Genomic DNA, 89,904 nt, shown 5'->3' on the forward strand with positions numbered 1-89,904 from the left:
GCCGAAGCTCATGAAGCCCGCGCCGGCCGCTACTGCTGCGACCCCGGCGCTGCCGGCCAGAAAGCTTCGCCTGGTAACGTTGTTCTCGCTCATCACGGCACCCCCTACGCCTGGACAGCGGTAGCTGTGCGAACGATGCCCTCGTCGATGATCTTCTGCGCGACGTCCTGCCAATCGATGAACTGGATGGCGCCGTTGGGGCACTGCTCGGCGCAGCGGCCGCAGGAGATGCACTTCGTGGACACGCCGGTCTCGGTGTCGACGCGGGGCATGTTCCAGGGGCACGCCTGGCTGCACATGCCGCAGCCGATGCACTTCTTGGTGTCGACCGTGCGGGCGCCGGTCTTCTCGTCGGCGTAGATGGCATGGACCGGGCAGTACTTCACGCACTGCGGGTCGGCGCACTGCTTGCAGTGCTCGACGGTGAACAATCCACCACCCGGGTTCCCTTCTCCAAAGGAACCCTCGCCGGTGTCGGGCGATGCACCCCAATTGTAGTTATCCCACACACGCACGCGGGCGATGTGCTGGCACACGCGGCCGTCGTTTCTCAGCGTGCACATCATCTCGCAGCGCTGGCAGCCCGAGCATTGCGCGCGGTCGGTGACGATCATCTTGGTGGGCGTGGTGCGCAGCTCGATGCGGCCGGATGCGATGGACTCCTGGGTAACGCCCCAGCTGGCCAGCGCGCCGCCGACGACCAGGCCTGCAACGCCGCAGCCGGCCATGGCCAGCACTTCGCGGCGGGTGATGTTTTTCTTGCCGTTTGCGGAAACGCCGTTATCAGAGGAAGCGCCGTCTCGAACATCGGGATTCGACATAATATGTTCCCCCCTCGGAAACTAGTCTAGCAGTATCCTCGTATCCCCCTTCAACGCCTTGCGTTTCGCCGAACAAGCCTTCGACGAATAGCCCCTCTCTCACACACAACGCTGTTCAGTATGCCGAACACCGGATGCAGGCGCATTCCCTGCTGTGGCATGTTTTCAACCATCCGCACTGTAAATCGCCTGGTAAATGGCATATATCCTCAAATAGGGAATGCACGCCTGAGCCTTTTCGGACACGGTTTTGCAAGAGCGGTTTCATCGCTTCGGTCAAGCGACCGTATAATGAGAAGGCGATACCGCAAAGGCCATGAGGGGGAACATGGGAAATGAAAACGCCGTGTCAGCGCAGGAAACGCTGGCGCATGAGGAAGAAGATCCTACAATCGACAACGAGGGCGCATATCATGCAAGCGAGCTCAAACGTTATGTGCCCCTGTTGCCGTTGATAGCGGGCCTTGCGTGCTCGCGCGTCGGGCTGAATGCATCGGTATATTCAAATTACGCGCAGACCGACGCGGGATTCATCTCGGACGGCACCGTGCTCGCCGCCCTCATCGTTTTCGCGCCGTTGCTCTTCGCGATAACGAAACTGAATAAGCCGTTAAGCAAGGCATTCGTCAATCGCAGCGCAACCGCGGTGTTCGCGCTGGAAACCATCTGCGTTGCGCTTTTGGAATACGGCACGCTATTCCCGCTTCAAGAGGCCGTTCGATTCGCCATAGCCGCTCTATGCACCATAACCAGCACATGCGCCATGTATTACTGGCTCAGACGAGCTCGCGGGGGCGGCGTGATCCTCGGGGCGACCCTGGTGTTCTCCGCCATAGCCGCAAGCGAGTTGATCCTTATGCTCGTCAACTGCTTGCCTGTTGAGTCTCAGGCGATCATAGCCACCGTGATAAGCGCTGCCCAATTCCCGGCTAAGCACATTGCGAAACGCACGAGCAACCCGTTCCAATTGGTGAAAAACAACGAGCCGCGATCTGCTTATTCGCTGAAAGCGAGCATTCGCAACAAGCGGCTTCTTGCGTCTTCCGCCCTTGGCGTGGCCGCGTTAGGGTTAACGGTGGGCCTTCTGAGAGGCTATCCCAACGGGCAACCTATAGCGTTCGATCCCGCTTCACGCATTGCATACATGCTGGTCACAGTGGTGATTTGCATGGCAATCGTGCTGATTTGCCTTTCTGGGAGAACCGGGTTCATGACAACCGGTATATGGATCATGCTTTTGTGCCTTGCCTGCCTTGCGATCACCTCGTTCGCCGCATTCCCCGATTCCCTTAGCATCGGGGCCATATTCGCAACTTCCTTGAACGCCCTGACCGTGGGCTACTGCTATTACCTGACCATAGAGTTCATGACGCATGGCTGGAGAGACCCCTACTATTACGCCTTCTCAGGCTGGATCGTCTACTTCGTCACCAGGGCGTTTGCGCGCATCGTGCTGTCCAGCATCACGCCTTTGAACAGCAACGCCGAGCTTACGCTTGCCATCATGGCCGATGCCGTGGTCGCTTCAGCGCTGATAATCTTCGTACGATTCCTGAACGATGCGAAAACGCCTGCCCAGGAATTGCCCGACGTTCAGACATCACCGCTTCAAAAAGCCGTGGCTCTGAGCAGCCCGGAGGAGCAAAGCGCCATCGCCTCGTTGCGGGAGGATTCGTTTGCCGCGGGCATTGCGGCGCTCAAGAAGCAGTACCAGCTTTCGGAGCGTGAGACGGAGGTGATATCGCTGTATGCGCAAGGGCATACGCAAAAGAAAATCGCCTCCGAGCTGTTCATCACCCCGGGAACCGTGCACGAGCATATTCGCCACGCATATACGAAAACGGGGCTGCATTCCAGGCAGCAAATCCTCGATTTCATCCATGAGCAATAGTCGGATTGCCCGGCATACGGCTTTGCGGGGACGCGATGTCCGCAAAACCGTATGCCGGCGACTACGTGATTGACCTGGTAATACAGGAAATTCCCTCATAGAGGATATAGTTTTTTCGATTCGATGAGGACATTATTGAGCCCATCGTCATCCATAAACGCGCCTCGCCTCAAGCCGCACACAACACCTAGGCTGTTTCAAACGAGGAGGAACCATGGCTGACAAAGTCTCATATGGTTGGACCGGCAAAATCTTGCGCGTCAATCTAACGACGGGCAGCATCACCACCGAGTCCACCGACCCGTATAAGGAGTACATCGGCGGCATGGGCCTTGCCAACAAGGTCATGTACGACGAGGTTCCCGCAGGCACGGACCCCCTGGGGCCCGACAACAAAATCGTGTTCGCCGTAGGCCCGCTCACCGCATCCGGCGTTCCGCTAGGCGGTCGCTGCACCATTTCCACGCTGTCGTGCTTCACCACCGACAACCTGATCGTCGACGGCCACTGCGGCGGCATGATCGGCGCGAAGATGAAGCTGGCAGGCTACGATGCCATCATCCTGGAAGGCGCATCGGACAAGCCCGTTTACCTGCACATCAAAGATGATCAGGTCGAGATCAAGGACGCTTCCTTCGTCTGGGGCATGGGAACCCGCTCCACCACCGAAGCCCTGAACCGTCTCGAAGGAACCTCGGCTTGCGTGGCAGCCATCGGCCCCGCCGGCGAGAACCTGCTTCCCTATTCGTGCATCATGAACGCGCGCAACCATTCCGCCGGCGCAGGCCTTGGCGCCGTGATGGGCTCGAAGAAATGCAAGGCCCTGGTCGTCGAAGGCAACGGAAGCGTGAACGTGAAGGACCCACAGGCCGTGGCCGATCTTTCCGACTACATGCTCCGCGAGCTCATCGGCTCGAACAACAACCACGTGGTGCCGTCGACCCAGCAGGAATGGGCCGAGTATTACAACAAAGGCAGCCGTTGGAACGCTCATAAGGGCCTGTATTGGACGCAAGCCGAAGGCGGCCCAATCGAGACCGGCGAACCGAAACCGGGCGAGATCAACACCGTGGGCAAGCGCTGCCTGCTGATCGCCCACCCCTGGATGCTGGGCGCGGAGGCAGAGAAGTACACCATCAAAACCAACGGCTGCCACGGTTGCCCCATCCATTGCTATGCAGACCTTCGCGTCGGCGCGGCGAAAGACGCGAGCGGCTACCAGACCAGCGGCAACGCTTGCATGGCAAATGCCGGCTACACGTTCATGAACAACATCCTCGGGCAGAAGCTCGATGACGAGAAAACGCTGTACATGAACGTCGTTTTCACCAACCTTATGGACGACCTGGGCATTTGGTGCAATTACGGTCAGCTGTACCGCGACCTTGGCTACTGCATCAAGGAAGGCGTGTTCAAACGGGTGCTTCCCGAATCCGAGTACAACGCTATCGATTGGGACAAGCTGACGCAAGGCGACCCCACCTGGATCAGCCAGGTGCTTCGCCTGATCATGCGCAACGACACCGAGATCTCCTATATCGCGCACGGCCCCATCGTGTGGTGCCCGCGCTGGGGCGTGGAGGGCTGGTTCGACGACAAGCGCTCCTCGCTGATCAACTACCGCGGCTGGCCGTATCATCATGGCGTCGAAACGTTCGGCCAGGTAGGTGGCCTGATGAACATGGTGTTCAACCGCGACCCCATGATCCACTCCGCCGTGAACTTCAGCGGCTGCGGCCTGCCTATCGAGGTGAAAAAGTCCATTGCCGCCGAGATTTGGGGTGGTGAGGAAGCTTGCGACCCCGACAAGAACTACACGCCCATGAACGACGCTAAGGCGAACTTCACTTGGTGGTCCATCGTCACCGACGTGCTGCACGACTCGCTGACGCTGTGCAACTGGGTATGGCCGATGGCCATGAGCCCGACAAAGGCACGCGACTACCGCGGCGACCTGGACATGGAGGCGAAGTTCTACAAGGCCGTCACCGGCGAGGACGTCACCACCGACGAGCTGTACAAGCGCGCAGCGAAGATCATGACGCTGCAACGCGCGATGACGGTACGCGGCATGAAGGACAAGGACGGCAAGATCGGGTGCAACGACCTGCACGGCGTGCATGACGTTCCCACCCAGTGGATCTTCACCATGGATCCCGACAAGCAGCCGTTCACGGAAGGCACCACGAAAATGGAGGCCAAGGACTTCGATTCCGGCCTGCATATGCTGTATTCCAAGTTCGGCTGGGACGAGGAGCTGGGCTGCCCCACCGCCGATTGCCTTGACGCCTACGGCATGGACGATGTGAAGGCCGAGCTGCAGAGCCTGAACTTGCTGCCGTAGCAGATTTCCCTTTACCCCCTTCGGGCCCCGTTCGCAACACTCCCCCGCGAACGGGGCCGTTTCCATATGCAGGGAAACGGGGAGGAGGGTTTGGGGGGGGTAACGCCCCGAGCCCGGACAGATAGCGCTACGTCCCCGAAGCGTCCGGGGTCGAAACGTGCGAACCCACGCCCGAGCAGCAAAGACTCCGCAACCTACTTTTGCGCGAACACCAGGTCGAGCTTGAGGATCTTCCCGCTGGGACCTTGCTGGACGGGGATCCACCCTGCGTACTCGAAACCTTGCGCCGCGTATCGCGTGATGATATCGCGGTGGCCGTTGAGCTCCGACGATTTCGGCGTGGTGAACGGCTCCACGCTTACCTGTTCGAATCGATACTCCATGTCATTCGCCCCTTTCGGAATCTTTTGCGCCCATTTCCCGTTTGAAACGCTCGATGCTCGCCAGAAACGCGCTGGACTTCACCAACGCCAGGCCGCGCTCCTCGTCGCCAAGCAACAGCAGCTCGTCGCCCGGCTCGATGCCGAACACCTCGCGGGCGCGTTTCGGGATGACCATCTGCCCGCGCTCGCCGACGCGCACCGAACCGAAGATGTGCTTGCCGCGCGGTGGCGGAACCTCCCCAAGCTCGGTCGGCTGATAATTCGCCAGAACATCGAGCGTGACGCCGAGCACCTCGGCAAGCGCGCTGCCGTTCGCCAGGTCGGGCACGCTTTCGCCCGCCTCCCATTTCGCCACCGTCTGCCGGGACACGCCCACGCGATGAGCCAAGGCCTCTTGCGTCAGCCCCTTCGCCCGGCGAAGCATCTGAATATTCGAACTGATCATGCGACACCTCCTGACTTGGATTTTCGCAGGTGAGCGTGATGTTTTCCACCAACTAAGCGCGGAATCCGATAGAGGCGCATGTTAAAAACGGTTGGCATATGGCGCAAGAAAGGGCCGCCGTCCGGAGGAACCGGACGGCGGCCTGGGGAAGGGAGGGCGGCGGCTCGGGGGCCGCCGCCTTATGGGAAGGGGCCCGCCCCGGGCACCCCGCCCCCGAACGGGGACGGGGCCCGGGCGGGAGGGACGGCCCGCTCCCCGCGGCAGGCGCGGGGCCGGGCGCCCCGCCCCGCGGGCGGCTAGAGCGTCCAGGCGACCGTCATGGTCACCGGCAGCGCGGCGAGCAGCACCAGCAGGCGCAGCACGAGGCCGCCGATCAGCACGCCGATGTCGGAGCAGGCGCTGACCATGCACGGAATCCAGAACGAGGCCCCGGCGCTCCCGGCCGCCGTCCGGACGCTTGGGGGACGTAGCGCTAAGTGTCACCGAATCGTCGAGCGCAACGGGTCGCCTAGATCGCGCGAGCGAAGTTCTGGGCGGTTTCGTAGGCTGCAGAGCTGGGCGTCGACGATGCGGAAGCTTCTGACCTGAGGTTATGCCGCGACCGCCGGCGCGAATCGCGACGAAGGGGCGGGGAAACCGCCCAGAACTCCGGAGAGGCGTCAAATTCGGGCCCGTTTTCCTGCAAAACGGGCCAGAACCCGGGGGGTCGCGGCACTAGAGAGGAGCGGGGCCCAAGCCGCAGCCGGGCGGCGGGCCCAAGTCCGCTCCCCCTCCGCCCCCTCAGCCTGTTTCGCGCCGGTTCGCGTCTCCTTCGCCCTGTTTTGCCCCTGCGTCGCCCCGGCTCGCAATCCCTCGCCCCATTCGCCTCCTCTTCGCCGGCTTTTTCTTTTTCCGAGCGGGTCGATTGCAATTTAACGGGAAACGGCTGCTGCGCTGGGGCTTCGGGAGCGGTAGAATAGGCAGGCTTACCACTTACCCCTTGCGCGACGCTCCTTCCGCAGGCGCCGCGCGCAGCACATCCGGAAGGAGGCGCCCTATGAAAATGGGTCCTCAGGACACCGTGTGGATCACCGGCGCAGCGGGGCGAATGGGCCAGGCAATCGAGCATTTCCTGGACCACAGCCGCTACAAGGTCATGACCAGCGACATCGAGATCGACGTGTCGAACCTGCACGAGGTGTTGAACTTCGCCGAGTCGTACCGCCCCGACTTCGTCATCAACTGCGCGGCGCTTGCCAGCCGCACCGAGGCTGACGAGAACCCCGACAAGGCCTACAAGGTGAACGCGCTCGGCGCGCGCAACCTGGCCATCGCCAGCAACAACGTCGGCGCCACCATGGTGCACCTGTCCACCGACGACCTGTTCCCCGAGAACGCGGACCGCGCGTTCAACGAGTTCGACGCCACCAACCCGCCGCACGTCTACGGCAAGTCCAAGCAGGCCGGCGAGCGCTTCGTCAACGAGCTGAACCAACACCACATCATCGTGCGCTCCAGCTGGGTCTACACCGCCCGCCCCGACGACCTGCTCGGCCGCGCGCTGCTGGCAAGCGCCCAGGGCAAGACGGTGCCCGTGCCCGCGAACCAGTTCGCCTGCCCCACGTCGGTGGACACGTTCGCCAAGTTCGTCATCGCCGCCATGGAGTCCGACGAGTTCGGCACGTTCCATGCCGCATGCACGGGCGTGACCAGCCGTTTCGAGTTCTTCGAGCGCGCCTTCGCCCTTGCCGGCCAGCCTACCGGCAACCTGCGCGGCACCGCCAACCCCTGGCAGGGCTACCGCATCGAGCTTGACGACATGATGGCCCGCCTCACCGGCGTGTACGAGTTCCCCACCTGGGAAGACGACCTTGCGGCGTTCGCCGCCGAGCATGACCTTGCCGCGCTGGCCCGCGGCGCGCAGGAATAGGAGGGGCGCGTGTCTACCGAGATCAACATGGGCGAAAAGCCCAAACGCCTGCATATCGGGCTGACGGGGTCCATCCTCATCGCGCTGGCCCTGGGCCTGTTGTGCGGCGTCATCTTCCATTACCTGGTGCCCGCGGGCACGGTGCGCGACGACGTGTTCGTCAACGGCATCTTCTACGTTGTCGGCCAGGGCTTCATCCGCCTGATGCAGATGCTCGTGGTGCCGCTGGTGTTCTGCTCCATCGTGTGCGGCGCGTCGTCCATCGGCGATACGAAGACGCTCGGCACCATCGGCCTGAAGACGCTGGTGTTCTACCTGTGCACCACCGCGCTGGCGGTTACCGTGGCGCTGACCATCGGCAACCTGATCAACCCCGGCCGCGGCGTTGACATGTCCAGCATGGTGGCCTCCGACACCTCCGCTCTGTCGGGCAGCGCCAACACCGACGTATCGTTCACCGACACCCTGCTCAACATCATCCCGAAGAACCCCATCCAGGCGCTGGCCTCGGGCGATATGCTGGCCATCATCTTCTTCGCGCTGTTCGTGGGCATCATCCTGTCCACCATGGGCCGCAAGGTCGAGGTGGTGCACCGCTTCTTCGAACAGTTCAACGACATCATGATGAAGATGACCTCCATGGTCATGTACGTGGCCCCGATCGGCGTGTTCTGCCTGCTGGCGCGCACGTTCGCCAACATCGGCTTCGATGCGTTCCTGCCCATGGTGAAGTACATGCTGGGCGTTTTGCTGGCGCTTGCCGTGCAGTGCCTGGTGGTGTACATGGTGCTGCTGACGGTGTTCGCGCGCATCAACCCGGTGAAGTTCCTGAAGAAGTTCGTGTCGGTGATGATGTTCGCGTTCTCCACCGCAACGTCGAATGCCACCATCCCGCTGAACATCGAGACGCTGGAGAAGAAGATGGGCGTCGACCGCCGCATCTCGTCGTTCACCATCCCGCTGGGCGCCACCATCAACATGGACGGCACCTCCATCATGCAGGGCGTTGCCGTGGTGTTCACCGCGCAGCTGTTCGGCGTGCAGCTGGGGCCGGTGGAGTACGCCACCGTCATCGCCACCGCCACGCTGGCGTCGATCGGCACGGCGGGCGTCCCGTCGGTCGGCCTGATCACGCTGTCGATGGTGTTCAACTCCGTCGGCTTGCCGCTTGAGGGCATCGCGCTGATCATGGGCATCGACCGCATCCTGGACATGACGCGCACCGCCGTGAACATCACCGGCGACGCCGTGTGCACCACCATCGTGGCCAAGCGCGCCGGGCGTATGGACACCGACGTGTTCAACGACCCGAACGCCGGCCGCGAGCTAGACGACGTGAAAGCAGCGTAGCAGGCTGACGCGCAGCTGGGTTTACCCCCGCATGCGAAGCGCCCGTCTCCAGTGGAGGCGGGCGCTTTTTTGTGGCTTGAGACGATTAGCGGCATGGAGTAGCTCGGCAAATTAAAGTTCTGGGCGGTTTTGCAGCTAGAAAGCCCGCTTTTTCACGCTATTTCCGATTTCTGGGGGGTAATTTAGAACGTTTGTCCGTGTTTCTCGAGAAAGAACCGCCCAGAACTCCGAAACCGTGGCAAAATCAGCGCCTCACAGCTGCAAAACCGCCCAGAACTCGATACCTCGTTGAGCGTGACAGCGAGCACAAGGCCTGCAAGTCGAAATACGCTTAAAAGCGAGCGGTTTGACTTGCCCTGAGCTGGGGGTTTGCAGACTTAGGACCCGAACAAGCCAGGCCGCGCAGGCAAAACCCACACGGATCAATGAGATCTGCCGATCGCCAGCGGCTCGACCCGCTTCCCTGCCTTAATGGCAGCAGCCGCTGGAGTTCTTGCAGCTTGCGGGGCAGGTTTTGCAGCCTACCTTCAGCTCGCCGTCGGTGCGCTGGTGCTTCAGATACACGCCGATGCCTACCGCGATCACCACGGCCGCGACCAGGCCCGGCAGGCTGAACGCGTTCGCGATCCCGCCCGTGACCAGCGAACCCGCCAGATACACCGCGAACGAAACCACCCAGGCGATACCGCACTGCAAAAGCACCATCTCGAGCGCCGCGCGTGCGCCGCCCTGCTCGCTGCGCACGGTGGCGATGGCCGCCACGCACGGCGTGTACAACAGCACGAACGCCAGAAACGCCATGGCCGTCACCGGCGTGAACAGCATGGTCAAATCCACGCCCTCGCCCATGACCTGCGTCAACGTGGATACCACGCTCTCCTTCGCCATGAAGCCCGTCATGAGGGCCGTGGCCGCGCGCCAATCACCGAAGCCCAGCGGCGCGAACAGCGGGGCGATCAGCCCGCCGATGCCCGCGAGCAGGCTGGCGTCGACGTCGTCGACCACGTTCAGGCGCGCGTCGAACGTCTGCAAAAACCAGATGACCACGCACGCGGCGAGCACCACGGTGAACGCCTTCTTCACGAAGCCCTTCGCCTTGTCCCACACCAGGCGCGCCACGCTTTTCGCGGCGGGCAGGCGGTAGTTCGGCAGCTCCATCACGAACGGCACGGGCTGGCCGCGGAAACGCGCGCGTTTGAGCACGGCAGCGAACGAGATGCCCACCGCTACGCCGAACGCGTACAGGCCGATCATGACCACCGGCTGCAGTGCACGCGGGAAAAACGCGCCCACGAGCAGGGCATATATGGGCAGCTTCGCGCTGCAGCTCATGAACGGCACCAACATGGTGGTCATTTTGCGGTCGCGTTCGCTCGACAACGTGCGCGTGGCCATGATCGACGGCACCGAGCAGCCGAAGCCCATGAGCAGCGGCACGATAGAGCGCCCGGACAGGCCGATTTTGCGCATGGGGCGGTCCATGACGAACGCCACGCGCGCCATGTAGCCCGAGTCTTCAAGGATAGACAGGAAGAAGAACAGCGTGACGATGGTGGGCAAAAAGCCGATGACCGCGCCCACGCCGGCGCCGATGCCGTCGACCAGCAGCGATTGCGCCACGGGGTTGAGGCCCCACGCCTCGCAGCCGGCGGCCAGCGCCTCGAGGGTTGCGTCGACGCCTGCGCTCACCAGGTCGGAAAGCGCGGCGCCCACAACGCTGAATGTGAGCACGAACACCGCGGCCATGATGGCGAAAAAGCACGGGATGCCGGTAAAACGCCCGGTCAGAAGCTTATCCACGGAAACGCTGCGCTTGTGCTCGCGGCTTTCGTGCGGGCGCACCACGGTGTTGGCGCACAGGTTCGCCAGGAAGGCGAAGCGCATGTTGGCCAGCGCCGCCTCGGCGTCCATGCCGGCGTCGGCCTCCATGGCGGCGGTCAGCTCGCGCACCGACGAGACGGCGGATTCCGGCAGGTCGAGCTTGCGGGCGATCAGCTCGTCGCCTTCGACCATCTTCGTGGCGGCGAAACGCGCGGGGACGGACGCCTGCTCGGCGTACGGCTCGATGATGTGCGCCGTGGCATGGATGCAGCGGTGCACCGCGCCGAGCGGGTCGTGCTCCTGCGCGCTTGCGGGGCAGAAATCGATGCGGCCGGGCGCCTCGTCGAAACGCGCCACGTGCAGGGCGTGGTCGACCAGCTCGTCGACGCCCTCGTTCTTCGCCGCCGAAATGGGCACCACGGGAATGCCCAGCTCAGCCTCGAGTTCGTTCACGCGCACGGTGCCGCCGTTGGCCTCGACCTCGTCCATCATGTTGAGCGCCAGCACCATGGGGATGCCCAGCTCCATGAGCTGCATGGTCAGGTACAGGTTGCGCTCGATGTTGGTGCCGTCGACGATGTTGATGATGCCGTCGGGCTTCTCGTCGAGCAGGAAGTCGCGCGTGACGATCTCCTCGTTGGAGTACGGCGACAGCGAGTACACGCCCGGCAGGTCGGTGACGGTGGCCTCGGCGTGCCCGCGGATGGCGCCGTCCTTGCGGTCGACCGTGACGCCCGGGAAGTTGCCGACGTGCTGGTTTGCGCCCGTGAGCTGGTTGAACAGCGTGGTCTTGCCGCAGTTCTGGTTGCCCACCAGCGCGAACGTGAGCGGGCCGGTCTTCGCGGCGGCGCGACGCGCGTGGGCGCGGTAGGCCTCCTCGGCCGGGCCGAACTCGCCGAGGCCGGGATGCGGCAGCGGGCTGCGACCGGCGCGCGCGGGGGCTGCGGCGGCGTCGGCAGCCCGCGAGGGCGCGGCACCGGCGGCCGAGGCGTCGGGGCGATCCTGCGGGTCGAGCGGCTGAACGAGCACGTTGTCGGCCTCGCTCAGGCGCAGCGTCAGCTCGTAGCCGCGCACCGTCACCTGAATCGGGTCGCCCATGGGAGCCGCCTTCTGCAGCGTCACCTCCGCATTGGGCGTGAGCCCCATATCCAGTAAATGGCGGCGAACGGAGCCTTCGCCGTGCACAGCCTCGACCACGCCCGCCTGTCCGCGCGCAAGTTCGCTCAGCAGCATGTATTCCCCCATATCAGCGCGGCGTTTCCCATCCAACGACCGCGCATGTTTCTCTCGTCTGCCATCCATGATAAGCCGCCCCGCGGAGCAGGCCCACGCAAGGCCGCGTTTTCACGGAACCGACGAAAGCGGATGGACGACGGAGGGCGGGTTCCGGCGGCCCGAGCGGCCGCGGGGGCCGCCTCTTGCACCGAAAAGTCGATACGTCTGCGTTTTATCGGCGAACCTCGAGCAGCCGGCGCCTCGGGGCAGCTGTTTGCCCAGGTCAGACGCTTGCCGCTAAACGGGCTACCCAGCACCCTCCAGTTAAAACGCAGACGTATCGACTTCTGGCTCGCTGGGCGCATGCTGGCCGAGCATCGGGTCGCGATCGCACGTTAACTGCGTATCGGCTCTGGCTCGCTGGCGCCGTCCGAGGACCGCCTTGCGGGCGCGCGCCGCCCGCGAATCGACCGTGGGCTCGCGGGCACGCGGGCCCAAACGCAGACGTATCGGCTTCTGGCTCGCGGGCTCGCGTGCCTGCGGACTTGCGGGCGCGTGCTGCCCGGGAGCCGGCGCGCGGCGCCCCGCCGGCGCCTACTTGAACAGCCATAGGGGGTCTTCCAGGTAGCGTTCGGCGCAGGTCACGGTGCCGGGGACCTGCTCGTCGAGCAGGCCGTCGGGCAGCGCGTCGCGGTAGTGGTTGCGCGCCCAGCCGACCATCTGCAGGCGGCGCAGCATGGACAGCGCGCAGGCGAACTCCAACTGCGAATCGTCGAGCGCCGTCACGCTGCGGTAGCCCTCCACCCAGCGCTGCGCCATCGCCGGCGCATAGGGCTTGTGCTCCACGAACGTAAGGGCGGCGGCGAAATCGTACAGGAACCACGAGTAGCCGCAATCGTCGAAGTCGATGAGCGTCAGCTTCCCGTCCGGGCCGATGATGATGTTGGAAGGCCGCAGGTCAGCGTGGATGAGCCCCCAGTTCGCGGGCGTGCGGCCCTGGCGCGCCACCACCTCGCGCGCCGCCCATTCGGCGCGTTCGAACAAAAACGACTCGGCGGCGGAAAGCGGCGCGTCGCGCCAGCTGCCCCAGCGCGGATAATCGCCCGCGATCGCATCGATATCCCAGGCGAAGCGCGTGAAGCCCTGCGGCGGGCGCCACTGCCTGGACTGCCCGTGCATGCGCGCGGCGCACGCGCCGATGGTCTCGTACCAGCGCGAGGGGTCCGCCGGCGCCTCGAGCGTGGCGCCGGGGACGAAGCGCGTGCACACGCACAGCCACTCGAACCCGCCCTCGTCGCGGATGGTGGCCACGTCGAAGCCCGACGCCATGGGCAACGGCTCGACCACGTTCACGTCGGCGATGCTCCCGAGCGCGCGCACCCACGACAGCTCGGAGGCCACCGCCAACGCGCCGCCGGCGTAATCCGGCTGGCTCACGCGCGCCATAGCGTACGGCTTCTCGTCCACCAGCACGGAGAACGTCGCGTTCTCCGACACGGTGACCAGGCGCAACTCCGTTCGGAACACGTCAAGGCCCCACGCGGCGCACACCCCCTGGTGCAGCCACCACGGCGCCAGCGACCCCGGTCGGTACACGGCGAACGCCGCCAGCTTGCCCGCCCCGCCCGCAGCGGGCAAAGGCTCGATCTCCTTCAGCCCCAGCGCATGGGGCAGCGGCCGCTGGCCGCGCTTTCTTGCAGGCACGCGATCTTCCTCGTCCTCGGCTTCCGACGGCGCCGGGCGCCGCCTTCTTGCCGCAAACCGTACCGCCGCCCACGTTGCGAATCGGTTTCACGGCGAAACGAAACAATCCGTTTCGCGTTTCGAAACAAACCTGAACGCTTTTCGTTACGCAGGTTCTACGCGAAGGTCGAAAACGACGCGCACTTCCCCAACGAGTTCACGAAGCCCGAGGACCTTGCCAACGGCGTGCGGGTGTTTGAGCAGGCGCTTCGAATCTGCGTAGCCAACGGCGGTTTTCCAGCCGGGGGCGAATAAAGGCTCGGCCGCACCCATTTGCTGCACGGCGATCATCAACCTCGCACACTCAAACCGCCCACAAGCGCCCCCACGCGCGCGGCCGAGCGCAGCGCAGGGCGAGCTCCGCAAGCAATAGTCGATACGTTTGCGTTTTAATCCGCCCTGCGTGAGTAGCTCCGGTATCGGCACACGCATTTCCCCAGGTCAGACGCTCGGCAAATTCCGCCGTTGGCGGAGGGTCGCCATTAAAACACAAACGTATCGGCTTTTCCTCTCCCACGCGGCCGGAACGCGACGTTATATGCATGCGCAATGAACTTCCCCTTCGGTTCGGTGATTTTGCAACCGTGCAAGGTTTCACGCGCAATCGTGCAAGGTTTCGTCTGCAACCGTGCAAGGTTTCACGTGCGATCGTGCAAGGTTTTTTGTGCGTCTGACCTGGTGAAACGTTATATCGATTCATGGTATGCTTGCAGCTATGGAAACCATTATCTGCGACATATCAGCTCTCGATTATTGGCGCACGCCGCCGCTGGTCCAACTTTTGCTAGCGGGCGATGAGGACGTACCCGAACTGCGCGGCGCAGTCAACGCAGCAGACGTTCTTGCGTTGCGAGCCGCCATTGCTGAAGAGCCCCTCTGTCAAGCCATGCTCCGGCCAGGCCCCTCGACACGCAATGCGGGTGCCAAAGCGAAACGCCTGCGACCGGTCATCCCGCTGCTTGCGACAAACCAGACCGCGCCTGTCGACATCCTTGCGCGAGAGCATCGCGCTTGCCACGCATCGGATATCGTTACGCCGCGCTTATGGAGCCACGACCTGCCACTCGGATCATGCATAGATATATCGGACGAGGTACGCGTTGCCACGCCCGCGTTTGCCTTGCTGCAACTTGCGGGGAGGCTGGACCTTGCGACGTTGCTGCTGATCGCGTCCGAACTATGCGGCAGCTTTGCCATTTTCGAACCATGCCGCCCTATCGCGGATGCGCTGCAAAAGATGGCGCGAGCTGGAAAAATTCCCGCAATTGGCGGGTGGGAGCCATTCGTTGACGGGAGCGGCGCGGTAAGCACGCTGTGGTCGCGACCGTCGCTTACGACGCCGCGCAATCTACATGACATGGCCGTCAGCTCCAATTCCCAACGCGGTCGAAAGCGGCTTATGCAGGTTGCGAAACACGTTTTCCCTGATGCCGCCTCCCCTTTTGAGGCGCGAGCGGCTTTGCTGTTCGGGTTGCCTCGGCGTTTGGGCGGCGAAGGCATGAATGGACTTGCCCTTAACAAGAAGGTTGAGCTTTCGGCCGCGGCGCGCATGCTCGCACAGCGGGAGTGCTGCTACTGCGATTTGTATTGGGACGAAGGCATCGACGTGGAGTGCCAAAGCGCGCTCGTGCACGAAAGCCACGCGAGCTTTCTTTCCGACTCCCGGCGCACCGCGGCGCTGCAGCATATGGGGATTAAGACGCTCCCGATAACATATGACCAGATTAAGAGCGAAAAGCAGTTCGATGCCCTCGCGCAGACGGTCGCCGACCTACGCGGCGTCGAACGCAAGTCGAAAACCGCGCAACACGAGCAGGCGGCTCGTAATCTGCGCAAACAGCTATTCATCAACTGGCCCGCAATGCGGCGCGCAAACCGAAAGTGCGATACGTTTGCGTTTTAATGGCCACCTTGCTTTAAAGGCGAATTTGGCACGCCTCTGACCTGGGGAAATGCATGTGTCGATACTGGAGCTACTCGCATGGTGCGAATTAAAACACAAACGTATCGACTATTTGCGGCTGGGAGCAGCGAAGGCCGCCAGCGGGTCGCGAAAAACCGCTCGCGGCCTTCGCGATGCCCTGCGGTTACGACATTCGTGTTCCCTAGCTGCTGCAGCTCCCAACCGCTCGCGGCCTTCGCGGCCATTCCTAGGCTTGCGGACCTCCTGCCCCCCCCTGCCCCGCTACAGAGCGGCGTCGCCTCGTTCGTTGGTGCGGACGCGGATGGCGTCGGCGATTTCGCGCACGAAGATCTTGCCGTCGCCGAAGGTGGCGTTGCCCATGTCGGCTACCATCTCATCGACGATGGGATCGACCAGCTCATCAGGCACAACGGTGCGCACCGACACCTTCGGCAGCATGTTCACGCCGCGATTGTCGTCGCGCGTGTACACCTGGTGAAAGCCCTGCTGATGCCCGTAGCCGAAGCCCTGCGTCACGAAAATGCCGCTTTTGCTGAACGCCGACAGAATGCGCTTGACGCGCTCGAGCTTGTCGCCGTTGATAATGACCTCGATTTCCTTCATGCTGCGCTCCTTCACCGCGGGACGCACCCGCGAGCTCGATCTTACTTGCAAACATATAGTCGGCCGCTGCACCTCAATCGCGGCCGGTCGCGGCGGCGCGGTCGCGATCGACCACCGTGCCGCTACCCCCAAAACACCTGGTCGCACGCTTGCGCAACGCGACCGCTTCGCACGATCGCCCACACCAACGACGCCGGCATCCGCGCTACCCGAACAGGCGCAGGTAGCGGTCGACCAGGCCCATCGTGCCTTCCATGTAACCCTTCATGTAGCCCTGCACCGGCGTGGAGTCCTGGTGGCTGCCCATCCACGCCATCATCTGGATGCGGCGCTGCAGGATGAACGTGTCGATTTCCACGAAGTCGGTGTCGGTGAACGGCAGCACTTTGCGGTAGCCGTCAAGCCACGCGTTGACCAGGTCGGGGACGTCATCGCGCTCCTCGATGAACGTCAGCGCGCCGGCAAGGTCGTGCAGGTGCCAACCGAAGCCGAAGTCGTCGAAGTCGATGACCTTGATCACGTCGCCCTCGACGATGATGTTCGTATCGCGCAGGTCGGCATGGATGACGCCGTAGTTCTGGTCCGTCTTGCCATATCGCTCCAAGCGCGCCTTGATGATGTCGCAGCAACGCTCGATCTTCGCCTGAGCCTCAGGGTGCAGATCCGGGTAGTCGCGCCAGTTTCCCCAGATGGCGTTGGGGCCGATGACGTTGTCGAAGTCCCATTCGAAGCGCTTGATGTCCTTTGTGCCGTTCCAGATCTCGGTCTGGCGGTGCAAGTAGGCAGTCGTTTTGCCGAGCACGCGGAAATGCGCCGGCGCCACCTCGGGCGAATTGTCGTGCTCAAGCGTTTCGCCGGTCAGGAACTCGGTTGCCACGCAGAAGTAGCAGATACCGTCGCGCTCGATCTGCTGGATGTAGGACCCATCGCGCGCCGGGATGGGATTGGCCACCTTCAGCGGCGTGTAGTCGTTGATCTGGCGCAGCCAGCTGATTTCGCTCTCGTACTCCTCAAGCTTGTGGTAACCCGGGCGCCCGACGCGCAGCACGAACAGCTTTTCGCTGGTCAGCAGATTGTATACCAAATAGGTTGCGTTTTCGGAAAACGCCAACAGCTTCACGTCGAAGTCGTCGTAGGGGTAGCGCGCGGCGGCGGAGCGCGCCACTTCCATGAACACTTCGGGATTCTCGAAATTCGTTGCCATCATGATCTCCTTGCAATCGCAGATGCGGCCAGGCGGGCGCCGACGCGGGCGCCCGCCGCCGCATCCCTTCTAGCGTTCCAGCTGTTCAAGCGACGTTTCCAGCGCGCTGGCGAAAAAGTCCAGGTCGGCGTCGTCGAACACCAGCGGCGGGCGCACCTTCAGCACGTTGCCGTACGGCCCGCACAGCGAGATGAGCACGCGATTCTCGCGCAGTTGCTCGATAAGCCTCACGGCAAAGGGGCGATCAGCCTCGAGCGTGCCGGGGCGCACCACCTCCACGCCGTTGAATAAGCCTGCGCCGCGCACGTCCGCCAGCTGCGGGTGGCGCGAGGCGACATCGCGCATCGCCTTGCGCAGCTTCTCGCCCATCTCGTGCGTGTGCGCCAGGACGTCGTTCTCGCGAATGTAGTCGAGCACCGCCTGCGCCGCGGCCATGGACACGGGGTTGCCGGCGAACGTGTTGAAGTACGGGTTGTTCTCGGCGAACGCGTCGAGCACATCGGAACGGATAGCCATGGCCGCGCACGGGATGCCGTTGGCCATGGGCTTTCCCATGGTGACGATGTCGGGCACGATGCCGTGGCGCTCGAATCCCCAGAACGCATCGCCCGTGCGGCAGAATCCGGGCTGCACCTCATCGGCGATGTAGGCGCCGCCTTCGCGATGCACCAGGTCGATGACCGGTTTCAGGAAACCACGCACGCCGGGGATGATGCCATCGGAGGAGAATATGCCATCGAAGAGCACGCCGGCGAACTTGATGCCGTGACGACGCATGTCGGCGATCTGCACCGAGATCTGGTCGCACATCCACGGCCCCAGATCCTCGGTACCCAAGCGGAACGTGTCGGGCGAGGGGATCATGCGCATGGTACGGCTCATGGCAACGGTTTTGCCGATGGACGGCGACAGCCCCGAGATCAGCGCCGTGTTGCCGTGGTACGCCTCGCCGGTCACGATGATGCCCTCGCCGCCGGTGTAAAGCTGCGCGCAACGTACGGCCAGGTCATTGGCCTCGGAGCCCGAGCACATGAACATGATGCGGTCGATCTCGCCCGGCATGGTGGACAGCAGGTCCTCCGCGTAGTTCAAGATGTTCTCGTGCACGTAGCGCGTGTGCGTGTTCAGCAGCTGCATCTGACGCGTGACGGCTTCGGTGATCGCCGGGTTGCTGTGGCCCATGGACGGGATGTTGTTGTACATGTCCAGATACTCGGTGCCGTCGGCGTCGAACAGGCGCGTGCCGCGGCCGCGCACCAGGTGCAACGGCTTCTGGTAAAACAGGCGGTAGCACGGCCCGAGCACCTTGCGGCGCGCGACCAGGTCGTGCAGCTCGCCGTCGAGCGTGCCAAGGTCGTCCATGTTGAAGCTGTTCGATTCCAGGATGCCGCAATCCTCAGAAGTGCTCATGTTTTGCCTCGTTTCGTACGGGAAATGATGGATGGGAGTTTGCGGGAAACGTGCGCGCGGGCGCGAGAAGGGGCGGGCAAACTGCCGCCGAACACGGGGCGCGCGGGATGCGAGAAGCACAGGGAGGCGGTGCGACGGCTGCGGGCGGGCGCGATACCCTGCAGCCGCGGCCGTCGCGCAGGCCGCTAGCCCAGTTCCGCCTCGGCCGCCTTCAGCGCCGCGAATTCTTCCTCAGGCGCGTTTCCGACCAGGTGCTTTCTCGAGTAGGCGAAGAAGTACACCATGAGGCCCGCCAGCACGGCAAGCGTGCAGCCGGCGGCAAAGGCGTCGACCACGAAGGTCGAGACGATGGCTACGAGCGACAGCACGAACGAGATGCTGGTCAAAACGATGCCGCCGGGCGTCTTGAAACCGCGCTCCATGTCGGGTTCTTTCTTGCGCAGGATAATGTGCGACAGGTTCATCATGGCGTAGGACACGCACGCGGCGAACACAGCCATGTTCAGCAAGATGTCGCCGTTTTGCACGATTGCGGCCAGGGCGAACGCGATAGCGCCGAGCACGACGAGCGCAACGTACGGCGTCTTGCGAGAACCGGTGACCGACAGGAACTTCGGCAGATAGCCGGCGCGGGACAGGGCAAAAGCCTGGCGGGAGCCGGAGAACACCGTGGAGAAGAACGACGCCACCAAGCCGGCAAGGCCCGCATAGTTCACGAACGTCGCCAGCGGGCCTTCGCCCACCTCGTTCAGCGCGTCGACCAGAGGCGCAGCCGCGGTGCCGGCAAATTCGGCCCCGGCGCCGCCGGCGGTCAGAATGAGCACGAGCGCGCCGGTGACCATGAGCGTCAGCATGGCGCCGATGATGCCGCGAGGCATATCGCGCTTGGGGTCGGCCGATTCCTCAGCGGCCAGCGGCACGCCTTCGACGGCCAGGAACAGCCAGATGCCGAACGGCAGCGCCGAGAGCACGCCGCCGAGCCCAAAGGGCAAAAGCGTGGTGCCGCCGTCGACTGCGGGCGCGATGTTGAACAGATTCGCCGCGTCGAAATGCGGCGCGATGCCGACGAAGAATGCAATGAGCGCCACCATGGCGACCGCCGTGATGCCGAACACGATTTTGAGCGCCTCGCCCACGCCGATCAGGTGGATGCCGACGAACACGACGAAGAAGAAGCCGATGATCGCGGCTGACGGGACGTCGGAGAACAGGCCGAGCGCATGCACGTACGCCGCGATGAACGTCGAGATCGCCGCCGGGCAGATGGTGTACTCGATGAGGATGGCGAATCCGGTGAGCGCGCCGCCGACCTTGCCCATGGCGCGGCGGGCGAAGCCGTAGCCGGCGCCGGCCGCCGGCATCGCCGACGACATTTCGGCCAGGCCGAGCACCATGAACAGGTACATCGCGCCCATCACCAGGAACGCGATCAGCATTCCCAGCCAGCCGCCGTAGCCGATTCCGTAGTTCCAACCTGAGAAGTCTCCGCTGATCACATACGCGATTCCAAGACTCATCAGCAGCACCCAGTTGACGGAGCCCTTCTTAAGCGATCGCTTTTCGAAGTACTCTTTCGACTCCGCCGTTCCGCCGCCAAGAACGGCCGTTCCTGCGGGTGGGGTCATAAGGCATCACATCCTTCGTTTCGTTTCCTACCTTGCAAATGTCGATCGATCCGTTTGCACGGTTTGCATAGTAGGTTCGGAGGTGCGAGGGCAGCCGGACAACGTGCGCGTTAGCAAAGCTTCAACCGAAGCGAAACAAGCGCGAAACTCAGCGGAAGCGAACACGTTACATGCGCCCGCAGCGCGAAACGGGCGGGCGGGCTGCGGGCAGGCCGCGGGCGGGCGGGAAACGCGATACGTCTGCGTTTTAATCGCCCCCGGCGCAGTAGCACCAGAAACATCGAATGCATTTCCCCAGGTCACAGCGCTGCACATAACACTGTCTGCGACGCGCCGCGTATTAAAACGCAGACGTATCGCGTTTTGCGAGAACAGGCGCGCGGGGAGCAAGCGCAAACGGGGCCCGCGAGCGCAAAAAAGCCCCGCAGCTGAAGCTGCGGGGCTTTTAAGACGGCAAAGCGCACGCGGTTTCGCAAGCGCGATTTTGAGCGGACGAGCAAAGGCCATCGCTTGTAGCAAGCACCTTGAGGGCACGACGTACAGCGAGGAGCACCGACTGTTCGTCGACGCGCCCACCGAGCACAAGCTGCGCGTCGCGGAGCGCGGAGCGATGCGGATTCGCAGGGCGAGCCGGCCGCCGACTATTTCAGCAGCTTGATGCTGATGGCCTTTGCCGGGCAGGCCTCCACGCACTTGCCGCATTTCGAGCACTCGGGGATGCGGCGCGAGTGCGGGTCGAGCTGCTCGGGGCACGCGTCGACGCACGCATGGCAATCCACGCCGCGGCTGCGCAGGCACGCGTCGGCCTTGACGCGCGGGCGCAGTGTGACATTGAGGTTCGACAACAGGCTGACCAGGGCGGATATGGGACAGATCTTGCTGCACCACTTGCGCAGGACCGTGACCTCCGCGATCAGGATGATCGGGAAGACGACGAGCGCCCAGGTGGGCTCGTTGAACTGCACCAGGTTCCACAGCCCGATGATAGTCGCGAACGTCAGGCCGATCGGGCAGATAAGGCAAAACACCGGGAAGCCGAACACGGCCGCAGAAGCCAGCGTTCCCACCAGCACCGCATGACGGCTATCCAACCGCACGCCGTCGCGCGCGCCTCCCACCGGGGCCAACGCCTTACCGCACGCAGACGCGCCCGCGCAAGCCGCGCACGCGGAGGGCGTGCAGGTGGGAGCCACCTCCGACGCGGGCGCGGAGTCGGATGCGGCGGGATGAGCTGGGCGGCTTTCGCCCGCGCCCTCCCCCCTCGCTGCCGCAGCGTCCGTAGCTGCCGCCGTTCCGGTAACGGAGGGCGTGCAGGCTAGCTGCGTTTCCTCAGGTTCGGCGGTTTTGCTGCCAAAAACTGCGCGAGTGCGTGCGGAATCGAGCGAGCGGGACCCGGAATCGGCTGCGCAGGCGTTGGTTGTGCGTCCTGAAGCTGCGGTTGTTACATGAAGCGCGTCGTTCGCGCATTCATCCGCTGCCGGCAACACGCACTCGCGCGTTTTTTGGCAGCTGGCGCCCGATACCGTTCGAATTCGAGGCCTGGCAGCATCAACCGGGTCGGCCGAGGCCTCCGCCTGGGCGGAACCCGCATCGAGCTCACCGCAAGAGGCAGGGTTATCGTGCCCGGCGTCGGACCCCGCCGCGGTGTCGCGCTCCGCCGCGTTCTTGGCCGAGGCGGCGCGCTTTTTCGGGCGGAAGAACTTCTGCAGCCAGGGCACGGGGCACATCCAGGCGCAAAACGCCTTGCCCACCAGGGCGATCAGCACCACGACTAACGCGAACAGCAACAGCGGATGCAGCATGACGCCCTTCGCACCCGCCATGGTCTCAAGCGCGCCCAATGGGCAGATGGCCGAGATCTGCTGGATGCCGAACGCCGAGGGCGTGCCGATGTCCACGTGAAACGCCATGCCAACCAGCACGAACGCCACGCACGCAAGCGCAACCCACCCACGTGCCGTACGGAAGCGGGACTTTTTGGGCGCGCCCTTAGAAGCCGCCCTTCCATGATTTGCAGACGTATCGGATGCATCAGAGGGCGGGACAACCGCGCCAGTCGCCGAAGCGGCGCGCGGCCGCCCCTGCGATTGCTCATGTCCCAGCAAGATGTCGTCGTTTTCCCTGCTCATCGCCTAGGCCTCCTTCCCTGCTGCGCGCACGTTGATGCCGCGGTCGGTGCCGCCGGCGAACGCGAGGTAGCTGTTCGACGGGCATGCGTTCTCACACGCGCCGCATCCGTTGCATTTCGCCTGATCGACGACGGGGCGGTTCGCATCGTCCAGCGCGATCGCCCCGTACGGGCACGAGTCGACGCACACCTGGCAGCCGCCTTGGGCCCATGCGATGCAACGCTCGCGGTCCACGACCGCGATGCCGATGACCTGCGCCGGGTCGTGCGCGCCCGCGATCGACCCCGCCGGGCACACGTCCTCGCACACGCCGCAAAAGTCGCACGCGCCGCGATGGAAATCCATGATGGGCGTACGCCAGTTCAGCACGCCGTCCTCGAGCACGCCCGTGCGCAGGCAGCGCTGCGGGCAGGCCGTTTCGCACCGATTGCACTTCAAGCAGATGGCGCGGAAATGCGCCTCGTCCTGCGCGCCGGGAGGGCGCAAAAGCCCCCGATCCTCGCCTTCCAGCGCATACGCCACGCCGCCGACCGCAAACATGCCGGCCACGGCGCCGGCGCCGACCAGCACCCCGCGGCGCGTGATGCTCGGCTGATCGCCCATGAACCTATCCTTTCTCATCTCACGGCCGCACCCCCTCGGCCCCTTTTCCCCAATCCATCAGGCGAAACGCGCTATGCTGCCCGCTTGCCTGCCAGATCTTGCAAAACCTCTAGCTCGTCGGCGATGACGTCGGTCTCCATGTGCACGAACCCGCGCGTCACCTTCGCAACGCCGCGATAGAAACGCGTTTCCGCCACATCGAGCACGGCATCGCACAAATCGTCGACCCAATTGAGCTGATGCAACCGGTGAAAATCGGAGACCGTTTCACCAAGCGCCTGGGCGCGCGCAAAATCGCCCGCCAGAAGCGCGGCGTTCGTACGCTCGATGACCGTCGCCAGGAACTCGAACTCAAACGACACATGGTCCTCGGGAACATGCAGATCGGCCTGGGGCTGGATGCCCTGCTCGCAATACATCTTGTAGACCTCGTCGCGCGCCTCCTGCATCATGAGCCCGAGCTGGCTGGTGAACACGCTTTCGAACGGCGTGGCGGCGAACGTCTCGTAATTCCCCGCTGCCAGGAACGTGTGCGCATAATCGCAGGCCAGCGCCTGGCGCGTGCCGGAATTCACATGGCGAAGGTAGCGGCGCATGTCGTCGTAGCCTTGGGCGATGAGGTCGTCATCGCCGTCCATTCCGGCGAAATCCATGCCCGCCAGATGCTCGACCTGCTCCTGCGTCAACTCGCGGAAGAACAGCTCGCCCAGCATGCGGTAGTACGCCGCACGCCCGGCGTTCACCTCGATGAGCTGGGAAATCAGCTGATCGCGCTCTTCTTGTTGCTGCGTCTTCGCCGCGTTGTCGTCGGCCATGATCGCCCCTTTCTGCCGAAGCGCCCGTTTGTCTTCGGGCGCTCACGTCCATTGTCGCCCCGCGCGAACGGGCAAACCGCGCGCAAAGGCCGAGTATCGATTTTCGTTAGCCGCATCCCATGCGCGACCCGCTGCCGTGACCGAGGCGCCAAGGATGCCCCGGCGGTGCAGGCACCCCGACGATGCCGGGGATATCCCGATATCGCCCAAGACGAAAGGTCGCGGCCGCGCGGCGAACGCTTTCGACAACGCCGAAAGCCGCTGCAGGTTGCACCATGCTCGATGCGCTCGCGGTTCGCATTCGCCGGGGGAAGGGAGGGAGGTAGGGAGAGCGAATACGAACCGCGAATACATCGCGGGAAAAGCCCGAAAGAGCGCTTGAAGGGAAGATCCCGTAAACCTCCGCTAAAAGCACGATCTGCGAAACGGGATCGGGATTCGGGAAGCCTACGCGGCATGCGAGAGCCCCTTCCCGCGGGGAAAGCCGATACGTCTGCGTTTGCTTTCCAGCCCCCCAAGTAGCTAGCTCGGTAAGGCAATCGTTTGCCCTAGTCAAACGGTTGTGCATAAATGAGCTACTTGGAGCTCCCCGGTTTAAGCGCAGACGTATCGGCTTTCCGCCTCGCGCTTGCGCGCCAACGCGAATCGGCCCCGCCCCGGCGGCCTGAGCCGCCGGGCAAACCGGCCGGGGGAAGGGAATCCCCTTCCCCCGGCCTTGCGCTTACAGCACGTTCAGGAACAGGTTCGCGATCGGGACCGTGATCAGCCACATGATGCAGCGGTAGGACACCGCGCCCACGAACGCGCAGGCCAGCGAGCCGCCGGCCATGGCCATCAGGCTCTCGGGCTTCTTGCCGAGCAGCGCGCCGCACGCGGCCGGCACCACGCCGGCGCCCAGCACGGCCACGACCAGCAGCGCCCACTGCACGCCATCGGCGGGACCCGCCCACAACACGTAGGCTGCGGCGCCCACCGCGGCCAGCACGCCGCCGACCAGCAGCGCGCGACCGTACGGCGCCACGTCGGCGTCCTTGGCCTTCGCCGCCACGACCACCAGGTAGGCGGCGATGCCCTCGGGCACCGCGGTCAGCAGGTAGCCCAGCGGCAGCAGCTGGCTGCACCAGTTCGGGCGCGCCGCCATCAGGTAGGACTCGCCCGCCATGAAGCTCAGCAGCACGCCGAACACCGCGCCGATGACGGCGACGGCCTTGCGGGCGCCCGCGCCAGCCTCGCGCTTGACCAGCACCAGGTACACCACCACGCACGCGCACAGGCAGCCCACCAGCAGCGCCTCAGTGAAGATGCCCGACGTCGGGTGGCTCAGCGCGCCCATCATGCGGTCGGGGTGCGACAGGTGCGTCACGGAAGCCAGACCGCCCACGACGGCGATCACCAGCGCCGCCAACGCCGCGGGAAACGCCGCGGCCTTCGCACGGCCGAGGAACTCATCGGCGGCGACGCACGCGAACATGCAGCCGCCCATGCCGGTCAGGGCCGTGAACAAAACCAGGGACCATTGGATCTCCATGCCTTACGCCTCCTTCGCGAACCACGCGGCGTCCTGCGCGTCGGACGCCGGCTTGATGGCGTCCACGTCATGCCACGTGGCGATCTTGTCGGACAGGATGTAGCGCGTCAGCGGCTTGTTGCCGGCGTCGTGCAGGGTGTGCAGGCTTGCCGGGTCGGCGGCCGCCACGGCCTTGGACACGTCGGAGTTCGGGTCGTCCAGGTCGCCGTAGAAGCGGGCGTTCGCGCAGCAGGCGGCCACGCACGCGGGCTCCTGCCCGGCGCTGGTCAGCTGACCGCACAGGGTGCACTTCTCGACGGCCTTCTCCTTGGCGTTCCATGAACGAACGCCATAGGGGCAGGCCATCATGCAGTATTTGCAGCCGATGCACTTCTCCTTGTCCACCAGCACCTTGCCGTCGGCGTCGCGATAGCTCGCGCCGGTCGGGCACACGTGCACGCAGGGCGCATCCTCGCACTGCTGGCACTGTACGGGCAGCCAATACTGCTCCAGGTCGGGGAAGGTCCCGTGCGGGCCGATCTGCAGCACGCGGTTCCAGTACTCGCCCAAGGCGATGCCGTTCTCGTTCTTGCAGGCCACCTCGCACGCGTGGCAGCCGATGCATTTATCCAGGTCAACAACTAAGCAATTGCGGCTCATTTGGTGTAAAACGCTCCTCCCGTGTTTTCCGTGGGCTCAGGCATCCAGGGCTCGAAGTCGGTCGGCTCGTACCAGATGCCCTCCGGGCGCTGCGCCTTGGCAACCTTGACGTGGATGCCGCGCAGGGTGTAGGTGCCGAACTCGGGGTTGAAGTAGCCCGTGTTCTTCGTCAGCACGTTCATGTTCTCCGTGGTCCAGGACTTGCGGCCGTCGGAGCCGTCCTCCAGAAACTCGGGGTTCCAGAAGCGCTCCATGTACACGGTGCCCTCCGCGATGCCCTTCGTCACGCGCGCCACGGCGAAGATGCCGTCCTTGACGACGCTCTGGCCGCCCGCCGTCAGCTCCTCGCCGGGGGCGAACTCGCTGGGGCCGAACTTCGCGTCCTTGCCGCCGGCCATGACCGTGTCGGTGGACAGGCCCGTGGTGATGTCGCGGAACACGTCCTTGCCATCGGTGCGCGGGCTCTTGATGTTCACCCAATCGCCATCGACGATGCCGTACTTGCCGGCGTTCTCGGGGCTGATCCACAGCTCGGGCGCCGGGTACAGCTCGCGCAGGTAGGGGTTGTTGCGCAGCGTGCCGTGATGGAAGTACGGGATGCGGCCCTCGGTCAGGCGCAGCGGGTACTCGTCGCCGTATTCGCTCTGGTCCTCGGGCGTGAAGTAGTACGGCATGGGGTTGTAGTCCACCACCGCGGCGGGCATGTCGAACTTCTCGTTGCCGTGACGACCCAGGTAGAGCATGGTGTCGGCGTACGGACCGCACTTCTTCGGGTTGTCCTTGATGTCGCGGGCGGCCGTGGAGAAGCCGGTGTAGGTGACCTTGCCGTCGTCGGCGCTGGCGCCTTCCATACCCGGATCCACCTTGCCGGCGACGCCGGCACCGGCGTTGACCTGGCAGTATCCGTCATACGTGGTGCCGCCCCAGTACTCGTCGTCTTCGGCCCACTTCATGGGGAAGGCATCCATGGCCTGCTCCATGGTGGTGACGGACTTGTCGCCGCCCTGCTGGGCGACCCAATCCCAGTACTCGTTGATGGTCTTCCAATATGCGGGCACCATGGGGCTGCCGATCTTCTCGTCGTCCATGCACGCCTCCATGTTGGCGTCATAGAGCTCCGAGCTGGGGTCGGACATGGCCTCGGCGATCTTGCCCCACATCATGATCTCGTCGGCGGCCTCGAACAGGTTCGTCACCGGCTTGCGCATGAGGTTGACGTTCAGGCGGTTCTGCGCGAACGCGTTCTCCAGCCACTCGCACACGGGGAACACGATGTCGGCGGCCTCGGTGGTGAAGCTGGTCGGGTACATGTAGCCGTGCACGATCAGGTCGAACTTCGGGAACGCGTCGACCCACGAGCTGGAGTTGCCCAGCGCGGCCATCTTGTTGCCGGAACGCTCGATCCACACCTTCGGCTGGTACGGCTCGCCGGTGAGCACGGCGGAGAGCACCGTGGGGATGTGGGAGTGCATCCAGCCGCCCAGGCCCTTGTGCTCGCAGTAGCCGAGGCGCTCGAGGATGGCGTCGTTGGTCTGGAACTCGTACTTCGTGTCCCCGATGAAGCCGGAGGGGAAGATGGTGGACTCGCAGCTGGTCAGGCCCTTCGAGCCCTGGCCGCCGACCTTGTTGGCCGGGCAGCCGCTATGCCACAGGTGCGCGGTCATGCAGTCCAGCGCCGCAGCGCCGATGGCGGCCTGCGCCGAACCCGGGTACATGTCGGTTGCCACGCCCAGGGAGATGCCGCCGTGCGCGCTCGAGCAGTACAGCTCGATGGCCTCGATGATCTTCTCCTTCTTGCAGCCGGTGATCTCGGCCACGGTGTCCAAATCGAAGTCGGCGCAGCGGTCCTTGTAGGCCTCGAACGCGGTCTTGCACGTGATGGTGGAGCCGTCCTTGAGCTTCACGTCCACGGTGCCGAACATCTGCGGGTGGTACGTGCCGTCGTTGTCCGGACCCAGGGCGAACGCCTTCACGACCTCGCCCTTCTCGGTGTCGAAGTACACGTAGCCCTCGTTGGTGGCGTCTACGTCGTCGAACACGGCGGAGGCGCGCAGCAGCTGGCCGTCCTTGGTGATGTCCTCGGCAACGGGCGGCAGGCTGACGTTGTCGCGCGGATCGACGAGGAACGGGAGGTTGGTCCACTGCTCGCAGAAGGTCTCGTAGCCGGAGATCTTCTCGTAGAGCTTGTTCTCGATGATGTAGTGCATCCAGCCGAGCATCATGGCCATGTCGGTGCCGGGCTTGATGGGCAGCCACACGTCGGCCTTGGAAGCGTCGGCGGTGAAGCGCGGGTCGACGACGACGGTCTTGCAGCCGTTCTCGCGCAGCTCGGCCACGCAGCGGCCGGAAGTGGAAGGCGAATGCCACGCCGGGCCGGTGCCCCAGATGACGTAGACTTCCGTCAGCCCGCCGTACTTGGCCGGCTTGTACAGCTCCGAGCATCCGGAGTCGGCGATCGAGGTGTCGCCGATGCCGTTGACCAGCGGCATCGTGAAGTTACGCGGCAGGTAGCACTGCGCGCAGCCGGGCTCGAACACGTTGCCTGCGCCCCAGAAGTTGCGGAAACGCGGCGGGCTGAAGAACTGCGGGTTGCCGCCGCCGCCCGTGGTGCACAGAAGGCCGTGCTTGCCGGTCTTGTCGCGCATGTCGATCATGTGCTGGGCCACGGTTTTCGCCGCCTCGTCCCAGCTGATGCGCTCCCACTGGTTGCCGGGCTTTGCGCCCACGCGCTTCATGGGGTACTTGTTGCGGTTGGGATGGTACAGCGCCTGGATGCCCGACAGGCCCTTCGGGCACATGCGACCCTTCGACATGGGGTCGATGGAATCGCCCCTCAGCTTGATGACGCGGCCGTTGCTCACCGTGGCGATGACGCCGCAGTTCGCGATGCAGGCGCGGCAGGACGTGCGGACCTCGTGCACGTCGTTGTCGGCCCACGCCTTGTCGCTCGGCGCCATGTTGTGGGCGCAGCCCAGCCCCAGCGCGCCGACCGCGCCGGTGACCGCTGCCGTCTTCATGAACGAGCGACGTGTCATAGTCGTAGACAAAGCTTCCTCCTCCTTTTGATCCTTGCGAACTCGTCTATTGCGATAGGCAGCGGGCATCGCCTGCTGCCATATTGCTTGTTGGGTGGGATGGGATAGGACGTGCGGGCGCGGTTACGCGGTTGCTTGCTCGCGCTTGTGGGCTCGCAACATGCGCTTGCCCGCGTCGGTTGCGACCCAGGCGCCGCGCCACACCAGCGCGCCGGCCTTGTCCAGCTTGTCGACGTAGAAGTCGGGCGAGAGCTTGTGATGATCGGCAACGATGTCTTGCGACAGGCCGGAAGCGTTCTTGAAAAGCGCCTCGATTTCCGGGAACTTGCGCGGCTGCGTGCAGAAATCGAGGACGGCGAAATAGGTGTCGCGGCGATGCGGCCGCAAGGAGAGCTGCGCCTCGATACGGCGCTCGGGAGCCAGCAGACGCACGGTTTCGGCGCCGGCATCGGTGACCTGGATGCGGTAGGTGGCGATCAGGTCGTCGGCCTCGTCTTCGGACAGGTTGGCCAGCTGCTCGTCGGCAATGGGGTTGCCTTCGCCATCGAGCGGCGTTTGCACAAGGCCGCCGGCATCGATGAGCATCTGGATCATGGCGAACGGCGTCTGCATGATGTGGCTGTAGACGAACTCGTCGGTTTGAGCGATGAAATCCTCGACCTCGGTGAAATCATGGGGCTGCTGGCAAAACGCCAGCGTTTTATACAGCGCCTCGCGCAAAGCGTTCTGCGAGCCGACGCACATGACCACCACGTTCACGCGATCAGCGAACGTGGGCTCGTCGGGAAGCTCGTATTCGGCATCCGCGCCCGCACCCTGCGCGATGGCGGCGGGGTCGACGGTTGCGGCGCCTGCGCCCGAGGCGACGGAAGGCTTGCGATCGCCGAAGCTGTCGGCCTCAGGCTCGCGTACATCCATCAGGTAGCCGCCTTCCGCATATTTCTCGTAGCTCGACGGAACCTCGAACTTCGGCAGCGGCTTGTTCTTGATGTTCATAATGACCCCCTCGTCTCGGAACGGTCACCACCATACGTTTTCCGCAAAACCCCAGCTACGTCACTAGTTAACTATGTTCGCACCTCCTTATGGTCAGTTGTTAACTAGTCGAATATGGACGTATGGGTTTAGAATGGCTAGGCAAGGAAGAGGGCTTGCGGCATCAGCTGGATAGGGACGGAAATCAGGGGGCTTACCGCGCGGACGAGACACGCGGACACACCTCCGTCCCCTGTTCACGCAAGCCGCAACGGCAGGACGGCGGAGCGATGGCGGGACGATAGCATCGCGCCGCCTTCCGGCTAACGGCTTAGCAGCCATTCAAGAATCGGGGGGGATATGGCAATCTGCGAGGAGAACGGCACAGCGCAAAGTCAGCGTGCACAAACCAAAACGACGGCAAGCATGGCCGAGCGATTCTCGAACGCGCTCGCGTCCATCGACCGGCAGGCGCCCAGCCTGACGTATCTGAGCTTGGGCTGCTGGATCGCATGGAACACCATCGCGTTCTCGGGGTCGTTTTGGCTGCACGAGACGAACAACAGCAACATCACGGAAAACCTCATGCTCGTGCATCTGCTGGCATGCTTCGTCACGCTGCTGCTCGTCGCGTCGTTCGCCGACCGTTGCTCCAAATGGGTGGCGAAAAACCGCACCACGCTCACTGGCGGCCTTGTGGCCGCGCTGGGCACGTTCCTCATCTGCAACGCCCGCAACGAGGTCCTAGGAGCAGCCGTCCCCCACTCCATGCTCACCGTGCTGTTCAACTCAGGCTGCGTGCTCGCGGGCGTCGGCACCACCATGCTGTTCGTACGCGCGACGGCCCTATTCGGCACGCTGCCGCCCCACCGCGCGCTCTACCGGCTGGCCGAGTGCACGCTGTTCTCCATCGCTGCCTATTTCGTGCTGAACGGCTGCCCGCAGCCGATCGCCGTCGCGGCCTTCATCGCATTGCCCGTGGTCGGGGCCGCGCTGTTCTGCATCCGGCGCAAAGACGTGCGCGGCGAGAAACAGGTGCTCACCACCCCGGTGAAGCTGACGCGCAGATTCTGGGTGCTGCTGGCGTCCATCGGCCTGTGCTCAACGGCGCTCGAGCTCATTCGCGCATACGTGCTGATCAGCGTGCCGCCGACGTTCGCCGTCGGCGCGAACGTGGTCTCCCAGCTCATCGAGATCCCCCTCATGATCGCCATCATGGCCGCCGTGCTGCTCGCAAGATCACGCCGCGACGGGTTCGCCAAGATGTACTCCATCGCCGCATGCGCGCTCACGGTGCTCATCGTGTGCATCGCCATGTTCTCCCTCAATACGCCCGCTGTGGCTTCGGGCGCGTGGGTGGTATGCACGTGCTACAACATGGTTGTGTGGGCCATGCTGTATTACCTGGTATATCAGTGGCGCGGCGGGGCGCTGCGCATCGTGGCGTTCGGCAATGCGGCGCTGTCGGGAGGCACGCTCGTGGCAAGCCTTTTCGCCATGGCATATCAAGCCTCGCATATCTCGGACAGCGTGATGAAGGCCATCATCGCCTTGATCGGCGTTGCCGTGCTCGTCGATGTGCTCTTCGTGTTCTCCGAGAAGCAGATCAACAGCATGCTGCTGCCCGTGGATGAGGGCGGCGCGGATTCGGCGGACGATGCTTCGGGCATCGGCGCAGCTAGGCAGCCGGGCCGATGGAAGCTGGCCTGCGAGGAGGTCGCGCGCGCCGCGGGCCTGTCCGCTCGCGAGACCGAGGTGTTCCTGGGCCTGGCGCGCGGCCGGACCGCCCAGGAGATCGCCGACCGCGAGGTTGTGTCGATCTACACCATCCGAGCCCACACCCGCAGCATCTACGCCAAGCTGGACGTGCACAGCAAAAAGGAGCTCGCAGCACTCGTGCAAAAGCAGGTTGACCAGGCAGGATAAAGCATTCGCGTAGTCCACCCGAGCCGTGTCCTCCATCGCGATGGCCCCACTGGCGGTCTTGTCCTTCCCAGAGGGATAGCGTATTCGCCTAATCCACCCGAACCATGCCGTATCGATGCTGCCCCAAAACCGCTGTCGCATCACTTCGATGCAGCAGGCTCTCGCTTTCGGCGATCGAGGTTGTCGCCGCTGCGCTTTGCGCATCAGCATTCGTGCAACAATCGCAGCGTAGAGCTCACGCACGTTCGCGAACGGGACGTGCGCCAGATTTTACGTTGCGGGCTTCCTCTATCCGGTAGAATCAGCTCATCCCAGCAGAAAGGAAGCCCCCATGATCATTCTTACCCTGCTCATCCTGTTCGTCATCGCGGCCGTCGGATCCGCGGTCGCCGGCTCGCCGATGCTGTTCGTCGTGCGGCAACAGGAGGCATCCATCATCGAGCGTCTCGGCAAGTTCAACCGCATCGTGCAGCCGGGCCTTCACTTCCTGATCCCGATCATCGAACGCCGCGCCGCCGAGGTCAATCTGCGCACGCAGGAGGCGCGCTACTCGCTCAACGGCAAGACCAAGGACAACGTGACCATCGGCACGGCGGTGTCGGTTCAGTTCCGCGTCGACCAGATGCCCGCCCAGACCGTCGAGCAGTCGGGCGTTTACCGCAGCTACTACATCCTGAGCAACCCCATCGACCAGATGGAAAGCTACATCGCCGACGCGCTGCGCTCGGCTATCCCCGGCTACACGCTTGACGAGGTGTTCGACAACAAGGACCTCATCGCGCAAAACGTGAAGGATTCCGTGACGGAGCTCATGGCGGGCTACGGCTACGACATCATCACCACGCTCATCACCGACATCGAGCTGCCGAAGGACGTCGAACGCTCCATGAACGCGATCAACTCCGCGCAGCGCGACCAGGAGGCGGCGAAGGCGCTTGCCGAGGCCGAGCGCACCAAGACCGTCGTGGCCGCGCGCGCCCAGGCCGAGGCCATGGAGCAGACGGGCATCGGCATCGCGAACCAGCGCAAGGCCATCGCCGACGGCATCGCTGCATCGCTTGACGTGATCAAGTCCTCGGGCGTGTCAGCCAAGGAAGCGAACGACCTGTTCACGTACACCCAATGGGTGGAGATGATGGGGTCGTTCGCCGAGTCCGGCAAGGCCTCGACCATCCTGCTGCCGTCGGGTTTCGAGGGTTCCTCCTCGATCCTCCCGGACATCCTTGCAGCGCAGGCCGCCCAGCAACAGCCCAAGGACGAAAGCAACCCGTTCGAGGCCTAGCCAACGCCCGACTTTGACCCACCCAAGGATCGCCGGGATTCATGCGCGCCCACAAGAGAATCGCTAGCAGCAAGAAGGGGTCGTCCCCGGAGTTCTTCCGGGGACGACCCCTAGTAGGTTACGCCTTTATCGCGGCCGTTCTGGTTCCGCGCCAGCGCCTTAGCTCGGGACCAGCACAGGCCACCTTACGCCATCACCTTGCGGGACAGGTCGATCACCTGGGCGTGGTCGGCTTCGCAAAGCTGCAGGTTACCGGCTGCCGAGTGGTTGGGGAACGCGAACGGGGGACGGAGGTGCGTTCACAGCAACGCCCCTCCGTCCCCCGTTCGCCCGCTCATCATCCCCTATTCGCCCGACGCCCCTCGTTCGCCTGGCGCGTTTGCTGTCCGCGCTTTGGAGCACGCAAGAGCGCCCCAAATCAAATCGCGCCCGACGGACGCGACCCTTCGAGGGCAACACGCTTGGTAAAAGACCGCGTGATGGACAAAAACCGTGCGTTGCACCGACACGACCCGGATTGGAGCCGAATCCAGGTCTCGATGCGGCGAAATCGACCTTGAACGCCGCATTTGCTGCCCAACTGCACACGGGTACCCTATCGAACCCTCCCGCAGTTGCGCATCTCTCGCATTTTCGGCCACGAGCACCGCAGACACCCCCGGAAGCGCCGCACCACCCTGTTCACCCAAACACAAGCGGCACCGCGAAACCCTTCCGCAGCCTATAGCGCCAGCGTAATGAACTCGCCCACGAGGGTTCCTTCCTTGTCGCAGGTAATGGCTCGATAGCGAAAATCCACAACGCTGCCAACATCGATACCATCGAGCGTAAGCTTTACTTGTTCGAAGCGCTCATCGAAATTGAAGCGATATTCTTCGCCTTGCTCAAGACCATAAGAATCCTCTGACGTTATGCGAATGCACGCAATGAGCGCGGCGGCGTCCAAAGACGTCACAACCCCTTTACCATGAAAGACCACATCGTCGATACCGCCAACCATATCGTCGGATTGCGGAACGCTTCCCCTTTTCGATTGTGCATCTTCGGCGTCAAAGACCGAGAACGTAGGCGACGATGAGCGATCCATTTTCTGAAGATGCGGAACCACCCAAAAGCATGCTCCCATCAGCAAGAGCACGATTGCAACGACCACCGCAACCTCAATTGCCCATTCAAGCATGTTGCCGTTCTTGCGCATGTCGCCTCCTTCAATTGGGGGGGCTTCAGCATAGCAAACGCACAGCTATGCCCAAGATTGCCGAAATGACTTCATCGACGAACGGTTTCTCCTGGTAATTGGCACGCCCCATAGCGAAAAGGACATCTTGGGCCGCAAAGCGGAAACTCGCGCCGCGCCGCAATACCCCCGAAGCAACACCAGACCGGACCCGATATCGATTATGCAACTCAAGCAAGCACATCGTGGTGACCCTGCCGACGCACCACCGTAACGCTATCGACGCCCGCACCGCTTCGTTGCCAAAAAGGGCCAGCAACTCGAAACAAGTTGCTGGCCCTTACCGTCGCTCAGACCGCTGGCCCTTTGGCGGCGTACTCACGCTCTCCTGCGTTTACGACCCTTCGCGCGCAGTCTTATCCATGAGGCCGCACCCGGAAACGCAACCTTACGCCATGACCTTGCGGAACAAGTCGACCACCTGGGCGTGGTCGGCTTCGCGGGGATTGCCCGGGAAGCAGGCATCGGCCATAGCGTCGGTTGCCAGCTGCTCGAGGTCTTCCGCCACCAAACCGTTGCAGGTATGCGGGATCTCCACGTCGGCGGACAGCTGGCGCACGGCGGCGATCGCCGCATCGGCAGCCTCTTCGGCGCTCATGCCGGCAACGTCGACGCCCATGGCGCGCGCCACGTCGACCAAACGCTCGGCGCACACCGGCTTGTTGAACTCCATGGCCACCGGCAACAGCATTGCGCACGCCACGCCGTGCGGCGTGTCGTAGTGCGCCGACAGCGTATGCGCCATGGCATGATCGATGCCCAGGCCGACGTTGGAGAAGCCCATGCCGGCGACGTACTGGCCAAGCGCCATGCCCTCGCGGCCGGCGCCCGGCTTGCCCGACTTCGCCTCGGCGTATGCCGCGCGCAGGTTCTTCGAGATCAGCTCGATGGCCTTCAGATGGAACATGTCGGACAGCTCCCACGCGCCCTTCGTGGTGTAGCCCTCGATGGCGTGCGTGAGCGCGTCCATGCCCGTGGCCGCGGTCAGGCCCGCCGGCATGCTGGCCATCATGTCGGGGTCGACCACCGCCACGTCGGGGATATCGTTGACGTCGACGCACACGAACTTGCGCACCTTTTCGGGGTCGGTGATCACATAGTTGATGGTAACCTCGGCCGCCGTGCCCGCCGTGGTGGGGACGGCGATGGTGAACGTGGCGTGGTTCTTCGTGGGCGCGACGCCTTCAAGCGAGACCACGTCGGCGAACTCGGGGTTCTCCGCGATGATGCCGATGCCCTTGGCGGTATCCATAGCCGAACCGCCGCCCACGGCGACGACCATGTCGGCGCCGGAAGCCTTGAACGCAGCCACGCCGTCCTGCACGTTTTTGATGGTGGGGTTGGGCTTGATCTGGTCGTAGAGCCCCCACGGGATGCCTGCCTCGTCGAGCTTGGCCGTCACCTTGCCCGTGACGCCAAATCTCACCAGGTCAGGGTCGGAGCACACGAACGCCTTCGCGAAGCCGCGACGCGTGATCTCGCCGGGAATCTCCCCGATCGCACCGGCGCCGTGATACGAGATGTTGTTGAGCACGAAACGATTGACCGCCATGGCGGCACCCCCTTTACCTGAGCGGGCTAGCGGTTTTCCCTTGACGAAGCCCGCACCGTTACAGCTGCTGTCAGTGTAACGCTAAAGCCCGCCGTTTACCGGAGAAATCGCAACGCTCACGGTAACGATTAGGTGGCAAAGCGAACGGGAACGAGTCGCGGGAGTGCCTGCCAGAAACTCTCATCAAGTAAAATCACTTATGAGGCTGCGGCACGCCCCGACCTTCGAATCGGGACACGGCCGCAGCCTTGTTTCGCCCCCTGTTCACCCTGCGTTAGCGGAAGTCGCGCAGGCATCTGGTGTCCTTCGCGAGGACGCAACAGGCTCACGCTTGGCCACGACCCCGCTACTTCTGGGCGGTTTTGCAGGCTGCGAAAACATGAGTGCGTTCATGGGATTTTCTTGACCAGGGGTTTTCTTGCGGCCTATTTGGCGAATGCGAAAATGACGCGCGAAAATCACCCAGAAGTGCGGTTTCAAAGCGAAAACGAGGGCCAAAACCTGCGAAACCGCCCAGAAGTCAACCAGAGGCGGCAACCATGCCCAGGGTATAAGCGCGCACGAATGAGCCGCGGACGGGGCTGCGGGCCAGATTGGGCTGGGTAAATGCTCGCACGATCCGCGCGTGAACACACCTCCGTCCCCTGTTCACCGAAGTCAACCAGAGGCAGCAAAAACCCCTGCTGGGATTCCCAGCAGGGGCTCGCAAGCGGGGTGGGCTCACAGCACGCTCGGCGGCGCGCTCCTTCCCTACTCGACTGCCGTGGGCTCTAGGGCCTCGGCTTCCTTGTAGCTGATCCAGCCATCGGGGATGGTGGCGTCGCTGTGGCACTTGCTGCAGTACACGGTGGATGCGCGGTGCGCCTTGTGGCACTCGTTGCAGGCGACCTCGCCGTGCTCCTGCACGTGCGGGTTGCGCTTCATGTAGCTGGTCTTCTCCACCAGGTCATCGCGAGTCATGGTGGAGCCGTCGTCGTTGACGTGGCAACCCGAGTTCAGGCAGAACGCCTCGCTGGCGATGCCGCGCGCGGCGGTCAGGTCGGACAGCGACTTCTCCTCGGGCACGAAGCGCTCATCGACGGTCTGCACGACGCTGTAGCTGCCGGTCAACCAGCCCAAACCCTCGGTGACCTGCTCCGACATCTGCGGCACGTGGCAACCGACGCACGTGATGCCCTCCTGGGCGTGCACCGGCGCCAGCATGCTGGACGCGTCGGCGACCTGGTTGCCCCACTTGTCCGTGGCGGCCTCGCCCGGCGTGGATTCGTACGTGGTCAGGTAGCCGTCCATGGGCGTGTGGCAGATCGCGCTGCAGAAGCTGGGCTGCTCATGCCACACCATGAAACCCGCTCCGGCCGCTACCAGCACCACGGCCACGGTGGCCACAACCGCCGTCACCTTGCGGCAGCTACGCTTGCGCGACGGGGTCGCGCCCGCTGCACCAGCCGCGCCCGCGGCGTCGCCAGCAACCTTCTCATCTGCGGAAACGGTTTCCGTAACCTTGTTCTCGTCGGTCATGGCAGCCTCCTACTTGCCCGCCGCGGCGTTCTCGCCGGCGATCTTTCCGAACACCATGCACATGCCGGCGGACAGGCCCTTGAGCGAGATGGGGTACTGCACGTTGAAGCGGCCGCCCTGCGGGGCGCCGGCCACGTACAGGCCGGAGATTACCTCGCGCTCGGTGTTGTACACGTGGCAGTCGCTGTCGGACTCCAGGCCGCCCAGGTTCGCCAGCGTGAGCGCCACGCCGCACTCGGCGGCGTAAAACGGCCCGTTCTCCAGGGCGAACAGACGCTGGCTGCTCTTGCCGAAGTCGTCGTCGGAGCCGGCCTTCGCCAGCTGGTTGTAGCGCTCGATGGACCCCTTCGCCACCTGGGCGTCCATGCCGTCGATCTTCGCCAGCAGCTCGTCGATGGTGTCGGCCTTCAGGCAGCGGCCCTCGGCCACGGCGGCCTCGATGTCGGCCGGGCAGCGCACGTTGATCTTCAGGCCAGCCGGCGTCCAGTCCGGCAGCGCCTCGTCCTTGTAGATGCAGGCGATGCCGTGGGCGGCCGGGAAGTACTTGAGTTGCTCAGGCCAAGAGCTGTCGAAGAACTGATAGGCTTTGCGCTGCGGCTGGAGCTCGACCTGGTTCTCAAGCTGCTGACCAGGCACGTCCTCGTTCATGAAGCGCTTGCCGTGCAGGTTCAGCCACAAAAAGCCGTTATTGCCGATGACGCCGCGGCCGTCGGAGCCGGCGCCGCCGCCCATGTGGTGGATCATCGGCGCGTGCCACTGCTCCACCGCCGCGCCGGCCCACACGCCCATCTTGTGGCCATCGCCGACGTTGGTGTAGTTGCCCTGCGCGTCCAGGTCCAGCGACAGGATCTGGTTGCCGTTCTCGACGCACGCGGGGGCGAAGTACTTCATCATGTCCTCGTTGGCTAGGTAGTCGCCCGTGGCCAGAATGACGCTTTTCGCATTGATCTTCAGGTACTTGCCCGCGCCGGTGTCCTGCGCGTAGATGCCCGCGATGCTGCCGTCATCGGCCGTGATGAGCTTCACGCCCTTCGTGTTGTAGCGAACCTCGGCGCCGGCCTCCCGTGCGCGCTTGAGGTTGTCGGCCATGGCCGTGGCCAGGCTGGAGAAGCCCACCGACGTGGGGTAGCACGGCATGTCCTCTTTCGTGTAGTCGTACGTCTCCAGCATGGGATAAAAGTACGGGTACAGGTAGTGGGCGCGGTTGGCCTCGGGGACCTCCTCATAGGTCTCGGACGCGATGTACATGTCCGGGCACCCCTTGACGAACCAGTCGAACGCCTTGCCCGACTCGTCGCAATAACGGCTGATTATGCCGAAGTTGGAGTGGTGACTCCCCTCCTCCATGTGCATGTTGACCACCATGTGCTTGTCCAGGAAGCCGTCGCCGCGCTCCCACTTGGCCATGGTCTCGCCGCCTAGGATGGCCATGTCGCTGGCCACGCTGTTGAGCTGGGCGGATGCCTCGATGGCGATGACCTTCGCGCCGGCTTCGGCAGCCGCGCGCGTTGCGGGGACGCCCGCGCAGCCAAGGCCCACGACCACGACGTCGGCGTCAAGCGTCTCGGCCACGTCGCTGTCGGAGATAGACGGCGCCTCGCCGAGCCACGGCATGGCGCCCGTGCCGTCGAAGCCCATCGTCTGGCCATTGCCCGAGCCCGCCGCGCCAGCGGCACCGCCCGCAACGCCGACCACCTTCGGAGCGCAGCCCGTCAGGCCCGCGCCGGCAAGCGCCGCGCTGATGGCGGCAGCGCCGGTCAGGAAGCTGCGGCGGCTGATTCCGGATTTGTCCATGTTGTTCCTTCCTCTCGCTTGCGCCCACCTGCTGTTTTGCTGCGGCGACGACGCGATTCGGCGCGTCGGTTCGCAGCCCCCTTCGGAGCAGACGGGCAACGTGCGCCCCGACGAAAGCGCGAAGTTTCGCGGGACGCTTCGAGCAAACGCCCTATGCGCGCTCGACCCTACGAGGGGGATTATGGGAAGCGTAGATTGAGGGAGGAATGGACCTAAACGGTGTTTTGTAAAGCGGGCACTTTACTTTTCTGATGTTTCGTCAACTTGTCTGTTACGTAGCTTCGTGCTGAGGGCTTGTTCACGTCCCCGTCTGCCACGACCCCGTTACTTCTGGGCGGTTTTGCAGGCTGCAAAATCATAAGCGTATGATTGGGATTTTGCTGACCAGGGGTTTTCTTGCGACATATTTGGCGAACGCGAAAAATGACGCGGAAAACCACCCAGAAGTGCGTTTTCAGAGGGAAAACGAGGGCCAAAACCTGCGAAACGGTCCAGAAGTCGACCGGCGGCGGCAATCAGCCCCGGATATAGCACGCGCAAAGAGGGCTGTGGAAATGCTCGCACGATCCGCGCGTGAACGCACCTCCGTCCCCTGTTCACGAGGGGCGTCGGCTACGCAGGCGACAACGGAACGCCCACGGAGGGCCGGCTACTCGAAAAACCTTGCAACCCCGACGGGGATGCACTGGCGGATGAGGCTTACCAGCTCGGCGTCCTCGAAGTCCATGCCCTGGTCGAACCAATGGCGCGTGCAGCCTGCGCAGCCTTTCGAGAAGAAGTCCAGGCAGAACCCCGTTTCCCCCTGATCGAGCACGCCGAACACGCGCACGCGCGCGCCGTACGCGTCGCGCAGCGCGTGGTGCATCACGCGATACAGGCTGTTCACGTCCTGGGAGGTGAAGGCGTTGCGCAAAAACGTCTTGCGCTCATGGCACAGCTGGAGGAACTCGATGTAGCACTCGTCGAAGGGCGCAAGCGTCCCCATGCGCTCGAAAGGGGCGGCGAACATGTCGCGGAAACAGTACTCCATCAGGTGATACTTGTCGGAGAAGTGGTGATAGAAGGTCTGCTTGCTCACGCCGGCCGCGGCGGCGATCTCGGCGACGCGCACCTGGTCGAGCGGCTTGCATTCCATCAGGCCCGTGAGCGCATCCGCCAACAGCCGCTTCGAATCCGCCATGAATGCCTCCTTCGCCGAGCGGCACCGGACGCCGCATTTGATACTTTCATAGTAGTAAATACCGGCGGATTCCAACGCAAATGCCGCAGAACCTTCGGCGAGCGGCGCGGCCGGGCGCAGCGCGCCGCGATACAATAGCGCGCATGAAACCTATTGCTCGCATACATACCGATTTGCCGCAGAAGTTCGGCATCCCCCGCAACAGCTTCCTTGCCCCGCATCTGCAAGGGTGCATCGTGTTCGAGCCGGAATACGCGCTGAATAGCGCCGTTGCCGGAATAGACAGCTTCTCGCACCTGTGGCTGCTCTGGCGCTTCGAGAACGGCGAACCCGGCGGAGGCGTCGCCGACGTCGCCGGCGATAGCGCGCGAGCGGGCGCGACCGCGGGCGGAAGCAAGGCTGGTATCCCTAGCACGATAAGCGGAGAAGCACCCGATAGCAGTAGCGAGGGTGCCGCACTTCCGCATCCAACGGCAGGCAAGCAAGAAGCCGAAGATAGCATCGCAACACAAACGGCAGCCAAGAATACTGACAGTGAAGTCCCCGTTGGCGAAATCAGCGCCGAGGACGATGGCGCCGGGAGCGCCGCCGAATCCGCTTCCGCCCCGGCAAGGGAGAATACGCCCGTCGCCGACGTGGCCGACGCGCGAGCGGGCGCGGGGGCGGGCGGGAGCAAGACCGCACCTGCGACCAGCGCCCCCGCCGCCTCTCCCAAACCTGCGCGTTGGTCGCCTACTGTGCGGCCGCCGCGGCTGGGCGGCGCCGAGCGCGTGGGCGTGTTCGCCACGCGCAGCCCGTTCCGCCCGAACCCCATCGGGCTGACGTGCGTGAAGCTCGATCGCCTGGAGCTCACCGACGCCGGCCCCGTCATCCACGTGCTGGGTGCGGACCTGCGCGACGGCACGCCCATCTACGACATCAAGCCCTACATCCCCTTCGCCGACTGCCATCCCGACGCGTGCGGCGGATGGATCGAAGACGCGCCCTGGCACGAGCTTGACGTGGACTTTCCCGAGCAGCTGCAGGCCGAAGTGCCCGCCGGCAAGCTGCCCGGCCTGGCGGAGGTGCTGCGCCAGGACCCGCGCCGCGCCGGCAGCAAGCACGAGCCGACCCGTGTCTATCACCTGGCCTACGCGGGTCTGGACGTCGCCTTCACCGTGGACGGCGACGTCCTGCACGTGGTGTGCGTGAGCTAGCGGGGGCGCCCTACGTCCGCTGCCGCCAGCGCCCCGCCGTAGCAAGCAGCCTTTACGCGATACCACCAGCGTCCGTGGCCTCATCGCAGATCGCAACCCCATCGCCACCTGCGGTTTTCTTGCGAATCGCAACCGCTAGCGCAAGCCCGCGCCGCGTCCGCCCCGCCGCCGCGCCCGCGCCGCCAGCGCAGGCCCGCACCCTCGCCGGCGCTCCCGGCAACGCAAAGCGGGCCGCGTCCAAGACGCGACCCGCTTCCCGCTCGGCAAGCTTCGGCTGGCGCATGACCCTCGAAGCCGCTACCTGCTCGCTAACCACTCGCTTACTGCTCGACCAGCTGGCCGTTGTTCACCTTGTAAGTGGTGCCGTCGATGACGACGTTCCAGCCGCTCGGCACGCTGGAGTATGTGGCGTCCAGGTGGCACTGCGTGCAGTAAAACTCGCTGGTCTCGTGGGCCTTGTGGCAGTTTCCGCAGGCCACAACGCCGTGCTGGCTCCAATCATGCGGGTTGAACTCGCGATCGGCCGTGGCGGCGGTCAAGTCGTCGACGGTGTTGATGCCGTCGTGGCAGCCGCTCTTCAGGCAGAACTCGGCCGTCGGCAGCTCGCCGGAGCGGCTTTCGAGCATCTGCGTGTCGGAATCGAAGTTGTAGCTGCCGGAAATCCAGCTCATGCCTTCGGTCACCTGCTCGTCGATTTTGGCCTCGTGGCAGCTCAGGCAGTTCATGTCCGCATCAGCGCCATGGTAGGCGGCCAACATGGCGGTGCTTCCGCCATCGACCGGGCCGGCCTCGAAATCGGCAACGTACTTGCTCATGGGCGTATGGCACACGGTCCCGCAGAAGCTGGGGCTGTTATGCCAGGCGAACATGCCGCATCCGGCCACGATAACCACCGCGACCACCACGGCGGCGACGATGCGTCCGCGCGTCATGCCCTTCTTCGACGCAGGCTTGGCAGCTTGCTCGGCCGCCTTCTCAGTGTTCTCGCTCATCTTCTCCACCTTCCTACTTTTGAGCCAACGCACGGCCGGTCACGTAGCCGGCGGTCACGCAACGGCCCAGCGACAGCCCGTAGATATCCAACGGGTAATCAACGCCGCCATAGAAGTTGCCGGCGCAGTTGCCGATGACGTACAGGCCCTCGATCGGCTCGCCCTCGGCCGTGAGCGCCTGGTTTTCGCAGTTGACCTCGAGACCTGCGCAAATGGTGGAGCAGCGCATGCGACGATGGATGCCGTAGAACGGCGCCTGCTTGACGGGGATCAGATACTTCGGATCCTTGCCGAACTCGGTGTCGGCGCCCGCTTCGCACAAGGCGTTGTAGTCCTCGACCGTCTTCACGAACGTCGCCGGGTCCTGGCCGATCTTCACCGCCAGCTCCTCGAGCGTGTCGGCCTTGAACGTGCGCACCTGGTCGGCGAACACGCCCTTGCGTTCGACGTCCTCCTCGGGCATATACACGCGCAGGCCCTCGGGGTCCACCAGCTTGCCCTTCCAGTCGGCGGCGTCGGTCATGTAGTTCGCGTCGAAGATCTGGGAATACCAGCCGGGATGCTTGCCATCGGGCAGGTAATTGTTCAGCAGGCTCATCTCCACGGTCTCGTCGACGAAGCGCTTGCCGGTGTTGTCGGCCACCGCCAAAAACGGCATGTCGCACATGGAAGCCGGGCCGGCGTCGAAGTCGTGCAGCATCTTGGTATGGCCGATGTGCTCCATGGCCGCGCCAACCCACATGCCCATCTTGTGGCCGTCGCCGGTCTGGTTGTTCTGCTTGCGCTCGAAGTTGTGCAAGTCGGGGATGTAGTAGTCCACCATCTCGTTGTCATTGGAATAGTCACCCGTCGCGATGATCACGCCATTCTTGGCGTTGACCTGCACATATTCGCCATCTTCGCGCTGAGCGATCGCACCGGTGACCGCACCGGACTTGTCGGTGACCAGCTGGCGCGCCGGCGTGGAATAGCGGATATCCACGCCTTTTGCTGCCGCCACCTTCGCCAGCGACTGCATGGCATCGCCGGTGGTGAAGGGCTTGGGGCCGAAGAATGCCGTGACATAGTCAAGCTTGAAACCGTTGATGTTGAGCGTGGCGGTTTGCTGGCGATTGGCGTCATCGGACACGGGGCCGTCGACGGACTTGATGCGGTCGATGCACCAGTGCAGCGCCTCGCCGGAATTGTAGGCCCAGTTGCTGACCAGCTCGCGATGCGAACGGTGCTGGTTCGCCTTCACCACCAGCGAGATCAAGTGCTCGATGCCCGCCGGGTCGCACTTGTCAAGGTTCAGGCCCGCCGCGGAATTGCCGTGCGACATGGCGGTACGCTCCTTCTGCAGCAGCACCACCTTCGCACCGCTTTCCGCCGCGGACAGCGCCGCCGGGGTACCTGCCGCACCGGCGCCGATGACCAGCACGTCGCAATCGACGGTTTCGGAAACCTTCGTGATCGGCTCGGGCGCCTGCATGAACGACGGCAGCCCGCTGGCGGTGGTGAAGCCGTTGCCCGCAACGCCGACAGCGCCATCGGCATAAGGCGTGTACTCTTGATAGCCGCACGCGGAAAGCGCGCCGGCGCTCAGCGCACCCAGCGCGGAAATGCCGCCAAGCTTCAGGAAATTACGGCGCGACGTGGCCCTTCCCTTTGCTTCCATAGTTTCTCCTCTCCAAAGAACCTTCCTCAGCCCCGCGCGCGTGCTGGAGTTTCGTCATCCCGAAAAGCCGCTCGCAAAGCCAAAAAGCACTCTACGGGCGCCCGGCGTACCCCGCTAGGCTGTACTTGTTTTTGTACTTGGATGCGTGCAAAGCAAGCAGGCGCAACCCTTACAGCAGGGCCCGCCCCCTTCTTTTGCCCTCCGCGATCGAAAACTCGATACGTTTGTGTTTTGCTGGCTATCGGGTTTCTATCGTTATTCTGCACATGCTTTTGACCTGGGGAAACGCTAAAGCCATCCACTACGCTACTTGGCCTTAGCGAGTTAAAACACAAACGTATCGAGTTTTAGGCGGCAGCACGCATTTGCGGCGCAATTCGACCACCTGATCGCAATACGAGCTCGGGGAAGTTTCTGCGCTTTGCGCGTCCTACGCGCTTCGGCTCGCGCGCTTCGGCTATGCTGCTTGCAACGTTTCACGCGCAGCGGCAAAACCGCCGGGGCGTCGAGAGGGGGAAGCATGTCGCAGCTGTCTTTGTATTTGGACGATGAGACCATGGCCGCCTTGCGCGACATGGCGCAAGCAGGCGGAAAATCGCTTTCGAAATGCGCTGCCGAGCTGATCCGCAACGCTGCGGTGAGCGAGTGGCCGCCAGGCTTCGAGCGCCTGTTCGGCAGCATCGACGACGACACGTTCCAGACGCCTGTGCGCATCGTGAGCAAGCTGGATGCGGAAGCGGGGCACGTGCGATGATCTATTTGGATACCAGCACCTGCGTTGGCTTGCTGCGCGGCGATATATCCGTTTCACCTGCGACGATGCGCTCCATAGCTCCGACTGGGTTCGGCATTCCCGTGGTCGTGGAGTCCGAACTTTTAATCGCCGCCGCGCAAAGCCGCGATGCCGAGCGCAACACGCGAATCGTGCGCCAGTTCCTGCTGCCCTTCGAAAAGGTGCCGTACGATTCCAGCTGCTGCAACCTACATTGCCGCATCCGCCTGCATCTGGAATCGGCAGGCGCGCCGACGGGCACGAACATCATCGTCATCGCCGCCATGGCCATGCGCCACGACGCCACCCTGCTCACGCGCTCGCCCGACCTGTATCGCCGCATCCCCGGCCTGAAGATGGTCGAATGCGGAAACGACCTCGGGGAATCACTCAGGCTGTGCTAGGGGTTGGGGCGCCGCAACCCGACCTCCCGCCACGAACGCGAAGAAGGCGATGCGGGTCGTTCCGCATCGCCTTCTTGTCGAAAACTTGCTGCGTGCTTGCGCGTCAAAGGTTGCGCTCCTTAACGCGCCTGCTTGGCCCGTGCGCCAATTAACGCTGACGCGCATCCGCTTGATCCATGCGCAAACTGCTAATCAACCTCGAATTGTCCCAAGTCAATCCCAAGATCTTCCGCTTTCTCACAGAGCTCGTAGCCGTCCATGTCCTCGATGTCCGCGACATCGAGCAACGCCGCGGGAAACCCGGAAAACGCTGCCGTGCCGCAATAGTCCTCCAGGTAATCGCGCAGCTCATCCGTATCGATTTTCGCCATGCTCATCCCCTCCAATTTCTTGATAACGCCACCAGAACCCATTCAACCCCGGCCAAATTCCACCCGACAGCAATCGGCCCTTCGGCGTAACGAACTTCGCACAGGAACGCGAAAGCTTCATACCCGAACGTTTAGCACCATGCCCCGAAGCAGTGCAACCAACCGCTTGGCGTTCCATCCTCGAAGCATCGCACAAGAACACAAAGGCGCCGCACCCGGACACTTGGTTCTACGTCCCCGAAGTGTCACCCGAAGTGGTCACGGCTCCGTCCCCTCCCGCAGCGTCACTCCACGGCATCTGCGGGCGCATCGAAGAGGCCCTCGAATACACAGCGTAGGTCGGACTCGTCGGTAAAGCCTGCTTCCAGAACGCCCTGGTCGATCGCTTGCAGCATGCGCTGCTCCTTTTCCCGTAGGCGGTTGTAGATGTTCTCGTCGAGCGACCAGCTCTGGCTTCCCAGGTCGAACACCAGGCGCATGAAACGATACTGCGTGTACTGCCCCTCGGGCAAACCCAGGCGATGGATGCGGTCTTTCGACTGCAGCAAATGCACCAGGTTGTAGCTGTACTCCAGGTACACGGCGTCGTGGCACACCGAATGCAGCGACACGGATTCGGCGAGCGTCTGCGGGTTGGTCACCAGCACGCGCGTGCGTCCCTGCTTGAACGAATCAATCACCTGCCCGCGGCGCTGCTGGTCGGTCGACCCGCACACCACTTCCGCGGCAAAACCGCGGCGATTGAGCTCCGCCGCCATATCGAACATGCTTTTGCGGAAGAAGCACCACACCACCACGCTTTTGCCCTGGCGGGCAAGCCGCTCCACCTCGTCGGCGCACGCGGCGAATTTGCTCCCGGGCATCGCCTGCTCGATCAGCCGCAGCACATGCGGGCTCGAAAGCTCCTCGATCGCGGCGGCGGAATCGCTTACGGCTACCTCGGAGTCGAACAACCCCATGGACTCGCCACCCTCAAGCCCGGAGCGCAAAAGAGCAGGGTTGCTTTCCAACTGCAGCACGCGCACGATAAGCGCAAGCGGATTGCGGCGATACACCGTTTTGAGAACCCGCAAAAGCTCGTTTTCGGCATCGGAAGCCGCAACTTCGCAGATGATGTCGGGCGACGCGTCGGGAACCCGCAGGCTCTTCTTGTTCGTACGGCAGAAAAACGGCTGCAACCTGGCGTTGATGAGCGGCGCTTCGTTGTCATCCACGCCATCCAGATACTCGGGCGTGTACCCGAAGTACGAATCGTATTCCTGCGGATACAGCAGATGAAGCAGGTTGTATATATCGCGAAACGAATTGGGGATGGGCGTTCCCGTAAGCGCCACCACGTAGCGGGCCCGCGCCGCGGCGGCAAGGGCGGCCGACGCACGCACGCCATCCACCTGCTTCACCTTGTGCACCTCGTCGAACACGAGCATGGCCGAATCCGCCGCCAAGGCATCCACCTGTTCGGTAACGCCGGCGAGCATCTCGTAATTCAGCAGGATAAGGTCGTAGCGCGAAGCGTTCAGGCTCAGCTCGCGGCGGCGCGCGTCCGCCCCCTTGCCGGACCACTGCGGGTCGTGGAAGTTCAAAACACGCGGCGCGGGAGAGCCGAAGCAGGACACCCATTCGTCGACCCATGAGCCGAACGAGCTCATGGGGCCGACCACGATCAAGCGATCGACCTTGCCAACGAAGCGCAGATACCCGAACGCCCCCAAAGTCGAAGCGGTTTTGCCCGAACCTGGAACGCTGAAGTTCGCCGATTTGCCCATGGAGCACATGAAGAACGCGTCCCACATCTGACGGTCCCGCAGCGGGCGGGCCATCATGGCGTCAACCGCGCGCGCGAACTCGGCGAACTCGCCATCTACCTGCGAAGAGCGCGCCTTAATGGCGTTGCCGGCGGCCGCCTTCTGGATGATGCCCGCATTCCGCTGCTGCTCGGCATCGGAAAGCGATCCGTCGAGCTCGATCTCAAGCTCGGGATTGCGCGCGGCGACATCGCCGAGTTTTGCGAGCACGGCATCGATATCCAACCGCGTAAGATCCGGCGGGAACAGGATGATCTGCCCCACCGGATCCAAGGCGCGGCGTTTGACCGCAGCAAGCCGCACCTTCCACAACGATGATCGCACGAAGGCGTCCATATCCTGCCCTACCACCTCGATGGCAAGGCCGTCGCAATATCCGACCCTAAGCTTCATCGCCCTGCCCGCAAGCCTCTTCTATGGCGCGGCGCACGCCCTCGACGGCGTCGATGACCGCATCAAGGCCCTGCAGCGCGCGCATCCGCTCATCCTCGGGCAAGCGGCCGAACAGCGTGCCGTCGATACTCTCCAGGATATGCGCGGCGTTCAGGATGTTCTCGGCCGGCGCCGCAAGCAGCTTGCTGGCCTTGGCTTGGGTGTCCGCCTTGTCCATCACGTCGTTGAACTGCTGCACCAGCTTCTCATCCCCGCGGATATGCTCGCGGATGCCGGCGGTGTCCACGACGGGCATCTCGGCCAGGCGGTCGTTGACCTCGGCCGCAAGATCGGTTTCCTTGCGGATGAAATCCGGTGCGGCGGGGGACTCCAAAACCGGCTTGAAGCGGCGCACGAAACGCGTGATGTCGCCGCGCGGCTCCACCACCATGTTCGCGAAAATGCAGTTGCGAACCTCTTCGCGCTCGTCATCGCCGGAGCACTTCTTCAGCAAACGGGGGATCTCCATGATAGGGCCGGAGATCTCCAGATCCCTTGCCAGGAAGAACTGCTCGGGGGCGTTGCAGAACTCGAGGAACTGCGCCATGAGGTTCGCCTGCTCTACCAGCGAGTTCACCTCACGCACCGTCATGTTGGCGCTTTTCGCATACTCCTCGGTGGTGAGCAGGCGGTTCTTCAGGATATCGTTGTAGATGCCCACCAGACGGTCGATGGGGTTGTAATCGACCTTGCCCTCCTGCCCGAACTGGATGGCAAGCTCGAGCTTCTTGATGCGTCGCCGATCCTGCGCCATTTCCTGAGGCAGGACCATCGCATCGATCCAGTTGAACTTCTCGTCGTCCTGCGCAAGCTGGCGCAGGCACGTGAAGCGACGGTTGCCGTCGATGATAAGCCCGTCCTCAAGGACGATCGCCGTGACTTCCTGCCCGAACAGCTTGATGTTGTTGCGCGTTTTCTTCAGGGCATCGGGGTTCGACTGCTCGATGAAGCCGCCGACGATATCGTTGAAGGCCTTGCGATCGGACGTGTCGGGCGCCTGCCCGTCGTGATCCTTCCGATACAAGCTCATCCACGTGGCGATTCGGTCGTTTTGAGCGTTGTAGTACAGCTGATCGAGCTTGATCCTGTACACGCGGTAGTTGTTGGAAACGCCATCGATGGTCAGCTTGCTGACGCGCCCCGTATCCTGAACGTACTTCGCGGCGACGCCTTCCTTCGTTAGAGCCATTCCTGCACCTTCCTTCCGTAAGCTTCATAAGAAGCGAATACCATATCCAGATCGCCGTTGTAGTAGCAGCATCCGTCGGCATCGGCGCTCTTCGCCAACGCGCGCAGCCGACTTGCGCCGACGTCGATCCCGTAACGCTCCTTCAGGTAGCCGACAAGGTCCTCCACCTCGAACGCGTCCTGTTCCTTCAGCACGTATTCCAAGAACATCACGCCCGTGAACGAGCCGGGTTTGCGGCAGAATATCTGCGAATCCCCCAGGCTCGTCTTTTTCAGGGAGCTGTTGACGTACCCCTCGGCAAGAACGTATTCGAAGAACTCCTTGCCAAGGTCTAGCTCGTCCTGAATCGCGTCCAACTGATGCTTGAAGCCGGCATCGCGCAGCGTCTTCACCGTGAACGGCTGCTCGTAGGGCATGAACGCGATGGCCCTGTTCACGAAGTCGCGCATCATCCATGGCCTGATAGGCGTTTCCAGCTTCGCGAACGGCTTCGTGGACAGATACTGCTTGTCGGAGATCCTCACGATGTCGAACGCGCGCTTGCGCGCCTCCATCTCCAAACGGAACTTCGGATGCCTGAACACCTCGCACCCGAAGCCCGGGTCGTCCTCGCTGAAGCGATCGCGCGATTCAATCAACTCACGGAAATAAGCACGCTCGTCGACCCCGTCCTTGAACAGCAGCTCCTCGGAGCGATACCATCCCAGGCGATCAAGGGTGCTCTTGTCGCCGACCTTCACGTTGCTTTGAGGGAACCGCACCTCGAACCTGCTTTTCACCAGCGCAAACGAGCAGCATTCCCCCGCATCGGCAAGCTCTTCCGCCAAAAACCGCATCTGCTCGTCACCGGCACGTTCCTCGTCGATAAGGTACTGCGCACCGCGCCTACATTCCTCGAAGGGCTTGAGGAAGCTATCAAGGAACACCTGCTCGGGAACGCCGTACTCCCGCTCATATTCGCGCGCAAGCTCTTTGGCGTTTGCCGGCCCAAACTCGCGAATGATGCTCCTGACCTGGTGATTCCTGTTCGGATTACCGAATCGAACGAACGGGTATTCCGCCGCCTCGAACCCAGGGGCCTCCGACACGAAATGCGCGAGCGCGAAGAACAACTCGACTTCGTTGCGAAGATCAAGCGACAGGCAAGCCTCTTTCATGCGCTCGTCCTCGAACAGCACGCTGACGCCGCATTCAACATCGGCTCGAACCGACGAGGACAGCAGCTCGATCAACGGAGCGAAATCGTGCGCATCGGCATCGTAGTAGCGAAGCTTCTCCGAGCCGAACGTCTCGCCGTACTCGCTTTTGATGACGTTTGCCCTCTCGTACACGTACGAGGCGAACTGGCGCAGCGAGGGGAACTGCAGGCGCTCGGAATCCGCAAGCCCATGACGCTCGAGCAGCTGACGATACGCGGCCAGCAAGCCTTGCAACGAAACGGGCTCGTCGGCGGCCTCCGAACGCAGCAGGCGATCGACCAGCAGCCCGCGCTTCAGGGCGATCCGCTCGCCGCCGTCGATGATCTCCGAGTCGCTGGTCGCCTGATCATGCTTCCCGCGATCTTCGCCGTCATCGGCCTCCCCCGCCGGGTTGTACGGCAGTTTGCCCGACGTCGGGGCGCTGGATATCTCCTTCAGGAAACGGTACACCCGCTCGGGCTGGCCCGTTTCCGCCTCGAATTGCGCGGCGTCCATGTCGTAGGTTTCGAAGATCGAAAGATAGCGTTCCTCGGCGATGAACGGGCGAGCCGCCAAGGTCTTCGCGATCAGCTTGACGATGATCGCCTTGTCGGGCACTCCGAAGCGCTCGGCGCACTCCTTGTTCTTCGCCCCGTTCAATCGCATGGTGACCAGCTCGCGTAGATTGTCGGGAAGCAGCCTCACCCAGATATCGAGCCTGCATACCGAGAACTGAAGCATAATGGATTTCTCGCCCGACTGCAGCAGCTCGCACCCTCCCCTAGGAAGATAATCCGTGCGCGCCAATACCGCCGTTTTATCCCAGGCCCCTCCACGCGGAATGGTGACCAAGATATGCGATTGGCCTTCGCCCAGGTCGCCGATGGCGACGCGGGCGCGGCGCCACACGCTCTCGAGCAGGGCGTTGCCGGTTTCAGGCAGCTCGTCCACCTGCTCGAGCACCTGCCGTACCGCCTTTGCGTGATGAGTCATCATGCCGTTGCCGGCGGCGGTTTCGGCGAGCGCCGCTGCCGCCATGGGAGCCAGAAGCACATGCAGCTCCTCGCGGGACACGGGGTATTCCAGGCGCTCGATTTCGTTTTGCACGCTGCGCAAAACGGAGAGGGCCTCTTTGGAGTACTTGGAATCGAAGGAGGCCAGCGGGCTTTTTTCGCCGCCTTCGCGGCCCTGCTGATTGTGCAAGCGCTCGACTTGATTGAAAATCACGGCGGCGACCTGCGGAAATAGCTTGTACTGCTCCACCAAGCCCCGCTCTCCGACGCGCTCGACATCGCCTACGGTTAGCAAGTTCAACATGCGCAGCTTTCGAAGCGTGGGCGTCGGGACGCCCAATTGCTCGACGGGAAGGCTTGCCACCTGGACTTCGGGAGCCTGCGATATCGTCAGCCCATCGCGCCGGCAAACGGCGTCAACGTCGATGACACCGCCGTAAATGCCAAATGCGAACGACTTCGACCGCGACAGCTCCGTAAGCGTCTTGAGCTGCCGCGCGGACAGATGGTAGGAGGGCTCGATGGCGCACAGGCGCAGCGCATCGACGGCAGCGGACACGTACTCGGGCTTGACCTGCGAAGCAAGGTCCTCGTCGTCCAGCGCCGCGACAAGCTCGCGAACCGTGGTGATGCCGGCTTCCAGGAAACGCGCCTCGCACTTCTTCGGCAAGCGCAACATGGCGATGCGGTCATGCGCGAACACGCGGGGAACCGTGTCCGCCACAGGCGCCCCGGAATCGCCGTCAAGCGCTTTCCCCAGGTCATCGAGCGGTTTTGCGGGTGCGTCGGGCGTGTCGGATGTGTCGGGTGCATCTCCTTCCGCCTGCGGCGCGGGCGGCTCCTGCGGGTCATCGCAAGCGGGGCCGGCCGACTCCGGCGAAACCGTTGATTGTGGGGCTTCCGGTTGAACATCGGCAACAGCAGCAGCGCTATCTGCTTCATCAGCGGGATTTGCTGCGGCGGTTTCCGACCAGGAATCAGCAGCAGCGACCTCAACGGTCACGGTAGCAACATCGTCGGCAACGACTTCCCCGGCTACGTCATCGGGATTCACCGCTGCCGTTTCTTGCTGGCCGTCCACCAAGACGTCGGTGACAACGACTTCGCCAGCATCATCGCCGAAATCGGTTTCGACCATCTCCGGCTCCGCTTCCTCGATTGCGACGCATTGCGGGGCACACGCGGCCTCGAACTTCAGCAAAAGCTGCTCTTCCTCTTCTGCATCTTCGGAAATAGGCTGCTGCGCATCTTCGCTGACGGGCTCATACGCAGGCAGCTGCGGAACTGCAGCGATGCAGGAATCCTCGGCAAGACGGACGCCGCCGATGCCGGCCTGGAGCTTGCCGGCTTCGCAAAGGCGCAAAACGGCAATAGCCAGCTCTCCGGGTTGTTCCCCTGAAAACGCCGTGCACAGGAAGGCGAAATCGTGCGTGCCGCCCGTTAAATCGAGCAGCGCGAGGACCTTCCCCTCAAGAACGTGATTATCCAACGCAAACGCCCCTAACTCGCACTGTGGCGAAATCGTTCGACCGTTACGCTAATCCCAGCAGGGTTATCCTTCTGCAGCATTTTCAAGCAGTGCGGCTTAGCGCTTCATCGCGATGGCGCTCGAGCGCTCTCGGTTAAGATTGCCGTCCGTTTGCCGAAGTTGGGAGGGGCCGCTTCCTCGAGCCCGGCTTTTCGCGGTCGAGCCCTTCCCAAGCTGCGTAATAAGGCTTTCCTGTATCGTACCCCCGAGCAGTCGTAACTCGATGTGCAACAAAGGCCAGCGGAGCCGCTTGTTCCAGCGTGCTGCTTCACCTGGGGTTACACCGTTTTGCACCGGCGTTTTCAAATCGACAGCTGGATCACGAACCGCGCGCAAACCTGCGAGATGCATCATATTTGGCGGTTGCAAGCGGATTGGCGCCCGGATGGGACCCTTCCGGGGCCTGTCATCTTGCGCACCCAACGCGAGCTCGCAAATCTACCGAACGAATCGCGTTCAGCAACTGCAAATCGGCGGCTGAATGGGACATCGCCAAGACCGTCGCCCCTTCCTCCTTACATGGCGGAACTGGTATCTGAAAAGGCGGGCAGCAGTTCGTAGTCGTCATTGGCGGCGATGCCTTGGCGCACGGCGTCGTCGAGGCGGATGACCCGCAGCGTGCCGCCTGCCGGATCGTCGAGCAAGCCCGTTTCGTACAGCGATTTGCGCAGAATCTGCTTCAGCTTGCCGATGGTGGAGTCGCTCCAGCCTGCCGCCTCGCGGTTGCGCACCACAAGGCTGCCGAAGTACGAGTTCATCTCGGCGGGCCCGAACCGATAGTCCCGCACCAGGAACCGCGTGGCTATCTCGACTTCCAGGAAATCGCGCATAAGGCGATACGTACGCGCCATGGCGTACAGGTTGATCTGCGCGGCACGTTCGGGGTTGCCGGCCTCCTCGGCGAGCATGGCCTGCAGCTGCGGTTGCTCGAGCATGTTCAGGCGGCGCAAGCAGACCTTCGCTATGTTCTCCACCACCCGAAGCGTGGGGTACTGGAAGATGTTCTGGGTTTTTGCGAGGTCGATGATGTCGCTGTCGGACACGCCCTGCTCGCGCAGGCTGGCGACCTTGCGGATCTCCGTCAGCAGGAATTGCTCGCGCGTGAGCGACCCACCGCTTGCGGGCGGCTTGACGGCCATGCGCCGCAAAGGGGCCGAGCAGTAAGCCGATTCGGATCGCGCGTTCGCATGTGACCTGACGCCCACCGGCGAATCCTTTCGTTCGTAATGGCAAATACGCAGGTAAACAGGTGGATATACAAGAGCCGCGATACCACAAGCGCGCCTTGGGGCGGCCTTGACGCCGTTCGAAGTCGACGAGATTCGAGCATCGCACCTCGCCTGCCAGCATGCCACCGATTCCGCCGGATTTGTTGCACAACATTTGCGGGAGCGCCCGCGAGCATCCGGAGCCCGCCGAATCGCATGCGGAACGCGTCCTTGCTGGCGAAACGTGGCGGCGGGCCTGCTGAGGAGCAGGCCCGCCGCTGATCGTGCGCTGTGTGCGCGTTCTATTTAGTTGCGGTGTTTGCCGCGGGGCGTGCGTTGGCGTTTGTGGGCGAACGCTGCTGCCGCTGCGGCCGCTGCGGCACCCAACGCGAGGGGCGCGATCGTGCGCGGCGTATCGCCTGTTGCTGCGCTGGCTGCCGCTGCGGGCTTTCCGGCTTGCGTGCCGCTCGGCGCCGGCTGATCGGCGTTGCCGCCAGCGTTACCGCTTCCGTCGCCGTTCCCGTTACCGGTGCTAGCTCCATCGCCAGCCCCGGCTCCGCCGGCGCCCTCGCCGCTACCGCCGCCGGGCTCGCCACCGCCCGGACCCTCGGGACCGTCGCCACCGCCCGGGCCACTCGGCTCACCACCGCCCGGCTCGTCGCCGCCACCCGGCTCATCGCCTTCCGTTACCGTCACGGTGATGTTCAGGCGCTCGGAGTATTCGTTCTCCAAACCCTCCTTGAACGCTGCGATGCGGAACCTGGTGTTCTCGTTCACCGTCACCGGACCCGTGTATTCCACGCGCGAGCCGCCGTCGACGCAGGGGCACGTGTCGTCGGTGGTGTAGTACACCGTGGTCCCTTCCTCGGCGGAAAGCACCAGTTGAGCGCCCTTCTTCACCGTGGCGAAGTTTTCCTTCGGGGAACCGGCCCCGAAGCTTGCCTCGCCCAGCTGCGCCGTCGGGCGGGCCGGGCGCGTCTGCTCGTCGGCCACGCGCACGTCGACCGTCTTGGCCAGCAGCGAATCGGCCACCGTCACCGTCAGGTCGGTCATGCCCGGCGCCTCGCCCGACAAGGTGAAGCGCGCGATGCCGTCCGCATCGGTCATGGCGCTTTCCGTCTCAAGCCCGTCGCCAAGGCCGGCCACCACGGAACTCCCCACGTTCGCGACAACCAACTGCCCGGGCAACGGCTGCCCGGAGGCGTCGCGCACGTAGGCCGAAACCTCGCACGACTGCCCCGTGACCAGGGAATACCCCTGCTCGACGTTCAACTTCAGCTCTGCCGCGCGCGCACCGACCGTAAGCTGCCCGCTGTTCCAACCATCCATCGGGATGCCCGCGTAGTTCACCGCGCCGGCCAGCGAAAACTCCACGGTCGACCCGGCCTCAAGCGCCTTCGCCGGCTTTATGCGCAGCGCCTTGGCTACCTGCCGCCCGTCGGCGCCCTCCTCGAGGCCGACCCACTCGAACGTGCAGCCCTCGCCCAGCCCGTTCGCCGTCAGCTCGGCCAGCGACGCGTCGGTGGCGTCCATGTACTGCGAGAACGTCAGCTCCACGCAATCGGTGTAGGCCCACGCGCTTTCCACCTGCGGTTTCTCGGTGGTGCGCAACCCGATCTCAAGCCCCGTGCGAACCGGGGGCACGGCCATCCATTCCGTGCGCGCCTCCTCGTAGCCAGCCTTTGTGAATCGCACCTGGTAGAAGCCCACCGGCGTGTACCAGCCGAACACGCCGTCGCCGTCGGTCGGCTGCGGATTGACCTGCTCGTAGGACTGTGCGTCCCACGGCACCGCGCCCGCGCCGTCGGCCGACGCGCTGTACCACACCTCGGCCGTCACGTCCTCAAGCCGGTTGGACTTCACCGCCTCGTACACGTAGCCCGAGGGGTCGATGCCCAGCCGCGCCTCGATCTCGCTCAGCTCCTTGCGGCGCTTCTCGCGCTGACGATCGATCTCCTCCTCGACCGGCTGGCACTTCTCCAAGCGCTCGGCCACGGCGCGCTGGTACATGCGCTGCGCCCAAGACAGGTTCTTCGCGCGGTCGGAGTTCACCATCGACGACGACACGTCGTAGCCATAGGACATCCCCGACACCAAGATCGCGCCGGCGGGCGGGCAGAACAGCGTCGCGCCGGCGCCGATGCCGCCCATCACCACGCCGATGCCAGCGTCCGCGTACTCGTTGGCGCGCTGCTGCTCGAGCAGCGACACCAGGCGTTTCGCGTAGAACAGCTCGTTTTTCAGCGCCTCAAGGCATTCCTTCAGGTTCGCAATGTCGCCCTTGCCGGAGTACCAGCGGATCAGCATCTCGATGTGCTCCACCTCGCCGCGCATCTCGGCCAGGCGGATCTCGGTATCCTCGGCGTTGCTCAGCGCGTCCTTCGCGCCGATATAGCTGGTCCCCAGCCCGATCGAGGCGATGGCGCCCGAGTACACCGGCACGTTCTTCGCCCACTTCCACGGCATGCGGTACGTGTCCTGATACTGCAAAAATGCTGCCAGGTGGCCCCTGACCATCGGCGATGTGAACTTCTGCATCGCCTTGAACACAGGCTTGGATTTAATGGTCTGCAGCGCCAAGTTCGCCCATTGCTTGTCGAAGTCCGTGGCAAGGTTCACCGAATCCAGCATCGTGGCCAGCTTTATGTTGCTCTTCGCCGCGTCCTCGAAGTCCGCCTGAATCGTCTTCACGGCGCCGCTGGGCAGGTTGACGATGGCCTTGAATCCCGTGCCGTCATCGCTCATGCGCGCGCGCACGCGGTATCCGCCCTGGTCGATCGTCTCCGTGAAGCCAGCGATGTCGCCGTCGAAGTCGCTCACGGTGATGCCGTCGACGTTGTTCTCAAGCGAGGCGATGAACACCTCGTCCCAGTCGTTATACTGGGAAAGGTCGCCCACGCCCATGTCCTCGCCCACGGCCTTGCGGTACTTCTCGAAGTCGTTGTGCTGAGAGATCACCAGGTCACGCAGGGTGTCGACGCCCTCCTGCACCTCGGGGTCGTCGTACTGGGCGCCGAACAGCTCGGCGAACCACTCGGATTCCAGCACGCCGTCGCCGTGCAGCACCTGGTACCAGAACGTGTTGCGCTCATCGGCCGCGGTGCCCGTCAGGTAGCCATGGCTGTCGCCCAGCTCGTTCATCACGTCGGCCAGGCTAGCCGCCAGCTCCTGGTCGTCGGCCACGGCGTCAAGCAGATCTTTGCGGAACTCGTCGCTTTGCTGCTGCTCGTACTGGTCGCGATCGGTCAGGTCGCCCACCAGCACCGCGTTGATCTGGTCGACCTTCTGGGTGCTTTGCTCCGCGATATTCTTCACCACCACGTTCGCGTCCACCGTGGCCATGCCCGAGAGCAGCGAGTTGCTCACGCCGTAGGACGAGGGGATGAACAGGCCTTTCATGTCGCCGAGCCACACCTGGCCGGTTATGCCCGCCGCCGCATCCTCGGCCAGCAGGTCCAAGTACGCCTGGTCGACGTACTCGCCCACGAAGCGCACGCGGTCGCCGTCGGTCGCGCGCTTCTTCATGGGGATGGTCACCGTGCGACCGTCGATGCAGTCAACGTACAGGTTGAACTCGTCGTCGAGCTGGGCGCCATGCGCATCAAGCGTGATGGCGAACGTCCAGTAGGCGTTTTTCTTGGTGCGCTCATGATGCAGCGTGTAGCTGAACGCGTTCGTTTCCTTGCCGTTGTCGATGAGCCGCTGCGTTTCGCCGCGCGTCACCACATCGAAGCGCTCGATGGACGCGCCGCCCGTGTACGTGACGTAGGCGGTGGCCGACGGCTGCTGCGCGCCCGAAAGGTAGGCCTGCAGCATCACGCGCTGGCCCGGCACCAGGTTGTCGGGGACGTCGTAGTCGATCGAGGCGCGGCCCAGCTTGTTGCACGTGCCGGCGAAACGCTTGCCGCCGACGGCCAGCTCCACGCGGGAATCGGGCGCCGCATACACCGTGGCCTTGTTGCCCGTAATTGCCGTGACCTGGGAAGACGGCAGCTCGATACCGGCGTCGTGCACGCTCATGTCCGCGACGCCCAGCGGCAGCACGGCATCGCCGAGCGCAAGCGTCGCGTTCACCGTGCACGCACCCACGCGATGCGCGGCGAAGCGCACGTATAGGTCACCGGTTTGCGCGCGGCCCAGGTCCACCGACACGACGTCGCCGTTGCGCGTGAAGGGCAGTTGCTTGGCCTCATCGCCGATGTTGCCGCCGATGGTGATGTCAGAGAAGTCACCCTCGGGCATCTCCAGCTGCAGCACGGCATCGCGCTCCTGGTCAAGGTTGAAACTGACCCTGACCTGCGCTTCCACGCCCGCCACGATGGCGCTGCGATCGGCTACCACGCCGCTTTGTTTCATGACGCCGCACTGCGCCAGGTACGCCGACGCGTCGAACACGGGCACGTCAAGGGCAACCTGCGCCTGCGCGCCGTCCTCGACCTGCACGTCGGCGCGCGCGTATTGCACGCCCTCCTCAAGCTTCAGGCGATCGAAGGCTGCCAGCGTGGGCACCCGCAGATCGACGCTCGTGTGGCTCACGGCGATCACCGTGTATTCGCCGGCCTTCAGGCTGTCAAGCGAAAACGGCAGCTCACCTGCGGAATCGGTCAGGCCCGTGGCCACGCACGCGCCGTTGCGGAACACCATCACGTCGTTGCTTCCGGAGAACGCCGACTTCGTGGTCACCTTCATGCCGCCCCACGCGCGCAGATCCACGTCGAACGCGCCGTCGGCGGGCAGGGCCCTGCCCTCGCCCGCGCCGAGCGCCAGCGAATCATCGGGCGTCACGGCAAGCGTGAGTTCCTTCGCCGCATCCGCCACCTCCTGCGAGAGCAGCACGCTCAGGCCCTGGCGCACGTAGTCGGCGTCTTCGCCCTCGCGCAGCACGCGGTCGCCTTGGCGCAGCTCGAAGGCCAGGCCGCTATCGGAGAGCACGGTTTCCCATGCGGAAGCCCCGTCGTCGCCGGTGCCCACCTGCTTGCGCAGGTTCACGTTCATCAGGCGCTGCACGGGCAGCTTCTCGAACGATTCGGTTTTGAGTTCGCCGACGTCCCATGTGCCGGCCATGGCCTCGGCCGCGCGCGTGAGCACCTGGTCGTAGCAGCCCTCCAGGCTCACCTGCAATGTGGCCGGCGTGTTCGACAGCGCCTCGACGATAAACGTGCCGTCCGCGGACACCTTCGCCGTGGTAGCGACGCCGTTCTGGAACAGCGTTACCTGCGCACCCGCGGGAACCTTGCCCGTGACCTGGGACGATTCCTCCATCCACTGGAATGTGTAGGCGGGCTTGCCCGGGTTGTGCTCGTCTTCCTGGCCCGCCACAGCGTCGGCCGCGCGCTTGACCCACGACGGCTGGCCCGCCGAGTTCTTCGCGAACGCCACGATGGTCTGCCCCAGGGAGAACGGGTTCTCGTACTTCTTGCCGTCGATCTCCAGCGTGCCACCGTACTCGTATTCGACCAGCTCGAAGTCGGGGTTGAGCACGCGCAGCGTCACGGCGTTGCGCTTCCACTCGGTGCCCGAGGCGCTCGAGGTGATCTGCGTGTTGTCGAACGCGTCCTGGCCCACGGTGCTCACGGTTGCGGGCAGCACCACTTCCGCGCCCGCCATGAGCGGCATGCTGGCGAAGGCGCGGTTACCGATGGTTTGCACGCCGTCGCCGATGGTGATGGAGCGGACATGGCTGCAGCCTTCGAACGCGTTGCGCTCGACGGTTTTAACGGTGCCGGGCACGTTGACCTCGGTGAACGGCTCGGGTGTCTCGCCTGACACATAGATGTCAGGGGATCAACTTGCGAAGGCGCGGTAGTCGATGGTCTCCACGCTTGCGGGGATGTTGGCCACCACGCCATCATCGAGCATGGAGCAGCCGGCGAACGTCTCGGCGGGAATGGTTTTGAGCATGTCGTTGTTCTTCGGCCACTCCACCGTTTGCAGCTTTTTGCAGTCCTGGAACACGCTTTCATTTAGCGTCTCCAGGCTGCTGGGCAGCGCGATGGACTGCAGCTGCGAGCCGGAGAACGCGCCCCAGCTCAGGCGCGTGACGCGGGAATCGGCGGGGAACGTGACCGAGGTCAGGTTCGACGATCCGCAGCCGCCGACGGTGGTGATGGGCCGGCCGTCGACGGCTGCCGGGACCTCGAACGCGACCGCGCCGTTGTCGACATGGTGCACGGTCAGCTCGTTCGTTTCCTCGTCCAGCGTCAGCCAGACCTGCGCGGGCGTTGCCGCGCCGGCGGTGTAGCCGACGTCGCCGTCGACCTTGTCGCCGGTGACGCCCTTGGCGGTTGCCAGCAGGTATTCGCCGTAGTACTCGTCGTAGACGTACGCGGCCTCGGTGCCGTCGTAGTCGGGCGCCGGGCCCGGGTTGTCGGCGTCGGGGTCGGAGTCGGAGTCGGCTGCGGGGTCGCTGGCGTCCTCGGCGGTGGTGCCGGCGGCGTTGCCGGCGCCCGCGACATCGCCGGCAGCCGACGACGCTGTGCCCGCAGCAGCTTGCGCACCCTGCAGGTTTTGACCGTTTTGCGAACCCTGAGAGCCCTGCGCGGCGGCGGACTCTTCGCCGCCTGCCATGACCTCCGAACCTACGACGAGCACCCCGCCATCGGCGGAGTCGGCAGCAGCGTAGCCCGCATCGGCGGCGCCACCCGCGCCATCGTTGCCGGCACCAACCGCGTTACCAACCGCATAGCCGTCAGTCGTATCGGCGCTGCCCGTGCCGCCGTCGGCCGCATCGGAAGCGTTCGCCCGCAAGCTCTCTCGCGCTGCGGCGACGGTTTCCGAGCCCTGCGCAAAACTTGCCACGGGCACCAAGCCCGCCGCCAAAACGCACGACAGCGCAACCGCCGTCCCGCGACGCCAAGCCGCCCGCCACAGACGCACGCCCGAACGCGACGCACGCATACGCTGAGCGCCCTTTCCCGGGCCCGCATCGGCACGCATACGCCGTTGCGACATATCAGGCCGATGCCCACCGGCCCAGCCACGCCTTTCCGCTCCCATTCCTCGCTCCTTCCCGTCAGCGCGCCCGGCAGCGACGACAGGCCCCGACGCAGCGCGCACAAACTTCCAATCCACCCTGCATCATCCCCAAAACCCGCCAAAACAACCAGGTTCGCATATACGTACCATCCCCTGACCAGGGGAAACGCGAGCGCAAAAGCCACCCGTCCCCACCCCAGACACCTCGGGGACGTAGCACTAACCGTCAGGGATTGAGCACGGATGGGAGCCGAAAGAGCAAGAGAACGAGCGAGGACGCAAAGCGCCATCGCAAGGATTCCGAGGAATATATGACGTAAACGAAAGACGGCAACACCGCATCGGAATGCGGCGCTGCCGTCTAAAAGCAACTGAAAAAGAGGCGAAAGGAACGAGCACGAGGGCACATACGGAGAACGCAATCCCATCCGCCCAAAGCCGGACAGTTAGCCCTACGTCCCCAAAGTGTCACGCGCGGCGGGCTATGCCCATTCGAATGCGTTGCCGGCGGCTAGCTCGAAGTGATACTTCACGATGCCGATGTCCGCTCCGCTGAATGCACCGCCGTTTTCGCTGATGGAAACCTTGTTGCCCGCGCCGGCGATTCGGAAGCACTGCTTGTTGAGCGCCGTCGGGGCGAGAAGCGCCGCCTGCACGCCGTCCGCAAACCACTGCGGCTCCGCGCCCTCGTACGAGCTTACCTCGGGCGCCGTCTTGCTCTTGTGCGCAACGCCCGGCGTGGCGCCGAATCCCACGACCACGATGCCGATGACCTTCTTCCCCGGCACAGCCTGCTCGACGTTTTTGCGGCTGAACGTGCCGCCGATCCACCACGTGTTCAGCCCGAGCGCCTGCGCAAAAAGCATCAAGTCGGCGCTTGCGTAGCCAAGATCCTCGTCAAGCCCGGGCCTGTCGCTGCCGGCCAGCACGAAGTAGTTGCGCACGCCCTTGGCGAAGAACAGCTTGAGCGCGCCGGTCAGCGCCGACTCGTCGCCCACCTTCAGCGAGATCGCCAGCCCAAGGCGCTCGTTGTTCGCGCGAACGCGGTCATTGAGCTGCGAAATCAGCTCGGCAGAAAGCGGCTCCGACGTGAACTTGCGCACAGTATGGCGCTGCCGCATAGCCAGCTTCAGGTCCACGGCGCTAACCGCAGCGAAGTCCGTAACGCCGTCCATAGCGACACCCGAGGCGGTGCCAACAGCGATGCCCATATCCATAGCGAAGTCCTTTCGCGCGCTTCTATCAAGCGATATCGAAAACGCGCCCATTGTACAACCGAGTTAACCCCCGCGTAAAAAAGGAAAAGCAGGAACGTTTTCGGCGTTTCGTGTCACAGATTGCGAGTTTTCCGAATTTGCCGGCGACGGAAAAGGCGCTTGCTGGTCGATTTCGCTCGCTGGCCGCAACGAACGATGCATTTGCTGCGCCAAGCGCAAAGCGGCACGCAGCCGACCGCGTTCACCATTCGGAAAACTCGCAATCTGCGGCATATTCGCGCCAAAAGCTTCCCGCGCATAGAATCGAGCGCGCAACGCTGCCGGCAAAACGTCGGGCAAAAACACGTGTGGCAGGGGCGCATCCCTGCCACACGTTGCACATCATATTTCGTTCGCCATCGGCCACCCGGCCATCGGCCACCCAGCCATCAGCCGGCTAGCCGCGGCGCAAAACCGCTAGGCGCGAGCGGGGTCCCACTCGACGATGCCGTGGTTCAGGAACGGCTTGGAGTCGGGCGCGTCGGCGTTGACCATGCGGAACTTCGCCTCGCCCTCGGCGGTCTTCCACACGATGGTGCGCAGGCGCACGCCCGGCAGCACCGGGGAGGTGAAGCGGCACTTGAAGCGCGTCATCGCCTCGGGATGGCCCGGGAACAGCAGGGAGATGACGTGGCGCATGGCCACGCCGGCGCTGCTGACGCCGTGCGCGATCGGGCGCTCAAGGCCGGTCTGCTCGGTGTAGGACCAGTCGATGTGCTGCTGATGCCAGTCGCCCATCAGGCGATACACCAGCGGCCAGTTGTAGCCGTAGGTTTCCTCGTACGTGAAATCGGGCTCGCGGTCGGGGTACTCCACGGAGTCCCTCGGCGGCTGCTCGCCGCCCCAACCGCCGTCGTAGATGCAGCAGTCGTAGGTGTCGACCGTGCACAGATGGGTGCCGTCGGCGGAATACGACTTGCCGACCTGCTTGGACAGCGAGCCGCGACCCTCGCCGCGGTCCCAGATGGCCTCCTGGGTGACGAACGTCTCGATGTGATCGTTCATCTTGAACGGCGCATGGAAATGCACGTCGATGCCGTAGTGCAGCGAGCCGGAGTAGTCGAAGCCGTAGTCGAGGGTGGTGGTCATCTCCTCGTTAACGGTCAGCGGCACGGCGAAGATGGGCAGAACCTTCAGGTCCGGGTTCTTGGCGTCGCCCTCGTTGACGTACTCCAGGTCCACGCGGCCGTCCCAGCCGGCGCCGCAACCAAGCGCGCAAATCTCAAGGTCCTTGAAGGTGTAGTCACGCACGAACGGGCCGAAGGTCTTCCCGACGATCTCAGTGGAAATAGCCATGACATTCTCCTTTGGAAAGAGAACTGCGAAAACGCAGCAGGTGATATAGGATTTCCCCACGTTTGAGCGACGCGGCGCAGTTCAGATCAAGCTGAGCAGCGCAAGATTCCCCCGAATCATTGCGCAGACCGAGAAAGGGGTATAACAAGCCCCGTGAACGAGATGATCAAACCCAGCCCGGATTCGAAAAGACGCAGCTACAGCCCTTACGGGCGGCTCCAATGCAGCTTCGCCTGTTCATGATCGGCAAGGTTGCAGCCCCGAAGGGCGGCTCCAATACAACCTTGGCGTTCAACTGGGCGGGTGATCGTTCGGTCGAATATGCGTCCCATCCCCGCGTCCAACGACGCATCACGTGGGATTTGTGACGAGAACCGACCGGCACCGCAGCAGCGGCCCCGCTTCAGTTCTCAGGTGCCAGCCTACCCCATTCCGCTAAACGATTGCAGTCTTGCATTGCCCCCGCTTTCGGAGTACGGGGAGAGCCGAGAAGGGTCGCGGCCGGAGCGATGGAGTACTACGGGGGACGGCGGGACGGGAACGCTGGGAGCACGGCAGGCGAACCGGAGTGCGCGGCGCCACGGGAAGCCCACCCGCAACCGCTCTACATTCGTTACCAGCACCCCAGGACTTCTGGATGGTTTTGCAGAAAATGGGCCCTGATTTCGCCATGAGTCTGGGCTTCTGGGCGGTTTGCTACGGGCGCGGCTCGCTACAGACATCCCCGACCTGGGGAAACGCCGGCGCCCCGCGTCCTTCCAAACCGAAATCACCTGCAAAACCGCCCAGAAGTTCCGAGCAGGATTGCGCAGCGAGAAAACCGGCACTATTCATCCCAGGCCGAACGCCGCTCGGTGCAAATCTCGTCAAGGCAGCCGTCGTCCTTCGCCGAACCGCGATCCTTGTACGGGACCGACCTGGCCGGACCCGGCTTATACCATTTGCAAGATTGCGGGCCGTAGCAAAACGACTCGAAACGATGCTTCTCGATGCCACGATCGAAGTCGTACTGGATGGTGACGTTCGACACCGCCGCCCACACGCACTCGAAGCATTTTGCCTTCCAGCTGGGTTTGGCAAGCATCCGAGCGCCGCGCCACGAATACACGCTCAGGGGCGGCGCCGACATGGTCCACGGCGGACCGGAGTAATCGCGAGAAAAAACGCGCGGAACAGGCGTGCCATCGTAGCAAGGCTCGACATCGGTGACCACGGCAACCTCGGGTTCGCCCGCATGGTCGGCGCGCTCGATAACCCTAAGGGCGCCGGCGCGATACAGGTCGGCAAACTCCTCGTTGGGGTATTTCGGCGTCCAACCAGTGCCTCGGACGACATCGCCGATGCGCAGGGCCAACTTCTCCTGCTGCTTCTCCGACACCGCGACGCAAAAGTCATAGCGCGGAAAGCCGCGGCCAAAATCCTCGACAACCGAATCGCCGAAGAGAACCGCGCCCCGGATGAAAACGTTGTAGCCGATTTCGCGATGCGTGCGGTTGTCAACCCAGTAGCGCCACACCGTCGATCGCGGCTGAACGGAGACGACAGTGCCCTTCCAAGAAAGTTTTACCTGATCAGCTTCCATATCGCCCTCTCATCACAGCGAAACGGCTCGATATGCCGCATCGCCTTGGACGCGAAAACCCGACACGTCGAATGGTAACTGATGAGGGACGCCGGCGAAACGCGGAATCAAGCGATGCGCAGATGGGCGCAAGCAATCGACAGCCGCACCCACGCACCCGAACGCACGGCGGGCGCGCACGATGCTCATCCGCGACTTCTGGGCGGTTTTGCAGGCGGATTCAGCCCGAAAGGCTGCGTAGCACCAGCGTTTCCCCAGGTCAGCGAAGTCGGCGCCACGCAACGCCTGCCAAAAACAGACCAGAAGTCCGGAACCATGGCAAAATCGGCGCCCATTTCCTGCAAAACCGCCCAGAAGTCGCGGGGGTGCGGACGCGGGTGGCGGGCACGGACAGCAAGCAGGAGCTCGAGCCGCGGACGGCAGCGGGCGACGGGTGCAAGCGGCGGTCCAAAACTTTTCCCAGCTTCCCACTTGCGCACTACTTTGAGGCATGCTACTGTCTTAAGCACCCGAGGGTCGCGAGACCCGTCTCCTGGCAGATAGGCCTTGCGCCTATAGGAGTTGCCGATGCAGCTGCCGTGCATCGGATTTTCCCGCACAACCTTATAAGCGACGCCCTGCGCGTGGTAGCTCATGCTAGCTTGCTGCCAATTTGCGCCTTCCCTGTTGCGTCCCAGGTTGTCCCGTCTCGCCCTCGGAAGGAGCTCGTCATGAGCGAATATGCATTCGTCTATCAACCTCAGATCATCCGCGAAACCGCAGAAGGCCTTAACCGCCTCGACATCCGCGACGAGATGCTCGACCAACGCGAACTCGAGCTTATGACCTCGGTGGATGCCGAATCCTGCGCCGTCGTCATCCGCGGCCTGCTTCATCTTCAGCGCCAAGATCCCACGGCGCCCATCACGCTTTACATCAACAGCCCGGGCGGCGAAGTCCAGTCCGGCCTGGCGCTTTACGACGTCATGCAAGCCGTGAGCTGCCCCATTCGCACCGTATGCCTTGGCATGGCGGCAAGCATAGGAGCGCTGCTGTTCATCGCGGGCGACAAGCGGGAGATCCTGCCGCACAGCCGCGTCATGATCCACGACCCGCTCATCGGCGCCGGCGCCGGCGGCAGCGCGCTGTCCGTGAAGGCCCGGGCCGACGACCTCATGCGCATCCGCGACATCACGGCCGGCGTCATCGCGCGGCACAGCGGCATGCCGATCGAGCGCGTCTTCGAGCTCACGGCCTCCGACACCTATTTCGAAGCGGAAGAAGCCGTCGAAGCGGGCCTTGCGGACCGCGTTGTCACCAGGCTTTGACGCGGTCCGTCGGCCGCGAGATGTCCGCCGGTTCGCCCCTCAATCCGGGAATCGCCGGCCACGAGACACGGCCACCCTTCCCCAACCCGGGAATGGGAAACCGCTCCGGGGTGCTTTCATCCGTCGCAAAGCACGGCCGGTTCTTCCCCGGCCCGACAATCGACAAGCGTTCCGGGGCGCCTTCGACGGCCGCGAGGCGCGACGGCCCCTTCCCCAACCCCACCATTCACCAGCGCAAACCTGTAACAGAAAGCGAAAGCAGACATGATAGACAACCGTGCGAATGCCCGCGCCGCCTATGCGGGACAGCTCATCCTCACCTCCGAGCACACCGCGAGCATGGACTCGTGGGCGACCGGCCTTAACAACAACGTGCTCGTTCTGGGCTGTTCCGGATCGGGCAAAACGCGCAATTTCCTGAAGCCGAACTTGCTGCAATGCGAGGGCTCCTACGTCGTGCTCGACTCCAAAGGCCGTCTGTATGACGAGATGGCGCCGTATTTGCAGGCCAATGGGTACATCGTCGACCGCCTTGATTTCACCACCATGGACGGGGAAATCGGCTACGACCCGCTCCACCACGTTCGCTGGCGAGCCGGCCGCCCCCTTGCGCAGGATATCATCGCGATCGCCAGCGCGCTGTTCCCCCGCGCGGAAATGGGCGACGACCCGTTCTGGGCGGGCGCGGCGGCAAACTACGTCGCCAGCTACATCGCCTACGTGTTCGAGGCGCTGCCCGACCGCGAGTGGAACATGGCGTCGGTGGTGAGCGTGTACGAGCAGGCGTGCGAAGGCAACGCCGAAGCGTTGTTCGCCGACCTTTCCAAACAGGACCCCGACAGCTACGCCGCATCGCTGTTCCGCCGCGCGAGGAGCACAGCGCGCGCCGACAAGATGCACTCGAGCATCATGGGCATCATCGCCGCAAATCTGCTGCCGTTGACGTTCGACGGCGCGCTCGCGTCGTTTCGCAAGGTGCAGCAAATCGACTTTTGCGACCTTGGGCGCGAGCGGCGCGCGCTGTTCGTGACCATGGATGACATGGACCGCAGTTTAGCGCCCCTGACCAGCCTTTTCGTACGCCAAGCGTTCTCAAGCCTGTGCGATTTCGCGGACACGCGCTGCGATGGCGGCCGGCTGCCCGCGCCCGTTCGCTTCATGTTGGACGATTTTGCGAACCTAACGCTGCCCGGCTTCGACGACGTGCTTTCCGTCATCCGCAGCCGCGAGGTCAGCTGCACCATCATCTGTCAAACGGTCAGCCAGCTTGAGGCGCGATACGACCAGGCCGTGGCGAACTCGATCATCGGCAACTGCGACCGCCACCTGGTGCTGGGCTTTCAGGACGAGCGGACGGCGAAGTATTTCGCGCTGCGCGCCAACAAGCTGCCATCGACGCTTCTCGAGACGCCGGCCGAAAACTGGTGGTTGTTCGAACGCGGCCGCCGCGGCGTTTGCGAGCCCGCCTATGCGCTCGAGCAGCATCCGGGGTATCGCGAGTTTGTCGCAAGTCGGGAGATGCCCGGGAATTGGGAAGCGGCAACGGATTGCGAAGCTACCGCGGATGGCGAAGCGTCCGCAAATCGCGGAGCTGCCGCGAGCCGCAAAACGCCCGCATGCTGCGAAGCTTTTGCAAATTGCGAGGCATCCGCAACCTGGGAAGTATCCGAAGATTTCGAAGCTGCCGCTGATGATGAAGCGCCCGAGGATTGCGAAGCCGCCGCAACCTGGGAAGCGGCGGAGAGCCGCAAGGCGTTTTCGATCTGCGAAGACGACGATCTCGACTTCCTTCCCCCGCCGGAGCCGGACGACGAGGTCTGGGTCGATACGCTGTTCGACACCGACAACCTAAACGGCGATTCAGGCGCCGCAGCCTAAGGGAGGAGCGAAGATGAGCGAAACCAACATCCGCAAAAGCCCTTACGAAACGAACCGCGCAAACCTGAGAGAAGAGAACGCCCGCAAAAACCCGATCGAGCAAATCGCCCGCAAAAACTCGAACGAAACGAACACCTGCGCAAACCCGAGCGAATCGAGCGCACGCGCAAATCCGTGCGAAGCGACCGGCCGCAAAAGCCTGAGCGAGCGCATCGCCCACGCGAACGCCGCCCGCGTGGCAAGCGCATGGGACGCACCGGACGAGCAGCTTCTCGAAGCCGAACGCAGAAGCCCGTTCCAGGTTTGCGACGTGTATTGCGCGCACGCCGAGGAGCTGCTCGCGATCACGGGGCAAATCTCGGCCGCGCTGCCAAGCCGCGCCGCATACCTTGCGCGGACCAACCCGCGAGCGGCGGCGCATCCGGACAACCGCTCGGTCAAGGCGTATGCCCAGGTCGGAAACCCCGCATGCACCTTCGTCTGGGAGATTCGCAACAACAAGGAAGGCGCCCTGGCCAAGTCGTCGGACGCGCAATACGCCAAAGCCCTCGACGCCACGGACGCGCTGAAGGACCTCTGGGAAGACGAGCCATGGCTTGACGAGCTGCAGATCGCAAAGGCGCTCATCACGCAAATCGTCCTGCTCGACGACGACTTGCGTGCAAAAGTCCTCAAACGCGCAAACATCATGGCGAAGGAGTGCGCCTCCACCCTCGCCCCGTATCTTCGGGGTTGAAACCGGCAGACGGCGCGGATGCCCCTTGGCCCGCACGCCGATGCTCCCGGTTCGCAACCGCGAAATCGAAGCCGACGATAGATAGCGGCAAAGACGCTTTTTGCCGCTTTCGTCAAGGACTTCATAAACGCATTCGCATGGAGCCCCAAGCCGGACTCCCGCCACCCCCGCCGCACCTCGACGGGTCAAAACCGGCAACTTCTCGCGAATGATCGCGCAGGCCAACGCTAGAATCTAACCGTTCGAAACAAGAAGAGGAGCGGCACGTGGCCCAAGATTTCTACAACCTGCTTTACAACGGATACACCGGCGAGTACCAGCTGATGAGCTCGCTGTATCGCAACGGTCTGGACGCGCTTCGCCCGCCCGCGGACATGGGCATCGACGTGGTGTCGCTGAACCTCAAGCAGCAGCTTGAGAAGCCGGGCACGCCGCCCGAAACGTTCTTTTTCCAGGTCAAAACGGCGGTCACCACCGTGAGCGAGGACCCGAACCGCCCCGGCGCATTCGCCGTGGTCGAGTTCAAGCTCAAGGACAGCGAGGTGGACCTGCTCGCCCGTTCGCGCGACCGCGCGCTGTTCTGCTACGTGTACAACAGCGAGGCCGGGGCGCTCACCGACGCGTTCGAGACGCCGTTCATCTGCTTCTGGCTTGACGGGTCGCTCATCAAGAAGTTTAACGAGAAAGGCGCGTTCTTCCGCAAAAAGGGCGAACCCAAGCTGACGCTCGCCTGCCAGCTGCGCAAACCTGCGCACGAATACGGCCACTGGTACGCCCTGGTGGTGAACGAGAGGGGCGAAAAGGTCGAGAACGGCTTCCTCGGAATCGTCGGCGGAGAAGGCTCCCCGGCCGACGACTGGGCAGACCACTACAGCGTATCCGGCTACCTAGAATACGCCCGCTGGGGGCTGTAGGCCGAAGAGACGGGCACTGGCGAACAGGGGCGGGCGGGTCCACACCCTGCCCCGCCGTCATTGCATGCGCGCCCACTTAGCCTTGTTCGCCTTGCTGCTGCGTTCGCATCCATTCGCGGAGGTACTTGAAAGGCAGCGGCAGCACCGAAGCGTTGCCGAGGCGCGCGATAGGCACGACGAGCGTCTCGAGCAAATCCGCGAAGAACGGATTCTCGCCGTTGACGCTGCGAACGCTCCTGATGACGCAGCCGTTTTCCCGACCCGTTCGACTTAAACCGTCGAAGTTGCTCACCCAATACAGCAGCGAATCGTCTTCCCGAACGCAATGCATCTTGACGATCGGCTCGTACGTTGTCGCAAGGGCTTCCTTGTCGCGCGGCACGCCGGTCAAAAGACGCCTTGAGAACTGCTCCTCCAGCCGAGCGTCCACCAACTCCCGAATACGCCGCGCCGGGTATTTTTCATCGACCATCTTTGCAGCATCCACAACCAACGAGTTGAGCTTCGATGCCTTCACCAAAGAATCCGGCATCTCGGAAACCCACTCGCACAGTGCCCGCAACGCAATGTCGATAGCAGGGTCTTCCGTAAGAATGGATACCGCCTCGAGCACATCGCTTTTCGGCAGCGACCAGTCGATGCTCTCCACGGCGCACTTGATTACGGCAAGGTCGGGAATGGGAAATCCATCCGTCAGCTCGATCGCATCGATGTCGCCGGCGGCGTTGATCGCAAAACCCTCCGTCTCAGACGACCACTCGCTTGTAAACACATCTGCGAGCTTATCCCACTTGGAACCCGAGGCCGCGTTGTCCGAACAGCCCTGGTAGAAGGACAATGCGCCCGTCGAGCTCACCTCAAGGAACGAATAACGCCTTGGCGATTTGCCCCTTTCGCGCTCCTTCTTTTCCTCCTTCGTCTCAGGCCCGCAAAGCGCAAAAACCAGCGGACCGTCGCACTCGAGCGCGCTCCAATCGTACAAGCGCATCGCGCCATCGCAAACATCGCGCTTAACCGCGGTCTCGACCAGGCATTTCGGAATGACGAAACGCATGCCGCTGTCTTCCTTCGGCTTACCGAACTCGGATTGCATGGTCTCAATGGTCAAATGCTGGCATGCCGCGCCTTTAAGCACGGAAGCAGCATAGGGGTCATCGATTCCCCGGTCCTTGTAATACGGTTCCTCATGAAGGATCAGCAAATTGTTGGCACCAGCAACGGCGCTGTCCACGATGCGCGGGCGCACGCCGAGATGCTCGTCGAACGCAAGCCAATCGGCAACGAACTCGCATGCCTTTCTGCTTGCAGCATCTTTAGCGACGTCGACCACCACATACTCGTCTCGCGCAAACCACGCGGGGTAATCGGCTTTCACCAGCTTCTTGGGAACAGGTACGCGCTCGGAATCTTCAAGCGCCTGAAAAGCTATGCTCGCCATGCCCGCATACGTCTGGTTAAACCGCTCGACGACTTCTTGGATAACCCCGCATTTCGAGTTCGCAAAAGCCTTTCGATTGCCGTATTTCAAGAACGGGATCTTGCTTTTCTGCCCCTCGTACTGCTTCTGGATGAAAACGCTGTCGGCCTCAGGGCTTTCACCTGGGGAAACACGACGCATAGTTGGGCCATCGAAGTCGACCACGTACCGCGGGTACTCGCTTTTCTTCCTGCCATCGAATATCAGACCGGCGGCATTTGCCCTGGTGAACGTTCTAACATTCACCTTCAGCAACGATTCCGGCGTCACCTTGAGCTCCAATCCGATAATGTGCAGATTGCGCCCGCTGCTCGTTTTCTTGACCCAATCCCTGTCTGTTTTGAAGCAATAGAGGTGCCCAGTGACGTTTTGCAAGGACGGACCGCTCTCACTGTTGCCCGCAAAAAGCGCGTTAAGCAGCAGCTGCACCAGAATATGCTCCGACACATTGCAGCTTGACACCTGTTTTGGAAGCAGGCTTGTTGCCACATCGGCCGGTTCCAAATCCTCATCCTCGATCACGCCGCCGTAGCTTTTCTCGAAATGATCGCGAAGCCCCCTCACCGAAACGAGGCCTTTTGGGGCAAGGATATAGAATGGGTCGTCCCCGCCTTGACCGAGGATTGAGAGGATATACGGAGCTCCAAACGCCTCGAAAACGCGCGATGACCAGGAAAGGCGGCCTTTGCCCTCTTTCGTTACCTCGAACACGTCATACCGCTTGTCAAACTCCTCGTGTGCCAAGGAAATGCTCAGCTTGTTAGTCCACAATGCCATCGGTAAACCTCCTTATAGCCTGAATCGCCGTTTCGTCGAATGAGCAGTCGCCTTTTACGAGCGCAGGTACCACAAGAAGCCTTCGCCCGCCTTTTGAGCGGTACGTCTCTCGATAATCGCCCTCGTCAGGCGGCAAAACGTTAGCGATGATAGCCTTCTTGGCGTCGATCGTCTCCATCTTCGCGAACACCCAATCGACGAGCTTCTCCGAATCCCACCCCATTCTGTCCGACTGCTTTTTCCAGTGTTTGAAATCGATAAACACCTCCTGGTCGCCCAGCGTGCCGGGCAACACGAAGTCGAATTTCTCGAACCTGAAAGCGTCGTCGATATCCGCGACCGCGATGCCGTTTTGCTCAAGGACGAAACGCCCGCACGCTTCACCAAGACGCCCTTTGTAAATGCTCTCGGCGACGATGGGGGTCATGACCCTTGTCGAGGCCTCCCATTTCGTAGCGTATCCGCACTGCTCGAAAAAGCTGCGCATACCAGGGATGCGCATGAGCACGTCCAGGCGCGCGGCTTTTTCGCTCACTTCGAAGCTTTTTGCGCCGGCAGGCGGATTGAAGAGCACCTCGACCGACGCGAAATCACCTTTCGCGATGTACCGATACGACGTCCTTTTCGCATCAAGCTCGACGTAATAGCACCGCTCCATATACGGAACCTCGTTCCAGTCATCGGGAAGCGTCGGATGCTTGAGAACCTGATTCCCCAGGTCAAACCACGCCTTGCGAGCATCGTCCCGCCATCCGGAGCCCAGAAGCGAGTTAATGCAGGCTCGCGACCTATCAGACGCGCGCGCCGCTCTGCGCTGCAAGCGCTTGATATCCTTCGAGGGCTGGGGAATCGGCTCATCGAACGCGCCCACCATCGCCCCGAACTCAGGAGTGAACGTAAGCCCGCACGACTTCAGCACGCCCAAGGGAACGCCTTCCATAAGGCGGGCGTCGGCGAATAGCCTGATCGCCGGCATCTTCATGTTCGTCCTGCTCAAACGGCCCACAGCCTGATACACCTGCTTCGCCCCGAACAGCCGCGCGCTATCGGTTGCCTTGTAGCCGTAGTCCAGCCCGGAACCGCCAAGCGCGCGCAGCGCCTCCGAAACGCTCCTGAGCAACGCCCCTCTGCTGATCTCGGCATTCTCGTACAGGTACTCGCATCCCAAGATATGGTGCACCACCTGGTATTCGTCCACTTTCTCGTCCCCGGTGATCACCGGGGACGTATGGGTTGGGGCTTCCACGTACAGGCAATCGAAATCCATTTGCCCGGATGCCGGGCGATCGTTGATTTGAACGGGGGTTGCGCCTTCGGGAATCCTATATTGCAGGTTTTGCCCCGCACCCGCGGATTGATACGCCGTGATCACGAACAACTTCTCGCCTGCGGCCAAGCGCGAGAGCGCCTGCTTCTTCGCGCGTTCGAACTCCTCGTTGCCGCCGCCGAGGACGCAAAACGCGTCGTCCACGTTGCCGTCGATGCCTAGTTGCTCGAAGACCATCCCGAACATGTCTTTGAGCTTCATCAGGTCGAACCCGCTTCCGCCGGCCTTCGGCAACGCATTCAAAACGCAAAGCATGGCGCGAGCATCATCGGCCTTCCAGAATCCCTTGAACGCGGCGCAAACCTTCAACACTCGCCGCTGCCCGAACGTCGAGCGTCCGTCAGCGGTGGAAAAGTCCATCGCAACCTTGTTGAAAGCCTTGCGAGCAACCACCGCATCATCGAACACGGCAAGCCACGCCTTCTCGCTGTACTCCCCCTCGGAATCCACGTCGGAAATCTTGCTGACGCGGATTTCCACGTTATCGTAGCGGCTTACGCTGCGTCGGTAGTCTTCCTCGATTCCCTGTCGCTGGGCTGCATCCAGCAAGATGCAGCGGTCACCGAGAGCCGCCTTGATGTAATCGATGTCGTAATTGCCCAGAACAGACGGTATATCTAGGGACGCAGAAATACCCACCACAAAGTTGCGGCGACTCAACTCGATGAGTTTGCGCTCTGCCGTACAGGACAGCGCGCAGCGCTCCATACGCGTTAACGTGTCATGCTTCGCGGACTCGGTGAACGCGTGCACCCTGAAGCCCTTGTGATACAAGCTCAAATCTGCCGGATCATCGTCCCTTGCCCCGTCATCGACCGCCGCGCGACGCGCCCGCTCCTCATGCGCCATCTCGATGACGCGGCGGCGCGCCGGGTTCAGCTCGCCATGCACCTCGTCCATCATGTTCAGCTCGGACAGCACCGTGCCAACAGCCTGGTCAAAACTGATTTCGGGACGCTTTCCCTGATCGGCATCCTCAGCCACGACCGCCTGGTAGTTCTCAGCGACGCGGGCGATCCAGCCAACGATCCACCTGACAAGCCCTTCGAGCCTGCCCAGCAGCAACGGGACCGAGTAGGAATCGGCTTCATGTAGCCCCGTTATCGAAGCCTCGCCCCCGGCATAGGGCGGAGTGCCCGAACCGAATTCGATGGTGTTCTGGCTTTCAAGGAAACTGATCGCCGACCATGAACTGTCTTCGACATCGACGATATGGCTTTGGAAGTCGTTGAAGAGAAACGGCTGGTTCCTATAGCGTAGCCTGTCGCTCAGGCGGAACTGTTTGTCCAGGTGCAGTTCGAGATACGCCTCTTCCGCGACGCTCACGATGGCGCCGAACTCCGCGCGAAGCTCAGGCCCGCAGCCGATCTTGTTCGAAGGGCTGCGGAACAGCTCGCTCGTGAACGCCGCACCCGCGTCGCCGTCGCCGCCCTTACCGTCGATCTGGCGGCCCTCGAGCGCGCGACCCATGAGCATGCGGAACATGCTTACCATGTCGGCCATCTTGCCAACGCTTTCGCGAATCAGAAAGTCGTTGATAACGCTCTTCGATAGCTCGAACTCGTCGATGATCACGACCGATCCCTTTAGCAAGTCGCTTTCCCAAATGCTTTCCGACGGCTCGATGATGGGGGAATTTTTCACCAGCAGCTTGTTCACGCTCATGAACAGCACGCGTTTCTTGTGCGTCAGGACCGACGGATACAGCACTCTTAGCCATTCCCACCAGGCGCTTTTCTCGACAAGTTCGCGTTTCTCCTGCCGCGTCATCAAGCGATAGCCGCCTTCGTCAAGCTTGCACATGGACGCAAATACCGACGAAATGTGGCGTCGAAGCTTGCCCTCGGCGTTCTCCGCTTCCTCCTCAGCACCTTCGATCGCCTTGCGCCGAGCAGCACCGACATGCAGAGGGAGGTTCCTCGTCTCCTCGAGAATCCGCTGCAGCCTCTCCGCCTCTTGCAGCTCGGGAAGGTTCCGAATGTCGAATTCGACCTTGATGAACGTTCGCTCATTCGACCCGGGCTTCTTGGGTCCTTTTTTCCAATAGGAGAACGGGGCGCTCGGCATAACGCCTTTTGCGGCGTCGATATTGCTCTGGAACATCCCGAGATTCGAGTCGAGCTTCACCACGTATGCAGCAAGTTCAGGGTGACCGCGCTCATCGAGGATTTGCAGCAACTCGTCAACGGGAAGATTGCGTTTCACGTTCGTCACGAAAACGAACCGCCTGCACTTCGGCCCGAACGCAATAAGCTGATCGGCGATATGGCTCATGGACGAGTACGTTTTGCCCGCCCCCACCGGGCCAGCCAGCAAAAGCAGCCCGCATTGCTCAGGGTCAACGCTTACGGACTTGCCCAAAACCCGCTCAATCCCCGAGCGCTCCCTAGTCTTCTCCGCTTCCGCCACACCTACCTCCAATCGTTTCTATTGGGTGAACAGGGTGAGTTTCGCCAGGGCATCGTCGAGCTTGTGCAGCATCCGCTGCTCCTCCTCGCGCTTCGCCGCCTGCTCCTCGCGCTTTCTGCTTTCCAACCATTTGCCATTGACGTGCTGCCTGGCGCTGAATCGCCGCGCAATCTGGCATGCCGAACCACGCCGGAAGATCATCACCTGGCCGATGGGCAGCGACTGCACTTCGCTCACCGGCATATCCGCGCGCTCCGACAGCTCGCGTGCCGTCTTGATATCGTTCACGCCCAAGTACAGCACCGTATCGCAGCATCCGATAATGGTCTGCGCCGCCGCACCGTAACGCGCCTCAAGCTGCGCCGTTGCCTGGCAGATGAGCGTGATCCAGATATCACGGCTGCGGACCGCGGCGATGATGGTTTCGAAGTTCGGAATGGGCGCTTGGTTGGCGAAATCGTCGAGGATGACGCGAACCGGCACCGGCAGCCGGTAACCCGTTTCCGGCGCTCCATCGGCAACGCGACACAGCTCCTTGAAAAGCTGCGTGTAGAAGATGGACGTGAGGAAATCGAGGCTTCGGTCCGTATCCGATACCACCACGAACAGGGCGGTCTTGCGTTTCCCGATGTCTTCGAACCGAATGGGGTCGTAATCGCCATCAAGGATGCTTAGCACCCCGGAGTTGGCAAGATGCGTCAACTTACCGGCGGCTTCCATATAGATGCAGGCCGTGGTTTCAACGGCAGGGGCAAGCTGCTTGAAGCGTTGCCATGCCTTGGTCCCTTCGCCCCGATAAGGCGGGTGGGTCCGCACAGGGTTTCCCCCATCCCACTTGATACCGGTTCGCAATCGCTCAAAAGCATCGTCGAGGGCGTTCCTGCAGTTGGCACCACGCCCGTCGGTCGCGAAAAACGCCTCATCAAGCAGGTCAACCAACTCGCGCATGGTAACGGGATCACCATTTTCGGCGATTTCCCGCATTGCGCGAAGGTAGCCGATAAGAGCCTTGAATAGCACCGCCGTCGAATCGTCCCAAAACGGATCGCGCGAAAAACGGCCGGTGCTATTGATGAGCGCCTCGACGAAAAAGTCGATGTCGTCATCGTTGCGCAGGTACGCAAACGGGTTGTAACCGTTCGACATACCCGGACGTACCAGATCGAGCCGCTGCACCTTGTAGCCTGCCGCCCGAAGCATGGGGCCAAGCTCGTCGCACAGATTGCCCTTCGGGTCGGTGATGACGTAGCTGGAATTCAGCTGCATGACATTGGGCTTGACGACCCCCTCCGTCTTGCCACCGCCCGGCGTGCCGAAAACGACAACGTTGTTGTTGAGTTGCGTCTCGTACATATCGGTGCTCACCGTGACGCCCTCCGCAAGGATGGTGCCGGGCAAATCCTGCTCCGGATCAACACGCCTGGTCATCGCAGCGCACTCCCTTCGTAATCCCAATCCGCGGAAACGCGGTCGATGATCCCGAACGATTTTGCCTCGTCCGGCGTCAACCAGGTGTCGCGATCGGTTGCTGCCTCGATAGCCTCAAGCCCGCGGCCCGTAGCTTCAGCTAGCACACCTGCTAACATTTCCTTCTTCCTGATGACGGAACGGGCGGCGATTTCGATATCGCTCACCTGCCCGCTAATACCCGACATCGGTTGATGTACCAGAATGTCCGCATGCGGGGCGGCTGATCGGAAACCGGGTTCGCCGCACGCCAGAATGACCGCTGCCATGCTTGCGGCGACGCCGAGCGCATGCGTACGCACCGAGGAGCGCATACCGCACATGAAGTCGATGATGGCCATGCCGTCGGAAACCGACCCGCCCGGCGAGTTGATCAGCAGCGTGACGGGGTCGCCCGAGCTTCGGTCCAAGTAACGCAGCTGCAAAATCGCCGCCATCGCCGTTTCCGCGTTGATTGCGCCGTTGATCGCAACGGCGCGCTCGGCGAACAACTCGCTCGCGGGCGTGGTCCAATCGGTGCCGTGCGAGGTTTTTCGCATAATGGCTGGTTGTTGCACGTTGAAGTCCTTTCGAAAGGCCCGGCTGCGGGAATGCAGCCGGGCACAGATTGCGGAGGCTTGGCAAAACGCAGCCGCGGCGTGCTACTCGGCGTCCGCGCGACGGCGGCTCGCGGCGGCCGCGCCGATCGCGACGCCCGCGGCCACGAAGGCCACGCCGCCGATCCAGAACACTTCGCCGACTGGATCGCCGGTTTGCGCGAGCGCAGGGCCGTCGCCCACGGCATTTGCGGCGTGCTTGGCGTTGGCCAGCTTGGCATCGACGTCAAGATACGCAGCCGCTTCAGTCTCGATCGTTTGATGGACCGAGGCCGGATGCATGCGGTCGTACCAAGCCTGGGCGTCGGCAAGCTCGGCTTCTGCCTGCGCCAAAGCTGCCGCAGCCTTGTCGTATGCCGCCTGCTTCACGGCAAGGTTCTCCCGAGCGCCGGCAAGACGCTGTTCGGCCGAGGCTTTCGCAGCCAGCGCCCTGTCGTAAACAGCGCGCTTTTCAACAAGCATTGCCTCAAGGTCGGCGGCGTTTGCGGAAATCCACTCGCTGCCGAACGTTCCCGCCTGCCATGCGGCTTCGAAGCTTGCCGCAGAGCGCGCGGCGGCATCAGTCGCAAAACGCCCCAAGTGGTCGGCGCGCTCCTGTGCTGCCGCAAGGTCAGCAGCAGCTTGCTTTGCGCCGGTTTGCGCAGCATCCAACGCAACTTGCGCATCCGCTTCCGCGGCTTTTGCGGCGGAGAGTTCATTGGCCGCCGCGTCGGAAACAGCCTGCGCGGCGTTCACGGAGGCGAAAAGCGGCTTGATCGCATCGACGCGAACCTGAGCTGCGCCAACGTTGGTCGAAGCCTCGTGCGCCGCAGTCTGCGCCGCAAACGTGCCTGCCTCCACCTTGTCGAACGCGGCCTGGGCGTTCGATTCCTCGGCGGCATGCTTCGCTGCCAGCGCCTGCGCCGCAACAAGGGCGTCGTTCTTCGCATCAGCGCTTGCCTGAGCGGAAGCCAGCGCCGCTTTCGCGGCAGCAACGCGTTTTTGCGCTGCCTTGAGCTCGTCCGACGACACGTCATAGAGCGCCTGGCGAGCATCGGACAACTCTGCCTGCGCAGCCTTGAGCTGCGCGTTCGCCATAGCGGCAGTCTGTTTGGCGTCCGCCAAAGCCGCCGCATCGGATGCAGCACGCTTCGCCGCCGCGTCCGCAACGACCTGCTTGCCGGCAACTTCGGCATTCGCTACATCAAGCTGAACCTGAGCATCGCCCGCCTGCGCCTGCGCATCCGACAGAGCCGTCTGCGCAGCGGCCTTCTTCTGCGCATCGGCGGAAACGGCCGCCTGCGCGCTAGCCACCGCCTGCTTAGCCGCCGCTTCCGCGGCGGTTTTATCGGCAGAAGCCGCATTCGCCGCAATCGCCTTTGCCTGCGCGGCTTCAAGCGCGGCCTTCGCGTCGTCGACGGCTTGCTGATAGCTGGGGTCGAGCGTGCCGTACACCTTGTTGTAGTACTTCATGAACAAGGCGTAATACTCCTCGGCGGAGTAAGAGCGGTCGCCGTACTTCTCGCGCAGATAGTCGTCAGGCGTGACCACTTCCCAGTGGCAGGTCCACGGCTTGCCATCCTCGCGGTAGTATTCGCCGTTAGGGCCCACTCCTAGGATCTCGTGCCCCTCGACATACTCGTCGTCGGTGACAAGGCGCTTGAACCCCTCGATGCTATCGAAATCTTGCAGGTGGAACCAACGGGAAGCGATGGACGCGCATCCGTAGTGGGTATATCCGGTTTCCAGGATGTTGAAGTAATGGCCGCAGTTGCCGACCTTGTTGCCATCAGCGTCGTAGCCGTCCAACACACCGTCAGCCATGTCCTTGTCGTAATGGACCTTCTCTTTGTCGTACCAGCCGACGAAGGGGTCCTTGTAGCCTGCCGCAAGGTTTTCGCCATACGGATACTTGCTCGGTGCATGGTAGAAAGGCTTGTGGCTTGCCGTGTAGTTGAGGTTGATCTGCGAAGCGGCCATGATCGCCGAGTAAACGCGCAGCTCGGAACAGCCGTTTTCATGGCGAAGATCATTGACCTTCGCCATGGTCTCCAAGGCGCACTTCATGTTGTCCAGCGACGTGGCGGACTTGGAATCGCCAAGGTTTTCCATGGTCGTGCCGCAGCCTTCGCCAAGACCGGACGTGCCCGCCGGGTCGGTGAGCCACTTCACAGCAGTGGTGGCGCCGATCTCCTCGAAAAAGCCGAGGCTGCCCCTTTTGGCAAGCTCGGTGTATTTGCCGAGTTCGGCATTCGCGTCAGCAAGGGCCTGCACGGCGGCATCGTAAGCAGCCTGGGCCGTAGCGGCTTCAGCGTTGGCAGTTTCGGCAGCGGCCTGTGCGTCGGCGGCAGCCTTGCTTGCCGCTTGCAAGCCCGCCTTGGCATCAGCAAGGGCTTGCACGTTCAAGTTGCCGACTCGGATAGCCTCATCAAGAGCAGCCTGCGCCGCCGTGACCTGCGCAGTCGCATCGGTAACCGATTGGGACCGGAAAGCCTGGACATCTTTCGCAGCCGAAAGCGCCTTCTCCGCCTCTGCCTGAGCCTGGGCGGAGGCGTCGGCGACGCGCTGAGCGTCAACCGCCGCGGAAGCCGCCGCATCCGCTTCGCTTTGAGCAATGGCGACCGCCTGCTCGCAAGCAGCAACCTTTGCCTTCGCTGCCTCGACCTGCTCCGATTCCCCGCCGGCTTCAACGCGAGTCAAATCCGCGTTCGCAGCAGCAAGCTCCGCTTGGGCGGATGCAAGCTGGGACTGAGCTACCTCGACCTGCTGTTGAGCAGCCGCAACGGCACCGGCATCGGACTGTGCAGCCTGACAAGCGGATTCCAAGGCCGCCTCGGCATCCTGCTGGGCCTGCTTTGCGCGCGCAAGCTCGGCTTCCGCCTTGGTCTTGGCGTCCTGGGCAGCAGCAAGCGCAGCTTCGGAAGCTTCGAGCTCCTCACCGCCACCGGCAGCTTCGTAAGCCTGCTGAGCCTTCGTAAGCACATCGGCAGCCTGATCGGCGGCCAACTGTTTCGCAGCAGCGCTCTCCTGCGCAGCAGCAAGAGCGGTGGCGGCATCTTTCTCGGCTGCAGCTGCTGCCGAGCTCTTGCTTTGCGCCGCTTCGGCCGCGTCAAGCGCCGCCTGGGCAGTGGCGAGCGTGTTTTCCAGAGCCGCCATCTTGGCCGCATCCGCCTCGGATTGCGCGCTATCGATGGCCGTTTGGATCTCGTTCACGGAAACCTGAGCAGCCTCGAGTTCGCCGCGAGCATCAGCGACTCCTTGAGCAGCCCGCTCCTGCGCAGCCTGCTTGGCCGCCAGGTTCTCCTCGGAGGCCTGCTTGTCGTCAGCCTTCTGTTGCTGCTCAGACGCCTGACCGGCCTGCGTGAGCGAAGCGTCGGTTCCGTCAGCCCCAGGAACCTCATCCGCAAATGCAGCCGCAGCACTCATAGCCGGCGAAGCTGCGCTGGCGGCAATCAGCGCGGCCATCCCCACTCGAGATCCAGCACCACAGGTCCAGGTCGACCCACTCGTCGAAGGTTATGGAGTCGCGGTTGCGACGGGTTTGCCAGTAGCAGGTCATGCCGGGCTTCACCAGCAGCCTTTGGCGCTGGTAGTCGTTGTAGGTTGCCACCTCGTTCGGCAGCGCGGGGCGCGGACCCACAACGCTCATCCCTTTTGTCAAGACGAAAAAACACTAAAGGCGCCGATATGCTGGATTATTGGTTTGATCTGCAGTTTTCTGTATTGCCAATGGCACTGCGGACAGCGTATTGCGCCGGCGAATCGCGGCTACCGCTTTGCGCATAATAAAAAAGCCCGACGGCAATTCGAAGGGTCGGGTCGAGCCCGAGGACGGCTTCTCTCCCCTAAGCGGAATCGTCCCATTGGGGCGAATTCCCAATGGGACGATTCTCCGCAGGCGACGCGCGGCTACATGAACCTCGACAACCGAAGCCGGCAAATGCAACCTTCCGCCAGGGTCAGCCACCGCGAAGCCGCGACTTCTCGTTAGGTCTCGAGCATCCCCAACGCACCATCCGGCCAGCCTGCCAGGAAGAGCCCCCTTTTGGGCGTTATCGGACAGCCTCCCGTGCCCCCAGCGCAGAGGTGGCTGGACCCGCCGAGGCGGCCAAGGGGAGCGATCCCCGCCTCCTCCCCTTGGGACCCCACCGGCCGCATGCCCGCTCAAGCGCCGCGGGGCTGTTGCCCGGGACGCGCAGCTGCGCGCCGCACGCGCGACATCCCCACAGAATTCCGGGCGATATCGGCTCTCCGCCGGCAATTCGGCGGGGATGCCGGCCCTCGCGGGCCTTCGCGAATCCGGCGCTCCGCGCCGCTTCCCGGGCATATCGGCAGACAAGCCGAGCAAGGAGGCCTTGCATCGGCGGCCGATCGGGGAACCCAGGCAAAGGCCCCGCAGCGTCGCAAGGCTCCGCAGAAGCTTTTGCCAGAACGGAGGACTCGCGTCGGCAAATCGTGGCGAGCATGCCGCACGCTAGCGGCCCTACCGATTGCCGCCCGCGGCCGCGCTTGTCCAAAAGGCCCCGAATACGGCCTTGGGACGGGCAGCTGCGCCGACGCAAGTGCACCGAGCGCAATGCGGCACCGGAGGCGCCGCAGGAAAGGAGGCGGGGATGTACGCGGACCCCAAGGAAACGACGTCGCTCAGGCTGGATGCGACCATGAAGCGCAGGAGCAGGGAGCTGCTCGCGCTGCACGGGATGACCCTGACGGAGGCGTTCGAGGAGTACATGGACGAGCTCGTCTACCGGGGCGGGCCGCCCATGAGGGCGAGCCGCGAGGCGAAGGCCAACACCATGAGGATCCGGTTCGAGGCCTTCATGGAGAGCGGCCTCGGGGCCGGCGAGGAAGGCGAGCGCCCTGGGGAAGGGGGCGCAAGATGAGCTGCAGCGCGAAGATGAGGAAGCTGTCGGTGAGGATCGACGCCGACCTGAAGGCGGCCTTCGAGGGCACGCTGCGGGGCATCGGCGTCGACCCCACCTGCGCGATGAGGAGCTTCGCCTTCCAGATCGTGCTCGAGGGGAGCATCCCCTTCGACCCCGTCGACGCCGGCTTCGAGGCGGGCGGCGGGACCGCGGTGACGTCGGTCAAGATCCCGGAGGACGTCGCCGGCGAGATGGAGTCCGTGCTCAAGGGCCTGGGCACGAACTTCTCGCAAGCCGTGAGGCTGCTTGCGCTGCAGACGACCGCGCTGGGAGGGATACCGTTCGCCGCCGGCATCCCCCGGAAGGCGAGTTGAGGGGCGGGCGGCTTCGCGGAAAGCTCTGGGCGCTTCTCCTCGGCAAGGCGCCCTGCCCGCTTGAGCATGCTGAGGCGGGCAGGGCTCCGATGCGAATGCTGCGCGAGCATGGGCGAAGAGATGTCTGCTGTATGTGCAAACGACTCAGCTGACCGTTTTGCGCACGAGGTTATCAAGCAAGTTCGTCTTCGACTCCGAGACGCTTGCACAGCCCGAGGTAGCTTTCCTCGGAAGACGCGCCGGTGTGCATGATCTCCATGATACGCGCGCCCACGTTGCTGGTGAGCCGGCCGATGGATTGAGACGGATCCTGGTTGAGCGCCCGCTCGCTCATAACCGCAACCCCAAAACGTCGCGCAAGTCCTCCGACTTTCTCGTTATGCTTCACGTTGAAGCCGAGGACATCGCTCGCGAGCTTTTCGACGTAGCGACGTTTGCCGCCGACATAGCCGTTGCCGAGAATCTCCTCCTCATTAGGCAAGACGTACTCCTCCAACGCGTCGTCGAGGTGCAGCAGGAGATACAGCTCGAAGCTCGGGTTCGTCACCGCAACCTCGGCAACCCCGGAGAACATGCCGAGGTCGGACGCATAGCGCTCGGAGTCGCCCTTGTACACGTCGGCATCGAAGAACACGACAATGCGATCCGTCTCGGGGTCGAACCCAAACGCCTCCGCATCGCTCCGGATGAGCCGCGCCTGCTCCAGGAGCTTCTTCGGCGCGGACTGGTTTCTCTCGTTGCCGGTCCTCTCCACGGGCCTGAGCTCGATGAGCTCAGGGGCGTTCATCTTTGCGAGCCGCACGGCAAGCGACTCCAGATACCAATACTCGGTGTTCGGCCCCTCGCCGATGAAGAAGCACTTCGATTTCGGTTTCCTACCTCCTCTAGCGGAGCGCACCGACCAGGTTTCAAGGGAGTTCAGAGGGGGCATGCTAGGCCTCCCGAACGTTCAGCGCGGCGCGGGCGCGAGACAGGTCGATAACGGGCACGCCGCCGTACCTGCCCTCCAGGTACTTCTTGTTCAGGCGAGCATCCGAACGCGCCCCGTCGGCGGCGAAGTCGTCGAGGGGGTACAACCTCGACAAACCCTCCTCGTCGCGCTCCACGAACCAGATTTCGTCGCGGCGGAAGTACTCGTAGGACATTATGTCGTTCTCATGGGTCGTGAACACCAGCTGGCAGTCGTCGTTCGCATGCACCTGGTTGAACAATTCAACCAGGTGCTGCGTCAGCATGGGATGAAAGCTCCTGTTGAGCTCGTCGATCACGAACACCTTGTCCTCGCTTTGGGTGAACAGGATATCCATGAAGTCGAACAAACGCCTCGTGCCGTCCGACTCGTCCTGGAAGTCGAACGTCAGCAAAGACCCTCCGTGCCTCGTCCTCAAAACCGTGGCTTTAGGCTCACCGGCCCCCTCGCGCTCGATTCCCACGAAGAAGTCCTCGTTGCGAATGGTCAAGCCGAATTTGTCGCTGTCGCGTTTAGGGGCGTTGGCCCTCAGCAGCTCGGTAATGGTGAACCTGACCTCAGGCGGGACGATCTTGTCGAGCTCGTCCATTCCGACCTCCTCTTTGCACAGTCCGCTGATGCCTGTGTCGAAGGACGAGAGGACCTCGGCCACCTGCTCGAGCGTGCTCGATTCCGTGTAGTACTCGGTGGAAGAGGCGCGCTGGTTGACGCCGATCGTCTCGATCCCCGCATCGAACCATGCGAAAGCCCTCTTGAACGCATCGAGAGCCGAGTCGCCCGAGAACGAGCGGCCCTTTCCTATGTAGGAGAGAAACAGGCCAGACCCCATCGTCTCCGACTGATCATGGCAGAAGTCGTCAGCGTAAACGTCGAGCCTGGCGACATCCGCATTATCGGCGGCCTCTCGAACCCCGCTGCAGTCTATCGACGACACGCCGTCTCTGAGGAAGAGGGGCTTCGCGTCGCCGCCCAGGGAGTAGAGCCACTCCGAGGTGACATGCATCTTTGACAGAATGCAGCTGAAACCGTAGTCGAAGACGCGCCCTTCGGTCTCGAACTGGATGTCGAAAGTGGACTCGTCCTCGGCGTGCCCACCCCCGCAGCGGCAGTACTCCCTTATCCCTTCTTGGGGCAGCCCCCCGCCCATGACGGCGGCCTTCATGAACGCGAAAGCCTTGTATAGGGTGCTCTTGCCTGCGGCGTTGCCACCATAAATCACGGCGTTGCGCAGAATTTTCGCCTCCTTGGAGGAGGCGCAGACGTGCCCTTTCAGCTTGCGCACCTTCGCAGAGGAGACCATCTCGAGGGTGACGGGCTCCAGCCCAACGGATTTGAAGTTCTTAAAAGAGAACCGGATGAGCATCGTTTCCTCCATTTTGGAACCCAACGCGAAAACGCCGGGGCATTCCTGTCGATATATCTAAAGTGATTCTAATATTTGACGCTTTTTTCGTCAAATGATATTATCTTGGCAAACGACGAAATTATCGACAAATGGATGATTCAAGAGGTTTGATTGGGCAATCGCAAAAGCATCTCATTCGCGACAAGGGACGCGCTGTGGGGCAAGGCGGCCGGATGCTGCCAGATATGCTCCGCGCCGCTGTTCGAGGGAGGCGCATATAGAACATCGGGCAACTACTCGAACATAGCCCATATCCACGCCTACAGCGAGGACGGCCCCCGGTTCAACGAGAAGCTGTCGGAGGACGACAGGAACTCCATTGAGAACCTTATGCTCCTGTGCCCGCAGTGCCACAAGACCGTCGACGACGACGAAGCTACATACACCGCGGACGTGCTGCGAAGCATAAAGTCCAAGCGCGAAGAGTATGTCAGCAAGGTGATGCAAGCTTCGAAGCCCCAGAAAGCATACGCCATCACCGTCACCTGCCCCATCCATGGGAATGCGACCGAGATATCGCGCAGCGAATGGTCCCAAGCCATGGCCTCCTCCGGCATGGTGCACGCAGGGGACACGGAAATCAGGGTCATGGACTCGAATGCGGCGTCGGGATCGATCGCCGACGATTGCTCTCTGCTTGCCAGGAAAATCAACGGTCTCAGGCTAACCATGGACCCGACCGTGCCGCTTGCCATCTTCGCAATCGCGCCCCAGCCGATCTTGATAGCCTTGGGCAGCCTCATCGGAGACAAGCAGCAGGTAACCGTGTTTCAGAAGCAGCGGGATACGGACTCTTGGTGCTGGCACGACGCGGAGTGCCGGAGCTCTTTCCAGCACGACGCCGTCCCCTCCTCCGATTCGGCCGAAGTCGCGCTGGTGCTCTCCGTCAGCGGCACCGTCAGCAAGGAAACCCTGCCTGCTGAAGTGGCAAGCTCCGGAATGCCCGTCTTGGAGTTAAGGGCAGCAAACCCTTCCGTGTATATCGCCCGCACGCAGGAGGACGTCAGGGCCTTCGAGCGCGAGGCGATCAGCCTCCTTGACGAAGTCCACTCCGCAATGCCGCATGTAGCGAAGGTCCACATCTTCCCTGCTCTTCCCGTCAGCATGGCCGTCACGCTAGGCGGCCTCTTCAACCGCAACCTTCTCACCAAGGCCGTCGTCTACGAGAAGACCGACGGCAGATTCAGCCAGTCGATAGAGATCGGAGGCAGCGATGACTAGCCATAACCTGAATATCCTTTACTCGAAGCTCGCCGAGTCCATCAGCATAACCGACGCGATGGCCGATGCCGCAGAGCGCAGCTACAAATCCGTCGGGAGGCACCTAGACGACGATACCTCCCTCGGCGAGACCGACGTCTACACCCAGGGCTCGTTCGCGCTAGGAACAGTGATCAGGCCCATAAGCGGCGAGGACGAGGATTACGACATCGACCTGGTATGCGAGATGGAAGACGCGGCCTCTGCGCCAGCATCGCACATCAAGAAAGCCGTGGGGAGAAGCCTTAGAGGCTACCGAAAGGACACCGAGGACGAAGGCAAGAGATGCTGGACATTCCAATATGACAAGTTCCACATGGACGTGCTGCCCTGCTCGCCAGACATCACCCACTGCAGTGACGACACGGCGATCAGGCTCACCCACAAGAACCCGGACGGAAGCTATTCCGACAGGTACAGCAACCCGAAAGGCTACCGCGACTGGTTCATCGCCAAGGCCGGTCGCCCCTACGAGGTCGCGAGGTCGAGGGCATCGTCGACCATCTCCTGCTCGCTGGAAGAGGTTCCCGAGTACTCCGTCAAGTCGCCTCTGCAGCAAGCCGTCCAGATACTCAAGCACCATCGGAACATCATGTTCGCCGGCCGCGACGATGCGCCGATATCGATAATCATCACAACGCTAGCCGCCCGCGCCTACAGAAACGAGCAGGGCACGTTCGACGCGATCCAGGGGATTCTGAGCCGCATGGACCAATACGCGGAGTGCCGAAACGGCGTCTACCGCATCAAAAACCCGGTGGACGAATACGAGAACTTCGCCGACAAATGGAACGATTGCCCCGAGAAGGCAGCCGCGTTTCACGATTGGCTCGCAGCCGCGAGATCCGACCTCGTTGATACGGCGTTGAACACCAAGGGCATGGACAAGCTCAAGGAGCACCTGGGAAGCTGCATGGGAAATCGCCAGGCCAATGCCGCCTTCAAGGAGTTCGGCGGCACGCTAAAGAGCAAGCGGGAGAACGGCAAGCTCTTCGCCTCAGCGGCCGGCATCGCCCCTCTTGCGCTGCAGGGCGAGAAGGCAATCCCCAACCACACGTTCTTCGGTCTATGAGGCATGCGACGAGATCGCTGAGCATGGGGCAGCAACTTTTCGCTTTAAAGCGCCGCTTCCCAAACTCGAGCGTAACGCACAGCAAAGGGAAACTGAACTGGAAGGCCACGCTCACCCCGACCGAAGGATGCGAGACATACGAGCTTCGGCTGACTTGGAGCAAGGGGAGATTCCCAGAAGTCTGGGCCAGAGCCGGGGCACTTGAGCGATGCGAAGACCTCGGCTCGATACCCCACCAATTCGGATTTGATGAAAAGTCAAAGAGCGTGAAGCTTTGCCTCCAAAGGCGGGATTGGGACAGCGGACAGCTCATAGCCGACACGTATGTGCCGTGGGCCATGGAGTGGCTCGTCTTCTTCGAGCTTTGGTTGGCAACGGGAGAGTGGCTCGGTGGCGGCGAGCACGTCGAGTAGTTGCACAATCGCCACTGCCCGCCTCGACATGGCGGAGATCAGGGCATCGGCGCCCGTCCCGCTCGGAGAGATAGACAGAGCGGTCGTAAGCGGCTGATGTAACTTTTGGCACCCTAGAACTTACATCGAGCCCCGATCTCATAGCAAAATCGGGGCTTTTCTCACCCACATGTAAGTTTGATGACGCATCTATCTGACAAGCAGCGCGCAGCGAGCATGCAGCGAGATCGTTCTCCCCGGCTATCATGTCAGCCCCGCTCATCGATGCGGGCGAGGCGAGGGCCGGCGCCATAGCAGCCCGACAAGCGCGCCTTCGGAAGAGCCCGTTACCGTAGATAATTGCAGGGGCTTCCTCGTCGGCAGGCGCTCAAGCCCGCCCCTCGTGGCATTTGAGCGTTTTGGGCGGATCATGCCCCGTCCAGTAAAAGGTCACGAGCGATTGCCGCCGATGCTTGATGGCAACGAACAGGCTGCGAAACCAGCGCTGCGCATTTTGTCCAACAAATGGCGAATCGCGCCTATAGGCAGAGGGGCGCCACGCCCAGGGACAGCGCCGCCTCCACAACCGGCCTCGACGGCAAGCTGGAGGGTCGGGCCGAGCCCGAAGACGGCTTTGCCCGCTCCGACGCGCCGAGGCGGTCAGGGCATCAACGCGGATGCCGTACGAGCATGCGCAGAGGGATGTCTGCTGTAGGCCGTGGGCCTACAGCAGACATCCCTTTTGTCAAGACGAAAAAACAAGATTACCTGCAGAAATGCTCCGACTAGATAGCCGAACTATCTGTTTCCTGGAGTTTGAACCTCCAGACTTTTGCAGCTCATTCCGACCGTCATCGACGATGAACCAGCTCCGAAAAGCTGCCTTCGAATCGGATAGAAAATCGTCCCATTGGGGCAGATTCCCAATGGGACGATTCTTCGCA

General features: G+C 63.0%; 60 protein-coding genes. 19 read left to right on the forward strand and 41 right to left on the reverse strand.

The features are described from left to right. Nucleotides 1–104 precede the first annotated feature (104 nt). Entirely contained in the window at nucleotides 105–821 is a 717-nt protein-coding gene (locus Q0D52_RS06240; RefSeq protein ID WP_294381011.1) for a ferredoxin-like protein, read from the reverse strand. 328 nt (nucleotides 822–1,149) lie between these two features. On the opposite strand from Q0D52_RS06240, the gene Q0D52_RS06245 reads away from it, so the two are divergent. Continuing rightward, nucleotides 1,150–2,712 (forward strand): helix-turn-helix transcriptional regulator, encoded by a 1,563-nt coding sequence (locus Q0D52_RS06245; protein WP_294381015.1) that lies wholly within the window; start codon nucleotides 1,150–1,152, stop codon nucleotides 2,710–2,712. A gap of 214 nt (nucleotides 2,713–2,926) precedes the next feature. Further along, the gene (locus tag Q0D52_RS06250) at nucleotides 2,927–5,056 is read left to right on the forward strand and encodes an aldehyde ferredoxin oxidoreductase (RefSeq protein WP_294381016.1); all 2,130 of its coding nucleotides are present in this window, start codon (nucleotides 2,927–2,929) and stop codon (nucleotides 5,054–5,056) included. Nucleotides 5,057–5,250: 194 nt separating this feature from the next. Here Q0D52_RS06250 and Q0D52_RS06255 read toward each other — a convergent pair whose 3' ends face one another. Further along, entirely contained in the window at nucleotides 5,251–5,439 is a 189-nt protein-coding gene (locus Q0D52_RS06255) for a DUF4177 domain-containing protein (RefSeq protein WP_294381018.1), read from the reverse strand. Between the two features lies 1 nt (nucleotide 5,440). Next, complete coding sequence (locus Q0D52_RS06260) at nucleotides 5,441–5,884, reverse strand: helix-turn-helix domain-containing protein (RefSeq protein WP_294381019.1); 444 nt, start codon at nucleotides 5,882–5,884, stop codon at nucleotides 5,441–5,443. A gap of 1,036 nt (nucleotides 5,885–6,920) precedes the next feature. Between Q0D52_RS06260 and Q0D52_RS06265 the strand changes: the two genes are divergently transcribed. Beyond that, the gene (locus tag Q0D52_RS06265) at nucleotides 6,921–7,793 is read left to right on the forward strand and encodes an NAD(P)-dependent oxidoreductase (protein WP_294381020.1); all 873 of its coding nucleotides are present in this window, start codon (nucleotides 6,921–6,923) and stop codon (nucleotides 7,791–7,793) included. A gap of 9 nt (nucleotides 7,794–7,802) precedes the next feature. After that, complete coding sequence (locus Q0D52_RS06270; RefSeq protein WP_294381022.1) at nucleotides 7,803–9,143, forward strand: dicarboxylate/amino acid:cation symporter; 1,341 nt, start codon at nucleotides 7,803–7,805, stop codon at nucleotides 9,141–9,143. 468 nt (nucleotides 9,144–9,611) lie between these two features. Here the strand turns inward: Q0D52_RS06270 and feoB are convergent, their stop codons facing one another. Further along, complete coding sequence (gene feoB, locus Q0D52_RS06275) at nucleotides 9,612–12,197, reverse strand: ferrous iron transport protein B (RefSeq protein ID WP_294381024.1); 2,586 nt, start codon at nucleotides 12,195–12,197, stop codon at nucleotides 9,612–9,614. 576 nt (nucleotides 12,198–12,773) lie between these two features. Continuing rightward, nucleotides 12,774–13,883: a phosphotransferase gene (locus Q0D52_RS06280; RefSeq protein ID WP_294381025.1), complete on the reverse strand. Its 1,110-nt coding sequence runs from the start codon at nucleotides 13,881–13,883 to the stop codon at nucleotides 12,774–12,776. Nucleotides 13,884–14,637: 754 nt separating this feature from the next. Between Q0D52_RS06280 and Q0D52_RS06285 the strand changes: the two genes are divergently transcribed. Then, complete coding sequence (locus Q0D52_RS06285; protein ID WP_294381027.1) at nucleotides 14,638–15,825, forward strand: hypothetical protein; 1,188 nt, start codon at nucleotides 14,638–14,640, stop codon at nucleotides 15,823–15,825. Between the two features lie 282 nt (nucleotides 15,826–16,107). On the opposite strand, the gene Q0D52_RS06290 is transcribed toward Q0D52_RS06285, so the two are convergent. The 11 genes from Q0D52_RS06290 to Q0D52_RS06340 all read right to left on the reverse strand — a co-directional run bounded on the left by Q0D52_RS06290 (nucleotide 16,108) and on the right by Q0D52_RS06340 (nucleotide 30,433). Continuing rightward, the gene (locus tag Q0D52_RS06290; RefSeq protein WP_118349521.1) at nucleotides 16,108–16,449 is read right to left on the reverse strand and encodes a P-II family nitrogen regulator; all 342 of its coding nucleotides are present in this window, start codon (nucleotides 16,447–16,449) and stop codon (nucleotides 16,108–16,110) included. Between the two features lie 205 nt (nucleotides 16,450–16,654). Continuing rightward, nucleotides 16,655–17,656, reverse strand: a complete 1,002-nt coding sequence (locus Q0D52_RS06295) for a phosphotransferase (RefSeq protein WP_294381029.1) — start codon at nucleotides 17,654–17,656, stop codon at nucleotides 16,655–16,657. 66 nt (nucleotides 17,657–17,722) lie between these two features. Further along, nucleotides 17,723–19,063, reverse strand: coding sequence for an aspartate aminotransferase family protein (locus Q0D52_RS06300; protein WP_294381032.1), 1,341 nt, complete (start codon nucleotides 19,061–19,063; stop codon nucleotides 17,723–17,725). A 185-nt stretch (nucleotides 19,064–19,248) separates the two neighbouring features. Then, the gene (gene eat / locus Q0D52_RS06305) at nucleotides 19,249–20,688 is read right to left on the reverse strand and encodes an ethanolamine permease (protein ID WP_294381033.1); all 1,440 of its coding nucleotides are present in this window, start codon (nucleotides 20,686–20,688) and stop codon (nucleotides 19,249–19,251) included. 641 nt (nucleotides 20,689–21,329) lie between these two features. Further along, on the reverse strand, nucleotides 21,330–22,817 hold the full coding sequence (locus tag Q0D52_RS06310; protein ID WP_294381035.1) for a 4Fe-4S binding protein: 1,488 nt from the start codon (nucleotides 22,815–22,817) through the stop codon (nucleotides 21,330–21,332). Nucleotides 22,818–22,820: 3 nt separating this feature from the next. After that, nucleotides 22,821–23,420, reverse strand: a complete 600-nt coding sequence (locus tag Q0D52_RS06315) for a 4Fe-4S dicluster domain-containing protein (protein WP_294381036.1) — start codon at nucleotides 23,418–23,420, stop codon at nucleotides 22,821–22,823. Between the two features lie 71 nt (nucleotides 23,421–23,491). After that, nucleotides 23,492–24,235, reverse strand: coding sequence for a molecular chaperone (locus Q0D52_RS06320; protein WP_294381038.1), 744 nt, complete (start codon nucleotides 24,233–24,235; stop codon nucleotides 23,492–23,494). A 721-nt stretch (nucleotides 24,236–24,956) separates the two neighbouring features. Further along, nucleotides 24,957–25,763, reverse strand: coding sequence for a DmsC/YnfH family molybdoenzyme membrane anchor subunit (locus tag Q0D52_RS06325; RefSeq protein WP_294381040.1), 807 nt, complete (start codon nucleotides 25,761–25,763; stop codon nucleotides 24,957–24,959). A gap of 3 nt (nucleotides 25,764–25,766) precedes the next feature. Further along, nucleotides 25,767–26,402, reverse strand: coding sequence for a 4Fe-4S dicluster domain-containing protein (locus tag Q0D52_RS06330; RefSeq protein WP_042435612.1), 636 nt, complete (start codon nucleotides 26,400–26,402; stop codon nucleotides 25,767–25,769). After that, nucleotides 26,399–29,449: a molybdopterin-dependent oxidoreductase gene (locus tag Q0D52_RS06335; protein ID WP_294381044.1), complete on the reverse strand. Its 3,051-nt coding sequence runs from the start codon at nucleotides 29,447–29,449 to the stop codon at nucleotides 26,399–26,401. The genes Q0D52_RS06330 and Q0D52_RS06335 overlap by 4 nt, the downstream gene beginning before the upstream one ends. A gap of 111 nt (nucleotides 29,450–29,560) precedes the next feature. Further along, nucleotides 29,561–30,433 carry a hypothetical protein gene (locus tag Q0D52_RS06340; RefSeq protein ID WP_294381046.1) on the reverse strand — a complete coding sequence of 291 codons (873 nt, stop codon included), beginning with the start codon at nucleotides 30,431–30,433 and terminating at the stop codon, nucleotides 29,561–29,563. A gap of 405 nt (nucleotides 30,434–30,838) precedes the next feature. Between Q0D52_RS06340 and Q0D52_RS06345 the strand changes: the two genes are divergently transcribed. Together Q0D52_RS06345 and Q0D52_RS06350 are read left to right on the forward strand one after the other, a co-directional pair. Further along, entirely contained in the window at nucleotides 30,839–32,338 is a 1,500-nt protein-coding gene (locus Q0D52_RS06345) for a helix-turn-helix transcriptional regulator (RefSeq protein ID WP_294381048.1), read from the forward strand. A gap of 331 nt (nucleotides 32,339–32,669) precedes the next feature. Further along, nucleotides 32,670–33,620 (forward strand): SPFH domain-containing protein, encoded by a 951-nt coding sequence (locus Q0D52_RS06350; RefSeq protein WP_294381050.1) that lies wholly within the window; start codon nucleotides 32,670–32,672, stop codon nucleotides 33,618–33,620. 721 nt (nucleotides 33,621–34,341) lie between these two features. Here the strand turns inward: Q0D52_RS06350 and Q0D52_RS06355 are convergent. The 5 genes from Q0D52_RS06355 to Q0D52_RS06375 form a co-directional block, all read right to left on the reverse strand. Then, the gene (locus Q0D52_RS06355) at nucleotides 34,342–34,818 is read right to left on the reverse strand and encodes a hypothetical protein (protein ID WP_294381052.1); all 477 of its coding nucleotides are present in this window, start codon (nucleotides 34,816–34,818) and stop codon (nucleotides 34,342–34,344) included. 427 nt (nucleotides 34,819–35,245) lie between these two features. Further along, nucleotides 35,246–36,409, reverse strand: a complete 1,164-nt coding sequence (gene fucO, locus Q0D52_RS06360; protein WP_294381053.1) for a lactaldehyde reductase — start codon at nucleotides 36,407–36,409, stop codon at nucleotides 35,246–35,248. Nucleotides 36,410–37,159: 750 nt separating this feature from the next. After that, complete coding sequence (locus Q0D52_RS06365) at nucleotides 37,160–37,927, reverse strand: cytochrome c3 family protein (RefSeq protein WP_294381055.1); 768 nt, start codon at nucleotides 37,925–37,927, stop codon at nucleotides 37,160–37,162. Between the two features lie 9 nt (nucleotides 37,928–37,936). Continuing rightward, nucleotides 37,937–39,721: an FAD-binding protein gene (locus Q0D52_RS06370; RefSeq protein ID WP_294381057.1), complete on the reverse strand. Its 1,785-nt coding sequence runs from the start codon at nucleotides 39,719–39,721 to the stop codon at nucleotides 37,937–37,939. Between the two features lie 649 nt (nucleotides 39,722–40,370). Next, nucleotides 40,371–40,901 (reverse strand): TetR family transcriptional regulator, encoded by a 531-nt coding sequence (locus Q0D52_RS06375; protein ID WP_294381059.1) that lies wholly within the window; start codon nucleotides 40,899–40,901, stop codon nucleotides 40,371–40,373. A gap of 143 nt (nucleotides 40,902–41,044) precedes the next feature. Between Q0D52_RS06375 and Q0D52_RS06380 the strand changes: the two genes are divergently transcribed. Continuing rightward, complete coding sequence (locus Q0D52_RS06380) at nucleotides 41,045–42,097, forward strand: tRNA (N6-threonylcarbamoyladenosine(37)-N6)-methyltransferase TrmO (protein ID WP_294381062.1); 1,053 nt, start codon at nucleotides 41,045–41,047, stop codon at nucleotides 42,095–42,097. 320 nt (nucleotides 42,098–42,417) lie between these two features. Here the strand turns inward: Q0D52_RS06380 and Q0D52_RS06385 are convergent, their stop codons facing one another. Beyond that, nucleotides 42,418–43,089 (reverse strand): cytochrome c3 family protein, encoded by a 672-nt coding sequence (locus Q0D52_RS06385; protein ID WP_294381065.1) that lies wholly within the window; start codon nucleotides 43,087–43,089, stop codon nucleotides 42,418–42,420. Nucleotides 43,090–43,102: 13 nt separating this feature from the next. Then, nucleotides 43,103–44,746, reverse strand: coding sequence for an FAD-dependent oxidoreductase (locus Q0D52_RS06390; protein ID WP_294381067.1), 1,644 nt, complete (start codon nucleotides 44,744–44,746; stop codon nucleotides 43,103–43,105). A 520-nt stretch (nucleotides 44,747–45,266) separates the two neighbouring features. Between Q0D52_RS06390 and Q0D52_RS06395 the strand changes: the two genes are divergently transcribed. Further along, nucleotides 45,267–45,500, forward strand: coding sequence for a hypothetical protein (locus Q0D52_RS06395; protein ID WP_294381069.1), 234 nt, complete (start codon nucleotides 45,267–45,269; stop codon nucleotides 45,498–45,500). After that, entirely contained in the window at nucleotides 45,497–45,922 is a 426-nt protein-coding gene (locus tag Q0D52_RS06400; RefSeq protein WP_294381071.1) for a type II toxin-antitoxin system VapC family toxin, read from the forward strand. Before Q0D52_RS06395 ends, Q0D52_RS06400 begins: the two co-directional genes overlap by 4 nt. A gap of 188 nt (nucleotides 45,923–46,110) precedes the next feature. Here Q0D52_RS06400 and Q0D52_RS06405 read toward each other — a convergent pair whose 3' ends face one another. The 10 genes from Q0D52_RS06405 to Q0D52_RS06450 all read right to left on the reverse strand — a co-directional run bounded on the left by Q0D52_RS06405 (nucleotide 46,111) and on the right by Q0D52_RS06450 (nucleotide 65,755). After that, nucleotides 46,111–46,293, reverse strand: coding sequence for a hypothetical protein (locus tag Q0D52_RS06405; RefSeq protein ID WP_294381073.1), 183 nt, complete (start codon nucleotides 46,291–46,293; stop codon nucleotides 46,111–46,113). Nucleotides 46,294–46,577: 284 nt separating this feature from the next. Continuing rightward, nucleotides 46,578–48,491 (reverse strand): SNF2-related protein, encoded by a 1,914-nt coding sequence (locus Q0D52_RS06410; protein ID WP_294381075.1) that lies wholly within the window; start codon nucleotides 48,489–48,491, stop codon nucleotides 46,578–46,580. Continuing rightward, entirely contained in the window at nucleotides 48,481–49,719 is a 1,239-nt protein-coding gene (locus tag Q0D52_RS06415) for a hypothetical protein (protein ID WP_294381077.1), read from the reverse strand. Before Q0D52_RS06415 ends, Q0D52_RS06410 begins: the two co-directional genes overlap by 11 nt. Further along, a complete protein-coding gene (locus Q0D52_RS06420; protein ID WP_294381079.1) occupies nucleotides 49,710–53,399 on the reverse strand; it encodes a hypothetical protein in 3,690 nt (1,229 codons plus the stop codon). The genes Q0D52_RS06415 and Q0D52_RS06420 overlap by 10 nt, the downstream gene beginning before the upstream one ends. A gap of 554 nt (nucleotides 53,400–53,953) precedes the next feature. Continuing rightward, nucleotides 53,954–54,643 carry a DUF1819 family protein gene (locus Q0D52_RS06425; RefSeq protein WP_294381082.1) on the reverse strand — a complete coding sequence of 230 codons (690 nt, stop codon included), beginning with the start codon at nucleotides 54,641–54,643 and terminating at the stop codon, nucleotides 53,954–53,956. A 309-nt stretch (nucleotides 54,644–54,952) separates the two neighbouring features. Beyond that, nucleotides 54,953–60,415: an Ig-like domain-containing protein gene (locus Q0D52_RS06430; protein WP_294381084.1), complete on the reverse strand. Its 5,463-nt coding sequence runs from the start codon at nucleotides 60,413–60,415 to the stop codon at nucleotides 54,953–54,955. A 15-nt stretch (nucleotides 60,416–60,430) separates the two neighbouring features. Beyond that, a complete protein-coding gene (locus Q0D52_RS06435; protein WP_294381086.1) occupies nucleotides 60,431–61,642 on the reverse strand; it encodes a leucine-rich repeat domain-containing protein in 1,212 nt (403 codons plus the stop codon). 461 nt (nucleotides 61,643–62,103) lie between these two features. After that, entirely contained in the window at nucleotides 62,104–62,838 is a 735-nt protein-coding gene (locus Q0D52_RS06440; RefSeq protein WP_294381088.1) for a nitroreductase family protein, read from the reverse strand. Nucleotides 62,839–63,294: 456 nt separating this feature from the next. Continuing rightward, on the reverse strand, nucleotides 63,295–64,173 hold the full coding sequence (locus tag Q0D52_RS06445; protein WP_276668507.1) for a MaoC/PaaZ C-terminal domain-containing protein: 879 nt from the start codon (nucleotides 64,171–64,173) through the stop codon (nucleotides 63,295–63,297). A gap of 826 nt (nucleotides 64,174–64,999) precedes the next feature. After that, a complete protein-coding gene (locus Q0D52_RS06450; protein WP_294381089.1) occupies nucleotides 65,000–65,755 on the reverse strand; it encodes a hypothetical protein in 756 nt (251 codons plus the stop codon). Nucleotides 65,756–66,465: 710 nt separating this feature from the next. On the opposite strand from Q0D52_RS06450, the gene Q0D52_RS06455 reads away from it, so the two are divergent. The 4 genes from Q0D52_RS06455 to Q0D52_RS06470 all read left to right on the forward strand — a co-directional run bounded on the left by Q0D52_RS06455 (nucleotide 66,466) and on the right by Q0D52_RS06470 (nucleotide 70,590). Beyond that, the gene (locus tag Q0D52_RS06455; protein WP_294381090.1) at nucleotides 66,466–67,062 is read left to right on the forward strand and encodes a ClpP family protease; all 597 of its coding nucleotides are present in this window, start codon (nucleotides 66,466–66,468) and stop codon (nucleotides 67,060–67,062) included. A 264-nt stretch (nucleotides 67,063–67,326) separates the two neighbouring features. Then, nucleotides 67,327–68,940 (forward strand): VirD4-like conjugal transfer protein, CD1115 family, encoded by a 1,614-nt coding sequence (locus Q0D52_RS06460; protein ID WP_294381093.1) that lies wholly within the window; start codon nucleotides 67,327–67,329, stop codon nucleotides 68,938–68,940. Between the two features lie 13 nt (nucleotides 68,941–68,953). Beyond that, nucleotides 68,954–69,676 carry a hypothetical protein gene (locus tag Q0D52_RS06465; protein WP_294381095.1) on the forward strand — a complete coding sequence of 241 codons (723 nt, stop codon included), beginning with the start codon at nucleotides 68,954–68,956 and terminating at the stop codon, nucleotides 69,674–69,676. Between the two features lie 266 nt (nucleotides 69,677–69,942). Then, nucleotides 69,943–70,590 carry a hypothetical protein gene (locus Q0D52_RS06470; RefSeq protein WP_294381097.1) on the forward strand — a complete coding sequence of 216 codons (648 nt, stop codon included), beginning with the start codon at nucleotides 69,943–69,945 and terminating at the stop codon, nucleotides 70,588–70,590. Between the two features lie 76 nt (nucleotides 70,591–70,666). Here the strand turns inward: Q0D52_RS06470 and Q0D52_RS06475 are convergent, their stop codons facing one another. The 6 genes from Q0D52_RS06475 to Q0D52_RS06500 all read right to left on the reverse strand — a co-directional run bounded on the left by Q0D52_RS06475 (nucleotide 70,667) and on the right by Q0D52_RS06500 (nucleotide 82,283). Then, nucleotides 70,667–72,844 (reverse strand): hypothetical protein, encoded by a 2,178-nt coding sequence (locus tag Q0D52_RS06475; protein ID WP_294381098.1) that lies wholly within the window; start codon nucleotides 72,842–72,844, stop codon nucleotides 70,667–70,669. Next, nucleotides 72,828–76,580 carry a hypothetical protein gene (locus Q0D52_RS06480; protein WP_294381100.1) on the reverse strand — a complete coding sequence of 1,251 codons (3,753 nt, stop codon included), beginning with the start codon at nucleotides 76,578–76,580 and terminating at the stop codon, nucleotides 72,828–72,830. Before Q0D52_RS06480 ends, Q0D52_RS06475 begins: the two co-directional genes overlap by 17 nt. A gap of 18 nt (nucleotides 76,581–76,598) precedes the next feature. Next, on the reverse strand, nucleotides 76,599–78,008 hold the full coding sequence (locus Q0D52_RS06485; RefSeq protein ID WP_294381102.1) for a VirD4-like conjugal transfer protein, CD1115 family: 1,410 nt from the start codon (nucleotides 78,006–78,008) through the stop codon (nucleotides 76,599–76,601). Then, entirely contained in the window at nucleotides 78,005–78,604 is a 600-nt protein-coding gene (locus tag Q0D52_RS06490) for a ClpP family protease (protein WP_294381104.1), read from the reverse strand. The genes Q0D52_RS06485 and Q0D52_RS06490 overlap by 4 nt, the downstream gene beginning before the upstream one ends. A gap of 84 nt (nucleotides 78,605–78,688) precedes the next feature. Further along, nucleotides 78,689–82,087, reverse strand: coding sequence for a CAP domain-containing protein (locus Q0D52_RS06495; protein WP_294381106.1), 3,399 nt, complete (start codon nucleotides 82,085–82,087; stop codon nucleotides 78,689–78,691). After that, the gene (locus Q0D52_RS06500; protein WP_294381109.1) at nucleotides 82,020–82,283 is read right to left on the reverse strand and encodes a sugar transferase; all 264 of its coding nucleotides are present in this window, start codon (nucleotides 82,281–82,283) and stop codon (nucleotides 82,020–82,022) included. Before Q0D52_RS06500 ends, Q0D52_RS06495 begins: the two co-directional genes overlap by 68 nt. Before the next feature lie 952 nt (nucleotides 82,284–83,235). Between Q0D52_RS06500 and Q0D52_RS06505 the strand changes: the two genes are divergently transcribed. Both Q0D52_RS06505 and Q0D52_RS06510 read left to right on the forward strand, forming a co-directional pair. Further along, nucleotides 83,236–83,505, forward strand: coding sequence for a hypothetical protein (locus Q0D52_RS06505; protein ID WP_294381111.1), 270 nt, complete (start codon nucleotides 83,236–83,238; stop codon nucleotides 83,503–83,505). Continuing rightward, nucleotides 83,502–83,861, forward strand: a complete 360-nt coding sequence (locus tag Q0D52_RS06510; protein WP_294381113.1) for a type II toxin-antitoxin system RelB/DinJ family antitoxin — start codon at nucleotides 83,502–83,504, stop codon at nucleotides 83,859–83,861. The genes Q0D52_RS06505 and Q0D52_RS06510 overlap by 4 nt, the downstream gene beginning before the upstream one ends. 172 nt (nucleotides 83,862–84,033) lie before the next feature. Here Q0D52_RS06510 and Q0D52_RS06515 read toward each other — a convergent pair whose 3' ends face one another. Both Q0D52_RS06515 and Q0D52_RS06520 read right to left on the reverse strand, forming a co-directional pair. Next, the gene (locus Q0D52_RS06515; protein ID WP_294381116.1) at nucleotides 84,034–84,792 is read right to left on the reverse strand and encodes an RloB family protein; all 759 of its coding nucleotides are present in this window, start codon (nucleotides 84,790–84,792) and stop codon (nucleotides 84,034–84,036) included. 1 nt (nucleotide 84,793) lies between these two features. Next, nucleotides 84,794–86,194, reverse strand: coding sequence for an ATP/GTP-binding protein (locus Q0D52_RS06520; protein ID WP_294381118.1), 1,401 nt, complete (start codon nucleotides 86,192–86,194; stop codon nucleotides 84,794–84,796). Between the two features lie 153 nt (nucleotides 86,195–86,347). Here Q0D52_RS06520 and Q0D52_RS06525 point away from each other — a divergent pair, with 153 nt between their 5' ends. From Q0D52_RS06525 to Q0D52_RS06535, 3 genes are all read left to right on the forward strand, one after another. Continuing rightward, entirely contained in the window at nucleotides 86,348–87,457 is a 1,110-nt protein-coding gene (locus Q0D52_RS06525) for an HNH endonuclease (RefSeq protein ID WP_294381120.1), read from the forward strand. Continuing rightward, complete coding sequence (locus Q0D52_RS06530; RefSeq protein ID WP_294381122.1) at nucleotides 87,450–88,568, forward strand: nucleotidyltransferase; 1,119 nt, start codon at nucleotides 87,450–87,452, stop codon at nucleotides 88,566–88,568. Before Q0D52_RS06525 ends, Q0D52_RS06530 begins: the two co-directional genes overlap by 8 nt. A gap of 266 nt (nucleotides 88,569–88,834) precedes the next feature. Further along, nucleotides 88,835–88,981, forward strand: a complete 147-nt coding sequence (locus tag Q0D52_RS06535) for a hypothetical protein (RefSeq protein ID WP_294381126.1) — start codon at nucleotides 88,835–88,837, stop codon at nucleotides 88,979–88,981. The last annotated feature ends 923 nt before the right edge of the window (nucleotides 88,982–89,904 follow it).

Origin of the sequence: uncultured Senegalimassilia sp. (genome assembly GCF_934630535.1) — a bacterium.
Taxonomy (GTDB): domain Bacteria; phylum Actinomycetota; class Coriobacteriia; order Coriobacteriales; family Eggerthellaceae; genus Senegalimassilia.

Coding starts and splice junctions, on each gene's coding strand:
- Q0D52_RS06375 (WP_294381059.1), bottom strand. CDS start 40,901: ATGGCGGATTCGAAGCGGCTGTTGGCGGATGCGCTCACGGGCCTGATG.
- Q0D52_RS06340 (WP_294381046.1), bottom strand. CDS start 30,433: ATGAACATCAAGAACAAGCCGCTGCCGAAGTTCGAGGTTCCGTCGAGC.
- feoB (WP_294381024.1), bottom strand. CDS start 12,197: ATGCTGCTGAGCGAACTTGCGCGCGGACAGGCGGGCGTGGTCGAGGCT.
- Q0D52_RS06255 (WP_294381018.1), bottom strand. CDS start 5,439: ATGGAGTATCGATTCGAACAGGTAAGCGTGGAGCCGTTCACCACGCCG.
- Q0D52_RS06345 (WP_294381048.1), top strand. CDS start 30,839: ATGGCCGAGCGATTCTCGAACGCGCTCGCGTCCATCGACCGGCAGGCG.
- Q0D52_RS06465 (WP_294381095.1), top strand. CDS start 68,954: ATGAGCGAAACCAACATCCGCAAAAGCCCTTACGAAACGAACCGCGCA.
- Q0D52_RS06295 (WP_294381029.1), bottom strand. CDS start 17,656: ATGATGGCAACGAATTTCGAGAATCCCGAAGTGTTCATGGAAGTGGCG.
- Q0D52_RS06450 (WP_294381089.1), bottom strand. CDS start 65,755: ATGGAAGCTGATCAGGTAAAACTTTCTTGGAAGGGCACTGTCGTCTCC.
- Q0D52_RS06380 (WP_294381062.1), top strand. CDS start 41,045: ATGAAACCTATTGCTCGCATACATACCGATTTGCCGCAGAAGTTCGGC.
- Q0D52_RS06485 (WP_294381102.1), bottom strand. CDS start 78,008: ATGACCAGGCGTGTTGATCCGGAGCAGGATTTGCCCGGCACCATCCTT.
- Q0D52_RS06320 (WP_294381038.1), bottom strand. CDS start 24,235: ATGGCCGACGACAACGCGGCGAAGACGCAGCAACAAGAAGAGCGCGAT.
- Q0D52_RS06460 (WP_294381093.1), top strand. CDS start 67,327: ATGATAGACAACCGTGCGAATGCCCGCGCCGCCTATGCGGGACAGCTC.
- Q0D52_RS06325 (WP_294381040.1), bottom strand. CDS start 25,763: ATGGAGATCCAATGGTCCCTGGTTTTGTTCACGGCCCTGACCGGCATG.
- Q0D52_RS06245 (WP_294381015.1), top strand. CDS start 1,150: ATGGGAAATGAAAACGCCGTGTCAGCGCAGGAAACGCTGGCGCATGAG.
- Q0D52_RS06265 (WP_294381020.1), top strand. CDS start 6,921: ATGAAAATGGGTCCTCAGGACACCGTGTGGATCACCGGCGCAGCGGGG.
- Q0D52_RS06330 (WP_042435612.1), bottom strand. CDS start 26,402: ATGAGCCGCAATTGCTTAGTTGTTGACCTGGATAAATGCATCGGCTGC.
- Q0D52_RS06315 (WP_294381036.1), bottom strand. CDS start 23,420: ATGGGCGATCAGCCGAGCATCACGCGCCGCGGGGTGCTGGTCGGCGCC.
- Q0D52_RS06530 (WP_294381122.1), top strand. CDS start 87,450: ATGACTAGCCATAACCTGAATATCCTTTACTCGAAGCTCGCCGAGTCC.
- Q0D52_RS06400 (WP_294381071.1), top strand. CDS start 45,497: ATGATCTATTTGGATACCAGCACCTGCGTTGGCTTGCTGCGCGGCGAT.
- Q0D52_RS06515 (WP_294381116.1), bottom strand. CDS start 84,792: ATGCCCCCTCTGAACTCCCTTGAAACCTGGTCGGTGCGCTCCGCTAGA.
- Q0D52_RS06390 (WP_294381067.1), bottom strand. CDS start 44,746: ATGGAAGCAAAGGGAAGGGCCACGTCGCGCCGTAATTTCCTGAAGCTT.
- Q0D52_RS06370 (WP_294381057.1), bottom strand. CDS start 39,721: ATGGACAAATCCGGAATCAGCCGCCGCAGCTTCCTGACCGGCGCTGCC.
- Q0D52_RS06440 (WP_294381088.1), bottom strand. CDS start 62,838: ATGGATATGGGCATCGCTGTTGGCACCGCCTCGGGTGTCGCTATGGAC.
- Q0D52_RS06455 (WP_294381090.1), top strand. CDS start 66,466: ATGAGCGAATATGCATTCGTCTATCAACCTCAGATCATCCGCGAAACC.
- Q0D52_RS06355 (WP_294381052.1), bottom strand. CDS start 34,818: ATGCGCAAGAACGGCAACATGCTTGAATGGGCAATTGAGGTTGCGGTG.
- Q0D52_RS06520 (WP_294381118.1), bottom strand. CDS start 86,194: ATGCTCATCCGGTTCTCTTTTAAGAACTTCAAATCCGTTGGGCTGGAG.
- Q0D52_RS06505 (WP_294381111.1), top strand. CDS start 83,236: ATGTACGCGGACCCCAAGGAAACGACGTCGCTCAGGCTGGATGCGACC.
- Q0D52_RS06260 (WP_294381019.1), bottom strand. CDS start 5,884: ATGATCAGTTCGAATATTCAGATGCTTCGCCGGGCGAAGGGGCTGACG.
- Q0D52_RS06285 (WP_294381027.1), top strand. CDS start 14,638: ATGGAAACCATTATCTGCGACATATCAGCTCTCGATTATTGGCGCACG.
- Q0D52_RS06405 (WP_294381073.1), bottom strand. CDS start 46,293: ATGGCGAAAATCGATACGGATGAGCTGCGCGATTACCTGGAGGACTAT.
- Q0D52_RS06475 (WP_294381098.1), bottom strand. CDS start 72,844: ATGGCATTGTGGACTAACAAGCTGAGCATTTCCTTGGCACACGAGGAG.
- Q0D52_RS06310 (WP_294381035.1), bottom strand. CDS start 22,817: ATGAGCAGGGAAAACGACGACATCTTGCTGGGACATGAGCAATCGCAG.
- Q0D52_RS06495 (WP_294381106.1), bottom strand. CDS start 82,087: ATGGCCGCGCTGATTGCCGCCAGCGCAGCTTCGCCGGCTATGAGTGCT.
- fucO (WP_294381053.1), bottom strand. CDS start 36,409: ATGGCGGTCAATCGTTTCGTGCTCAACAACATCTCGTATCACGGCGCC.
- Q0D52_RS06350 (WP_294381050.1), top strand. CDS start 32,670: ATGATCATTCTTACCCTGCTCATCCTGTTCGTCATCGCGGCCGTCGGA.
- Q0D52_RS06410 (WP_294381075.1), bottom strand. CDS start 48,491: ATGAAGCTTAGGGTCGGATATTGCGACGGCCTTGCCATCGAGGTGGTA.
- Q0D52_RS06250 (WP_294381016.1), top strand. CDS start 2,927: ATGGCTGACAAAGTCTCATATGGTTGGACCGGCAAAATCTTGCGCGTC.
- Q0D52_RS06395 (WP_294381069.1), top strand. CDS start 45,267: ATGTCGCAGCTGTCTTTGTATTTGGACGATGAGACCATGGCCGCCTTG.
- Q0D52_RS06290 (WP_118349521.1), bottom strand. CDS start 16,449: ATGAAGGAAATCGAGGTCATTATCAACGGCGACAAGCTCGAGCGCGTC.
- Q0D52_RS06435 (WP_294381086.1), bottom strand. CDS start 61,642: ATGGGAGCGGAAAGGCGTGGCTGGGCCGGTGGGCATCGGCCTGATATG.
- Q0D52_RS06445 (WP_276668507.1), bottom strand. CDS start 64,173: ATGGCTATTTCCACTGAGATCGTCGGGAAGACCTTCGGCCCGTTCGTG.
- Q0D52_RS06415 (WP_294381077.1), bottom strand. CDS start 49,719: ATGGCTCTAACGAAGGAAGGCGTCGCCGCGAAGTACGTTCAGGATACG.
- Q0D52_RS06510 (WP_294381113.1), top strand. CDS start 83,502: ATGAGCTGCAGCGCGAAGATGAGGAAGCTGTCGGTGAGGATCGACGCC.
- Q0D52_RS06240 (WP_294381011.1), bottom strand. CDS start 821: ATGTCGAATCCCGATGTTCGAGACGGCGCTTCCTCTGATAACGGCGTT.
- Q0D52_RS06300 (WP_294381032.1), bottom strand. CDS start 19,063: ATGAGCACTTCTGAGGATTGCGGCATCCTGGAATCGAACAGCTTCAAC.
- Q0D52_RS06385 (WP_294381065.1), bottom strand. CDS start 43,089: ATGAGCGAGAACACTGAGAAGGCGGCCGAGCAAGCTGCCAAGCCTGCG.
- eat (WP_294381033.1), bottom strand. CDS start 20,688: ATGACCCCACCCGCAGGAACGGCCGTTCTTGGCGGCGGAACGGCGGAG.
- Q0D52_RS06365 (WP_294381055.1), bottom strand. CDS start 37,927: ATGACCGACGAGAACAAGGTTACGGAAACCGTTTCCGCAGATGAGAAG.